Genomic DNA, 108,523 nt, shown 5'->3' with positions numbered 1-108,523 from the left:
CGCTGCTCTGAAGTCCGCTCCACGAAAATAGGTTTCGGGGGCGACCGAAAGAACCGTCGCCCCCAACTTATCCACAGGTCTCACAGCGAGGACTCGCCTCTAACTCCTGGAGATCTCTATGTTATTCTGAATGTAATCGAAGGGCGTGTCGACTTTTCAACAGTCCGCCCACGGCCGCTTCGTCCTCGGGGAATCGTCCACATGCGCCCGCCAACTGCGGGTGAACAGTACAGCCCTCCTGTACCTGGGCCCGGCCCGGCTGCAGCCGAGCACGCCGATCGAGGTGGGGGTACAGCCGTCGCGTCGAGGTCCATCGCATTGAAAGACAGATCGGCACAGCCGTCCCCCATACCGCCTCACAGAGCTCGGTAACCCGCAGCGCCCCTTTCGAGGCCACCCTTTGGAGGACCCGGTGCGGCACGGAACCGCCCCGAGGACGAATCGGAGGTAGCACCGGGTGAGTCCGGGCGTCTATCCCCAACTGCGAAACTTGGCTCAAGTATCCGATACCATTGTTATAAATTCAGTCCCTGACACACTGCGAAGTCGGCTTCGCGTCGACCGAGCTCTGGCTGCCGGACACGAGGCGCCAAAACTCCCGACGCGGGGCGGTGATTTTTACGACGCGCTCACGATTGCAGAGCAAAACCCGCTCATCTCGTCGTCAAGAGCCTCGACGTGGCGGGTTTTCCAGCTTTTTGAGGAAGACGGAGTTCGTCCAGCACAGAGCGACCGAGGTTCGCCGGTTTTCAGGAGCCGAGAATTTGCCCCCGGGGTCCAGGTGTGCGGTATGGCGAGGCGATGTCGTCAGGGATCCGGTTGACAAGGGGGGCACTCCTGGCGCAGCGGCCGGAGGGGGCGTCGCGCCGGGCGGCGGCCGCCTGGCGGGCCGGGGCCCTCTCGGCGGCAGGCGCGCTCCTGATGGCGTCGGCCGCGGGGCCGGCGGCGGCGGCCGACGAGCTGCCGCCCCAGCTCGCCTACGCCTACGGAGAGAATGAGACGCCCCGCGCAGCGGCCTTCGGGGGCGCGCTGCGCGCCCTCGGGAACGGGACGTCGGCCGTCTTCCTCAACCCGTCCGCCATGGTGGAGACCCGCGTCTACCACCTCCAGGCGCTCTTCCAGGGGAGCCCCGAGGCCGGCCGGCACGCTTACGGCGGCGTCGTCGTCGACTCGGTCACCGGCAAGCTCGCCGGGGCGCTCTCCTTCGTGGGTGGCTTCGTCGACATGGACGACGGCGGCATCAAGCGCTCCTACCTCGACGTGCGGGCAGGCCTCGCCTACCCCCTCACCGAGCGCGTCTTCGTCGGGCTCACCGGCCGTTACGCCAAGATCACGCAGGACGGGACCCTGCTCGAGGGCGGCCTCGGCGACAGCTCCGTCTCGGGCGGGCTGCGCGCGTGGGATAACGGGAAGCTCGTCGGCCGGCACTCCTTCGTCGACGAGTTCACGTTCGACGCCGCGCTCACCGTCAAGGCGACCGACAGCCTGTACATCGCGGCCGTCGGACAGAACCTCACCTATCCGGACAACGGGCTGCTCCCCACGACGGTCGGCGGCGGCATCGGGCTCGGCACGGCCGACTTCTCGATCGAGGTCGACGGGCTCGCCGACCTCAACTCTTACCGCGACACCACCTTCCGCCTCATGGCCGGCGGCGAGTACCTCGTCGCCGATCACTTCCCGCTCCGCGCCGGCTACCGCTTCGACCAGGGCGCCGACCAGCACGCGCTGTCGTTCGGGCTCGCCTATGTGGGGACCCAGTTCGCGGTCGAGGGCACCGTGCGGCGGGCCCTCGCCGGCGGAGGACCCACCACGTTCGTGGTCGGGCTCGCGTACCACCTAGAGTCGAGCGGGCTGACCCGCGGCTCGTCCGACACCTTCTAGAGCGACGGCCACCCGCTTCGGATACGGGCCCACCTCGACGTTTTCGGTGCTCAGCGCACCGGAGTGCGCTTGCGCGCCGAAAACGCCGATCTGGGCCCGTCTCCTGTGCGGGTGACCGTCGCTCTGCGACGCGTCCGGAGCGATCTTCGACGGCCGATCGTCGCGCCCGCGCCGGCCTCGGGGCCCGGCTCCCCCTTCTCGCCGCGGCGCGGCTGCTCTAGGTCGGCGCTGCGTGCTGTGCCTGACCCTACCGACCGACCCGCGCTGGGCTGACGTGGCGCTCGCCGATCTGCCGGCGCTGCTGACCGATCACGCGCACTGCGAGATGAAGGCGGCGTCGAACGCCCTGTCCCTCGCCGCGCGCTGGCCGTCGCTCCCGCGCCTCGCGCGGGCGCTCGTCGACCTCGCCGAGGAGGAGCTCCGGCACTTCCGCGCGCTGCTCGACGTGATCGAGCAGCGCGGCCTCGCGCTCGGCAAGCCAGAGACCGACGTCTACGCGAGCGAGCTGCGCAAGGCGGCATCGAGCACCTGCGCGCGCAACGCGAAGGCCGCGCTCATCGATCGGCTGCTCGTCGGCGCGATCATCGAGGCCCGCTCCTGCGAGCGCTTCAGGCTGCTCGCCGACGGGCTCGCGGCGCGCGAGCACGAGCTCGCGCCGCTCTACGAGGAGCTGTTCGCGTCGGAGGCCCGGCACTACCGGACCCTCGTCGACCTCGCCGTCGAGGTCGCCGGCGACGAGGACGCCACCCGAGGCCGGCTGGCCGAGCTCGCGCGCGCCGAGGGCGAGATCGCCGGGCGGCTCGGGACGGCACCCGCGGTGCACGGGTGATGCACGGGCAAATGGCGTCATGAGCATGGAGATCGATCTGATCCGCCTCGACCGGGACGTCGCCCGCGCGGAGCGCGCGTGGCGCGCGGCGCACGGCGACCTCGCCCGGCGCGGTCCGGCCCCCCCCGCCTCAGACGAGGACGGCCCGAGCGCGGCCGAGGCGAGGGCCAGGCTCGAGAACCCGCTCGATCCCTTCCGGCGCGTCAGCTCGCGGTCGACCTACCTCGAGCTCACCGGCAAGACCCCGGGCCTCGGCGCGGAGCTCGGGCTCGCGAGCCCGACGTCGCCCGCCGCGCCGGACCCGACCGGCCTCGCGGCCCCCCTCGCCGACTGGGTCTACGCGCTCACGCTGGAGCGCGTCCTCTGGGCCGACCGCGTCCGGCTCGCCACGGCCTGGCACGCGCCGCTCGTCACGATCGACCTGCCCGAGCCGGCGCGGATGTCGCCCCACGAGGCGCGGCTCAGGCTGCTCGCCGACCCGACGAGCGCCGGACGGCAGATCTTCGCCGAGGCGCTCGCCCGGGGCTCCGGCGCGGTCGCCGACGCCGCCCGCGTCCTCGTCGAGCGGAGGCACGAGGCGGCGCGGCGGCTCGCGGAGGAGGGCCTCCGCGCGATCGAGATCCCCTGCGACCCTCCCGGCGCGGCGATCGGCGCCGCGGAGGCGGTGCTGCGCCGGACCGAGTCGGTGATCGCGCTCGAGCCGACCTGGCACGCCGCGCTCGGGCGCGCCGTCGGCCGCGACGCGGCGTCGGGGTGGCCGGCGCGGCTCGGCCCGCGGTGGATCGAGGAGCTGTTCCGCGCGACGAAGCTGACCGAGGGCGTCGCGATCGATCTCGGACCGCTGCCGCGGCCGCTCGGCGCGGCGTCGTTCGCGCGCGCGCTCGCCCGCTTCGGCGCGGCGCTCGCGCGTGGTGGTGGAGCGCGCGGGCCGTTCGCGCTCTCCCGCGCGCCGTTCGATCTCCGGCAGGCGCGCCGTGCCGCGCTCTTCGGCGGCCTCGTCGCCGATCCCGTCTTCTGCGCCCGCGCGCTCGGGCTCGGCCGTGGCCGCGCGCTCGATCAGGCGCGCGCCACCGCGCGCAGCCTCCTCCTGTCGCTGCGCCTCGAGGCCGCGACCGTGGCGCTCGTGTTCGGCGCCGGCCAGGACGGAGGCGGGCACGTGCTGCTCCGGGCCTCGCGCGATCGGAGCGACCGCTTCGAGGAGACCACTGCGCGCGCGCTCGGCGCGCCGATCCCGGGCGCGCTCGCCGGGGTCGTCCCGGCGCTCGATCCCGGCGCGGCGGTCCGGCTCGCCGGGGCGCTCCTCGCCGCGCGCGATCGGCGCGGCCTGATCGAGCGCTTCGACGAGGACTGGTTCCGCAATCCGCGCGCGGCCGAGGCCATCCGTGACGAGGACGGCGCACGCGCGCCGGCGCCGCGCGCCAGCGAGGGCGATCTCGAGGCGGGCCTCGACGAGATGATGCGCTCGCTCGCGGGCCTGTAGCGCGGGCGCGTCGTGAGGAGACGTGATGTTAAGGAGGGGCTCGTCCGCTCTGCGAGAACCCTTCCAGCTTTGACTGACACGTGCTAGTGCCGGCTCGCGAAATCGCCCCCCTGAGGGGCGTGGGGCAGCGAGCGGCTCGCGCTGCGCCGCCCTCGTCGCCGAACAAGCACCCGTGAACCCGAACGCAATGCACCCACTCCTCGCGTCCGGCGCCAGCCCCATCGCCGTCGACTTCGATCTGACGTTCCTGGCGCAGGTCGTCCTGTTCTCGACGTTCGTCGTCGTGCTCAAGCCGCTCCTGTTCGATCCGCTGCTCCGCGTCTTCGAGGAGCGCGAGCGGCGCACCGACGGCGCCAAGCGGGAAGCGCGCGAGATGGACGAGCGCGCCGGCGAGCTGCTCACCCGCTACGAGGCCGAGATCGAGAAGGTCCGGCGCGAGGCCGGGATCGAGCGAGAGCGCCTCCGCGCCGAGACGGCGAAGATCGAGGCGCAGATCATGGCCGAGGCCCGGGCCGAGACGGCGCGCATCCTCGAGGACAGCAAGGCGAAGATCGCGGCCGAGGTCGCCCGCATGCGCGGCGAGCTCTCCGCCGCCCAGCCCGCGCTCGCCGCGGAGATCGCCGCCAGCATGCTCGGCCGCGAGGTGCGCCAGTGAAGAAGCCGCTCCGCCGCTCCTCGCTCGCGCTCGGCCTGGCCGCGGCGCTCGCCGCCGGTACGGCGCTCGCTCAGACGCAGCCGCCGGGCTCCGACCCGGCGCTGCCCCCCGGGCACCCGCCCATCCCGGCGCCTGCCCAGGCGCAGCCGGGCTCGCCGCAGATGCCGCAGCGCCCGCGCGACGCGCAGCCCGGCCGGCCGCTCGGGCCGGGCGGCCGCCAGCTCCCGCCGGGGCACGGGCTCCGGCCGCCGGGCATGCAGCCCGGCCGCGCGCGCCCCGCGCCGCCGCCCGCGCAGCCCGAGCACGCCTCCCACGGGGACGGGCACTGCCCCGGGCACGGCCCGACGGATCCGCCGCCGCACGTCAACTGGTGGCACGGCCTCATCGGCGTGAACAACGAGGCGGCCGCGAAGGGCGGGATCAACGCGCTGCTCTGGCGCTACCACAACGACCAGAACCCCTGCGATCCGAAGAACGAGCCGCCGCCGTTCCTCGCGTCGGTCCTGAACTTCGGGCTGCTCGCGCTCATCGTCGTCCGCTTCGGGAGGAAGCCCATCGCGGAGGCGCTCAAGAAGCGCAAGCAGACGATCACGCAGGAGCTCGACAACGCGTCGCGCCTCAAGCAGGAGGCCGAGCAGCGGCTCGATGAGTACGAGGACAAGCTCACGCGGCTCGAGGAGACGCTCGCCGAGCTCAAGGCCGAGCACGCGGCGCAGGCGGAGGTCGAGAAGGCCCACGTGCTCGCCGAGGCGGAGCAGCGGCGCGTCCGGATGCGGCGCGACGCCGAGTTCCGCGCCGAGCAGGAGCTCAAGGCCGCGCGCGCCATGCTCCTCCAGGAGGCGGTGCAGAACGCCGTCGCCGCGGCCGAGGAGCTGCTCCGGCAGCGCATCGGCCAGCAGGACCTCGACCGGGTCAACGAAGAGTACCTGAAGGCCATCCCCGCGGCCGTCTCCGCCGGCGCGCGCCGCGGAGCCCAGACCACCGGAGCAGCGACATGAGCTACGAGTCCGTCGCCCGACGCTACGGGCGCGCGATCTTCGAGATCGGCAAGGAGACCGGGACCCTCGCGGCCCTCGCCAGGGAGATCGGGGACGCCAGCGCGATGTACTCGGCGAGCGAGGAGCTCCGCCTCGTCCTCGACAACCCGCTCATCCCGGAGGCCTCGCGCGAGGAGCTGCTCCGCGAGCTCGGCGGCCGCGCCGCCTTCTCGGACGTGACGAAGAACACCCTCCTCCTGCTGGCGCGGCGCCGGCGGCTCGCGGCGCTGCCCGAGATCGCGCGGCAGCTCGCGCTCCTCGTCGATCAGGACCAGAACGTCGCCCGGGCCGTTGTGACGAGCGCGGGCCCGCTGAGCGACGGCTACCTCGACCGGCTCCGGGCCGAGCTCGAGAAGGCGACCGGCAGGAAGATCTCGGTCACCCACAGGCAGGACCCCTCGCTCATCGCGGGCGTGGTGACCCAGATCGACGATCAGGTGATCGACGGCAGCCTCCGGACCCGGCTGTCGAGCTTCCGTGACAACCTGCTCAGGACCTGAGGGGACGCGAGCAAGCCCCCCTGTTTCATGATGGGTCGTGGCCCGGCGCTCGGCGCCCCCTCGACCTTGACGACGTTGACTCCGCAGCCCAAGCGTCTCCCGACAGAGGACTCCGCATGCAGCTCCGCGCCGAAGAGATCTCCCAGATCATCAAGAAGCAAATCCAGAATATCGACAAGGCCGCTCAGGTCACCGAGACGGGCACCGTGCTCACGGTGGGCGACGGCATCGCCCGCGTGCACGGCCTGAGCCGCGCGATGGCCGGCGAGCTCGTCGAGTTCACCGGCTCGGAGGGCGGCAGCCTGATGGGGCTCGTGCTGAACCTCGAGCAGGACAACGTGGGCGCCGCCATCTTCGGCGACACGAGCTCCATCAAGGAGGGCGACGCCGTCAAGCGGACCGGGCGCATCATGGAGGTGCCCGTCGGCGAGGCGACCCTCGGGCGCGTCGTGAACGCGCTCGGCATGCCGATCGACGGCAAGGGGCCGCTCGAGACGAAGGAGCGCCGCCGCGTCGAGGTGAAGGCGCCCGGCATCATCCAGCGCCAGCCGGTCACCGAGCCGATGCAGACCGGCATCAAGGCGATCGACGCGATGATCCCGGTCGGCCGCGGCCAGCGCGAGCTCATCATCGGCGACCGGCAGACGGGCAAGACCGCCGTCGCCGTCGACGCGATCATCAACCAGAAGGGCAAGGGCGTCATCTGCGTCTACGTCGCGATCGGCCAGAAGCTGTCGACGGTGCGCCAGGTCGTGGACAAGCTCGATGCGCACGGCGCGCTGGAGTACACGATCATCGTCGCCGCGACGGCGAGCGAGACCGCGCCGCTCCAGTTCATCGCGCCGTACACCGGCGTGACGATCGGCGAGTACTTCCGTGACAGCGGGCGCCACGCGCTGTGCATCTACGACGATCTGTCGAAGCAGGCGGTCGCGTACCGCCAGCTCTCGCTCCTGCTCCGCCGCCCGCCGGGCCGCGAGGCGTACCCGGGCGACGTCTTCTACCTCCACTCCCGGCTCCTCGAGCGCGCCGCGAAGATGGCCGACGTCTTCTACGTCGTGTCGAAGGGGACGAAGATCGAGGGCGGCGACGCCTCGTACCGCGGCGTCGACGGCAAGGCGCACGTCGGGGCGCACGGGATGCACTCGGCGAAGGACTCGCTCTGGAAGACGATCGACGGGGCCCTCTTCGAGAAGCTCGAGCAGGCGCGCAAGGACGAGAAGAAGGACGAGATCAAGAAGCTCGAGCAGCAGCTCTCGGACAAGGCGAAGGCGAGCGACTACGAGATCGTCCGCGATCCGAAGTCGGGCGGCTCGCTCACGGCGCTGCCGGTCATCGAGACGCAGGCGGGCGACGTGTCGGCGTACATCCCGACGAACGTCATCAGCATCACGGACGGGCAGATCTTCCTCGAGGCCGACCTCTTCTACTCCGGCGTCCGCCCGGCCATCAACGTCGGCATCTCGGTCAGCCGGGTCGGCGGCAACGCGCAGATCAAGGCGATGAAGTCGATCGCCGGCACGCTCCGCCTCGACCTCGCGCAGTACCGCGCCATGGCGGCGTTCTCCCAGTTCGCCTCGGACCTGGACGCGAAGACCCGCGCGCAGCTCGAGCGCGGCGCGCGCCTCACCGAGATCCTGAAGCAGGGCCAGTACGTGCCGCTGGCGGTCGAGAAGCAGATCCTCATCATCTACGCCGGCACGCAGGGCCTGCTCGACAGCCTGCCGGTGAGCTCGCTCTCGCGCTTCGAGGAAGAGCTCTACAAGTTCGTCGAGGCGAAGCACCCGCAGATCTTCACGGACATCCGCGAGAAGAAGGTCCTCGACGACGATCTCAAGTCCCGGATGACCAAGGCGATCGACACCTTCAAGAAGCGGTTCGCGGTGGAAGCGGGCGGCGCCTCGACCGCGGCCGACGAGGACGGCGCGGGCGACGAGGAGGAGGAGGCGCCGGCGCCGAAGGCCAAGTCGAAGAGCGGGAAGAGCGCCTCGAAGGCAAAGGAAAAGTAGGCAGCCGTGCCCAGCCTCAAGTCCATTCGCAAGCGGATCTCCAGCGTCAAGTCGACGCAGAAGATCACCCGCGCCATGAAGATGGTCGCGGGCGCCAAGCTCAACAAGGCGCAGCTGCGCATCACCGAGCTGCGGCCCTACGCCGTGAAGGTGCAGGAGGTGCTCTCGGCGATCACGCGCGACGCGGCTCCCGCGGCCGAGGCGCTCGCGGCGGAGGGGATCGGGGCGGAGGGCGAGGCGGGCGCGCCCGCCGGCGGCGAGGGGGCGCTGCACCCGCTGCTCGTGACCCGCCCGGAGCGGCGCGTGCTGCTCGTGGTGCTCACGAGCGACCGCGGGCTTTGTGGCGCCTTCAACACCAACATCAACAAGCGCGCCGAGCGCGAGTGGAAGAGCCGGACGGAGGCGGGCCAGGAGGTCCAGCTCGCGATCATCGGCCGCAAGGGTCGGGACTACTTCAACCGCCGCGGCGCGCCGATCCTCGAGTACCTGGCCGGGGTCTGGGACAAGCTCAACCTCGAGACGGCCCAGGCCGTCGGCGCGAAGCTCCTCGCCCCGTTCAACAAGGGCGAGATCGACGCGATCTACCTCGTTTACAACGAGTTCAAGAGCGCCATCACGCAGACGGTCGTCGTCGAGCGGCTCCTGCCGCCCGCCGGCGGTCCGGCGAACGAGCAGGAGCAGGGGGAAGAGGGCGGCCACGGCGCGCCCTCCGCGGCGGCGGAGTTCCTCTACGAGCCGGACAAGGGCGCGCTCCTGGAGCGGCTCGTGCCGATGTACGTGGACATCTCGATCCTGCGCGCGCTCTACGAGTCGATGGCGAGCGAGCTCGGCGCGAAGCTCACGGCGATGGACGCCGCGAACAAGAACGCCAAGGAAGTGATCGACAACCTGACGCTCGAGTACAACAAGGCGCGTCAGGCGGCGATCACCAAGGAGCTCATGGAGATCATCGGCGGCAGCGAGGCGCTCAAGGAGTAGCGAGCCGCGCCGCGCGCCGGGATCTTCGATCGCCGCCTCGGGCCGGCCGCGCGTGCGGCCGGCTCGCGTCTCGGGGCTTCGCCCCGCCTCGCTTTCACTCGCTTCACCTGCAGCGCCCGCACCCGGCTGCCCCGACGCTGGCCGAACATCCGCGCAGCCAGCACTGGCGAAGCCGACCGGGCTGCCCCATGGTTGCGTTCCCGTGCTCCAGCCCATCAACCCCGATCACCCGGAACCCCGCAAGATCGCGCGAGCGATCGATCTCATTCAGAAGGGGGAGGTCATCGGCTACCCGACCGATACCGTGTACGGGTTCGGGTGCGACCTGATGAACAAGGCGGCTATCGAGCGGGTGTATCAGATCAAGGGGATGCGCCAGAACAAGAACCTGGCGTTCATCTGCCCGGATCTGAGCGACATCGCGCGCTACGCGATCGTCGAGAACCAGACGTACCGCATCCTCAAGCGCTACCTGCCCGGGCCGTACACCTTCATCCTCCCAGCGACGCGCGAGGTGCCGAAGTACGTGCACCTCAAGCAGAAGACGGTCGGCATCCGCGTGCCGAACCACCCGGTCGCGCTCGCGCTGGTCCGCGCGCTCGGGCGGCCGCTCATCAGCACGACAGCGGCGCCGCCAGGGGAGGATCCGATCATCGATCCGGGGGAGATCGACGACCGGTTCCCGGGGCTCGCCCTCGTCCTCGACGCGGGGACCGGCGGGTCGGTGCCGACGACCGTGATCGACCTGAGCCAGGGCGAGGTGCAGATCGTCCGCGAGGGCGCGGGGCCGACGGACGATCTGGTCTGAGCGAGGGCGAGAGGAAAAGCGGGGCGTCCGAGCCCCTCTCCTCGGGCCTCCCCCTCTACCCTCGCGAGCTCGGCCAACGGCCCTCGCTGCGCTGCGCAACGAGCAGCATCCTCGGGCCGACGCTCCCTCCTCGCAATGCGGGGCGAGCCGGTTGCAACGCTTGATGCAAGCGTTGAAATGGGCCACTCGGGCGACGAGTGAGCCATCTCAAGCGCTGAAGTGTGCCACTCGGCGACTTAAAAGGCCATCTCAAGCGTTGAAGTGTGCCACTCGGCGGCCTGGGAGGCCTTCTCAAGCGTTGAAATGGGCCACTCGGTGACCGAGGAGGCTTTCTCAAGGTTTGAAACCGGCGTCCGCGCCTCCCAGCACCGCCTTTCAAGGGATGGACGGCTCGACAGCACGCGATCCGAGCGGAGTCGCTGGGCGTGGCTGCGCGCAAGCGCCCCCATGGAGGCGCCGCGCCACGCCGTGTTCCTCTCGCGCGCGAGCCGCGCTGCCTGGGTCCGCGTCCGGCGCACGGGGGCCGAACAAGTGCTCCGGTGCTGGGTCTGCTAAGGTCGTGCCGTGTCGCGCCGGGCCGTCTGGGAGACCATCTACAAGCGATTCGACCCTTTCCGTCCGGCGGACAACCGGGCGTGGCGAGCCGAGCGGGTGCGGAGCCCTGCCAGCCGAATCGTCCAGCGTGTGGCCATGCCGTTCGGGGACACGCGGGCGCTCGTCACGGGCACGACGGGCACCGGGAAGTCGACCGAGCTCCTCCGCATCGCAGAGGCGCGCAGCGGCCAGGACTTCGTCATCGTGCTCGACCTGCACCGCCATTTCGCCGAGGTCGTCGGCGACGAGCAGGCCCTGCGCAACGTGGGCGCCTGGGAGGTGGTGTTCCTCGCAGGCCTCGCCCTCGTCCGCGCGGCCAGCGAGCTCCTCCCCTACCCCATCCCCCCGCCCCATGTCGCCGATCTCTCGGCCGCGTGGGAGAAGGTTGCGCGCGCCACCGAGACGCCCGGTGCGCAGGCCGCCGCCGTGGACGCGGGCGCGCTCGCAAAGGCGATGGTGGTGCTCGCGTCGGCAGGACTGCCGCTGCTCGGCGCGCCCGCCGCGGCGGCCGGCGCGATCGGGCTCAAGGTGCTCGAAGCCGCGTCCGGCGCGCTCAAGTGGAACCTGCCCATCGGCCAGGCCGCACGGCGACGGCGCGATCAGGACGCGGAGATGCAGACGCTGCTCCAGGCCGTCAACGTGCTCATCGGACACGTGCAATCGAAGGCGATGCGGATCCTGCTGCTCATCGACGGGCTGGACCGGATCGTCGAGCTCGAACGGGCGGAGGCGCTGTTCATCGAGTCGGAGATGATCGCGCAGCTCGAGTGCCGCGTGGTCGTGAGCGGCCCGTTCGCGCTGCGATCGAGCCCCGTGGCGAGCGCGATCCCGCGCTTCAACCTGATCCTGCCGCTCGTCAACGAGCCGGTCATGGATCACCGCGATCCGACGCAGCGCGGGCCCGGGCTCGATTTCTTCTGCGAGCTCTACGCGCGGCGCACCGCCGATCTGGGCGCGCCGGATCTCGTCGCGCGGGCGGAGCTAGAGCGGCTCGCTTACTACTCCGGCGGCAGGGCGCGCGATTTCGTGAAGTTGATCCGAGCGCTCGCCGAGCAGGCCTGGCTCGAGGACGCGCCGCACGCGACGCCGGCGCTCGTCGACGCGGTGCTCGACAGCATGCGCCGGCTGCTCGAGACCGGCCTCGATGAAGGTCATATCGAGGTGCTCGAGGCGGTGATGGCGAACCCGCGGCATCGCATCCCCTCCGACGGGAGGGCGCGCGAGCTCCTCACGTACGGCCACCTCCTGCCCTATCCGAACGAGTCCGAATGGTATTACCCCCATCCGCTCCTGACGATGCACCTGCTCCGGCCGATCGCGCGCTCCACGAGCGGCTCCGCCTGATCCTGCGGCTCGGCGAGGCAGGCGTCCTCGTCCTCATCGACCAGGCGCGACCCGAGCGGCTCGGGTCCCTCGTGCGGGCGCTCGCCATGGGCGAGCCGGACCTTTTCGTGCACACCGACGCGACGCAGCTTGCCCGTGCGCCGAAGGGTGCCGTGGTCGTGCTCGTGCCGGACGCCGCGCAGGCGGGGTGGCTGAACGTGGAGCGGCCGATCCTGGCGGAGCGGGCGCTCCGGGTGATCCTGTTCAGCGACGCAGCGACCTCGGCGGCCCTGGCGAGGAAGGCGCCGGATTTCTTCCACTGGATCTCCCATCGGCTGGAGTGCCCGAGAGGGCCGTGGCCGCCGGTGGTCTGGGGGATCCGGGCGGCAGACGAGCGGGGCTGGGGGATGTTCTGGCAAGAAGGAGATCTCGATGAGGCGTTCACGGCGGCGCTGCCAGCGAGCACGCGGGTGCGCGTGTCCGCGACGGCGCCGTATCCGGCGCTGGTGGAGGCGATCCGGGCGGCAGACGGCGGCTGGATCGAAGCCTGCGAGGTCGACAGCTTCTTCGAGCTGCGCCGCCTGCGTTGGGCGCTCGTGGAAGCTGGGCGGAGAGAGCCGCTCGTGACCGAGCGGGTCGTGGCGCGCGGTCGAGCCGCGATGTCCGGTACCGGCAGCATGGGCCTGCTAGAGGTGGACTCGCGTCCAATGCCGCTCGCGCAGGCGATCAGGGAGCTCGAGGCCGCGGGAGCCGAGGGCGCTGGACGGCTCGCGGCGCTCCTCGATTTCGAGTGCGATGCGGTCACGACGGCGGTCAGGCTGCTCGAGGCAGGCCTCCCGCAGGCGCGGCTCGACGATGTTGCGCGCGCAGCGGGTGATCCGGTGCAGCGGCTATGGCCGCTCTGCAGCGCACATGGCATCTCGCCGGCGCGAGGAGTGGGGACGTCCCTGCTGCGCACCAACATCGCGCCTCGTCGGGATCTCCGTTTCTCCTGCGAGCAGCTCATCGCCGAGCGCCGCTGGATCGGTGCTGCGCGCGGCGCCATCGCGGACGGGGATCCGATCGTGGCCGTCCACTGGGCGCAGCGCGCGCTGGCAGAGGAGCGCGGCAACATGGATGCCGCTCGCACGCTGGGTGTGGCGCTGGCCGACGGAGGGCAGCTGGGCAGGGTCCGGGAAATCCTGCGCGAAGTTTTCGCCGAGAGCGAGCTGAAGGAGCACGCCGAGCTGGTCGATGAGCTGGTCGGTGTGATCCAGTCGATCGACCTCTCGGGAGCCCGTAAGCAGTTGGAAGAGGCGCTGACGCTCGTGGACGATCACGATGTCGAGCCCTCCCTCGAGGGCGCGAACGTGCTTCGCGAGCTGGCTCAACTTCAAATCGCCGCCGGCAATCTGACCGGCGCGCGCACCAAGCTGGAGGAGGCATCGTCGCTCCTGACGAGGACGCACGGGACCGAGGAACACCCGCGCGTCGCCGCCTCGCTGCGCGAACTCGCTCGCGTCCTCTTCGCGCAGGGTGAGGTGCCGCGCGCGCGCGAGCTCCTGGAGCAGGCGCTCCGTATCGAGACGAAGGTGCACGGAGACTGGCACCCGCGCGTCGCCGCCTCGCTGCGCGAGCTCGCCCGCGCCCTCTTCGCCCAGTCGGATTCGAGAGGGGCGCGCGAGCTCCTCGAGCGGGCGCTACAGATCCAGCTGCGGGTTTACGGGACGGGAGAGCATCCTGGTGTCGCCGATTCGCTCCACCACCTCGCCCGGGTCCTCTTCGCGCAAGGCGAGCTGCCGTACGCGCGGCAGCTCCTGGAGCAAGAGCTGAGCATCAGGACGAAGATCGAGGGGGCGAACGCTCCCGAGGATATCAGCGCCTCGCTCGAGTCGCTGTCCATGGTGCTCCTGTCCCAGGGCAACCTCGGGGGGGCACGCGAGGCGCTCGAGCGCGCGCTCCCGATGCTCGAGCGCGTTCACGGGACCGCCCGGCACCCCGAGGTGGCCGTCATGGAGGGGAACCTGGGAGCTGTGCTCCTGGCCCTGGGCGAAACGGAACGCGGTATCGCTTTGCGCCGTCGAGCGCACGAGACGCTGCGCAGTCAGCTGGGGCCCGATCATCCGTTGACCCGCGACATCGGGAGGAATCTTCCACGCTCGGCCAGCCAGACGGAGGCTGCGGAGCCTCATGCCATCGAGACCACAGAACGCATGCTGAAAGCACGCAACGCGCCGAGCTCGTGATGGCCCCTTCTACCCGCTGAGCTGCGCTCGGCGGTCCCCTCACGACGCTCGCCCGTTACGGTGCAACCCCGTCGCCCGGCGCCGGCGGGACCTCCAGCGCCGTGTACACGATCCCCTCGCGGTCGAGCCGCTCCCGCGCCGTCGCGAAGGCGAGCGGGCTCCGGTCGCCGCCGACGAAGCGGCGGCCGAGGCGCGCGGCCGCGACGAGGGTGGTGCCGCTCCCGCACATGAGATCGGCGACGGTCGCGCCGGGCGCGGAGGACGCGCGGACGATGCGCTCCAGCAGCCGCTCCGGCTTCTGCGTGGGGTAGCCGGTGGCCTCGCGGCGCAGCGGGGTGTTGGCGACCATCCCGGGAATGTCGCTCCACACGCTCCCGAGCCGGCGGCCCTCGTCGGCGTAGTACCTGTACGCCTTGCCGCCGAGGATCCGCTCGCGGTACAGGCGGCCGTCCTCGTCGCGGTGCTTGAAATGCATCGCGAGGCTGGTCTCGGCGTACGGCTCGCGGAGCGTCGGATCCGCGGCGTTGTAGACCACCTGGCCGCGCTCGCTCGCGGCGCGCGCGTAAAGGAGGATCGTCTGGTGCGTGACGGAGAAGCCGCGCGCGCCCCGGCCGCCGTTGCCGGGCGCCCAGATGATCTCGCCGAGGAAGGCGCCGCGGCCGAACAGGCGATCACACGCGACCTTCGCGTCGTGGACCGCGCGGTGATCGAGGTGCAGGTACAGCGTCGCGCCCTCGGTCATGCGATCGCGGATGGCCTCGAGGCGCGGCGCGAGCATCGCGACGAGCGCGTCGGCGCTCGCGCGATCGTCGTACGCGTCGGGCCCGCTCTCCGGCCTGCGCCGGCCGCGCGCCTGGCCGCGCGCCGCCCGCGCGGTCATCGTCGTCCCGACGCCGAAGGGAGGATCGAGGTAGACGAGATCGAACCGCACCTCCGCGGGGAGCGCCGCGCAGACGTCGGCCGCGTCGCCGTGCGCAAGGAGGTGGCTCACAGCGCGCTGTCGGGAGCCGCCACGCGAGAGCCCGCGGCGGCGCTTCCAGGCAGGAGGTCGTCGAGCAACGCCGCGGCGAGATCGCTGTCCGACGGCGCGATGAGCTCTGGTACCGCCGGCAGCCACGGCCACCGCGGGCCGCCGCCGAGGCAGCCGGAGAGGGTCTCGTCGGGCGTGCAAGCGACGCGGAGGTGGATGTGATCGTCGTGGGCCGTGCTGTCGCCCGGCTGGAGCAGCACGCTCTCGGCGTACCAGATGAGCTCCGGGTCCTCGCCGAGCGCGCGCGCGTACTCGATGAGCAGCGCCTCGAGCCAGCGGGCCAGGAAGAGCCACTGGACGTGCGCCTCGGGCGAGCGGATGAGCGACTTCACGAGCAGCCACTCCCGCTCGACGTCGAAGCGGACGTACTGAGGCGCGCCGGCGCGCGGCGACGCGGGCTCCTCGGCGCCGTCGCTGATCCGCCCGAGCCCGTCCGGCCCGATGGCGACGAAGCCCGGCGACCGCACAGGGCGGCCGTCCGGGGTCAGCGCGTAAAGCAAGAGGTCGGCGTCGCGCCCGGTGCGGTGGGACCGGTGCCCCCGCGTCGCGCCGCCGTAGCGCGCAGAGAGGTCGCCGACGACGAGCGGCGCGCCGCCCGGCCGCGCCAGCGCCACCTCCGCCGCGGCGCGCTGGACCGCGGCGACCAGCCCCGCCGTCCCCCACCGGATGCCGTTGCTGCGGAGCAGCCGGTAGCCCGGGCCCTGCTTCGGGAGCTCGACGGCGTCGGTGATGACGCCGTGGTGCGGGACGCCGATCGAGCCGCGGAGCGCGGGGGCGAGCGGCGTGGGCGAGGAGCCGACGCAGGCCGCGCAGCAGAGCGCGACGAGCCCGAGGAGGAAGGCGGCGAGGAGAGGACGGCTGGTCATCACGACGAAAGAGAGGAGGGCCGCGGCGCCAGGCGCCGGACGGACGAAGCTGACAGCCGCTCGTTAACCTCGCCGGCGGCGGAGGGGAAGTTCTCGGCTCACCAGGATGCCCGGAGCGCGGCGCGCGCCGCGATCGTGGGTCCAGCCGGCGACGCAGATGAGCTCGCCTGCGCGCGTGCGATCCCCATGAAAGTTCAGGTCGTTGATGATCCATGGAGGGGCCGTGTCGGGAGGCCCGTCGTGGACACGATCGGCCTGGTTCAAACGCACGCCGGGCCCGGGAACAAGATGGCTGTTTCGGTGATCGCTCGTCCTCCTGGCGGAGGTGAACTCGCAGGGTCCTGCGCCCCGAGTTGGTCCCTCGATGGTGGATATCGAGCATCGATGGATATCGGCACGACCCAGCGCGCGCGAACCGGCGTCGCGCCGCGCAGAGGCGGCCGAACTGCCACGCAGATCTGGCGCCGCAATACGCTCCCCCTGCCCTCGCGGAGCGATCAGCGCTAACACCCACGCCCCATGGATCCCGACCAGCGCGCCGCCCAGCGGAACACCAGCCAGGGGAGCACGGGCGCAGATCGACAGCCGCCGCCAGCGGACGAGCCCGAGGGCGTCGCCTGGAAGGGCGCGCTGGCCGTCGCCCTCGCCGTCGGTGGCCTCGTCGTGTGGCGCGCCTGCTCCGCCCCGGGAGGCGCCGCGAGCGACGCGCCCGCGCCGCCCAGCGCGAGCCCCGCGGCGTCCGCGCCGAGCGACGCCGACGATGCCGCCGCGGCGCAGCAGCCGGCGCCCCCGCGCTGCACGCCCGCGAGCCCGCCGCCGTTCGTCATCGGCGACGCGCCGCCCGCGCGCGGGGCCGAGCAAGGCGCGGGGGGCGGCGGCGCGGACGGCGTTGAAGACATCGCGCCGTTCGCCGTCGAGGTAGGCCGCGGGACGACGTTCTCCGGCGGGTTCGCCGTGGGCGCCCAGCGCGAAGCCGAGGGCGGGACCGTCGCGATGGTGGCCACGCTCTCGGCCGACGGCGCCCAGGGGAAGCTCGTCCGCCTCGCGCGATCGCGCGGAGACATGGATCCTCCGGTCGTCGCAGGCGCCGGGGGCGCGATCCTCGCCGCGATGCTCGAGCCGAACGCGGGCGGGCGCGCGATCAAGGTCGCCAGGGTCGAAGGGGACCACGTGACGTGGGGGGCCGAGCTCGCCGAGGGGCGGGACGAGTCGCTCGCGCTGGACATCGCCGCGTCCGGCGAGCGCGCGGTCATCGTCTGGGACGACGTGACCCGCGACGGCAAGCGATCGCGGATCATGCTCGCCTCCGCCGACGTGGGCACGCTGCGCTCCGTGACGTCGGCCCGCCCGGTCTCCCAGCCGAGCACCGACGCCGAGATGCCGCGCGTGCTCGGCCGGCCGGGCGGCTACTGGCTCGCGTACATCGCGCGCGCCGAGGAGCCGGCGCGAAAGGCCGCGGCCAAGATGGACGACGGCGACGAGGACACCGCCGCGGCAGGCGAGACGATCACCCACCAGTGGATCGAGGTGGTCCCCCTCGACGAGACGGGCGCGCTCACCGCGACGCCCCGCGCGGTCACCCCCAAGAACGGACACGTGCTGGCGTACGACCTGACGCTCGGCGACGACGACGGGCTCATCCTCGCCTTCCGGGACGACGACACCCCGAGCGGCTCGATCGGGGGGCGCATCAGCGCCGTGCTGGTGCGGCTCGGCGGCGCCAGCGAGCCGCGCGTGCTCGTCGGCGGCGATCGCGAGCAGGACGCCCCGCCCGAGGCCGCGCTGGGCCTGGGCGCCGGGGTGCCGGCGCTCGTTCCCGGCGCTCGAGGCCCGGCGAAGGCCGCGGGCGCAGCGGCATGGCTCGCGATCGCGAACGCGTCCGGCCCGACGCAGCTCGCGACGCTCACCGCGAGAGGCGAGCTCGACGGCGGGCTGCAAGCCGAGCCGGCCCTCGGGCGCGGCGAGCCGATCGCCGCCTCCGCGGATGCGCTGCTCGTGGCGCACCCGGCCGGAAAAGCGATGAAGCTCGCCTTGCTGCGCTGCGCGTCGACAGCACCGCTCAACAAGTAGGTCGCCCCTGTATCGGTAAGCGCGCGACGCCGGCGAGCAGGCGCATCGACTGTAGATTGAAGGCGCGTGGATGTGTAGCATCCGCGGCGGTGGCCCACGGGGACGATCCGCAACACGAAGCGTCGCGCCGGCCTGGTTTGCCGAGCCTGTCCGGATCGCCGGACGAAGGTGGCTGGGAAGCCAACGCCGACAACGCTCAAATGACGCGCGCGAGCGCGCAACCTCAGCCCGGCGCGAAGACGCTGCTCGTCGGCACGAGCACGTCGAGGCTCGGCGCGCCGTCGAGCGCGAGCGCGCCGGCAGACGGCGAACCGCTGCAGGCAGCCGCGAGCGCGCCGACAGGCGGCGAGCCGCCGCCGGCGACCGCGAGCGCGCCGACAGGCGACGGGCCGCTGCCGGCGGCCGCCAGCGCACCGACAGACGGAGAACCGCTGCCGGCGACGGCGAGCCCGCTGCCGCCGCCGAACCCGCCGCCGCTGCCGAGCCCGCCGCTCACCTCGATCCCGCCACCGCTGCCGAGCCCGCAGCTGGCCTCGAGCCCGCCGCTGCCGCCGAGCGCGCCGCCGCCAGGGCCAAACAAGACGCCGGCCCCGAGCGTACCGCCGCCGGTACCGAGCAGGCCGCCGCCGCTGATCCGCCGCAAGGACGGCAGCGTCGCGAGCGGGCCGCCACCGGCGCCGCCGTCGCTTGCGCCGCCATCGAGGCCACCGCCGCCGATGCCTCCGGGAGGCGCGTCCAGGTCCAAGACGACGGCGCCCCCTGGATCCCCCCCAGCCCGCCCTCCGGCGCGCGGCCCAGGCCAGCGCCCGCCGAGCCCGAACCGCGCCGCAACGCAGCCCGCTCCAGGCTCCGCCGCGAGCGCGGGCAAGCCGGCGCCGGGCTCCCAGCCGGGCGGCGCGGCCCAGGCGATCGCCGCCTTCGACGCAAGCACGACGCCGATGCCCATCTCGGTCGAGCCGACCGCGACGCCGCTGCCCATCTCGGTCGAGCCGACCGCGACGCCGCTGCCCATCTCGGTCGAGTCGATCGAGCCGGCGCCCATCTCGGTCGAGTCGATCGAGCCGGCGCTCGCACAGAGCGGCGCGCCCGCGCAGAGCGCTGCGCCCGCGCCCGTACAGAGCGCCGCGCCCGCGCAGAGCGCCGCACCGGCGCCCGTACAGAGCGCCGTGCCCGCGCAGAGCGCCGCGCCCGTACAGAGCGCCGCGCCCGCGCAGAGCGCCGCGCCGGCGCCCGCGCCAAGCGCGACGCGCACGCCGCTGCCAGGCGGCGCGCACGCGCCGAGCGCCACGCGCACGCCGCTGCCGGGCGGCGCGCCCACGCCGGGCGCCCCGCGCGCGCCGCTGCCGGGCGGCGCGCCCACGCCGAACGCCACGCGCACGCCGATACCGGGCGTCACGCCGAACGCCGCGCATGCGCCGGGCGCCACGCCCGCGCCGAGCCCAGCGGCGCTCGCGCAAAACGCCGCGCATGCGGCGACCGTCCTGCACGCGCCGAGCGCCGCGCATGCGGCGACCGTCCTGCACGCGCCGAGCGCCGCGCATGCGCCAGCGCCGAGCGCCGCGCACGCGCCGAGCGCCGCGCACGCGCCCGCCCAGCCACCTCCGGCGCCCCGCTCGCAGCCGAACGCGCCCGAGGCGCCCGCGCAGAGCCCGCAGCTCGCCGCGCCGGACCTCGCCGCCGAGCTCCAGCAGCGCGCCGAGCGGCTCAAGGGCAGCGATCCGGTCGGCGCGGCACGCGCCCTCGTCGAGCTCGGCATCCATGAAGAGCGGGTGCTCAAGAACCCCGCCGCCGCGCGCCGCTCGTACGAGCGCGCGCGACAGCTGTCCCGCACGCTCGAGCCGGCGCTCTCGCGGGTCCACCGCGTGCTCGACGCGCGCACCGAGCTCGCCCTCGCGCTCGAGGTCGTCGAGGACAAGCTCCGCGTCGCCGAGACCGACGCGCTCCGGGCCGACCTCCTCGCCGAGCGGGCGCGCCTGCTCCAGGCCCTCGGGCGGACGCCCGAGAGCTGCGAGGCGTTCACCGAGGCGCTGCGGCTCGTGCCGCTCCACGCCGCGTCGCTGCGCGGGCTCGAGATCGCCCTCCGGCGCGAGAGCGCCCGCGGCGCCGAGCAGGCGGCCAAGGACCTCGCCGCGCACCTCGACCGGCTCTCCGCCGCCTACGCCCCAGGGCGCGGGCGGCCGGACGGCGACGGCCAGCTCACCGCCTGGGTCCACGTCGAGCGCGCCGCCGTGCTCGATCGCAAGCTCTACAAGCCGGAGCTCGCCCTCGCGTCCCTCGAGGGCGCGATCGCGTTCGATCCAGGGCCTGGGCCCGTGCGGGAGGCGCTCCGCCGCCACCTCGTGCACCACGACGGCATCGTCGGCCTCGTCAGCGCGCTCTCCCTGGAGGCCGATCACGAGAGCGACGACGACCGCGCGGCGCGGCTGCTCTACACGGCGGCGCGGCTGCTCATCGACAAGATCCGCTCCCCGGCGGACGCGGTGCCCCTCCTCCGGCGCGCGTCGACGCGGGCCCCGGCCGGCTCGCCGACCGCGCGGCGCGTGGTCGGCGAGCTGATCCGCCTGCTCGAGGCGAACGGCATGCTCGAGCTCGCCGCCAACGTGCGCCAGAAGGAGCTCGCGCTCCTCACCGACAAAGAGGCGATCATCCACGAGCACGTCCGCCTCGCGGAGATCTACGACACCCTCGGGGACGCAGAGCAGGCCGCGCTCCACGCGACGCGCGCGCTCGACCTCGATCCCGAGGACAGCTCGACGCGGGAGCGGCTCGACCGCGCCCTCCAGCGCCTCGGCCACCACGCCGAGCGCGTGGAGGTGTGGACCGCCGTCGCCAACGCCGACCGGCCCGCGCCCGTCCGGGTCGCGGCGCTGCTCCGCGCCGCGGACATCTCCGAGCGCCACCTGAAGCGGCGCGACGAGGCGCTCGCCATCCTGCGCGCCGCGTGGGCGATCGAGCCGGGCAACAGCTCGGTCTTCGACGCGCTCTCCGCCCTGCTCACGCCGGACGCCCTGGCCGTGGAGGAAGATCCGCGCGGCGTGCAGGCGCGGCTCGACCTGTACACGCAGGCCGCGAGCGCGACGGAGGACCCGACGCGCAAGATCGGGCTGCTCGAGAAGCTCGTCTCCATCTGGGAGGACGAGCTCGCCCAGCCCGCCCGCGCCGTGGAGGAGATCGAGAAGATCCTCGCGATCGACCCGGAGCGGCGCGCCGCGATCCTCGCGCTCCAGCGCAACGCCGCGCGCGCGGGCGACGCGCAGCGGCTCGCGCGCGCGCTCTGCGCCGAGGCCGAGCTCACGGGCAGCCCGCGCGAGCAGCGCAGGCTCCTCCTGCGCGCCGCCGACGTCACCGAGCTCAGGCTCGGCGATCGCGACCGGGCCTCGTCGCTGGTCGATCGCGCGCTCGCGATCGATCCGGCCGACCCCGACGCGCTGCGCGCGCGCGTCCGCCTCGACGAGCGCGCCGGCCGGTACGAGGAGGCGCGGCGCGCGCTGCTCAAGCTCATCCAGCGCGACCCCGCGGGAGACGCGGCGTTCAGCCTCTGGCTCGAGGTCGCGGGGCTCGACGAGCGGCGCCTCAAGCGGCCGCACAGCGCCGTGGAGTCGTACCGCGAGGCGGCGCGGAAGCGGCCCGCCCACCCGCTGCCGCGGATCGAGATCGCGCGGCTCCTCCGCGAGACCGGCAACTACGAGAAGCTCGTCGAGGTGCTCAGCTCGCTCGCCGACGAGGCGCAGCGGCCCGACGACCACGCGCGGCTGCTCTTCCAGGCGGCCGAGGTGCAGGAGCTCGCCCTCGGGCGCGATCAGGACGCCCTCCGCCTCCTCGCCCGCGCCGACGCGGCGCTCGCCTCGGGCCAGCACGATCCGGCGATCCTCGACGCGATGGAGCGCATCTACGTCCGCGCCGGCGGCGCAGGCGTCGGCGTCGGCCTCGGCGCGCCCGTCGCTCAGCGGCCCGCGACCGGCGCCCGCGCGCCCAGCCTGCCGGGGATGTCCGCCTCCATGATCGCGAGCGAGCTCGCCGGGCTGTACGCGCGCTGGCTCGAGCGCAAGCCGCCGGCGCTCGTCGATCACGCGCTCCGGATCTCCCTTGCGCTGGTCCTCGCGGACAGCAGCCCGCGCCAGGCCGTCGAGATCCTGGAGGGGCTCGTCGGGGTGGTGCCGAACCACGTCCCGGCGCTCCGCATGCTGGAGCAGCTCTACCGGCACCTCGAGGCGCCGACGTCGCTCGCGACCGTCCTGCGCGCGGAGGCCGACGTGTTCACCTCCGCCACCGCGCGCGGCGGCGCCCTCTGGGAGATCGCGTCGCTCGAGGAGCAGCTCGGGCCGAGCGCCGCGCTCGAGGCGCTCGCGCGCATCGTGAAGGAGGCGCCCGACGACGCGGCCGCCCACATGGCGATCCTCCGCATCGCCGCCAAGGCGAATCCCGCCGATCCGATCGCGCCGCGGGCGCAGGCGCTCTTCGCCAGCGCCATCCGCGACAGCCGGGAGCTGACGCCCGATCCCATCGCGCGCGCCCTCTACAGCGTCGAGGAGGCGCTCCTCGCGGAGGCGCAGGCCGACGCGGACCTCGCCGCCGCCCGCGCGGCGCTCGCCGGCTTCCGCAACGCCCTCGGGCTGTGGCCGGAGAGCGTCATCGCGGCGCGCGGGCTCGATCGGCTCGCGCAGCGCCTCGGCGACCGCGCGAGCGTGATCGCGGCCCAGCTGGCGCTCGCCGATCTCGTCCTCGGAGCGCCCGCGCGCGCGATGCACCTCGTGCGCGCGGCGGAGCTCACCGCCGAGGACGCGTCCCCCGAGGGCCGCGCGCGCGCGCTCGATCTGTACGAGAGCGCGCTCCGCGCGGATCCGAGCTGCGTGGCCGCGGCGCGCGCGCTCGCCAGGGAGCTCGCGGGCGATCCCCAGCGGCTCACCGACCGGCTCGGCGAGGCGCTCGGCAAGGCCGCGAGCCGCGAGGCGATCTCGCTGCTCGGCACGGAGATCGCCCGGTCGGTGCTGCAGCACCACGGGCGCCCGGGCGCGATCGACGCCGGCGTGGGCATCGCGGCCGTCCGGCGGGTCATCGAGACGCTCCCGAACGACGCGGCCGCGCTGCTCCTGCTCGCGCGGCTGCTCACCGCGCAGCGCGTCTGGCTCGAGGCGCGCGACGCCCTGAAGCGCACGGTGGCCGCGGCGACGGACGCCGAGACCAAGATCGCGGCGCAGTTCCTGATCGCCGACCTGTACGAGGGCGCGCTCGCGAACCCGGCGCTCGCCCAGGACGCGCTCCAGGCGGTCCTGTCGCTCGACGCGCAGAACCGTCCCGCGCTCGAGCGGCTGCACAAGCTCGGCGTCACGCGCGGCGACCACGCGCTCGCGCTGCGCGCGCTGGGGCGCCTGGTCGAGCTGTCGCCCGACCCGGGCTCCCGCGTCGAGGCCGCCCTGCGCCTCGCGGACGCCTACCGCGACGCCGGCGACACGGCCGGCATGGTCCGCACGCTGTGCGACGCGATCGTGAGCGCGCCCGGCGGCGACACGCGCGGGTGGGTGGCGCTCGCCCGCCTGTACCGCGTCGACACGAGCGAGGGCGCGGCGGCCTACGCCAAGGCGCTCGCGCAGCTGCTCGAGATCGCCGAGTCGCGCCGCATCCCGGCCGATCCGCGCTGGCTGACCACGCTCGGCCTGCTCGAGTCGACCCTGCTCGTGCGGCCTCGCGACGGGCTCGCGCGCCTCCAGCAGGCCGTCGCGCTCCCGGGCGCGCCGCCCGAGTCGCGCACCGCGCTCGGCCGCGGGCTCGAGGCCGCGGGCCGCAACGCGGAGGCGGTCCAGGTGCTGCGGGACGTCCTGACGCCCGATCCGGAGGTCTTCACGCGGCTCCCGGACCTCGGCCCGGCGCTCGCCGCGCTCGAGGCCGCGCTCGCCAAGGACGGGCGCGCGGAGGAGCGGATCACCGTGGAGGAGGTCCGCGCCTGCCTCGGCGAGGTGTCGCTGGACCGCATGTCCCGGCTCAGGGGCCGGCGCGTCCCGTCGGAGGCGCCGTACGCCGGGGCCTTCGCGGGCCCCGAGATGGGCCGGCTGCTCCTCCCGGAGGCCCGGAGCCCGTGGATCGACGTGGCGCTGGCGATCGCGCCGATCGCCGCGAAGGCGATCCGCTTCGAGCTGAGCAACTTCGGCATCAGCTCGCGCGAGCGGATCAGCCCGCGCGACAACCACCCGACGCGGCATCTCGCCGAGCGGGTGGGCCGCGCGCTCGGCGTCGAGGCGTTCGAGCTCTACCTCGTCCCCTCGTGGCAAGGAGCCGCCCGCGTCTTCCCGGGTGATCCCCCTGCCCTCGTCGCGCCGACGTCGTTCATGGAGCTCCCGGAGCTCGAGCAGACGTTCGCGCTCGCCCGCCTCTTCGCCCGCATCGCGGTCGGCTTCACGTTCCTCGACGAGATCCCGGCCGAGGCGACCGACGGCCTGCTGCTGGCGTCGATCCGCACGATCGATCCCGGCTTCGGGTCGGGCGCCATCTCGCCCCCGCGCGAGCACGCCGCGCAGCAGATGCTCCCCGGCGTGCAGCGGGCGATCGGGCGCCGCCAGCGCAAGATGCTCGAGGAGCTCGCGTCGACCGTCGCTGTGTCGTACGACGCGCGCGCCTTCGTCCTCGGCCTGCGCCGGAGCGAGCACCGCATCGGCTACCTGCTCTGCGGCGACGCGCTCGCCGCGATCGACTACCTCCGCCGGTACGATCGCGACATGGCCCGCTCGACCGAGGAGCCCCGCCTGCTCCTTCAACACCCGGTGTCGAACGAGCTCCTGCGCTACGCGCTCTCGGCCGAGGCCTACACCGAGCGCCGGCGCGCCGGATCCATCTGGCCCGCCGTCTGAGCTGAGCGGCACGCGCCCGCTGCGGATACGGGCCCACCTCGACGTTTTCGGTGCTCGGCGTGCTGGAGCACGCCTGTGCGCCGAAAACGCCGATCTGGGCCCGTCTCCTGTGCGGGCGCGCGCCGCTCGGCGGGGCGCATTCCAGGGCGGATGAGCTCGGCGGGGTGCGTTCCAGGGTGGATGAGCTCGGCGGGGCGCATTCCGGGGCGGAGGAGCTCGGCGGGGCGCGTTTCAGGGCGGATGAGGTCGGTGACGAGGGGGCTTCACCAGGGATGAGCTCGGTGAGGGGCGCGCCACGATGGATGAAGGAGCGGTGGTGACGCGGCTTGGCATGGTGTGTTTCATGACCGGTGAAGTTCGATGTCGAGAAGATATCGGTGCTTCTGCGGTAACAGGGACGTACAGGGGGCCGGTGATGTTATGTGGCTCCCGGGGTCGCGGTGGGCAACCGAACATCCGTGTTGAAAAGATCACCGCGCTTTTGCGGCGACAGGGACGTACACACGAGCACCTATGTCGTATGGCGCGCCGGGGTGCGCGGGGCTGCGTCGAACACGTAATTGTCCGACCGGAGCGGTGTTTGGGCGTTTGAGGCGCGCGGAGAAGGTCAGGAGGACGGCGCGTGGTATCCTGATCTCCGCGTGAGCAATCCGCTGATGCCAGGCGCCCTGGTGGCGAGTCGCTATCGGGTCGATCGCCAGCTGGCCGAGGGAGGCATGGGGGTCATCTGGGCCGCCACCCACCTCGCGGACGGCGAACGTGTGGCGCTGAAGCTGCTGCGCCCCGGCACGGCGGAGGACGCGTCGACCCGGCGGCGCCTCGTCCGGGAAGCGCGCGCGGCGGCGGCTGTCGATCACCCGAACGTGCCATCCATCCACGACGTGCTCGAGCTCGACAACGGGACGCCGTTCCTCGTCATGGATCTGCTCGAGGGGGAGTCGCTCCGCGACAAGCTGCTGCGCGAGGCGCAGATCCCGCTCCCCGAGCTGTCGCGCATCCTGCTGCCGGTCATCTCGGCCGTCGGCACCGCGCACGCGCTGGGGATCGTCCACCGCGACCTCAAGCCCGACAACATCTTCCTGCTCACGCCCGACGCGGCCGCGCCACGAGGCTCGCCCGGCACAGCCGCTCACGCCGCCGAGGAGCACCCGAGCGGCGCGGCGGCGCGCGGCTCCGCGGACGCGCCGGAGGCCGCGCAGCACGACGCCCGCGTCAGGGTGCTCGACTTCGGCATCGCCAAGGTCACCGCGGCGCCCGGCGAGACCAGCTGGTCCTGGGGTCGCACCGGGAGCGGCGAGATGCTCGGGACCCCGTACTACATGTCGCCCGAGCAGATCCTCGGCGAGCACGACGTGGATCACCGCGCCGACATCTGGTCGCTCGGCGTCATCCTCTACGAGTGCCTCACCTCGGTGCGGCCCACCGAGGCCGAGAACATGGGCAAGGTGATGAAGCGCATCCTGACCGGCTCCATCCAGCCGATCGGCGAGAGCGCGCCGACGCTGCCCGCCGACGTCGCAGCCATGATCGATCGCATGCTCAGCCCGGACCGCGCGCAGCGCCCGGCCGATCTCCGCGAGGTAGGCGCGCTCCTCGAGCGCTACGCGGCCGCCGCCCTCCGCCCCTTCGGCCCCCCGGCGGCGCCCAGGGTTCCGGAGAGCGACGCGCTCGTGCCCAGCGCCCGCGCGAGCGACCCGCTCGTGCCCAGCGCCCGCGCGAGCGGCTCGCTCGCGCCCGACGCCCGCATCAGCGACGCGTTCCCGGCCAGCACCGCCGATCTGGACGGGGACGCGTCGACCGCGACGCTGCGCGCAGGCAGCCTCCTGCCAGCGCCCCCCTCGAGCAACCGGCCCCGCGCGCGCGGCGCCGGAGCGGCCTCCCTGGAGGCGCCGCCCGGCGCCGCGGCGCTCTGCTCGCCGGCGACGGCCGGCGCCACCGCCGCGCTCGCCGGAGAGGGGGCGGTCGCCTCGCCGGCAGGGACACGCCGCGCGAAGCGCGCAGGGATCAAGCTCGTCGCCGCCGGCGTGCTCATCGCCGCCGGAGCAGGCTTCTCCCTGCTTCGCTGCTCCGCCTCGTCAGCGCAAGAGTCGCCCCGCCACCCCGTCATCGCGCCATCGAAGCGCGCGCCATCGAACGAGCAGTGATCTGGTCGACTCCGGATCTGCCGGAGAGCCATTGAGGGAGCTGCCTGAACGAGCCAGTGTCGAGCTCGCCAAGATCCGGTTGTGATGCGATACGCCAGCGTTCTGCCGGGTCGGATTCCTGTTGCGCCTGGATCTTGAACGCGGCGACGCTCCCCCACCTCAGGAGAGCGTCATGCCCAGCGATGTCATCGTCCGGATCCGTTCGCCCCGAGGGTTCGTCGACCTGCCTGGCACCGTGGATGCCGTCGGGCCAGCCGCGTCGTCCGCCTTCGAAGAGCGAAAGTCCGCGCCAGGCATTCACCTGCTCGCGGTCGCGATGAGCGACAGCGATCATGCCATCTCGCTCTCGGCGCCGGTCCCCGGGGACAGCCTTGCGGCGCTCCGGGAGCGCGAGGGCAAGGCGGTGCTCATCGTGTTTCCCGGCCGCTCGCCCGTGCGTCGACGGCTGCGCGCCGTCGCCGTCTCCAGCGTCGAGGTCGTGCCGGATCCGGGCGTGGCGTCGCAGGCGGCGCCGATCGACCTGAACGCGGGGCGCGAGGGCGCCGCGCCGCTCTGGCTCCTGCCCGCCGGGGTGTTCAGCGCGAGCCCGACCCTCGGCCCCGACGGGCCCGCCGCCCGCGATGCCCTCGTCACCGCGGCCCGGTGGATCTCGTCGCGCCGGACGAGCACGCTCACGCAGCTCTTCCCGCCGAGCGCGTTCCACCCGGAGGAGCCGGCGCGCAAGGAGCGGCTCTCGGCGCGCCGGGGCGCGGCGCTGCTGGATCAGGCGCGCGCGGCGCTCGAGATCGCGACCGTGGGCGGCGAGGAGGCGAGGCGCGATCCGACCGCCGCCGCGACCCTCCGCTCGGCGGCGACGACCATCCTCGCGCACCTCATCGCGACGTCGCTGGACGACCGCGGCTTCGCGCCGGTCGCGGAGCGCGCCGCCGAGGAGATCCTCGCGCTCATCGAGAGGGAGGCGGGCGACGAGACGGCCCGGCCGGCGCTGCGCGCGCACGCGATCCACCTGCTCCAGCTGCGCGCCCCGGGGCTCACGGCGGCCCAGCAGGAGCGAGCGCGGGGGCTCGTCCGCGGGCTGCTCCGCGAGGCGCCGCCGTACGACGAGCTCACGGGACCGTGGAACCTCGCGATGTGCGGCGCCTCGGAGTTCCACGAGGGCGAGTGCAACATCCTCGTGTCGACCCACGGCTTCAAGGAGATCGCCCTCCCGCCCGAGGCGCCCCCGTCGCCGAACGCCTCGAGCCCTTACCGCGCCTTCGAGGCCCCCTTCAAGACGCCCGCCGGCGAGCCCATCCGCGTCTTCGCCCGCGCCGCGACCCCGCGCGACGAGAACCTGGAGATGGGGATGGCGTTCTTCATCGGGGTGCACATCAACCGGCACGCCCAGCTCGGCGCCTTCGACCTCCGCGCGGCCGCTGTGCAGGTGAAACAGGAAGGGTACAAGCTGATGATGAACTCGCAGTGCGCGGGGCTCACCACGCGCTTTGCCGTCTCCCAGATGTTCCCGGACGCCGACATCTACTCTTCGTGGGACTCGACGTACTTCAGGACCGGACCGGACGGGGTGGTCACCTCGTCCGAGGGGGTCGACTGCTTCGTCGCCGCGCTGCGCGGGATGAGCAAGCGCGCGTCGCACGCGGAGCTCGACGCGCGCCTCCGGAAGGCACAGTGGCCCCACCCGCAGGCGCAGATCGCCGGGTTCTCGCAGTTCGTCGGGCCCTCACACCCGCTCGTCGTCGCCCGCTACTCCGACGTGAACCGGGACGGGCGCGCGGATTACTACGACGGCTTCCTCGACTTCCAGCTCGCGGACATCGCCGAGGACATCGAGGCCTCGATGACGCCGCGCGACCCGGGGGTGAGCGCGTCGCAGATCGGCGGCGACGGCGCGGCGGGCCTCAACTGGGCGGCGGGCAGCCTCAATCGCGTCGCGCAGTACTCGGACATCTGGGCGGGGCTCGCGGGCCAGAGCGAGCTCTACTATGCCTTCCAGTCGGGGGGCTTCTTCAGCCACCGCGAGCCGCCCCACGACGTGCCCACGGGCGGCGCCGTGCAGCAGGATCTCGGGCGGCTCCCGGTCATCACCCGCTTTCAGCAGAGCGAGGAGGCGCTCGGCGGCCTCTCGGTCGAGGTCATGTTCCACAGCCACCTGAGCCACGCGGCAAAGGAGCTGAAGCGCCTGCTCTGCGCGGCCGACGCCATGCGCCGCGCCTTCGATCTCGGCTACCTCTCCGGCGAAGGGGAGCTGTCCACGCCGAGGGGGCAGCGCTGCGCCATGCTGCTCACCATGGCTGGCCTCTTGGAGTTCCCGGCGGACCAGAACCGCATCGACGGCCTGTGGTCGATGGCGCTCAAGGCGCTGCGGCTCCCGGAGGTCTCGCGGAGCGCGGTGCGCGCCTGCATCACGGACGAGGATCACGAGATGTCGAACTACTACGGGTCGCAGCGCGGGCTGGCGCAGCTCCTTGCGGCGCTCGAGAAGAGCGATCCGGGGGCGTTTCAGCAGCTCGGGAGCGAGGATCCGCTCGTGGGGAGGCTTTCGGAGATAGAGCTTTCGGCCGAGGGGAAGCCGGAGGGCTGAGCTCGAGAGCGCAGGTGGGGGGCCGAGGCGGTCGTCGCACGCGTCGTGCTGGCGCAGCTCGTGACGGCCGGACGGAGACAGGGCGAGGGCGAGAGCGCAGCGCTACCGAGCGCGGGCGAGCAGCGCCTCGAGCTCCCGGATGCGCCGCTCGGCGGCCTCGCGGGCCGTGCGCTCGGCCTCGGCGTCCCGCTGCGCGGCTTCGGCCTTGCGCTGCGCGGCTTCGGCCTTGCGCTGGGCGCGCGCGGCCTCCCGGCGGGCAGCTTCCTTGGCGGAGCGCTCCGCCTCTTCCGGGGTCAACCAGCGCTCCGCGCCGGCCTCGTCGGTGCTGAGGTCGAACGACGCGCCGGCCGGCGTCCGCGCGGCGTGAAGCCAGCCCTGCAGGAACTCAGACCACGCGGGCCCCTCGCCGGCATGCACCTGCGCGAACATGGCGTCGTCCACGCGGCGCCAGATCTGGATCCGGAACGGGCCGCCGTGGGCGCGCGGGCCCTCGTGGAACGGGTCGAGGATCCACAGCTCCTCGACCCCGCAAGCCGCATACTTCTGCGGCGCGATGACGTAGTCCTTCGTCGGGTGCTGCGCGCTGACGATCTCCACGGCGAGCCGCGGCGCGACATGGCCCTTCGTCCAGAGCCTCAGGCTGCGCACCGCGTCCCCCTCCGGGGGCGGCGGCTCGACGACGTAGACGTCCGGGTCGACCCCGAGCTGCGGGTGCTGGCGGTCCCAGCGGACGGCGAGGTTGCGGCCTATCTTCACGGTGCGCTCGGCACGGGCTGCCCAGCCGAGCAACAAGCCGCGGATGCGCTCGCTCAACAGATCGTGGGGGCTCGACTCGGGCACCGTCTCCTCCGTCAGCACCCAGCGCTCGAGGTCCGGGACGACCTCGGAGCAGCGGATCACGCGGAGAGACGGCGGCATCGGCCCGGAAGGTAGCACGGGGCTGGGGGCGCGCTGCGCGGCGGGCAAGGTCGGCGGAATCCTGGGTGCGGTCATGGCAACACCTCCCCCCGGGCGCGGAAGGGGCCGCGCTGCGGGGTGTCTCTGTTAAGGAGTTCCGGGCGGGCGGGGCGGGTGATTTCGGAAAATGCGTCGCCGCGTCGTGAGCGCCCGAGCGACGCCATCGGTCAGTGCGTCTTCATTCGACGTAGAGCATGGGGGTCCAGCTGCTGCAGGCGCCGGAGGTCATTGCGGTGCACCGCGTGTGACGAATGGCACCGGATGTGCCAGAACCACCGCCGGTCGAGTCGAGCACGTAGGCGAGCTCCACGGAGGCCGCTGCCGAGGTGCCGGCGCCCACGCCGCGGGCCAGCGCCGGAGAGCCCACGATGCGGATGCCGCTGACGGGCTGCGTCGCCGTCGACCAGCTGCCACTGCCGCTCGGGTTGAAGAACCTAGTATACAACGTTCCCGCTGACCCGCTGGAGCTCGATCGGTAGGCCATCACGACAAGCCCCCCGTCGAGAGCGGCGAGCGCGACCTGATGACTCGTCGTAAGCGTTCCGATTCGCAGCAACGGGCTCCACGTCGTCGTTCCCGTCCGCCTCCTCCAGTACATTCCCCCTGCCGAGTCAACGAGGACCACCCAGCAGATCGGCCCCGCTCCCGCCGCGGAAGGCGATGATCGAGGACGGCACGGTCGAGGACGGCGTGCCCCCTGAAACGTTCGTGCTGAGCACAGGCTCAAGCACCCATGCATTCTCGGCGTTCCTTTCCCTCGCCCGGATTTCCAGGACGTCCGACCCGTTCACCCTGATGCCATGCGTGTAGACCATCGCCGGGCGGTCCGACGGTGGTGCCGCGATATCAGGTGCCAATTCTGACCTGGTCGTGTCCTCGACGTACCCGAAAGGTTGCCAGGCATTGCCAGCAAACCCTCGCCGGGATGGAAGTGGGCTCCGAGGATGTCGTCCGCGCCGCCGAGCAACAGCACGGTGTGCGCCTGGCATGTTCCAGGAATCATGATGTTTCCCGTGCAAAAGGCGCCAGCGATGCAATCCGTGTCCGCGTTGCAGCTCGTCAGACATTGACTACCCGCCCACGCGTAGAGGTCACAAGGCGCAGTGTTCGCCGGGCAGTCTGCCGAGGCACCCGTGCACGACTCGGCCATGTCGCACCCGCCCGCCGCCGCGCGGCACTCCGTCCCGCTCGCCCTCACGCTCGTGGCGGCGATCATCGCCGAGCGGGGGGCGACGGCAGCTACGGCGGGCTCTCGAGGACACGCGGCGCGCGCTCACTGCTGAAGGAGAGGCGGCCCATGCCGCGTCGGCGCGGGAGCGCGAGGCCGAGGCCATGCGCAGCGGCGCGGAGGCCGCTCGCCATGCACAGGACACAGCGCAGCGCGAGGCCGCAGCGGCGCGGCAGGCGCAAGACGCGGCCCAGCGCGACGCCGAGGCCGCGCTGCGCGACGTCGCAGCGGCGCGGCAGGCGCAGCACGCGGCGCACGCCGCCCTGGAGTCCGCGAAGGCCGTCGCAGAAACGGAGCGCCAGGCTGCGCTGGAGGAGGCCCGGCAGGCGCGCTCCGAGCGGGACTCGTTCGCGCTGGAGGTGCGGGTGCTGCGAGCGGAGCTCTCGACGGCGCGCAAGCCTGTGGAGAAGGCGCCGCAAGCGGCGGAAAAGCTCGCGGGGACCTCCGTGAAGCCGAGGGCGCCGAAGACATCCGAGCAGCCGGGCAAAACGAGCTGGTGGTGTCAGCAATGCGGGCGAGGAGGGACGCGGCCCGAGCGGTGCGGCCTATCGCGGCCGATGGGTGGCAGATAGGTGCCGGGGAGCACCGCCGGACGAGCGCGATGCCGAGCTCGGGAGATCCGTCGCCGCACGCCCTTCGCGCGGCCGCCGCGCACGTCGGGTCTTGCAAAAAGGGCGGCGGAAGCGCTATCCCCGAGGACGGGACCTCATGTTGTGCCCTCGTTGCCACCGGCGGTACGCGGATGACCACCGCTTCTGCCCGCACGACGGAGAGAAGCTGGTCGCGAGCCACGACATCCGGCGGCTCCGGTCCCAGCCCACCGAGCACGTGGGCGCGATCGTCGCCGAGCGGTACCGGGTGCGGGGCCTGATCGGCAGCGGCGCCATGGCGCAGGTGTTCCTGGCGGAGGACACGAAGAGCGGCGCGCCCGTCGCGCTGAAGCTCCTGGAGCCGAGGTTCCGCCGCGAGCCCAAGGTGAAGGCGCGGTTCCTCCTGGAGGCCAAGGCCGCGGCCACGGTCGTTCACCCGAACATCGTCGAGGTCCTCGACATCGGCCTCCATGAAGGGTCGCCTTACCTCGTGCTGGAGTTCCTCTTCGGCGAGTCGCTGAGCTCGCTGCTCCTGCGCGAGAAGCGGCTGTCCCCGGAGGCGGGCGTGCCCTTCCTCCTGCAGGCCGCGGCCGGGCTCGGCGCGGCCCACCGCGCGGGGATCGTCCACCGCGACGTGAAGCCCGCCAACGTGTTCCTCGTGGGGGAGAAGGGCGACGCCTGGGCGGCCAAGGTCGTCGATTTCGGGTTCGCGAAGCTGTACGAGCACTCGGGGCTCACGCAGGCCGGGGTGACCGTCGGCACCCTGGAGTACATGGCGCCGGAGCAGACCGTCAGCGACCCTCCCGACGGGCGCACGGACGTCTACGGCTTCGGCATGCTCATGTACCGGATGTTCACCGGCCGTCTCCCCTTCAGCGTCGCGCGGGCCTCCTCCCCTGCCCTGGCGCCCGCCATGGACGAGGCCGTGGTGCTGGCCAACCAGCTCGTCACGCCGCCCCCGCCGCTCAACCTGGGTGAGAGCCCGGCGTCGCGGGCGCTCGAGGCGGTGATCGCGAAGTGCCTGCGCAAGCGGCCGGAGAACCGATATCCCTCGATGGAGGCGCTCAGCGAAGATCTCGCCCGGCTCGGGCGGCCAGGCGCGCTGGCGGCGCACGCGCCGATCGCCTCGCCGGACGTGTACGCGGCGCAGACGCCCTATGGAGAGCACGCGGCGCGGTTCCTCTACAAGCAGCTCGGCAGGGTGTACGGCGACGCGCCGTAGCCGCGGCATGCCCGGAGCGCGCTCCCTCGCGCGACGCCGCGCTCGTGCGCTGGCCGCTTGCGCCGCCGTGGTCGGCTGGCTGCTCTGGCCGCTCGCCGCGGGCGCGTCGCCGCTCGCCGTGGGCGCGTCGCCGCTCGCCGTGGGCGCATCGCCCGAGGCGCCGCGGCAGGCGGCGCCGGCGACCGCCGTCACGGAGCCCGACATCCGCCCCACGCTGGCGTGGCTCCTCGTCCAGCTCGTGCCGAGCCCCGAGCTGTGGCTCGAACCGGGCGGGGCGCGCTTCGGGTTCCGCTGGCAGGTGACGCCGCTGCTCTACTCGTTCGGCATCAACCGCAAGCTCTCGCCGTGGCGCGCCTTCATCGCGGAGCCGCTCACGCGTCACGCCGGCTCGATCGAGCTCTTCGGCTCGCCCGGGTACGTCGCCCGTCCGGGCGCGTTCGCCGATCGCTGGGTGATCCGGGGCGGGGTCCGCGCCTATTTCCCGCTCCTCGACGGCGGCGACTACCTGTCCTGCTCGCTCGGCGGATCCGCGCTCTTTGCTCGAGGGCAGGTGGCGGCCTCGTACGAGGCGGGGGTCTACACCCTGTTCGGCGCCCTGGGCGCGCAGGTGGCGGCGACGCCGACGGCCGCCTTGCGATCGACCACGATCACGCTCAGCATCCGCTACTTCTGACGCCGCGCATGGCCACGCGCTCCTCCTCGTCGCAAACTCGCCTGTCCGCCGCGGCGCTCCTCGCGCTCGCGGGCCTGTCGTGCGGCGTGCCCGCGCGCATCCTGGAGAGCAACGTGGCGAGGCTGTTCGCGAGCCCGCTGCCCGTGCCGGACAAGGTGCGCGCGCCGTACCGCCCCGAGGCGAGGCTCGCCGCGCTCTGGGTCGGGCACGCGACCGTGCTCGTGCAGATCGACGACCGATGGATCCTGACCGACCCCGTCTTCACGTCGACGGTGGGCCTCATGGTGAAGCGGCTCGTCGAGCCGGGGCTCGCCCCGGAGGACCTGCCGCCCATCGACGCCGTGCTGATCTCGCACATGCACCTCGACCACCTCTCGCTCGGGTCGCTGTCCCTGATCGAGCCGAAGGTCCGCGCGCTGCTCGTGCCTCGGGGCGGGCTCGTCTACGTGCCCAACCATCGCTTCGCCTCGTTCGAGGTCCCGACCTGGACGACATGGCGGCAGGGAGATCTCAAGATCACGGCCGTCCCGGTGCGGCACTCCGGCTATCGCTACGGGCTGGACCGGGACTGGATGGCGGAGAGCTTCACGGGGTATGTCGTCGAGTACCATGGAATCACGGTCTACTTCGGCGGCGACACAGCCTACGACCGCGATGGCTTCGTGAAGACGCGCGGGCGATTCCCCTCGATCGATCTGGCCCTCTTGCCGATCGCGCCGGTGGGGCCGCGCGAGTTCATGGAGAGCAAGCACGTCGATCCGGCGGAGGCGGTGCAGGCCTTCCTCGACCTCGGGGCGCGGCGGATGATGGCTATCCATTTCGACACGTTCATCAACAGCACCGATACGTTCGGAGAGGCGCCCCGCGAGCTCCGGCGCGTCATGGCCGCGCGCGGGCTGGGGCCGGATCGCGTGATCCTGCCCAGGCACGGAGAGCAGCGGATCCTCATCACGAGGGGCGAGCCCGGGGGCGCGGCGGCGACGAGCGCGCCGGCGCCGCGCGGCGACTAGGCCGGGTCAGTCGAGCTCGCGGAGCGCCGCCGCGTAGTCCTCGGGCGTGTTCAGGTTGCGCAGCGATCGCAGCGCCGGATCCGCGGCGCGGAGCCGCGGATCCGCGAGCAGGAGCTCCGGCTCCGCGACGAGGGTGCGCGCCCGCTCGAACAGGGTGGAGAGCCGCAGCCTGCCCTCGGCGAGCAAGGCCGCCACCTCGCCGCGCACGGAGCACGCGTACACCGCGGCGAGCGGGTGATGGTGCCCCTCTGCCCGCGGCACCGCGATGGCGTGGCCGCCCGCCTGGAGATCCGCGAGGCGCCGCACGAAGGCGGGGTGCAGGAAGGGCGCGTCGGTCGAGGCGACGTAGGCCCGCTCGGCGAGCGGCGCGATCGCATCGAGCCCGGCCGCGATGCCCTGCAGCGGTCCGCGGCCCTCCACCGGATCGCGCACGAGCAGCACCCCCTCCGGCAGCGGCGGCAGCTCCTGCCCCGGCGCCGCGACCACCACGAGCGGCGAGGCCGCCTCGCCGAGGCGCCGCACCACCCGCTGGAGCAGCGCCTCGCCCTCGAACGGCAGCCATGCCTTGGGGCGCCCCATCCGGCGGCTCTGTCCGCCGCACAGCACGACGCCCGCGAGGCCGGCCACGCGGCCCGCCCCGCCGCCGTCCTCCGAGGGCGCCGTCATGAGCTGCACCGCCGTCCTGCATACCACCCCTGCCCGGAACATGCGCCGCGGCGCGCGCCGAGCGCCGCCGCCGGTGCGCTCGTGCCAAGCCTCAAGGAGCCGGCAGGAGGACCCGCGCGCCGCGGGCGAGCGTCACGCCGTCCACGTGGCCCATCAGCGGTCGCTCCGGCAGGACGACGTGAAAGTGCGTGTTCGACCCCATGTGCGTGAAGACGCCGTGGTGGCGCTTCGAGAAGAAGCCCACCAGCACCCCCTCGGCGGCGGGGAGCGCTCCGTTCACCGACGCCCGCACATGGTCCGCGTGACCGCCGCCGGGGGCGAGCTTTCTCCCGTCGATGACGTGCCAGCGGAGATCGCGGAAGCCGCCGCGCACCTGGACCGGGACAGCGCCCTCCGTGTCGAGCCCGCGCTCCCGCAGCAAGGCCTCGATGCGCGCGTCGATCTGCCCGTCAGGCACGTCGGCGTCGAGCGTCGCCTCCTGCCAGCGCGCGACGTTCGCCACGACGAAGAGCGTCGCCTCCTCGTCCGCCCCGGCGGGGCGCACGTCGAGGGTCCCGTCGTCGCGCGCATAGGAGGTCCAGATCGCGTCGTCGACGACCGTCACCTCCCCGCGCAGCGCGCTGAGCGCCCCGATCCCGAACGCGCGCGGGCCCGGCACCACATCACCGATGCGCACGGCGGGCCCCGTCTGCCCCTCGTGCATGATGGCGCGCAGCGCGCCGAACGAGCGGACCTGCACCGCCGCCGGCGCGCCCGGCGCGGGTCCCGCGGCGGTCTCGCTGGAACCCGCTGCGGTCTCGCTGGAAGGCGTGCAGGAGGCGATCGGGGACATCAGGAGAGCTCCGAGGAGCCCGAGAAGAACGCTAGGGAGAGTCGCTCGCATCGCTCGCATGGGGTTGCTCCTCTGTCGCGCGGGTCACGCGCGAGAGCGCGCGATTCAGGACGTGCAGCGCGCGCACCACGGCGGCGCGCTCCTCGCAGGGGATGGCGTCCACGATCGACTGGAACCGCAGCAGGCTTTGCCCCTCGAGTCGCCCCGCCATGCGGCGCCCGGTCGAGGTGAGCCGCAGGCGGCGGACCCGCCCGTCTTCCTCGCTGACGTCCTGCTCCACCCGGCCATCCTCGCGAAGGCGCTGTATCAGCCGGGTGACATTGCTCTTGTCGATGCCGAGCGCCCGCCGCAGGTCGCTCTGGGAGAGCTGCTCTCCCGCCCGCTCGGCGTCCGCCAGGACCGTCAGGGCGTGGGCCTCGCGCGGCGCCACCCGGACGCCGCACGGCGTGCGCTCCTCGTCCAGGAGACCGAAACCGCGCACGAAGGCGCGGACCTCCGAGCGGAGCTCTCTCGTGGTCACCCGTCGAGGAGACCACGGATGGTTGCGATGCGCAACCAATTTGGCACCGGGGCAGCAGCGCCGCGCCCCGCCGGCGGCCGCGCCGCCCAGGGTCAAGGCGAGGGCGCTCGCCCCTGCTCTTCCGCGCTCGAGAGCGCGACCTCGCCGAGCACGCCGTGGTTCGCCGCGCCGAACAGGTTGTCCGGATCGACGGCCTGCTTCACCTGCTGCATGAAGGCGCGCGCGCCGTCCGAGTAGATGTCCTTCACGAAATCCTGCCGGATCTTGCCGATCCCGTGGTGGTGAGACAGCGACCCTCCGGCGGCGAGGATCTCCTCTCGCGCGGCGTGCTCCATCTCGGCGTAATGGCGCACGGGGTCGTCGACGCCCTTGGCGTAGAAGCCGAGATAGAAATAGATGCAGACCCCCGTGGGGTAGACCTGGGTGATACGCCCCGTGAAGAACGGCTTGCCAGGCAGGCGCCGCTGCTCGTGCTCGCGCAGGATGCGCTGGCGCACCCGGTCGTAGAGCTCGAGCGCCCGGCTCCACGGGACGCTCGTCTCGAAGCTCTCCGCGATCGCCCAGTGCTCGAACGTGAGATCGCGGATATACGCGATGCCGAAGGTGAGCTGATAGCCGCGCTCGCCGTTCGCCGCGCCCGCCTTCATCCCGCCGTGCTGCGCCGCGATGCGGTAGAGCGTCTTCTCCTGGAAGTCGACCTCCTCCTTCGTCCCCTCGAACACGAGGGTGGCGACGGCGAGCTGGTGCGGATCGAAGCCCTTGATCCGGGTCACCACGAGCTTCTCCGCCTGGCTCTTCACCCGGGCGAGCAGCCCGGACTTCTTCGGCTTGAGCGCCTGACCGAAATGGAACTGCGTGTTGTCCATGACACGCACGCTCGCGGGCAGCGCGCCGGCGGCCTGCAGGTCGTAGAGGAAAGCGAGCCCGCGCCCGAGGTCGGGGAAGATGACGCTGCCGTAGCGCTGGACCTCGGGCAGGGGGAACAGCTTGACGACAGCGCTGGTGACGATTCCATAGTTGCCCTCGCTGCCGAACATGCAGTTCTTCGGGTTGGCGCCGACGCTCTCGCGCGGGGCCACGTGCGGCCGCTCGACCACGCCGCGCGCGGTCACGACCTGCATGTCGAGGACGAGATCCTCGATGTTGCCATACCGGTTCTTCTTCATCCCGCTCGCGTTCGTCGCGATCCACCCTCCGAGCGTCGAGAACTCGAGGCTGTCGGGCTCGTGCCCCATGGTGAGCCCGTGCTTCTCGAGCTCCGCGACGATGTGCCGCCCGGTCGCGCCCGCCTCGATGCAGGCCATGCGGTTCACGGGATCGAGCCAGAGGATCCTGTTCATGCGCCGCATGTCGACGGCGATCACCGTCCGCTCCTCGTGGATCGACAGGCGCAGGGCGTCCGTGACGTTGGTGCCGCCGCCGAACGGGACGAGGCACGCGCCGTGTTGCTTGGCGACCTCGGTGAGGCGCACGACGTCGTCGTGCGACGCGGGGAACACGACGAGATCCGGGACGCGCTCGAGGCGCTCGTAGCGGATCGCCCAGATCTCGGCGCCGGTGTGGCCGTGGCCGCGCCGGAGGCGCACGAGCGGGTCCTGCGAGATCTGATCGTCCGAAAGGAAGCCGCGGAGCGCGGCGACGAGCTCGCTCGCGACCCTGGCGTCGGGGATCTTGGGCGGGTAGTGCGGCTCGTTGCGGTTCTCGTAGGAGAGCGGCGCGGCGAGCGTGGCCGACATCCACGGGAGCAGCGACGGCAGCTCGACGTTGCTGATGCTGTACCGCGTGCCGGTCAGCACGACGCTGCCGCTCGGCTTGACGACGAACCGGGTGTCGGCGAAGCCCCAGCCGTCCTTGCGCTCCTCGTCGCGCGCCTCGTCGCGCGCCGCGGGGCCCGGCACGATGCGCGTGCTCGCCGGCGTCGCGCCGCGCGAGGAGACCAGCGTCGAGCCCGAGGGAGTCTCACGTCTTCGATTCACCATGGAGATAAGGCCTTCCAAGCAACCCGCGCACGAGCGCGCGTCCAATCCCGAGTAGATCGCGCTGGAGCGGGCCGGACGTCCATCGAGAGAGCGCGGCCGCCGATCGACGCCGCGGCTCTTCTGGGCCTGCTCAACGCGCGGCGATGGTGGCACGAACGTCGGCGGGCGTACCACCGGATACTTGGGCGCGGCCGCGGGCCCGTGGATAATGCGCGCCGAGACGCCGCTCGAGATGCGCCCTGCCCCTTTCTTCCTCGCGATGTGCGCAGCCGCCGCGCAGATCGGCTGTGAGCAGCCCGCCAACGTGGGTGCCGGGCTCGCGCCTCCGCCCGCCGTCGCGCCGGCCGTGCCGCGCGACGTCGCGGAAGCGACCCGGGGAGCCCGCGCCGCGCCGGCTGCCGCCACCGCCGCGCCGGCCGCCACCGCCGCGCCGGCCGCCGCGGCCACCGCCGCGCCGGCAGACGCCACCGCCGCGCCGGCCGACGCGATCACGCTCCTCGCCGGCGGCGACGTCTGCCTCGGCAAGGCGCTCGGCCAGGAGCTGCTCCGCGATCCGGCGTACGATCCGTTCGCCTCCGTCGCGGCGCTGTTCGCGTCCGCCGACGTGCGCTTCGTCAACCTCGAGAACCAGCTCAGCGACCAGGGCGGCGAGACCCAGCACCCACGCCAGCCGCTCGTGTTCACGGGCCCGCCGGCCGGCGCGGACGCGCTCGCGCGCGCCGGCATCGGCGTTGTGTCGCTCGCGAACAACCACATGTGGGACTACGGCAAGGGCGCGTTCCTCGAGACGCTCGGCCACCTGGAGCGCGCGGGCGTCGCCTACGTGGGCGCCGGCCGGACGCGGCTCCAGGCGTACGCGCCGGCCATCATCGAGCACCGCGGCTTCCGCGTGGCGCTGCTCGCCGTGACCGGCATCTGGAACCAGGGCTCGCTCTGGCAGCACCCGGCGCGGGAGTTCGTCGCCGCCGCGGAGCGGGACGGGCTCGCCGCCGCGGTGCGCGCCGCGCGCAAGCAGCCCGGCGTGGACGCTGTCGTCGTGAGCTACCACGGCGGCACCGAGTACCTGGACACCCCGCTGCCCCAGGCGCGCGCGCTCGCCGGCGCCGCCATCGACGCGGGCGCCGACGCCTTCCTCGGCCACCACCCGCACGTGCTCCAGGGCATCGAGCTCCGCCGCGGCCGGCCCATCTTCTACAGCCTCGGCAACTTCATCATGAAGGTGAAGAGGACCGGCCCCGCGGTCGAGCTCGCGATGATCGCGCGCCTGCGCCTGCGGCGGGGCGCGCCGCCCCTCGCCGAGATCTGCCCGGTGCGCAGCGAGGGCCTCGGGACCGTCCCGCTCGCGGCCGACCCGCGGCGGGCCGAGACCGAGGCGGCGTTCGCCGAGCGGATGCGCCGCGTCTCGGCGTTCGTCAAGGGCGAGCCGGCGATCGGCCCCTTCGCCGCCGACGGCTGCGCGCCGCTCGAGCCCGCCGCGGAGGCGGCCCCCGCCTCGCCGCCGAGGGTCGCCGGCCCGATCCGCTGAGCGACGCTTCGCGGCCTCGCGACGGGCACGCGCGCGAATCGCTTGGCACCGTCGGTCGGCGCCGGCGGCTGGGCGGAGGCCGCCCGCGAAGCGGGTCGGAGCGAAGCGGAGAGCCTCGATGGCGTCGAGCACGGCGCCATCGAGGCATTCGGCGGGCGTTCGCGCCGTACGCCCACGAAACGTTCAGGAGCGCCACATTTTCTTTGGATCAGGGCGTCGCGTTCCAGACGCGACCCGATGCAGTTCCATTGCTACCGGGGTTGAACACCTCGACGGCCAGGACCTGATAGGTGGGATCGTCGCTCGCATCCAGGTTGTTCATGTTCGGGAGAGTCCAGCCGTTGTCGGACCATGCCTTCACGTGATCGGCGAAGATGATCTTGTGGTCCTGTCCGAGGGCCTGCGCCCGAGCGGGCTTGCTCCAGTACTGGTAGAAAGTGGAGCGACCATTGATGGAGGGCTGCTGATTCCGCGTCGAGCGGTACGTGGAATACTCGACCCCATCGCTCGTGAAGGTCTTGCCAGGGGTAGCACCCGCGCTGGGATCATAGCTCCATCGCTGCAGGATGTAATACTCCACCAGGTGTGCCGCGTTCGACGTGGGCATGCTCTTGTCGTACCCCCAGCCGTACAGAGCGATGTAGCTCGCGCCGCTGTCGTTGTTGAGGCGGTAGCCGATCACCCTCTTCTCATCTCCGTAATGCCACCCTGGACCACCGACATAGTTATAGCCGCCGCCCTGCCAGGTCACGCTGAACTCGCCGTTCGGGTCCACGGTCATCGATGTCGAGCCGCCATCCTTCCAGTGAGTGAAGAAGAAATCACCGACGTGCCCCGTCGCGTGATTCGAATTGATCACAGTCTTCTCAGTGTATTTCTGAGTGTAGGCTGAGTACTTGGAGAAATCGGGGAGGGGCGTGACCGCTGTATCCAGCTCTCCATCATTGGAGAAAATAGCAAACCCTGCGATGGTGGGGTTATCTACACCCTTGATCAGCTCAATGGTGACGCTGCCGTCATTCACCGCGACATCCGCGAAGGTCTCCGTGTGGCCCACGTCATGGCCAACTTCGGCATAGATATCCAGATCACTGACAACGGTGTTACCTTCGATCGCAACGCCAAAGCTGCGCGCTCCAGCGCTGGTTTTATTGATCTCCGCAAAATGCAACTTCACGGTGTAGTTGCCGTTGGCGGTGACCGGAATTTCATACTTGAATGCGCCATACCGCTCTGTTTGATAAAGCTGCCCACCGACAACAGAGTCTTGCGTGCTGTTGGCCGTACCACCGCTAGCGTATTTGTCCGCCTGGTACTCCACGCCGTCGACCATCGCGCTCGAAGTACCACCGGAGTTGATGGCGACCACCAACGCGAGATCGCCACCAGACGAGCTGGAGCTGCTCGAAGACGAGCTGGCGCTGCTCGACGATGAGCTGGAGTTGCTCGAAGACGAGCTGGCGCTGCTCGACGATGAGCTGGAGCTGCCCGAAGACGAGCTGGAGGAGGAAGAGCTGCTAGAAGACGATGAGCTGCTCGAGGGCCCTGTGGGATTGGTATCATCGCCGCAGCCAGCCAGCGCGACTGACGCGAACGCCAGTAGGGACCAACGAGAGAACTGATTCTGCTTTGACTTTGTCATAGGTGTTTCCAATGTTTCCCGAAGATGCGCACGAAGCGACTCGCCTGTCATGGACTCTCTGTCGCGCGTTGAGACCAGGGGGACAACGACATTCGAAGCTGATCACACAGGATCACGTAGCGTCATTCGCAGAGTCCGATATCTCGTCCGGACACCCATGCTCTCTATGGAAGATTACGTGGTCCTTCGACTGAATTTATACGCCATGGATCGGCCGCGACACAACGCCATTTTGCACGGTATCCTTGCTCGCATTTCTCACCCGACGTTGACACAGAGGGGGCGGAAAATGCCAACAGGATTGAGCCAGGCCGGACCAGAATCCGATGCGTGGATCGCGCAGAGAGGCGCGTTCCGGCTCCAGCCAACGGTCATGCGACTCAACAGGTCGAGGACGACGTACAGGCAGTAGAAGACCCCAGGCAGCGGCCCGCGCAGCTCGGGGATGTCCCACGTCCAGATCGGGTTGGGGGCCGTGGCGGTGAGCGTCGGCTTGGCGTGCTTCATCGGCGCACGCTGGGCGCGCCGCTCGCCGCTCTCGCCGGAGGCGGCGAGCGGCCGGTACATCGCGCGGAGGGAGGCGAGATGGACGCCGCGCGACAGCCGCGTCGCGCAGACCTCCGGCGGGGGCCGGTCGACCTCAGGCCCCCCCGCGCCGCGCGCCGTCCACCTCGTCGACCGCCTCGAGCGCGCTCTCGATCTCGCGGACGAGCTCGTCGGCCGCCTGCTGCTCCCTGTCGGCGCGCGCCTCCACGGCCGACGCGTCGAGGCGCAGCTCCACCCGCCGCAGCACCTCCGCGACCCGCTGGCCCTCCGTCGAGGCGGCGTCCACACGCCGCCGCTTCAGCGCGCCCAGCGCGGCCTCCACGGCCGGCACGAGCGGCGCGGCCACGACCGGGTCAGCGGCCACCAGCTTGGCCCGGGTGCGCTTCGCAAGATCGAGCAGGCGGCCGCGCGGCGATCGGGCGCGCCGGCGCTGCACGACCCACCCGATCGACGCGAGCACGGAGGCGCCGAGCAGCACGGCCGCGCCCTGCACGTAAGGAACGGCCGCGGGCGCGACGGGCGGGAGCACGGCGTCCGGCACCTCGACCGTGATGCCCCCGTGAAGGCAGCTGCCCAGCTCCTGCGCCGTCTTTAGCCGCGAGCGCGCGAGCGGCAGGAGCCGGAGCGGGAGGCACGGGGCTTCCACGCCCGCGAGCGCGCACGCGGGGGCCGGATCCCCGGTCGCGATGGCGTGGACCTCGTGGGTCGCGGGGTCGCGGCTCGTCATGTGAAAGCCGCCCTGCTCGAGGTCGACGAGCCCGCCGCTGTCGACCGACGCGCCGCCCGGCGCGCCCGCGGGCCAGGTCGTCGTCGCCGCGTCGATGACCGAGGCGTCGGTCGAGCAGACCAGCTTGCCGCGGAGGACGATCTCGCCGCCCGGCGCGACGTCGACGTGCTGCGCCGCCACATCGCGCCGGAGTGTGAATGTCTGGGTCATGTCCGCCCCTCGGCTCCGCCGGTGGATCGCCCCTGCGCCATCGTGCCCCGAGCCCCGCCCTCAGTGAAGGTGCGTCCGCGAGGCCGTCTCGAGCAGCATCGCCAGGACGAGCGGATCCCCCAGGCCGCCCGCGGCCCCCGCGTGGCCGCGGAGGCGCGCGAGGCGGGCCGCGTCCTTCAGGAAGAGCGGCTCCCCGAGCGCCTCGGCCGCGGCATGCAGGATCCCCTCCCGCTCGGAGAGCAGCGCGGCGGCGCGGGCGCGATCGCCGAGCGCGATCTGGCGGGCGGCCTCGGCCAGCGTCTCGCCGGCGGCGAAGCCCTGGATCGTGCGGGCGACCGACGGGTCGACGCTCGCCGCGCTGTCCGCGTCGCCGGTCGCGTACGCGACCCGGAGCGGCGCCTCGTCCACGACGTTCTTCTTGGCGACGCGGTCCTTGTACTTGAGCTCGATCGCCGCGATGGCCCGCGTGTCCGCGCCCGCCGGCAGGCCCAGCTTGAAGAGCATCGCGTGGCTGTCGTCGCGCGAGAACGCCGGGATGAAGAACCGCATCCCGCCCTCGGCGTCGTCCTGCCGGTCCCGCTCGATGCCGTCGCGCCGCGCGGACTGCGCGTCCGCCGCGACCTCGATCGTGCGCACGCGCGCCGCCTCCACGTCGTTCAGCCGGCGCGACCCGTAGACCTGGAGCAGCTTCACGTCCGGCTTCAGCCGCACCCGCAGCTCGACCGCCGTCGCGACCGGATCGAGCCGCCTGTCGAGCTCCGTCGCGAGGGCCGGGGCGATCTGATCCGGATCGCGCAGGTAGTAGTACCCGCCCGCGCCGTCGCTCGCGATGGCGCTCATCAGCGCGCCGTCGTAGTCGGCGCCGAGCCCGAACGTGCTCGTCTGGACGCCGCCCTGGAAGGCGTCGAGCGCGAGGCGCGAGAGCCGCTCCGAGCTCGTGATCCCGGAGTTCGCGCGCCCGTCGGAGAGCAGCAGCACGACCTTCACCGCGCCCTCAGGGATGCCCGGCCGGGCGGCCTGCGCGTAGCCGAGCGCGAGGCCCTGGCCGATGTTGGTGCCGCCGCCCTCGCGGATGCCGTCGATCGTGGCCTTGATCGCCGCCCGCCGCGGCCCGACGGGTCCATCGGCGATCCTGACGTCGGCGCCGCTCGAGAAGGTGACGAGGGAGAAGTCGTCGTTCGCGTCGAGCCTGTCGACGAGCGCCCGCGCCGCGTCGCGCGCCCGCGCCATGGGCTCGCCCTGCATGGAGCCGCTCACGTCGAGCACGAGGTGCACCGACAGGTGCGGCCGCGCCGCGGGCGCCTGCGCCGTCGAGCGGAGCGCGACGCGCACGTGCACCGGGCCGCCGCCGGGCGGGACCCGCGTGCGCTCGAGGTCCGTGCGCAGGGCGAGCGCCGAGCCCTTCGGGGCGTCGATCGAGGGGGCGTAGCGGGCGCCGACGTCGCTGACGAGCTCGCGCCCGTCGGGCGGGACGATGCCGCGCGCGACAGCGGACTCGAACGCGGCGAGGTGGCCGCCGCCGGGGCGGTACGTGGTGGCGAAGCGGCCGTTCGGGTCGAGGCCCGCGGCCTCGGGCGCCGCGGCGCGGACCGCGCCCTCGCCCGGCGCCGCGGTGGCCGCCGGGGCGGGGGACACCACGCCGCCGGCGCCTGCGCGCCCCTTCACGCCCGCCATGTCGCGCCTGGGCGCACGCGTCAGCTGGAGGGGCTCAGCGGCCGACGCCACGGCCTCGCGCTTCGCCTCGGCGGCGTTCCCCAGCGGCATCGACGGCGGGGACGCCTCCGACGACGCCTCCGACACCGCGGGGGCTTCCTTCGTGCTGCACGCGATCCCCGCCCCCGAGAGCCCCAGCGCGAGCGCGCCGCCGAGGAGCGCTCGCTTCACCCACACGATTCCGAGTTCGTTCATGGTCTTCCCCTCCCGCGGACAGAGCGGGTGCTCGGTCTGACGGGTGAGCGCGGCATCTGTTCTGTCGCTCCGCTCCGGAGCGACGGCGCCGGCCGCCGCCGGCCGCTCCAGCCGGAGAGACAGCGGCGATCGACCATTGTTCAGGGGTCGTCCGTGCGCCGGCGGAAGGCCTCCGCGTCGGCCGCGCCGCCCGCGGGTGCGACGAGGCCGGGGGGCGCCCGGCCCCGCTCCCGCGCGGGGCGCGGCGACCGGCCGGGCCTGCCTCATCGCCTCAGCGGATGTTGACCCTGAGCCGCGTCGGGCGGCCGTCGCGCTCGACGACGACGGAAAGACTCTTGTCGGAGCGCATGCGCGAGTAGGCCAGCATGGCCTTCTGTGGGTCGGTCAGGTCGATGCCGTTGACCGACCGCACGATATCGCCGCTCTGCACCCCGAACGACTCGAGCACCGAGCCAGGTTTGACCATCATCTTCAGCCCGATCACCTTGTTGTCCCGCATCTCCGGCACCGCCGCCGAGGTCTGCGTCACGAGCTCGGGCTGCGCGAAGATCTTCTCGGCGGCCGAGCGGTCGATGTCGATCTCCGTGTCGCTCACCCGCTGCATCCGCGAGGCGATCTCGGGCGGGACATCGCTCCTGCTGCTCGGGCGGTACGTCGCGCGGGGCGGAGCCGGCGCCGCCGCCTGCGGCTCGGGCTCCTTCTTGCCGCCCTCTCCGCCCTTCTTGCCGAGCTGCATCTGGCAGCGCGCGCCCCCCGAGGTCGAGGTCATCCACACCCGATCCCAGGCGATATCCTCGACCTTGCGGCCGCCGATCTCTCCGCCTCGCCGCCCGAGCGCCGTGTGTCCGCCGTCGCTCTCGACGGCGGCGAACGACCATTCGGGGTCCTCGGACATGGCGATCAGCACGACGCGGCCCGTATCGCAGGGTGGAGCGAGGTAGGGGTCGAGCTGCGAGAGGTCCGCCGGGCCGGCGGGCGCGGCGCTCGGCGGGGGTACGAGCGGCCCTGTCGTCGAGTCGAACGGATTGCGCTCCAGGATCGGCGCAGCGCTCGGCGGGGGATCGTCGGAGGGCGGCACGTCGACCGGATCCATGACGAGGGGGGCGGAGGCCTCGCCGTCCCGCGTGATCTGGTGAGCGATGAGCTGAGATACCCCGGAGGCCTGAAAATACGCGGAGACCGCGACCATTCCTCCCAGGATGAATGCGAATCGGCGCTTGACGAACGCGTCCGGGTTCATGAGTAACGCTCCTCCTGGCCGGAGCGCGCCGGGGCTCGCTGCGCGAGTGTCCCTTGCCGCCGCGGCGTTCGCGGCAGTGCACGCCCTCGCCACCGGCGAGACAGCGCCTCGGGGCGAGCACCGAGCGTGCCTGCGCGAGAGCGAGCGCGACGCGCGTCCCCATGGCGCAGGGACTGCCGCTCTGACTGGACCGCTCAGCGCCGGTCGCGGCTCGTCCGATACGGACGCGGAGCGCGCCCCGCGGGCATCACGCGCGTCGCCCGGCGGAACAACCGGAAGATCCGTCGATCAGGGGAGATCTGGCGGGCAACGGGGACGGCGCGGCGAGCGAGCCCGCGCGCTCGCGCTGGGGAACGGGGCCGTGAAGGGCGCGCTCGGAGACCGAGGAGCGCCGTTCGCGCGGCTCAGCGGAGCGTGTACTCCAGGCCCCAGATGTCCACGGAGCTCCGCTGTGGGTAGTACACGGTGAGCTCGTCCGAGGTCTCGAGCCGGGCGGCGTCGATCAGAGGATCGGAGAAGAACCGGCCCGAGTCGGCGGCGTCGAGGAGCGTCCAGGTCGCGTAACCGTCGCTCGGGGAGGCGCCGGCGATGCGGAGATCGGGGAGGATCGCATAGGCGTTCTCGGTGGAGGAGATCGCGAGCTTGCCCCGGAAGTTCTGGACCACCCTCAGGCCGATGCCGTGGCGCGACCAGGTCCCGTCGGTGTCGCGGAGATAATGGAAGAACTCGCTGCGCGTCCGGGCGTTCGTGAAGTTCGAATTGTCGGCCTCGGCGTCGGGGAGGTGCGAGAGCAGCACATGGACGCGGCCGCTCGCGTCGACCGTCATGTGTTCCTGGTTGATGAGCCCTCGGTTCTGACCGATGGGCCACACGGACAGGCCCTCCGTGCGCAGCGTGACGAAGGAAGCGCCGGTCGTCGCGACCTTGGCGCCTGCGTTGTTCTTCCAGGTGCGCCCGTGATCGTCGCTGTAGACGTACAGGAGATCGTGGTTGGTCGTCGCGTCGGGCGTGTCCCGCCAGCACCACGCCGCGTGCAGGCGCGAGCCGCCGCGCGTGTACGACAGGCCGTGCAGGTAGGCGTTCATGCTGGCGTCGGTGCCCTCGATGTACTCGCCGAGCGCGGTCCAGGCGTGCGTCGTGGCGTCGTACTCCCACAGGTGCTCATCGCCGCTGCCGCTCTCGCCGATCCGGGCGCTCAGGAGCATCCTGCCCCCGCCGGGCTCGGTGACGAACCGCGGGTACGTCACGAGGGACACGCGGGTCGATCCGACGAGCGCGCTCGAGACGGCGCCGAAGCTCGAGGCGGCCCAGGCCGCGCCTTCCGGGTCCGTCAGGAGACCCGTGACCGAGCGGCGGTAGTGCAGGTTGCTGCCGTGGTGATCGAACGCGAGGTGCAGCGTGCCGTCGCCCGGCGCGATCCCGAGAGAGATCGTGTTGTGGGCGTCGTCGGCGCTCAGCCGGTAATCCTTGAAGTCGAACTTCTCCCAGGCGCCTGCCGCCCCGCCGGCGCTCGCCGGCAGCCGCCGTCGCGCGAGGACGACGTTGCGGTTGGTGTTCCAGAAGGCGGTGTACTGGAAGCCGCCGAACGACACGATCGCGTCCTGCTGGAACGACTCGCCGTTCAGGTAGCCGCCGTAGGACACCACGGTGAGCCCCGACTCCGCGAGCTTTCCCTCGCCGAGCTTGACGATCCCCGGCGCGACGGGCTCCGCCCCTCCGCCGCCGGTGGTCGTGCTGCTGACGGTCGTGCTGCCGATCGTCGCGCCGCTGGTCGTCGTGCCGCCCCCCGCGCCGGTGGCCTCGGAGGTCGTCGCGACCGCGCCGCCGCCGCCCGGGTCCGCGCCGCCTGAGCCTGACGAGGTCGACGACCCGGGCGTCGAGGGGCGCTCGCCATCGCCGCAGCTCGTCAGCCATGCGACCGGCGCAAGGACGGGCAGGATGCAGAAGATAAGTCGGAGGGTCATGCGTTTGCCCGAGGATACTGCCGTGCCGCGGCGGTACCAAGCGAGGCAAGCGGTGGTCGTTGAAGGATTCGCGGCAGATAGCTCTCCAGCAATCGCATTGCGCTATCATCACCCACCGACCAGAGCGCTCCGAAGAGGGCGCTCCACAGGGAGACCTGGCAGCGCGGCGTGGTGTTCGAGCCGGTGAGGGGAAGTGAGCGGTCGTTCGGCGTAGATCATGGCTGGAGCCGGCGGTCGACCTCCGGGACACCTCGATCCGACGAGAGCGATCCGATCGACCGGTTCCCCGGGAAGCCCGTCAGGACGCCGGCACGAGTGCCGCTCACATGAACAATTCCACCGTTTCGACCCCCTGGCTGCCACGCTCTGCGGCGCATCGCCCCGCGCTGGTCCTCGCTGAGCAACCCCTCCGCGGCGCGGCGATGCGCTTCCTCCGGCGATCCACGGCAGCCGCAGCGCTGCTCGCGAGCGCGCTCGCGCCGTGCCTCGCCGCCGCCGCGCCCGACACGCCGCTGCCGCATGCAAAGCCGCCCGCGGAGCCGTCCGGCGACGCGCCGCCCGCGGAGCCGCCCCCCGATGCGCCGCCTGCGAAGCCGTCCGGCGATGCGCCGCCGGCAGCGCCGCCCCCCGATGCGCCGCCGGCGGCGCTCGTCCCACCAGCGCCGCTCACGCCGCTCGGCGCCGACTACCCTGCTGGAGCACACGGCGACGCGACGGTCCGCCTCGTCCTCACGGTCAACGCGGACGGGACCGTCCGCTCCGCGGTCGCCGAGGATGGCGTGGAGCCGTTCGCATCGGCCGCCGTGGCCGCCGCGACGTCGTTCCGCTTTGCGCCGGCCACCAGGAACGGCGCGCCGGTCGCCGCCAGGATCCGCGTCGAGGTCCGCTTCACCGAAGCCGCATCACCCGCGCCGCCCGACGCCTCCGCAGCCGCGCCGCCCGGCGCCTCCGCGCCCGCGCCGGAGCGCCCGGCCACGGCTGCCGGGCCGGCGCCGAGCGCGCCGCGCCCGATCGAGGTCACCGTGCGCGGCGAGCAGCCGGCGCCCGGCGTCTCCAGCTTGAGCCGCGGCGAGGTCAGGATCATCCCTGGCGCGTTCGGCGACCCCTTCCGCGCCCTCGAGGTGCTCCCCGGGGTGACCCCCATCGTCTCGGGGCTGCCGTTCTTCTACGTTCGCGGCTCACCGCCGGGCAACGTCGGCTATTTCCTCGATGGAATCCGCGTCCCCTACCTCTATCACCTCGGGCTCGGGCCCTCCGTTGTCCATCCCGGCATCGTCGAGCGCGTCGACCTCTACCCTGGCGGCTACCCCGCGCGTCACGGTCGGTACGCCGGCGGCATCGTCGCGGGCGAGACGACGCCGCCGCTCCCGTACTGGCACGGTGAGGGCATGCTGCGGCTCGTCGACGTGGGCGGGCTCGTCGAGGGCCCCTTCGCCGGAAACCGAGGGGCCGTGCTCGTGGGCGGCCGCTACTCGTACACGGCGTTGCTCCTCTCGCTCGCCGCCCCCGACGTCGCGCTCGATTACTGGGATTACCAGGCCCGGCTGTCCTACGAGGTCGCCCCGGAAGGCCGGTTGAGCCTCTTCGCGTTCGGCGCCCACGACTTCCTCGGGAGCGAGGAAGACGGCGAGCAGACGACCCTCTTCGACACGACATTTCACCGGCTCGATCTCCGGTACGACCAGGCCTATGGCCAGGGCAGCGCGCTGCGCGGCGCGCTGACGCTCGGCCACGACGAGACGGGGATCGGGGACGGCCAGAAAGCGCTGACGCGCAGCCTCGGCGCGCGCCTCTCGCTCGCTCACCGGCTGCGCGACGAGACGATGATCCGCGCCGGCATCGACGCCGTGATCGACGACAACGAGCTCGATCTCGGGACCGGCCCCGACGACCCTCCGGGCGACGCCGCGCCGGACGACGACAACGACGTCCCCATCGACGATCTCCTCTTGAGCCGCGTCGACCTCACGGTGGGCGGCTACATCGAGTCGGACATCGCGATCACCCCGCGCCTGCGCATCACCCCCGGGCTCCGGCTCGATCTCTACCACTCGGACGGCACGGTCGCGCTCGCCGTCGATCCGCGGATCTCGGCCCGGCTCTCGCTCGGGCGCGGGGTGACGTTCGTGCAGGCGCACGGCGTCGCCTCCCAGCTGCCGAGCTTCGTCGTCCCGATCCCCGGCTTCCGCCCGCGCCTCGAGGACGGCCTCCAGCGGAGCTTCCAGTCGAGCGCCGGCGTCGAGCTCGCGCTGCCGGAGGACATCACGGCCACGGTCTCGGTGTTCCACAACGCGTTCTTCAACATGACCGACGCGCTCGGCTCGCTGGGCCTCGAGTCGGCCGAGGACGCCTTCACGCTCCGCGCGCTCGGCGCCGCGACCGGCGTGGAGCTGTCGGCCCACCGGCGGCTCACGCGGCGCGTCGGCGGGTTCGCGTCGTACACGCTGTCGCGCTCCACGCGGAGCATCGGCCGAAGCCAGCGAGTGAGCTCGTTCGACAGGACCCACGTGGCGAACGTCGCGCTGACCTACGACTTCGGCCGCGGGTACAGGGCTGGCGGGCGCTTCGTGTTCTACTCGGGGCTCCCCCAGAGGATCGGCGGCGCGACGCTCCCGCCGATCAGCGGCGTCCCCGGAGGCTCCGGATCCCTCGCCGGCGGAGCGCCGCGGTGGGAGCGGCTGCCGCCGTTCTTCCGCCTCGATGTCCGCCTGGAGAAGCGCTGGTCGATCGGGAAGTCGGGCTGGCTGGCGGTCGTCCTCGACGTGCTCAACACCACGTTATCGAAGGAGACCATGCCGGGGATGTGTGATGCGTTCTCGCCGTGCAAGCCGACGACGTTCGGGCCTGTCACCGTCCCGAACTTCGGCCTGGAGGGCGGGTTCTGACGCCCCGGCGGCGCGGCGCCCCAGGCTGGCGGCGGCCCGCGCCCGCTCCGGCGGGAGGAGAGGATGCCTCAGGTCACCACTTCAAGGCTTCGATCATCTTCTCACCATAACGCGTGCCCATGAGGACGACGGACGCATGATCGAAGTGGTACTGATCCATGACCTTGGTCCCATCCTGAGAGACCCAGTATCCATCAGGCAGCATGTCGGCCGCCTGGTGCACGAGGTTGTTATGCGAGCTGCAACATCCGCCCGCAGGCAGCTCCCCGAGGATGAAGGGAACGTCGTAGTCGACGCCCCAGGCTGCCTTCATCTCGTTATAGAGCTGAACGACCTTGCCGGGCCATGAGCTCTGGCCGGTGTCGGTCTCACCCTGGTGGAAGATGATGCCCGCGAAGCGCGCATTCTCGGCCGTCTTCGCCTTGGCGATCTTGTTCAAGATCGTCTGGTGATGTGAGCCACCTGAGATGAACGTGTTGATCGACTCACCGCTCTCAGCGGTACCGATCAACCCGATCGTATCCCCCTCACGCAGCTTTCCGAGCAGGGTCTTGCCGAACCAGATGCCTGGGTCGACCGACGTCGACAGGTTAATTCGCGATTCACCAGGGCAATCGCTGAGCGGCGGATTGGCCAAGTTCCACTGTCCGGCCGGCTGGTTGCACCCGCCGAGGACCTTGAGCCGCTGGTCGGTGTTCTGGTCACTGGCCTGCTTGGCCGCGACGCCAGCCATGTTCGACTGGCCCATGAGCATGAAGATGTGAAACGTCGGACGTGAGTTCGGCGCGCCGCCGGTGCCTGCCCCGCTGCTGTCCGATCCGGTCGCCGCGGTCGTGCTGCTCGTGGCGCCGCCTCCGGTCCCCGCGGTCGTGCTGCTCGCGGCGCCGCCCCCGGTCCCCGCGGTCGTGCTGCCCGCGGCGCCGCCCCCGATCCCCGCGGTCGTGCTGCTCGTGGCGCCGCCTCCGGTCCCCGGACCGGCCCCTCCGGTGTTGTCGGTATCACCGGTCGCGCCGGGCGAAGAGGACTCGCCACAACCCGACGCAGCGAGCATGGCGAGCAATGGGAGGAGCAGGAATCTGGCAGTGCCTCGGAGTGTGCGGTTCATCTGGGTCATGGTCATTACCTCGTCGCGCCCGGTCGCGATCAGAACACAAGAGCGGAATTGGGGGGCCGGCCGTGCGATGCCGACAGGACGAACGTCGCCCGCAAAGAGCTCAGCGCCGAGGCCTAACCTATCGCATCTTGGGTGCCTGGCATCCAGGATTCGGCCCGGGATGCCGCGCGGAGAAGACCGCTGTCGATGGATTCTTTCATCATCGGCGGTGTTCGCTCTCCACTGCCCCTCGAGCGCGGACCGGCCCTCTCGGAACGAAGCGGTTTCATGGTCCCGGATCTCGGAAATTCGAAACGGACGCGCCGCGCTGGCAACGCAGGTGACTCATCACGAGGCAACCGCGTTGCCTCCGCGCTTCACCGCGATCGCTGGGAGGGCCGCCAAGCGCTCATCGATGCCGTTCGGACCACGCTCGGCATCCTGGTGAAGCACGCCAGCTCGACTTGTACACGGCTCCACCCGGCGGCAGACCTCGCCGCCCCTCGCCTCACGCGTCGTAGAGCAGCACCTCGACCTCGGCGCCCTCGCCTATCACCGCTTCCTCGGCCTGCACGATGACCACGCCGTCCGCGCGCGTCGTCGACGACAGGATGGACGCGCCGCTCGCCGCGATCGGAAACACCCGATCTCCCTCGACACGCACCCTCACGTAATCGACGCGCCCGGGCTGGGAGGCGATCTCGCGCGCCACCACGCACCGCCGCCGCCGGTGCGGCCACGCGCGCGGCAGGCCGCCGAGGGCGCGGATCGACGGGCCGGCGAAGAACTCGTAGGCGCAGAGGCACGACACCGGGTTGCCCGGCAGCAGGAACACCGCCCGCCCCCCGGGCAAGAAGCCGAACCCGGCGGGCTTCGCCGGGCGCATCGCGACGCCGTGGACCACCACCTCGCCCAGCTCCGCGAGCACGAGCGGCGCATGGTCCTCCGAGCCGACCGACGACCCGCCGGAGACGAGCACCACGTCCCCGCCAGCGGCCTCGAGGGCGCTGCGCACCGCCTCGCGCCGGTCGGGGACGTACGCGACGGCGATGTCCTCCGCGCCGTCACGGCGCGCGAGCGCCGAGAGCACAAGGCTGTTCGTGTCGACGATGCACGCCCCGCTCGGCGCGCTCCCCGGCGGCAGGAGCTCGTCGCCCGTGATCAGGATCCGCACCGACGGCCTGCGCACCACGCGCACCTCGGCGACCCCGGTCGAGGCGAGCACGCCGACGTCCTGCGGGCGCAGCCGGCGCCCCGCCGGCACGACCTCCGCGCCCTCCAGCACGTCCTCGCCGATCGCCGCGACGTGCTTGCCGGACGGCACCGGCTCGCGCGCCCGCACGACCGCCGCCCCGTCGCGGCCCGCGCCCTCCTCCGCGCGCTCCGCCATCAGCACCGCGTCCGCCCCCTCCGGCACCGGCGCGCCGGTCGTGATCCGCACCGCCTCGCCCCTTCGGATCGCGCCCGCGTGCGGGCGCCCGGGGAACGACGCGCCCACGAGCGCGAGCTCCACCGGCGCGAGAGCAGCCGCGCCGGCGGTCGCCTCGCCGAGCAGCGCATAGCCGTCCATCGCCGCGCGGACGAAGTGCGGCACGCTGATCCGCGCGCGCACGGGCTCCGCCGCCACCCGCCCGACCGCCCCGGCGATCGGGACCAGCTCGTCACCGAGCCGCTGGATCCGCCGCTCCAGGACCTCGAGCGCGCGCTCGACCGCCGTGTGCTCGCGAAAACCCCGCATCCGGACGTCGCGCATCGGCTCTCCGTGGAACGACGGCCGCTCAGACCGCCGCGGAGGCCTCGAGCGCGCCCCGGTACACCTCGTCCACGTCGAGCAGGGCGTCGATCGACGCGAGCCGCGCGCGCTCGCCGGGCCCGGCCTCGTGGAGCGTCCACGTGCCGTCCTCGTTGCGCCGGAAGACCTCGATCCTCCGGTGCGCTTGGGAGACCAGGACGTACTCCCTCAGCGAGGGGATCCGGCGGTAGTGCGCGAACTTCTCTCCCCGATCGTACGCCTCCGAGGAGTCCGACAGCACCTCGACCAGCACCAGCGGGTTGACCACGGCGTCCTTGTCCTCGGGATCGCGCGCGATCGGGCCGCAGACGACGCTCACGTCGGGGTAGGTGGCGAGGCCCGTGGCGCGCACGCGCACGCGGAGGTCGGACGAGAACACCTCGCAGGGGCGCCGGCCGAGCTGCGCGCCGAGCGCCACGGTCACCCGCGCCGCGAGCCGCGCGTGCTCCGGCGTGCCGCCGGCCATGTCGAAGACCTCGCCGCCAAGGAACTCGTGCTTCGTCGGGCTCGCCCGCTCCTGCTCGAGGTACTCGGCGTAGGTGAAGGAGAGCCGGCGGGCGGGCGCGTTCACGTCATGACCTCGTCCGGGAGTATGCCACGGGAACCGCCCCCCCGGTGCGCCCCCCTCCCGGAGCGCCGCCGCGCGGCCTACCGCCCGCCGCGCCCGCCGCCCTTCCGCGGCCGGCTCGCGCGGCGGAGGGGCGCGATCAGCGCGAACATCCCGAGCGCCATCACCGACAGCTTCGGCCCGCGCTTCTTCCGGGCGCTCGACTTCCGCTCGCCCGCGATCGAGCAGTCCTCCGACTCGGCGGAGTCGTCGGTGTCCCCGCTGCAGCCGTCGTCCTCCGCATAGTACTCGTCCTCGGACTCGCTCGTGTCCCCGCTGCAGCCGTCGTCCTCCGCGTAGTACTCGTCCTCGGACTCGCTCGTGTCTCCGCTGCAGCCGTCGTCCTCCGCGTAATACTCGTCCTCGGGCGCCGGCTCGCTCGTGTCCCCGCTGCAGCCGTCGTCCTCCGCGTAGTACTCGTCGTCGTCGACGTCCTGCGTGTCGACGTCGTCCACGACCACCGTATCGGCGGTGCCGGAGCAGCCGCAGCCCACGTCGGGGGCCGGCTCGTCGTAGTAGTCGTCATCGTCCGGCGGCGGTTTCCCGGCGCCGGACGAGCCGCTGGCCGGACCAAATCCGCCGCTGCCCGGCCCGCCGCCCAGGCCGTCGGGCCCGCCCACGCCCGACGAGCCGCCCGCGCCGCCCTCGCCGGAGCACTCGTCCACGCGGACACTCCCGGCCCTCACGACGGGCGAGATCGCGGCGCCCTCCCCGAAGGTCAGCGGCCAGTCCGCGCCGGGCTGCCCGGCCGCGAGCCGGAGCGAGACGCGGGTCAGCCACACGGACGACGGCGCGAGCCCGGAGAGCCCCACCGCGAGATCGTCGGCGGCCGGACCGCAGCGCAGGAGGTCGGGGTCGGTCTCGTCCCTCCGGGGCGACTCCGCGCAGTCGAGCGCGCCGTCGACCACGCCGTGCGCGGCGCGCGGGCAGCTCGCGGCGACCTTGAGGCTCGACTCCAGCGCGGCCGCGGCGACCGCGGCGCACGTGCCCGGCCCATCGCCGATGTCGCCGTACGCGCTCGCGCGCGCGAAATAGGCCTCGATCACGCTGTCCACGCTGTCGCTGCCGAGGGAGATGCGGCGGCTCAGCGCCTCGTGGCCCGCGCCCTCGACGAGCGCCCCGTGGAGCCCCGCCTGGCCGAGGGCCCCGGCGCGGAGCTCCGCATAATCGCTGCGCTGCGCGCTCGCGTCCCAGCTGAGCGAGGCCAGCGGGAGCGTCACGGGCGCCGCGCCCGAGAGCGCGCCCCGGCCGTCGCCGAGCAGCCACGCCGTCACCTGCACGTCGCCCGCGCCCGCCCCGGCCAGCGACAGCGGCAGGATCGGCTCGCCGCCGCCCATGGCGATGCGCAGCGTCCTCGTGACCGCCGCGCCGCCGGGAGCGTCGAAGCGGGCCGCCGCGAACCGCATCCCTTGCAGACCCCCGAGCTGCGCAGCCGCCTCGGAGGACAGCGCGAGCCCGGCCGACGCCGCCCAGCGCGCGACAGCGTCGGCGTCCTCGAGCACCGTCACCTCGACCGGCTCGAGCGTGGCCTCGTGGGCGAGCCGCCCGACCGTCTCGAAGGGGCTCGGCGCGCCCGCCTCCCCCGGGCAGTACGGGTCGACGCCCTGGGGCGGGAGCACCCGGGGCGCCGTCGCCGCCTCGAGCGCCTCGAACCACGCGTCCGAGCTCGTGTCGAGCGCGGCGAGCGGCGGCACCGGAACGACGAGGGCCACCGGCCCGCCCGCGCCCTGGAACCGCAGGCTCGTCCAGAGCGTCGTGCGCTCCGGCCCGGCCGCGACGGCGACGCGCTGCTCGACCGACGCCTGTCCGGCGCCGGGCAGCCATGCCCCCGTGGCGAGGGCGTCGCCGGAGAGCGAGAGGAGGACCGAGGAAGAAAGAGCGACCGCAAGCGACCGTCGGGGCATGCGAGGCCGATTGGCAAGCAGCATGCCCTGCAGAGTACGCCTTGTTCGAGGCCAACTTCCACGCGGCCGCGTCCGGCTGAGAACGGCGGTTCACGACGCCCCGGCGCCACACGGGCGCCACGGCCGACCGGCGAGGATCACCCCTCGTGGACGATCACGATGTCGTCGGGGTGGAGGTGGCAGAACACCCGGTCTCCGACGTGCAGCGCCGCCTGGCCGGAGCTCTCGTTGGCGACCACCGCCGTGAGCACGAGGCCCGCGTCGGTCCGGAGGCGCAGCTGGTCGGTGGCGCCCTTGAACAGCTCGTCCTCGACGCGCGCCTCGAAGCGGTTCTCCGGCGCGCCCTCTGGCTCCCTGCGGAGCGCGATCTTCTCCGGCCGGATGGAGACAAGGGTGCTCCCGGCCCCGCCCGCCAGGTGCTCGGCGTTGGCGTTGACGAGCAGCTCGAGCCCCCCGTCGAGCTGGACGCGCGCCCGCTCGCCGCTCCGCGAGAGGACGGTCGCGCGGAGGATGTTGGCCTGGCCGATGAAGCTCGCGACGAACGTCGTCCTGGGGCGGTGGTAGATCTGCGATGCGTCGCCGAGCTGCTCGATCCGGCCCTTGTTGATCACCGCGATGCGGTCGCTCATGGTGAGCGCCTCTTCCTGGTCGTGGGTCACGAACACGAAGGTGATCCCCAGCTTCTTTTGCAGCGCCTTGAGCTCCACCTGCATGGCGTGCCGGAGCTTCGCGTCGAGCGCCGAGAGGGGCTCGTCGAGCAGCAGGACCTTCGGGCGGCACACGATGGCCCGCGCGAGCGCGACCCGCTGCCGCTGCCCGCCGGACAGCTGCGACGGCTTGCGCTGCTCCATGCCCCCGAGCGACACCATCGCGACAGCGGCCCGGACCCGCTCGTCGATCTCCGCCCGGGGCACCTTCTTCATCCGGAGCCCGAAGCCGATGTTCTCCTGCACGGTCATGTGAGGGAACAGCGCGTAGCTCTGGAACACCTGGTTCACGTCCCGGCGGTACGGCGGCTCGTGCGTGACGTCCTTCCCCTCGAGCAAGACGGCGCCGCTCGACGGCGTCTCGAAGCCCGAGATCATCCGGAGCAGCGTCGTCTTGCCGCACCCCGAGGGGCCGAGGAGGGTGATGAACTCGCCCGCCCTGATCTGGAGGTCGACCTCGCTCACGGCGTGGAAGGCGCCGAATCGCTTGGTGACCGCGCGGAGCTCGACCATCACATCCATCGATTCACCTCGGAGGGCCGGCGAAGCGCGCGGGGGAGGCGGAAGAAGCGGAAGAGGCGAAGGCGAGCGGCGCTGGGCCACCCCGCGCGACGGCGCCGCATCAGGCCTCCGGCTCCTTGCGCAGGCCGAGCAGGAAGAAGAGCGAGAACAGGAGCAGGAGCGCCATGCCGAGCGCGGCGCCGAAGGGCCAGTCGCGCGCCTGACCGAACTGGTTCTGGATGACGTTGCCGATCATCGGCACGCGCGATCCCCCCATGAGATCCGTGATCGCGAACATCCCGAGCGCCGGGATGAACACGAGCAGGACGCCCGCGAGGATGCCCGGGCGGGTGAGCGGGACGATGACGTGCGAGAACGCGGACACGGGCCCCGCGCCGAGATCGAACGCCGCCTCGATCAGGGCGTTGTCGAGCTTCTCGACGCTCCCGTAGATGGGCAGGATCATGAACGGCAGATACGAGTAGACGAGGCCGATGACCACCGCCGTCGGCGTGTACATGATGTCGAGGGGGGTCGAGATGATCCGCAGGTAGAGGAGGAGCCCGTTGAGCAGCCCCTCCGACTTGAGGATCGACATCCACGCATAGGTCCGGATGAGGAAGCTCGTCCAGAACGGCACCATCACCAGCATGAGCAGCCGGTTCCGGACGCCCTCCCTCGCCCGCCCGATGAAGTACGCCACCGGATAGCCGGCGACGAGGCAGATCGCCGTGGTGATGGCGGCGTACTTGATCGAGCTCAGCAGGATCTTGAGGTAGGTCGGGTCGAAGACCCGGGCGTAGCTCGACAGCGAGAGCTCGAAGACCACCTGCCCGAGCTCGTCCCGCTCGCAGAAGCTGTAGACGAGCATGATCGCGGTGGGCGCCACGACGAAGGCGAAGAGCCAGAGCAGGAGCGGGGCGAGCAGCAGCCACCCGCGGACGCCCGGCCTCCGCCGGGCGCCCTGGAGCTCGACGACCTGCCCGGTGGCCGTGTTCATGACGCCCCGCCGCTCACTGCGACGCCTTGAGGTCGGTCACCAGCTTGTCCACGTCCGCGGCCACCTTGCCGATGTCGTGGAACGTCTCCATCCCCGCGAGCGGCGGGTAGCTCGCCGGGTTCGCGAGCTGCTCCGGCGTGAGCAGCTTGCGCGCCTCCGCGTTCGGGTTCGTGTAGGGGAACTTGTCCGAGATGATCTTGCTGACCTCCGGACGGAGGATGTAGTTCATGAACATCTCCGCGCCGATCTTGTTCTGTGCGCTGTCGGGGATCACCAGGCTGTCGATCGCCTTGTGCGTCCCCTCCTGCGGCAGGACGAACTGGAACTTGTCCTTGTCCTCCTGGTAGAGCAGGGCCGCCTCCCCGCTCCAGACGACGCCGATGTCGACGTCGCCGTTGAGCAGCGCCGTCTTCGGGCTGTCGGAGTCGAACACCTTCACGAGCTTGATCCACTCCGCCAGGGTCGGCTTGACCTTCGCGAGGCTCTCGGGCGTGACGTCGTTGGGGTTCATCCCCATCGTCACCATGACCCAGGAGACCATCTCCCGGTTGTCGTTCAGGGCCACGATGCGCCCCTTGTACTTCGGCTGGAACACGTCCTTGAAGCCCTTCACGGGCTCCTTCACCTTCTGGGTGTTGACGACGATGCCCACGACCGTGCCCATCCACGGGACCGAGTACTTGAGCTCCGGGTCGTGCGGCTGGTTCCTGAACGCGGGCGCGATGTTCTTCAGGTTCGGGATGCGCGATTGGTCGAGCAGCTGCAGCTTCTTCTGCCGGATGAGCGCCTCGACCGCGTACTCCGACGGCTGGATGAGGTCGTACCGGGTGCTCCCCGCGAGGAGCTTCGACAGCATCTCCTCGTTCGAGGCGAAGGTCTCGTAGTTGACCTTGATCCCCGTCTCCTTCGTGAAGCCGTCCAGGACCTCCTGCGGGACGTACTCGGACCACCCGAAGAGGTTGAGCTCGTCGCCGGGCTTCGGCTCGGGCGCCGCGGCGCTCCCCGAGCCGGCCGCCTGCTGCGGCGCCGGGCTCTCCTTCTTCCCGCAGCCGAGGAGGCAGAGGAGCGGGACGAACATCAGTATCAAGAGCGCTGAGATGCGTTTCATTGGCCTTTTCCTTGTCTCGCCTGCGCCGGCGCAGGCCCCCGCGTTCGCGCCGCGCGCCGCTCCCCTTCAGCCCTCGTCGGGGAGCCGCCGCGCGGTGCCCTTCAGCGACTCGGCGACCACGACGAGCATCGCGGTCGCTGCGATGAACACCGTCGAGATCGTGTTCAGCATCGGGTTCAGACCGACCTTCGCCATGCCGAACACCTTGATCGGCAAGGTCTCGGACTTGGGCCCGCGGGTGAAGTAGGTGACGATGAGCTCGTCCATCGACAGCGTGAACGACATCAGCGCACCGGAGATGATCGCGGGCAGAAGGTAAGGCACCATGATCAGGAAGAACGCCTTGAGCGGCGTCGCCCCGAGGTCCAGGGCGGCCTCCTCGAGCGACGGATCGAGCCCCGCGAGCCGCGCCTGGACGGCGATCAGCACGAACGGGAAACAGAAGGTGACGTGCGAGATGATGACCGTCGTGAAGCCGAGATCGAGCTCCACCGTCTTGAAGAAGATGAGCAGGCTGATCCCCATGATGATCTCCGGGATGATCATCGGAATGAAGATCAGCGTCGTGATCGACCGGAGCGCGGGGAACCTGTACCGGTAGAGCAGGAAGGCGCCCGCCGTGCCGAGGGCGACCGAGAACGCCGTCGTGATCGCGGCGATGATCACGCTGTTGCTCAGCGACTCGATGAGCGGCGACCGCCGCTCGTCGCCCAGGTGGGCGACGAGCTCATCGAAGAGCTGCCGATACCATTTGAAGGTGAACCCCTCCCACACCACGCTCATCCGCGAGTCGTTGAACGAGTAGGCGACGAGGAGCAGGATCGGCAGATACAGGTAGAGGAGGACGAGCCCGCTCCAGCCGCCAAGGAGCCAATTCGACAGCTTGATGCCCGACATCGTCCGGAGTCGCATGCGGCGGCCTCGCAACCCGACAGGATCGCCGCGCGAGCTTATCGCTTGCAGAACGCCGCGCGCAACCCATTGCCGAGTGGAGAGGAAGGGCGCGACGCAGGTGATCGCGGCCACGCTGGCTGTCGTTCGCGAGGGCGCGCCTGCACCGGCCGCACGCCCGGCCGAGCGCGCGCGCTGCGTGCGGCGGGCGCGTGCAGCATGCGGCGGGTGCGGCTCCTTCCGTAGAAGCCCTTGACACCGCACTCTCCTCCGCTTACCGGCCCTGCATGACCGGGTCGTCGCGCCGCCCTTCAGGTGAGGTCCCGTGAGCACCTCCCGCATCTGGACGATCGAAGAAGCGAACGCGCTCGTCCCGCGGCTCTCGTCGATGATCGGCCGGCAGCTCGCCCTGGCGAGCGACATCGAGCGCTGCTGGCAGGAGCTCGTGCAGGCCGTGCAGAGCCCGGCCGCGACGCCGGATCAGCTCATCGAGATGGCGCGCAACGGCAGCGAGCAGGCGCGTGCCCGCGAGCGCGAGCTCTCGCAGAAGATCGCCGCGTACGAGTCCGGGTGGCAGGAGATCGAGGCGCTCGGGGTCGTCGTGAAGGACCAGCGGATCGGCCTCTGCGACTTCTACGGGCGCCTCGACGGCGCCCTCGTCTGGCTCTGCTGGCGCTACGGCGAGCCGGCCGTGGAGCACTACCACGGGCTCGAGGCCGGCTACGCCGGGCGCAAGCCGATCACCGCCGAGAGGCGCCGGCAGCTGCTCAACTGACGAGGCCCCCAGTGATCGATCGGAAGAGAGCGGCGTGGGCTATCGAGGAGTTCCTCCGCGCCCTCGGGCGCGACGTCGAGGGGGACCTCGCGGGCACGGGCGAGCGGGTCGCCGACGCGTGGGCCGACGACCTGATAGAAGGCGAGGCCATCGACGCGGCCGCGGTGCTCCGCGAGGGCGCCATGGAGACAGGCCCCTTCGAGCGCGGCCTCGTCGTCGCCCGCGATCTCGCCGTGACCACGATGTGCCCGCACCACCTGCTGCCGGGGCACGGCACAGGCATCATCGTCTACCTGCCGGGCGCGCGGGTCGCCGGCATCGGGACGCTCGCGCACGTCCTCGACGCGCTCGCGCGGCGGCTGACGCTGCAGGAGCGCATCGGCGGGCAGCTCGTCGAGCTCCTGGTCCGCGAGCTCGGCGCGCGCGGCGCGCTGTGCAAGCTCACGCTGACGCACACGTGCCTCATCGCCCGCGGCGAGCGCAAGGCGGGCGCCCTCATCGAGACCGTCGCCGCCGCCGGCGAGCTCGCCGAGCCAGGCCCCGAGCGCGATCTCGCCCTCGCCGCGCTCTCCGGGGGGAGGGCGTGACCGACGTCGCGGTCGTCACCGGGCCGAGCCGCGGGATCGGCCGGGCGACGGCGCTCGCGCTCGCGCGCCGCGGCCTCTCCATCGCGCTGCTCGGCCCGCCGAGCCCGCGCCTCGACGAGGTCACCGACGAGGTCCGCCGCCTCGACGTCGCCGCGCTCCCGGTCCCCTGCGACGTCGCCTCCGAGGAGCAGGTGGCGCGCGCCTCCGCCGAGGTGGTGGCGTGGCTCGGCGCGCCCCGCGTCGTCGTGAACAACGCCGGCATCGTGAGCCGCGGCGCGAAGGTCCACGAGACCGCGCCCGCCGCCTGGGACGAGGTGATCGCGGTCAACCTCCGCGGCCCCTTCCTCATCTCGCGCGCGTTCCTCCCGGCCATGCTGAAGCAGGGGCGCGGCCGCCTCGTCCACGTCGGCAGCATCTCCTCGACCCTCGCGTGCCCCGGCAACGCCTCGTACGCCGCGTCCAAGTGGGGCCTCATCGGCCTCTCGAAGAGCCTGGCCGAGGAGCTGCGCGGGACGGGGCTCCAGTCCGTCGCCGTGCTCCCCGGCTCGGTCGACACCGACATGCTCGTCGGGAGCGGGTTCCCCCCGCAGATGAGCGCCGACGAGGTGGCGCGGCTCCTCGTGTACGCCGCGCTCGACGCCCCCGACGCCGTCACCGGCTCGGCCATCGAGATGTTCGGCTGACGGCGCGCCGCGCTCGCCTCCGCGGACGCGCGGACGCGCGCCAGAACGCGGGCCGGCGACAGCGGACCGCCGAGCCCGATGTGCATGTGCGTGGCGCCGCCACACCCCACCCCCCGCGTGCTACCCTGCGGCCCGTGGACACGACGCCTCCGCGCCCGGGCGACCTCAGTGCGGCATTGCCCGACCTGCCGCTGTTCCCGCTGCCGCAGACGGTGCTCTTCCCCGGCGCCCTGCTGCCGCTCCACATCTTCGAGCCGCGTTACCGGGCGCTCGTGCGCGACGCCCTCGGGACGCACCGCATCCTCTCCGTCGTCCTCATCACGGACCCCCGCGCGATCGACGCGCACGGCCACCCGGCCATCGCGCAGGTGGCCGGCGCCGGCGAGATCATCGATCACGCCGAGCTGCCCGGGGGCCGCTACAACATCATGCTGCGGGGCCGCGCCCGGGTCCGCCTGGCGGAGCGCCCGTTCGTGCCGCCGTACCGCACGGCCGCGGCGACGGTCCTCGAGGACGAGCCCGGGGAGGTCCCGGCCCAGGATCACGCCGCGCTCATCTCCACCGCGGCCTCGTTCGCGGCGCTCGTCCGGGATCGGGACAGCAATTTCGAGTTCCGGCTGCCGCGCGACGCGGCCACGTCGCTCGTCGCGGATCTCTGCGCCCACCACCTCATCCTCGACGCGCGGGAGCGGCAGGCGGCGCTGGAGACCCGCGACGTCGTCGCGCGGGTGCGCCGCGTGACCGAGGCGCTCGCGCTCCAGCAGCTCGCGCTCGCCTCGGCGGCGCGCGACGTCAACTGAGACCCGAAGCGCCGGCCTGCCCGCATGGGCCCGCGCGGCGCACCTGAACACGGGTCCAGAAGGGGCTCCGGGGCGGATGCGGTCGTCCCAAGATCGAGTAGGCTGCGCCGCCTATGGCGACCTCTCGTTCAACGGAACCCTCGGCCCCGATCATCGTCAAGCACCCGGGGTGTCCCCAATGGGGACTCGGATACCTCGTCGAGGAGCGCGACGAAAAGCGCTTCTACGATTTCGAGGATGGCCTCAATCACTCCATCGCCAAGGCTTTCTGGTCGAAGCTCGAGCCGGTGCAGCTCGGCGACGACGAGGCGAGCGCGCTCGAGGCCAGGATCCGCGGTCTCCGTGACCGGCCGTCGGCCGCCGCCAAGAAGCAGCGCGCCCGCGTCGTCGCGCCGCCGGTCACGAGCTTCGACGAGCAGGTCGCGAGCTTCGAGTCGCAGTTCGAGGGTGGGTTCGGGGGTCCGCAGTTCATCGCCGAGGAACGAGGCGCCGCCGGGGGCGAGGGGGCCGAGGGCCCGGCGAGCGGGGGGAAGAAGAAGAGCAAGGCCTTCAAGCAGGGCGCCATCGAGACCGCGCGCGCGCTCCTCGCCAAGGGCGAGCTCGAGGCGCTGCTCGCGGCGGGCAACCTGAACGATTTCATGGAGCGGATCACCAAGGTCCACAAGGCCGCGACCGGCCTCCTGCACCCCCTCGGCGATCTCATCCCCTTCAACAAGATGCCGGCCGAGCACCACCGCGCCTACGCCGAGGCGGTCGTGGATCTCCTCTATGGCGCGGGCGACTACGCCGCGCGCTTCGACCGGCTGGCCGGCGTGCTCGCCGCGGCCAAGGTCGTCACGTGGCCGCTCGTCACGATCCTCGGCGCGCTCGTCTACCCGGGCGAGCACGTCTTCGTGAAGCCCTCCTTCTACGAGAAGCAGGCCGCCGTGCTCGGCTTCGATCTCGCCTACGATCGCGCGCCGAGCGCCGAGGGGTATGCCCGGATGCAATCGCTGGCGCGCGAGCTCGAGCGGCGCCTGCGCGAGCGCGGCCTCGCCCCGCGCGATCTGATGGACGTCTACGCGTTCCTCTGGCGCACGATCTCCCCGTCCAAGCCGGCCACGAAGTCCTGACATCCCGCGTCAGGCCGCCCTGCGCGACGTCGTGCGGCGCTGCGCGGGGCGGTCCCCGGCGCTCTGCGACGCGGCGCGGGCGCGGCCGGCGGCCCTCGACCCTCGACGCGCGGCGCTGGCCCGCTTATGCGACCTTCCCAAGGAGGGTCTCGCATGAAGGCTGCCGTGCTCGAAGCCGTGAAGAGGATCGCCGTTCGCCATGACGTCGCCCCGCCGCAGATCGGCCCGCGCGACGTCCTCGTCCGCGCGAAGGCGTGCGGCATCTGCGGCACCGACGTGCACATCTGGGAGGGCGATTTCTTCCCGACCTTCCCGCTGATCCCCGGGCACGAGCTCGCCGGCGAGGTGGCGGCCGTGGGCGACGAGGTCGAGGGCCTCCGGCCCGGCGATCGGGTGATGGTCGACCCGACGGTGACCTGCGAAGAGTGCCACTTCTGCATGATCAACCGGCAGAACCACTGCCTGAAGTGGAACGCGGTCGGCGTGACGCGCGACGGCGGCTTCGCCGAGCTCGTCCGGGTCCCCGCGAAGAACTGTTATCGCTTCGAGCGCGTCTCGTTCAGCGAGGCCGCCTTCTGCGAGCCGCTCGCGTGCGTCGTCTTCGGGCAGGATCGCGCGCGCATCGAGATCGGCTCGGAGGTCCTCGTCCTCGGCGCCGGCCCGATCGGCCAGCTCCACCTCCAGGCGAGCCTCGCGAACGGCGCCGCCGCGGTCACCGTCGTCGACGTCGTCGAGTCGAAGCTCGACCTCGCCCGCCAGCACGGCGCGACCGAGGTGGTGCTCGCCGACAACGCGCTCCAGGCGAAGCTCAAGAAGATCGCGCCCTACGGCTTCGACGTCGTGATCGACGCGACGGGCATCGCCCGGGTGCTCGGCGACTCGGTCCAGTACGTCAAGAACGGCGGCCGGTACCTCGTGTTCGGCGTGTGTGGGCCGCAGGACAAGGTCGAGGTCTCGCCGTTCGAGATCTACCGGCGCGATCTCGAGATCATCGGCAGCTTCGCGATCCGGCGGACGTACGACCGGGCGTTCAAGCTGATGGAGCGCGGCGCGGTCGACGTGAAGAAGCTCCTCTCCGAGGCGATGCCGGTCGAGGAGCTCCCGCGCGGCCTCGAGATGATGAAGAAGGGCACCGCGCCCATGAAGCTCCAGGTCGTGTTCTAGCCGCGCGGCCTGCGCGCTCACAAAGCTTACGTTTTTCTCGATTAGTTAAGAGTCGTTACGAAGATCACCGAAGTAGACGAAACTGCAAAAAGGACGCTTTCCATGGCCATCGTGATCGGAATCGACGTCGGGACCAGCGGCCTCAAGGCCATCGCAGTCGAAACGGAGCGCGGCGCGGCGGTCGCGTCGGCGCACCGCGAATACCCGCTCTCCACGCCGCACGCCGGGTGGGCCGAGCAGGATCCCGAGGACTTCGCCGCGGCGGCGCTGAGCGCCCTCGGCGAGCTCGCCCGCTCCCTCGGCCCGCGCCGCGACGACGTGCGCGCGATCGGGCTGACGGGGCAGATGCACTCGGCGGTCTTGCTGGACGAGGCGCAGGCGGTCATCCGGCCTGCGATCCTGTGGTGCGACACGCGCACCACGGCCGAGTGTGAGGCCATCCGCGCGAACCCGAAGGTCGGCGACGCGGGGCTCGCGCGGCTGGTCGGCAACCGCGCGCTCGAGGGGTTCACGCTGCCGAAGCTGCTCTGGCTGCGGGCGAACGAGCCCGAGGCGTTCGCCCGCGTCCGCGCGGTGCTCATGCCGAAGGATTTCGTCGGCTTGCGGCTGACGGGCGAGCTCGGGACGGACGACAGCGACGCGAGCGGCACGCTGGCGTTCTCGCCCGGGGATCGCTCGTTCAGCGCCGAGCTCCTCTCGGCGGTCGGCGTCCCGCGCGCGGTGTTCCCGCGGTCGGCGCCCTCGAACGCGCCGCTCGGCCAGCTGACGGCCGAGGTCGCGGCCGCGACGGGGCTGCCGGCGGGCATCCCCGTCGTGCGGGGCGCCGCGGACAACGCGGCGGGCGCGGTGGGGCTCGGCATCGTGCGCCCCGGCCGGGCGATGGCGTCGGTCGGCACGAGCGGCGTGATCCTGGCGCACACCGACTCGTGGATCGTGGAGCCCGAGATGCGGCTCCACAGCTTCTGCCACGCGGTCCCGGGCCGCTTCTACCTGATGGGGGTGATGCTCGCCGCCGGCGGCGCGCTCCGCTGGTACCGCGACGTCCTCGGCGACGGGGAGCGCATGGCGGCCGAGCTCCGCAAGGTCGATCCGTACGAGATCATCTCGGACACGGCGTCGACGGCGCGCCCGGGCGCGGGCGGCGTCGTCTTCCTGCCGTACCTGATGGGCGAGCGCACGCCGCACAACGACGCGGCGGCGCGCGGCGCGTTCGTGGGGCTGAGCGCCCGCACGACGAAGGCCGATCTCTCGCGCGCGGTGCTGGAGGGCATCACGTTCGGGCTCGCGGACTCGCTGGACCTGATGCGCGGCGTGGGCCAGACGAGCGGCGCGGCGGCGGTCTCGATCGACGAGATCCGCCTGACCGGCGGCGGGGCGCGGAGCCCGTTCTGGCGCCAGCTGATGGCCGACGTCTTCGAGGCGCCGGTGGCGATCACGACGTCGACCGAGGGTCCGGCCTACGGCGCGGCGCTGCTCGGCGCGGCGGGCGCGGGGCTGTTCTCGTCGGTCGAGGAGGCGGCGGACGCGTTCGTCCATGTCGTGTCGCGGGTCGCGCCGGACGCGGCGCGCTCGGCGCGGTACCGGGAGATCCACGCGGTGTACCGGGGGCTCTACAACGACCTGCGCGGACGGTTCCGGGAGCTCGGGCGGCTGGCGTGATGGGGTGAGGGGAGCCGGGCGGCTACGGTGGGCGTGAGGGCTTGCCGGGTCGCCCGGCGCCCGGAGAGGGGGTTCTCCGCGCGGGGTGGGGGCCCCGCCGAACTCGCCTGAGTCATCCCTCCTCCGGCGGAGCCGGAGGAGGGATGACTCAGGCTCAAACATCGGCCCATCCCCCACCCCGCGCGGAGAACCCCCTCTCCGGGCGCCTACCGCTCACTTGACTGAGCCAACAGACAGACCAGAGAGACATCGGCCCATCCCTCACCCCGCGCGGAGAACCCCCGCGCTGGGCGCCTACCTCTCACTTGACGGATCCACTAGACAGGCTGGCACTTGCCTCCCCAGCACAAGCTTGCCGGCGTCCTCGCGAGGAGGGTGACGCGCCGAGCCTACGCCGCCCGCACCCAGCCCCGCGCCGTCTCCTCGAAATGCTCCGCCCTCGCGATCTCGAAGACGCTGCTGTCCGGCAGCCAGAGGTTCCGCTCGATATCGATCCTCCGCCCATCGACGCGGATCACGTTGAACGCGTTCCGCTCCCCGCGCCCCCGCGTCGAGGTGGCCGTGCCGGCCTGGATGATGAGCGAGGAGTGGCCGCCGACCTCGAAGCGCTCCGCGGAGTGCCCCGTGTGGCTCATGTGCAGGTGCCCCGACAGGATGACGTCGACGCCGCAGCCCGCGATCGCCGCCATCGCCTGCCTCGCGCGCCCGACGATCCTGTGCGGCGAGTTCTCCGGCAGATCGAACGGGTGGTGCGTGACCACGATCTTCGTGATCCCGGGCCCTAGATCGCACATCCTCGCCTTGATCCCCTCGACCTGCCGCGCGTTGATGCGCCCGTCCTTGATGGTCAGCGAGCGCGCTGTGTTGATGCCCAGGACGGCGATCTCCGCGTCGAGGTGGAACGGCGAGAGGTCGTCCGTGATGTGGCTCCGGTACCTGTCGAGCGGGCGGAAGAACCGGTCGAACAGGTTGTAGAGCGGGACATCGTGGTTGCCAGGCACCACGATCCGCGGCGAGGGCAGCGCGTCGAGGAAGGCGCGCGCCTCGGCGAACTCGGCGTCGCGCGCCCGCTGGGTCAGATCGCCGGAGATCACGACCACGTGCGGCTCGAGCCCCCCTATCCTGTCGATCAGCGGGCGGAGGATGGCCCTGTCGACGCGGCCGAAGTGCAGATCCGACAGGTGCACGAGCGTGCGCACGGCGCCTCATCCCCCCAGCGCGGCGACGCGGCCCGATCGATCCTCCTGCGGTCGCGAGCCCGCGCGGAGCTCGGACGACAGCGGCACGATGACGCGCAGCGCTGCAGGCCGCACACGATAACACAGCGGCGGCGCCATCCTGAGGACCTCGCCGTCCGCGGCCACATGGAGGCGGCGGTGGGGCGCCTCCACCCGGAGCTCCGTCGTTCGCAGGATACTGAAATCGTTCGATTGATGAATGCGCCCGACGACGGCGCTGGCGATGAGCTTGAGCGTGGAGAGGCGGCTCTCCGCGTGCGCCACGCAGACGCCGAGCTCACCCGAGCACGGCGGGCGCTGGCGGCCGATGTCCACGTCGCCAAGCTTGAAATCGTTGTTCGCGACGAACACGAACGGCGTCTCCAGCTCGACCTCCTGCCCATCCAGGACGAGCCGGAGACGGACGCGCTCGTGCCGCCGGATCCCGGAGACGGTCGACAGCGCCAGGGCCATCCACTTGTTGAGCCCACGCCGCTTCCGGAGCGCCTCGCGGGCGCGCACGATGCCCGGATAGATCCCTAACGTCGAGTTGTTCACGAAGACCCGGCCGTTGACCTCGCCGACATCGACCCGGACGCGCCGCCCCTCGACGAGCGTGCGCACGGCGCCCTCGAGGGACAGCGGAACCCCGAGGTGCTTGGCGAAATGGTTCACCGTGCCGAGCGGAAGAACACCCATCGTCTTGTCCGTGCCGGCGATCGCGGCAGCGACGGTGTTCACCGTCCCGTCGCCGCCGCCGGCCACGACGAGCTCGCAAGGCCCCCGCGCCACACGGCGGGCGAGCTCCCCGAGCTGCTGCCCCTTCTCGGCGCACAGCACCTCCGCGGCGAGGCCGCTCTCTTTCAGGAGCTCCCCGAGCCGCGCGCGCTGCGCCGCGGCGCGGTTCGACCGGGAGGAGCCGTTCAGGAGGACCGCCATGGATCGATGCTTCACCGTCGCGCTCCCGGCATGGGGCAAGGGCCCATGCCCACCCGACAGCGAGAAAGCAGATCGCGCGCCACCGCCCCGCGGCGAGCGGCCGCGACGCTCCGGCTCCGTCAGGCGGCGCGGAGCGTGGCGGATTGCCACGCTCGCCTCGGGCCGCGCGCCCATGCCAGAGCCCGCGCTCCTCAGCGCATGCCGAGCCCGCCGTCGGTCTCCATCCGAGGCCAGGTGAAGAAGAACGTGGCGCCGGCGCCCTGCTCGGACTCGACCCACACACGCCCCCCCTTGCTGAGCACGATCTTCTGGACGATCGCGAGCCCGATGCCCGTCCCCTCGATGTTGTCGCGCGCGTTCAGGGTCTGGAAGATCTCCCATACCTTCCCGTGGTATCGCGGGTCGATCCCGGGTCCGTTGTCCTTCACCGAGAACTCCCAGTGATCGCCCTGCGCCCGCCCCCGCACATCGACGCGCGCGTCGGGGCGCTCGGCATACTTCAGCGCATTGCCGATCAGGTTCAGGAACACCTGCTCCAGCGGGATCCGCTCGGCGAGGAGCGTCGGCATGCCCATCGCGACCTCGATCGACGCGCCCGCAGGGACCGTGAGCAGGGCGACGACGTCCTCGAGGAGCCTCTGGACGTCCACGATCTCGGGCTTGTCGCGGAGGCGTCCAGCGCGCGAGTAGCGCAGGATCCCGTCGATGAGCGCCTCCAGCCGGACCACGCGCGAGCGGAGGAGCTCCATGTACCGGCGCGTCTCCGGCGTCGCCTTGTCCACGAGATCGTCCTCGATCCACTGCGAGAGGTTCGCGATGGCGCGGAGCGGCGCCTTCAGGTCGTGGCTCGCCACGTAGGCGAAGCGGTCGAGCTCGTTGTTGCTCCGCTCGAGCGCCTGGATGAGCTGCTGCGCCTTCCGGAACAGGTGCGCGTTATCCATCGCGATGGCGGCCTGAGCCGCGAGGCCGACCACCAGCTTCTCCGCCCGCTCGGTGAAGACACCCCGCTCGGAGTGCCCGAAGAACAGCCCGCCGATGACATGCCCCGAACGGGAGACCACCGGCACGGCAAGGTAGCTGACGACAGGCAAGTGGCCCTTCGGCATCCCGCGGTAAGGGGCGTTGTTCCCGTAGCGCGGGTCCTTCGTGACATCATCGAGCCGCACCACGCCCTCTCCGTTGAAGGTCGGCGCGAACACGTCCGTATTACGGGGCATCGCGAACCCGGAGAAGTGCTCTCGGGGCACGCCAGAGATGGTGTAGAGCATGTAGCTCTTCCCCTCGGCGTTCGTGACATTGTAAAAGAACGCGCCGAACTGGGCGCCGCTCAGGCGGGTGGCCGCGTCGGTCACCGCCTGCACGAGCTTCTCCAGATCCAGCTCGGCGGCGAGCTGCTTGCCGGCGCGATTGAGCAGCTCGAGCGTCTCCCCTTCTTCCTGGAGCCTGTCCTCCGTCTGCTTGCGCTCGGTGATGTCGAGGACGATCGTCCCCACACCCATGACGGGCCCGCCGTTCGCCCGCACAGGCGCGTAATTGACCAGCCAGGAGCGCGGTCGCTCCGACGCCCGCGTCGTCCCCGTCACCTCGGCGGTGAACGCCTCGCCCGTCTCCAGGACGCGCCGGAGATTGGCGACGATCGCGTCGCTCATCTCCGGGAGAAGCTCGGGGATCGTCCTGCCGAGGTGCGCCTCGATGGGGATCCCGTTGATGTCCGCCAGCGCCTGGTTGAGCCGCACCACGCGGAGATCGCGGTCGATCACCGCCAACCCCGCGGTCGTGGCCTGGAAGAAGGCGTCGACCAGCGCGCGGTCCGCGGGGGACTCGTGCGGCGCAAGGCGCTCCTGTTCGAGCCGCGCAGCCCCCGCCTCGCCGCGCTGCGGGGGCGCCGCAGCGGGCTCTGCCGCCGCGGGCGAGGCCGCTTCGGAGAGCTCCGCAATTTCTTGACGCGAATCCGTGTTCTCCATGGACCTCGTGGACACAGGCTGTCCCCACGACCTTAGCGCTCGAGCGCAAACACGACATCCGCCGTCGGTCGCCGTCGGTCACCGTCTGTCACCGTCTGTCACCGTCTGTCACCGTCGGATACCAGGCCGTTCCCCGGCGCCAGCGCTGCGATGCGGGCTCAGCAGCCAAACACGGCCGGTCGCCGCGCACGACCGCATCCCCCTGCGCGCCGGCGACCGCCGGCTACCCGCCAGCGACGACTGGCCGGGCGAGACGGAAGCCCACGGCGCTGAAGCGATCCTCCGGGCGCGCGGCAAAGCGACCTGCCGCGCGGCACACCGCGGGGGGCCCGGAGCTCCACGCACCCCCGCGGATCGAGCGGAGCCCCGGAGCCGCCGCGTCCGCTGGCTTGAGGCGCGCGATGCGGTCGACCACCGTGGGGCCGTCGGGCATCCACAGCTCGGCGCACCAGTCGCGGATGTTGCCCGCGAGGCCCCGGGCGCCGTGGGGGCCCTCGTCCGTCGGATGGTCGTCCACCGGCGCCGGGCTCGCGGGGCCGGGGCGGCCGCCCACCATGCAAGCCCACGTCGGCTCGGGCTCGTCTCCCCAGGGGAAGAAGCGCCCGTCGACGCCGCGCGCGGCCTTCTCGCGCTCGAGCTCGCCGACGAGGCGCCACGGCGCGCCGGTGCGCGCCTCCAGCCAGGACGCGTAGGCGACGGCGCTGCGCCAGTCCACCGAGGCGACCGGGTGCCGCGCCTGCTCCGCGCGCGCCTGCGGGCCGAGCGCGAAGCGCCCGTCCCCGTCGCGCGCGAACAGCGGGATGTCCACGTTGCCGGCAATCGCGCGGGCCGCGCGCGGGCACGCCGCCGCGGCCTCCGCCTCGCGCCCGCGCGCGAGCAGGTCGTTCAGGAAGGCGAGGTACTCGGCCTGCGTCACCGGGTGCCGCCGCACAACGAAGCCGTCGACCCAGATCCGGCACGCCGGCAAGCCGTCGCCGGCCTGCGGGTCTCCGCCGGCCGAGAAGAAGCCCGCCGGCACGTAGACGTCGTCTTCGCCGAGCGCCTCCGAGGGCAGGAGGGGCACGACGAACGGCTCCGCGCCGCCCGGACGCACGCCGTCCCAGTGCTCGCCGCGGCCGATCTTCACGGGGTACAACGCCTCGCGGTACCCGGGCGCGCGGATCGAGAGCAGGTAGCTGCCGCGCGCGAGCGGGACCTCGCAGAGCGGCGTGTGACCGAGGAGGCCCTGGGGCTCGGCGCGAAGCCGGCGCCCCTGCTCGACGTAGCGGAGCAGCCAGACCTGCGCTCCCTCGGGGTCGGTCCGCAGCGAGAGGGCCCCGGTGCCGCGGAGCAAGACCGCGTGCCGCTCGCGCGCGTGCGCCCTGAGGAACGCCTCGGCGCGCGCCGCGGCCTCGGCGTCGCGGGCCTCCTCGGCGGCCCGCAGATCGGCCAGGTGGGCGTCGGCGAGCGCCGCGTGCGCTTCGTCGAAGTCCGGGGCCTCGTTGAGCGCGGCGCGGAGCTTCTGGTGCCAGGTCGCCTCGTCCAGGGCCGCGGCGCGGTCGAGCGCGCGCGCCTCGTCCTGGAGCGCCCAGCCCTGCGCCTTCTCGGCGGCGGGCGCGAACGAGTCGAGGCGCCCGAGCACCGCCTTCGCCTCGGCCCGGAGGGCCCGGGCGCGCGCGCGCAGGCCCTCGATCTGCGGCGCCAGCGCGCGCGACTCCTCGACGAGAGCGCGCGCCCGCTCGCGGCGGCGGGCGCCGTCGAGGAAGCCGCGGATCTCCGCGGCGAGCACCTCGGCGCTCGCGTAACGCGAAGACGGCTCGCGCGCCATCGCCCGCTCGCAGATCGCGATGAGATCCCGAGGGATCTGGTCGGGGCACCGGACGGCGAGCCGCTCGGGCGGCCGCTGGACCACCTGCGCCAGCACGGCCAGCGCCGTCCCCCGGAACGGCGGCTCGCCGCAGAGGAGCTCGTACAGGACGGCCCCGAGGGCGTACACGTCGCTGGTGGGCCCGAGCTGCTCGGCCTCGCCGCGCGCCTGCTCCGGGGGCATGTAGACCGGCGTCCCCAGGACCAGGCCCACGTGCGTGTGGTGGCCGCTGTCCGGCAGCGCGTCCGCCAGCGCGCCGCGCGCGGTCGCGCGGGCGATGCCCCAGTCCATCACGAGGACCTCGCCGAACTCGCCGATCATGACGTTGTCCGGCTTGAGATCGCGGTGGAGGACGCCCTGGCCGTGCGCGTACGCGACCGCCTCGCAGACGCGGACGAAGACGTCGAGCACGCGGCGCAGCGCCTCGGGCGAGGGGCCCGCCTCGCCCGAGGCGTGGAGCGCGCGGATCAGCGCGCTCAGCGTGCGGCCGCGGACCTCCTTCATCGTGAACCAGAGCTGGCCGTTCGGGAGCATCCCGCAGTCGTGGACAGGGACGATCCCTGGGTGCTGAAGGCACGCCGTGAGGCGCGCCTCGTCGAGGAAGCGCGCCCGGCCATCCGCGTCGTCCTGCCCCTCGACGCGCAGCAGCTTCATGGCGAGCACGCGGCCCATCACGCGATCGCGCACGCGCCGCACCTCGCCCATGCCCCCGCGGCCGATGAGCCCGAGATCGTCGTAACGGTCCCAGGGCCACGCCGCGACAGGCGCGTGGACGGCCGGAGGCGCGGCGCTCGGGCGGCGCTCGGCCGCCGCCGATGCGTCCCCGGTCAGCCCGGGCGCGTCCCCGGCCGCCGCCGGCGCCGGCGCCTCCCCGCCGGGGCCCGGCGCGCCTCTCGGCGCCGCCGGCGCGTCCCGGACCACGGTCGCCGGCAGCTCCTCCGTGAGGCTGCGCGCGGCGTGCTCGGCGAGCGCCCGCTGGATCTCCGCGCATGCCGAGGGAGACAGGTGCAGCTCACCCGCCAGCTTCCTGAGGAGTGCCGCGGGATCGCTCATGGGGGGCTCGCCTTCGACGCCGTTGATGTGGTCGGCGGCAGCATCTTACGCTGCATCCATGGCGGTCTTGAAGCATGAAGCCCACGGCGTTCGCGTGACGCTCCCGGCGCGCGCGCGGGTCGGCCGGGCGCGCGACTGCGCCGTGCGCCTCCGGGACCGCTGCGCCTCCGGCGAGCACGCCGTCCTGTTCTGGGACGGGGCGCGCTGGTGGATCCGCGACCTCGGCAGCACGAACGGCACGCACGTCGGCGGCCGGCGGCTCACGTCCGCCGAGCGGCTCGCGCTCGACGCGGGGACGGAGCTCGTGTTCGGCGGCGACGCCGAGCGCTGGACCGTGGAGGAGGCCGGCGCGCCCGTCACGAGCGCGCGGGCCGAGCTCACCGGCGAGGTGCGCCCCGCGGAGGAGGGCCTGCTCGCGCTGCCGGACGCCGCCGACCCCCGGGTGACGCTCTTCGAGGATCAGCACGGCGTCTGGCAGATCGAGATCGACGGGAGCACGCGCCCGGCCGTGGATCAGGAGCGCATCGAGGCCGGCGGCGCCTGGGTCCTGCGCGTCCCGCCGCAGGCGCTCGACGCCGCCGTGCCGACGACCGCGTCGAGCGCGGCGAGCCCCAAGCTCCTCGGCCTCACCGTCCTGCGCTTCGAGGTGAGCCACGACGAGGAGCACATCGCCGTCGCCCTGGTGCAGGGGGAAAAGGTCATCCAGCTCGCCGCGCGCGCCCACCACGAGCTGCTCCTCATGCTGGCGCGCTCCCGGCTGCGCGACAGGGAGACCGGGCTGCCCCCGGCCGAGCGCGGGTGGCGCTACGTCGATGACCTGCTCGGCAAGCTGCGGCTCGACCTCCATCACCTCAACGTCAACGTCTTCCGCGCCCGCCAGCAGCTCGCCCGCGCGGGCGTGCTCGACGCCGGCTCGCTCGTCGAGCGCCGGACGACGTCGCGGCAGATCCGGCTCGGCACCGAGGCGGTCGAGGTGGTCCGGTACTGAACATCGGGCCGCGGACGGAGCGCGCCCGCCCTCGCGCGTGACCGCCTGTCATCGACGCCGCGGCCGGGAGGATCCAGGTTTCCTCTCGTCGACGCCGGGTGAGGCCGCGCGGGTCGCGCGTCGTGAACACACACGCGCGACCGCGCCGCCGCCGGAGCGCGGGCTGGACAGGGCCTGCGCGCTGCGATCGACGCTGTCGTGATCGTCATCCCAGGAGAGAGCGCAACCATGAGCAACGATGCAGACTCAACGTTCGGTGCGCCCGCCGCCGGCGCTTCCATCTCGACGCGTAGCCCGGCAAAGGCCAAACCGAGCTCCGGTGTGACCGACCAGATCCCGCCGGACGTGAGGCTCAGGATCTTCTCGAACGCGGATCTCGTCCGGATCGTGACCCTCGGGGTCAACGGTGTTTCCAATGGCCAGCTCACCTTCCAGGCGCAGACGGAGTACTGGCGGTGGGCGAGCACGCTCACCTTCTCGAACACATTGACCTTCACGTCCGAGGTGATCCCGAGCTTCACGGCGCCGGCGCTCGACGCGTTCCTGGACGTCGTGAGCCCGAGCAACCAGTTCACGGCCCCCCGGAACACGACGCAGGGCGACTGGACGCAGGGGATGCGCACCGTCCCGGGGACCCGCACCGGGTACCTTTACCGGCTGCCGAGCCCCGACGACAGCCAGGTGAAGATGGGCGTCCTGTTCGAGCAGGACATCCAGACATCGGCCCTGATAGCGGCCGCCTGGTACGTGAAGACGCAGGCGCCGAGCAACGGCCTCGCGTTCAACAAGAAGATCTTCACGAGGACGCTGACCCGGGTGGCCGGGGCGAACCCGAACGCCATCGAGGTGGGCACCTGGTATTATCTCCTGATGGGCACGCCCTGACCTAGAGCGACAAACGGGTTGAAACCGCCAGAAGAGAGCAGAATTCGAACCGCCAAGGCGCCAACGACGCCAAGAGAATCACAATAATCTTGGCGTCTTATGGCGCCTTGGCGGTTCACTTCTCGCTCGATCAACGTGATCGGTCTTCTAGGGGGCGAGAGCGGCGCGGCGGGGTCGCCTCCGGGCCCTCTCGAACGCGCGCGCCGCCTCAGAGGAGCGGGGCAGAGCGCCGCTCCGGCTCGCGAAGGGGGATATGCAGCTCGCGCTGGGGGATCGGGACGACGATCCCCTCCGCGTCGAGCCGCTCCTTGAAGTGACGCGTGAGCTCGAGCCGCGCCGGGAAGAAGTCGGCGGGGAGGGTCCAGGCGCGGACGAGCAGGTTGACCTTCCTGTCCGCGAGCTCGACGACATCGACCGACGGCGCCGGCTCCGGCAGCACGCGCGGCTCGCTCGAGAGGACGTCCCGCAGCGTGGCGAGGGCGTGAGCGATGTCGGCGGTGGCGCTGACGCCGATCGTGAGGTCCATGCGCCGGCGCTGCGCCCGGGTGAAGTTCTGGATCTTGGCGGACCGGACCTTGGAGTTCGGCAGCGTGATCGGGACGCCATCGAAGCTCGTCAGCTTGGTCTGGAACACGTCGATGGCGTCGACGACGCCGGAGGTCCCGTCGGCCTCGATCGCGTCGCCGACATCGAACGGACGGAGCACGAGCAAGACCAGCCCGGCGGCCACGTCCGACAGCGTGTCCTTGAGGGCGAGGCCGACGGTCAGACCCGCGGCGCCGAGCACGGCGAACAGGCTCTTCGTGTCCACGCCGAAGCGCTCGAGCACGGCCATGGCGGTGACCGTCAAGAGGGTGAGCCGACTTGCGCTGGCCAGCAGGGGGATGAGGGTCGCGTCGACCTGCGTCCATTTCTTGCCGAGCGACCGCACGCTCCGCGCGGCCCAGGCGGCGGCCGTCCACCCGACGACCGCGATGAACAGCGCGCCCGAGACGCCGGGCCCGTGGCTCTCCAGGAGCTCGATCGGCGTGCCCCACGTCGGAATCCCCTGCTCCACCTGCGCATCCTCCTCGGCTTCGACGCAGCGCGCGACGCCGCGCGCGGCCCAGCGCCGGGGTGTCTCCGCGCGCGGCCGGCGGGAGTCAACCCGCGAACGTGACGAGGCGGCGGAGCCGCTGCGCCGCGAGCTCCACGCCGTTCACGAGGCCCCGGAGGAGGTGGGCGGTGAGGTCGTCCTTCGCCGCCCGCGTGGCGCGCATCGGGCGCGCCGCGAACCACGCGAGCTCGCCGGCGACCGCCTCGACCAGAGGCCTGCGCATCGACAGCCAGCGCGCGCACCACGCGGCGAGGGGCGTGTCGCCCTCCACGGTCGCGACGTACTGGAGCAGCTCGACGAGGTCGACGCCGTGCCGCATCCCGAGGAGCGTGCCGCGGTAGGACCTCTCGGTGCTGAGCAGGTGATCGGCGAGGTGATCGCGCAAGGCCGAGAAGGCCTCACCCACCATGCTGCCGCCCGCGCTGATGGGCAGCCCGCGCTCGCGGAGGAGCGGGCGGACCTCCGACAGCGCGGCCTCCGCGTGGGTCGAGACCGCCCGCATGGCGCGCGCCGGCGGCACATCGCCGAGGCGCTCCGCCTCGATCCGCGGGTGGATCATCGCCGAGCGCTCCGTCTGAAACAGCTCCCGGACAAGGGTCGTGAGGAACGCGCGCCCCCTCCGGCTCTCTACCTGCGGCCCGGACTCGTCGCCCAGCAGGCCGTCCTCGCCATTCGTCGCTCCGTTGCTCCGAAGTTCGTGCATGGTCGCCCCCTCTCCTCTTCTCGCCGGGGCGTCAGGACCCGCTCGCGGCGCGCCGCGCTCCGGTCCTCGCCCCCGAGCTCGTCTTGCGCGAGGCCCCCGCACCGCCGCGGCGGGCCGTGCCCTGCGCGGCGCGGGAGCGGCCGCTGGTCGACGTGGCCGAGGAGCTGCGCGAGCGAGCGCTGGACGCGGCGCTCTTCTTCGCCCTCGCCGGCGCCTTCTTCGCGGCCGTGGTCCGTCCGGCGCTCGCCGCGGCGTTCCGCTTGCGGGTCGCCGCCGCCTTCTTCGCCGCCGCGCTCCTCGCGGCGGCCGGCCGCGCCTTGGACGCGGCGCCTCCCTTGCGGCCCCCCTTTTTCGCCGGCTCCTTGTTCACTGGCTTGCCCACCCCCGATCCGGACTTCTTCCCCCCGCCGGTCATCTTGTTGACGGTCGCCCAGGCCCGCCGCTCGGCCTCTTCCTCGGGGACCCCGCGCTTCTCGTACCCCTCTTCGATGTGCTCGGCCTGCCGCTTCTGCTTGGTCGTGTAGCTGGATTTGTCGCCTCTAGGCATGGTGCCCTCCTTGCGCCTGCTCCACCTCGCGGGTCGGCAGCTTCGTCGAAAACGCCGGCTCGCCCCGTCGTGAGAGCGTGAGAATCGCGAGATCGTGCGAACGTGTGAACGTGCCGGAACGTGCGAAAACACGCGGAAACGTGCGAAAACGTGCGGCAAAGACAGACCGTGCGTGTGGCCCGGGTCCATCGCGCCGCGACGTCGGTTGCGTCGGTTGCGTCGGTTGCGCCTGTCTCGATGGACGAGCAACGGCTGTGCCGCCGGAGAGCGCGGCGGCAGCCGCTGGCGGCGCGTCCGGGCCGGGCGCCCCGTCACACGCGGTGTCTCCGCTCCGCTAGCTCTACTGCGGGAAGTTGCCCCGGATCAGCAGAAAAACCGCCAAGCCGCCAAGGACGCCAAGGGGAGAGGGGAAAGCTGGCCGTCCGGGCATTCCCCCCTGTTCCCCGGTTTTCTTGGCGTCTTATGGCGTCTTGGCGGTTCGCTTCCCCGGCCGACTTCCCGCAGTAGAGCTAGCTGCCGGGGGATGGGGGCTCGCAGCGTGGCAATCGGCCCCGGATGTCGAGGAACGCCTCGGTCGTACCGCGCGAGGATCGCGGCGCGCCGGAGGCTCAGAGCGACTCGAGGTAGGAGACCAGATCGTCCAGCTGCGCCGAGGTCAGGCCGGAGATGTCGCCGTGACGGTCACCTCCGCACTGCGGATCGAAGCGATCGTGGAGCGTCGCCGCGCAGCCGTCGTGCATGAACGGGGCGCGCCCGGCGATGCCGAGGAGCGAGGGCACCTGCAGCCGCTCGCCCTTGCCCACCTCCTCGTTCCGGTTGTTGGTGAGCATCGGGCCGCCGTGGCATTCCGCGCAGCCCACCTGCTTGTCATGGAAGAGCACCTCGCCCCGCGCCACGGCGGCGCCGTCCTCGGGCGCCGACGTCGGGAAGGCGGGCAGGCTGTCGATGTAACGGGCCATCAGGTCGAGCCGCCGGGCGCCGGGCTGCTGGCCGCCCATGCGGGAAACGAACACCTCCCCCATCAGGCCCGCGAGATCCTGCAGATCGCCGCTCCAGTGGAGGGGCGCCGTCTTCAGGATGCCGCCGCCCAGCGCCTGCGTCCGCCGCAGGCCCACGGGATCGAAGTTCCACGTCCGCCCGTCCTCGTGCCCTTCGGGGTGGCACGACGCGCACGCCACGGCGCTCACGCCGTTCGGCGGGCGGTGGAACATGTCGTGGCCGGTGTCTTTCACGCTCGCGCCCGGAAGCGCGATGGTGCGCCGGCCGACCAGCTCCAGGGCTGCCGGCTCCCGCAGCTGCACGACGATCCCGCCCTGGCCGTCGAAGGCCACGGCGACAGGCTGCCCGCTCAGCGCGTTCGCGGTGACCTCCGGCCTGCAGCCGTTCATCTCGCCGTCGCGCTCCAGGTTGTCGACGGTCGCGCTCACGACGGTGTGTCTGCCGGCCGCCACGATGGCCATCCGCGCGCCGTCGGGCGCGACAGCGATGTCGACAGGCAGCGAGACATTCGGGATCGCTGCCGCGGGCAGCGAGGGGAGCGATGTGTCAGGAACGTCCGCCGGGTCGATCCTGCTGACCGCGGCGTGCACGATGTTCCCGTCGCAGTCGGCAGACTGGTAATAGCCGCCCGGGCTGAGGGTGACCTTCGACGACATCGCGCGCTGGTGCACCATCAGCGCACCTCCGCCGGCGAGCGGCGCCATGCGCCAGGCCACGGACGGCGCATACTCCGAGTTGGCGAACCCGCTTGAGTAGAAGACGGGGAGCGTGCGGCGCGAGAGCACCGCGCCGTCGGGGCCCACGACAAGCGTCTCCGCGGACCTGAAGCGGCTGACGAGGAGCCGGTCGCCCTCGACCACGACGTCGCGCAGGTCGGGGGCGAGGCGGAGCTTCCGGACGGCGGGGCCGCCGGAGGCCGGGAGCGTCACGAGCTCGCCGCCGGCGCAGGCGACGTGGATGGCGTCGAGCGAGGCGTCGTAGGCGACCCCGCGCGGCGCGCGGCAGACCTCTCTGCGCGCGATGACCGACCGCGCCTCGACATCGAGGGTCACCACCGCGCCGGCGCGCCGGAGCGCCACGTGGACCCGGCCGCTCGCGTCCTCGACGAGGCGCCCGGGCTCGTCACCCCGCTCCAGCAGGACGGCCGCCGGCTCGCCGCCCTCGAGATCGACGATCCAGACGCGATCGCGGTCGGCGTCCGCCGCCACCGCCGTGCGACCGTCGCCGGCGACGATCAGCGTTCCGCCGCTGATGGCCGGCGGTGGCACCTCCGTCACCGTGATCTCCTGATCAGGGTCGCCTACAGGGGCCCCGGCCACCGGGGTTGGATCCCCCGGGCCGCACGCCGTGAGAGCTGACGAGAAAACGCCCGTGGACAAGAGCCCTGCCACGACAAGAGAACGAGAAAGGCGCAGACGCATGGGTTCCTCCGTTCGCCGCGCGCGCGAGCTTAGCAAGGAGGATTCCAGGCAGATGTCGAGATTTGGACGGCGGCGATCGCAGGGCAGCTGCGCGCGCGGCGCGGCGCCGGCGGACGGCGCGAGAAGGGGTGTTCGCTGGCGAGGTGCGAAGGATGTCGCGCGGCGATGGTCCATCGAGGCGCCGGCGAGGGCGTGACGAAAGGAAGAGGGCCCAGGTTGCAGCCTGAGCCCTCGGTGGATGTTCGGTTCCGATCAGGGCGTTTCTGGCTCAGGCCGGCGCGTCGTCGCCTTCGAGCGGATCCTCCTCGTCCGGCGGCGCTCCGCCGGTGCTGCCATTTCCAGCGCTGCCGCTGCCAGCCGCGCCGCCTCCTCCGCCGGACGCCTCGGCCGCCTTCTTTCTGGTGCTCCGGCTGAAGAGCCGCCGCGTCGCGATGGGTACCAGGCGCGGGATGGTCGGATCCTGCTCGTTCGCGCGCTCGAACACCCGCACGATCTGCTCGAGGAGGATCAGGTTGATGCCGTCGGCCCGGTCGAGATCGCCGCTCGTGACCTTCTGGCCTGCGGGGCGCGCAGCCGCCGTCTTCGCCGCCTGGGTGAGCTCCTGGGCGGTCTCTTCGAGGCGCGCGACGTAGTCCTGGTCGAGCCGCATCAGCTTGGCGCGCACGGCGAGGGGGCCCTTCTTCTGGGCGAGGTAGCGCTTGCCGAGCGCGGCGAGCTGGGTGAGCCCGCGCGCGAGCGCGCCTGGATCTTCCGCGGTGCCGACCGCCTGCGCGAGCTCTGCGCGCGCCTCCTTGCCCGAGCCGGCGACGCCGCGCAGGACCTCGTAGGCCTGGTCGCGCAGGAGCAGCGAGCGCGAGAGCCGCTCCCGCAGCGCCGCGTCCGTCGTGGCGCGCGCCGCGTCCTTCTTCTGCCCGGCGCTCTCGTGCGCCTCGAGCAGCCGCTCCAGCGCGAGCGCCTGATCGACCGCGAGCGCGAGCAGCTCCGGCGAGAAGCCGCGCAGCTTCTCCCGCTTGTCCTTCGACGCGCCCGACCAGCATGCGTGTGCCGTCGCGTAGAGGCGGCGCAGATCGGTCAAGACGCGCGAGGAGGCGATCTGCCGCCCTCGCTCGACGAGCTGGGATTCGGTCGTGCCGTCGAGCAATGCCTCGATGATGCCTGGCTCCGGCTTGCCGAGCCGCTCCGCCAGGGATTCGAGCGTGGGGTCGTTGTCATAGGTCTCTTCGGGAGGAGAGATAGGTTTGGCCATCAGCGCAGGCTACGTGCACAGGAACCGGGATGTCGAGGGGGTCGCCTCGCCCCATGGCGCCTGCGAGCGCCGGCCGAGGCGCGCCCGTGGATGGCGACAGCGCGAGGCACAAGGCGCGAGGGCGACGCGCAGGCGCGCGGCGCGGAACCGTCGGCATCGCGGCGGAGGGCGTCGTCATTCCGGGAGGGGGCCATCGTCATCCGAGGGAGACGTCGTCGTCATCCGCCCTGGAGGCATCGGCATCCGACCAGGACACATCGACATCGGGGATGGGGCCAGTCGGCATACGCCCGGAGGCCATCGGCATCTGGCCGCTATCCTTCGGCATCGGGCGTCGAGCCATCGTCAGCCGGCCCGGGGACGTCGTCATCGAGGCTGGAGCCCATCGTCATCCAGCGGCGAGCTCGTCGTCATCCGAGGTGGAGCCTGTCGCCATCCGGCGGAGATCCGTCGGCGCCCGCTCGCCCGCCGGCGTCGCACTCACCATGAGCCAGACTTGGCCTGCCGCGCCGGGACCCCGAAACGCCTCGCCAGCCGCCGGAAGAGCTCGAAGCTCCTGAAGGTCCCCGCTGGCTTGCCCATGCCGGTAGCACGTCTGAGCGGCCCTCCCGGGGTCAGAAAAGTGAACGGCCCGGTCCATTTTGGTGGGATGATACGCCACCTGCACACGCGCACAGCGCTCGGCGTCCAGGAGAGATGACAACATTGCTCGTTCACGCCCCAAATTCTCATGACAAACGCAACGGCATGGCGATTTCACCCGCCATTGACGCCGAGCAGTTCACGCAACTACCGTCGTGACATGCGTTGCGCTCCACAGTTCCTCTCGATTCTCCTTGCGGTCGGGGCATCGACATGCCTTACGAGCGCAGCGCGCGCCCAGGGTGGCTCATCGACGACAAGGTCGGGAGAGCACGCGACGGTGAAGGACCATGTCCGCCATGGCCAGAGGGCGCGCGCGGCGGGGCAATGGACCGAGGCACACGCCGCCTACGAGGCGGCCTTCGAGGCCGCTGACCCGGAGTCCACCACGGAGCGCGAGCGCGCGGAGATTGCCGGGGAGCTCGGCCTCTGCGAGGTCGCGCTGGGCAAATACCGCGATTGAGGGGGAGGCGAGGTCATGCGTTCTAGATCGATGGGTGGCCGTCGAGAGGTCCTCCGTTCGCTGGCGTCTGTCGCGCTGGGTCTGGCAGGCGCGGCCGGGTCGTGCAGTTCCAGGCGCTTGAGCGCTAGCGCGTCGTCGCCGCTGAGCTCGCAGGCCACCGTCAGGTGCCGCGCTCGCGGGCGGCGTGGCCGCGCGAGCGATGTCGTGCCGCGCCGCGCGTGGCGGTCACAGCGCGCGGTCACCGCTGCCTGCGCGCGGCGCCGCGCTGGGGTGGGCTTGCAGGCGACACGCGCAGCCCGGGGGGGGCCCGGAGCTTCCTCGTAGCCGTCGTGGAGATCCGTGTCGCCGTCCACTTGATGCCGGGTACGCTGCTGAATGGACAGCACAGATACATCGGCCACAGGATCGTGAGTCTATGAAACACAATATTGATGAGCTGCTCGACATCGTCTATCGATACTATCCCCGTGGGGTCGGGATTATGGATGACGGCGACATCGACGTTCAGCGATGCGCGGAGACCGAAGAGCACGACCGACTGGTGCGCGCGCGTATCCAGGCCTCGAAGGGCGACCGATGGCGCGGCCTGCGGCGTCGCATTCGAGACGGATTCCCTGGTAGGTTCATGAACCATTCGCTGCATCTCCCCGCCGGAGGCTGCGACGCCTGTTACTCTTTTTCGATCGAGATGCCGGAGTCCACGGATCGAACGCTGTGGTTCCATGTGAGCTTTCTGGTTCCTTACTACATCGTCCATAGCGAGCGCACGGTCGACATCGTGAAGCGAACGAGGAACTCGTTCTCGGTCAAGTTTCTAGGACTACATTTCATCGTTACGCGCAGCCCGTTCGATCCCAGGTTCGTCGCTCGTCCGGACGATGGACAAAAGTTCGCCATCATCGGGAGGGAATATGCCACCTTCGATCTGCTGCCCGATGAGCAGCCATGCGCGGAGTGGATTTCCGGCGACATCGAAGCGACCTTCGGTTGCGAACGCATGCCGCCGGAGATCGGGACCGTGCTCGTGCCGGAGGTGATGACGAGCGTGCGTCTCCCCGGGGAGGTTAGGCTCTACGACTGCCTGTTCACGGACCAGCACAGGTGGGTGGAGCCATCGCCGTCTGATGAGCCGGCACCGGGCGTCCAGGTCGAAGCGAGCAACCTGACACAGCCGCTCATCGCGGTGCTCACGGTGCTCACGGCGCTCTACTGCATCTTGTGGCCCCTGACGCCAGAGTTGCAGAGCGGTTCTTGCTACTGCGTGGTGGAGACGGATGGCGTCCTTCGCAAGGGCGAGTTGATAGATACGCTCGCTAAGATTCGCGTGCTCCTCGAGCCGCCGATGACTCGATGGGGCGTCGCTGCCAGGCGCGAGTTCGAGGCTGCCGCGCGCGAGCTCGAAGCGCTGGTCGCCTCGTGGGACGGTGAAGGCGAGCCGCCGGCCGCCATGGTCGCCTGGGCGTGGAGCTTCCTGGCGAGTTGGCCCGTGAACTCGGAACCCGTAGCCTCGTCGTAGCACGACTGCTGGAAGGTGCCCCGATCGGCAGAAGAGCCACCGAGATCGCCAAGAGGAGCGCGGGAGGGTCGTCCGGGCATGTCCCTCCTACTCCGATGGTTTCTCGGCGTCACCGCGGTTCGCCTCGCTGCCTGCCTTCCTGAACTCGTGGCAGCCGCCGTGGAGGTCCGTGCCGTTCTCGCATGACGTGACTTCGGCTATTCAGGGAACCGAAACGTCTCGACGGCGATGCCGTCCTCCCCCGTGAGCACGTCGCCAGACCAATCCCAGCTCGTGCCGCCCGGGGCCGGCAGCCCGATCTCGAAGGTGACCCCCTCCAGCGTGAGCTGGTCCTCGTCGAGGGTTGCGATGCCGATCGAGTCGCCGCCGCGCCCGGGGCCGCCGTAGCCGCCGTCGCCCCCTCGGCCGCCGTCGCCACCCTGACAGGACCATGTGCCGTCCCCCACGGCGCCGCCCGGTGCGCCTCGGCCGCCGTCGCCGCCTCGCTCCGGCGCCCCGCCGTCCCCTCCCGCCCCGGCCCCGAGCGTCTTGAGCAGGCTGTCGCGCACCACAGCGACATGGACCGGTGGCCGGCGCCAGCAGGTAGACGCGCACGCGAGCCGCGCAGGCAACTGGGAGCGCTGCGCGCTCTGGGCGGAGCGATCCGCGTTCAGTGGGGTCCTCTGCTCCAGATTCCGTTTGACGCCGAACCCTGTCGGCAGAAGGGTGGCTCACCTCGCCATGTTATCCGTCCGTCGCGGAGACAGGAGAAGGGGGGCGATGGGCACACGAAGCCAGCGGACCCCGTGGGTGGTCCTGGTCATCCCTGCGCTCGTCGTCGTACCGACGCAAGGAGAGGCCTCCGAGCTGAGCGCCGGTGTGAGCCTCGGGTGGCTCCAGGCCGGTACCGTTCCACGCCTCGCGGTGGGGCCGCACGCGGGCATATCCTGGCCCATCCAGCGAGACATCCTGTTCACGGTGCACGACCTGTGTACGATCCTCCCCCCGATCCAGGAGGACGGGCTCGGGATCTACAACCAGACCTCGGTGGACATCGGGTACGCGTGGAAGGACGGCAACGTCAGCGCGGGGCCGTCTGTCGCGTTCTACCTCATGCCGGCGTGCGGCGTCACCTTGTGCGGACGCGTCGGTGGCTTGGCCGTAGGCGGCCACGCGCAGACCAACGCGTACATCGCCGGACCGCTCGGGGTGTCGGTGAGCGTCAACGTGGATTGGGTCGGTCGGGGCAACCTGGTGCTCCCGGGCTATGTGTCCGCCGTCGTTGTCGCTGGTCCTGTGCTTCGATGGAGTGAGAAATGAACGTGAGAAAAGTTCTATTCTTGATCTTGACTATCGCGGTTTGGGCGCTGGCGGCGTGCAACATGACGTTCGGCGACTGCTATCCTGTGGGGGAAAGAACTTCGGGTGCAGGTGCCGGTCCGGGCTCCGAGCCACGCCCCGTCTTCACCTCCTCCGCATCCGGTGACTTCGGGGCCGACCCCCAAGGCGGCGGCGAGCGCAAGATCGCGTGCAACGAGTGGGAGCTCGAAGACGAAGAGGAGAGACCGAGCGACAGCGACCGTGCGGAGAGGCCGACAGCTAACCCGACGAGCCCGCCAGACGCGTGCCCCGGAGCCGGCGACATTGCCGGAGACGGAGTGACCTTCTTGAGCTGTAGCGATGCATGCAGATCGAAGTGTCCACCTGGAATGGCCCCATGGGTATTCGGAGGTTTCGATCCGTCGGATTTCAATTTTATCACCACTGTTCCGGACGACGGTCGGGACAAGGGCGGAGGTTGGCAAGAGGCCAGGCCAACCCTGAATTTCAGGAGACTCACTGTCCCGCATCCGGTCAGAACCTGGAACTGTCATTTTACCATCAAAATGCCGATCCGGACTGAGAAGATGGGGCTAATCGATCCGGATCGTGCGGCCAGCCTCAGTGAAGAGATCATGGAGGATGTCGCCAACGTCATGGACTATGATCTGCCGTCGGGGATCTTTTGCAAGAGGTTTGCTATCCAGGCGGACGCTGCGTTTAAGTCCAAGTACAAGGGGCTCGGTGCCTCGGTGACGAATCCATGAAGACAACTCGCTCCGAGCTGCTCGACATTATCTACCGATTCTACCCGCGGGGTGTGCAACAAATCATGCGCATCTATGTGCCTCCGGGCGACCCCGTCTGGGAGGACACGGAGGAGTACGGCCGCCTGGTGGAAGCCGCAAACCGCGGGCGAGCGGAGTACCCGACGTGGAAAGCGATGATCCGCCGACTGGGGGATCGATACGGCCTTCATAACGAGTCGCTCAACCTGTTTGCGGGAGGGATCGACCCGGCATACTCGGCCCGCATCTGGCTCACCGAGGAAACGGCGCTCAGCTTCCACGTGTCCCTGCTCGGCCCATACTACGGGATCCACCTCCCCGGCATCCCCGAGGAGGAGCCGGTAGCGCGCGAGGTCGCCCGGGAGATCGAGGCCACGTACCCCGGTTACCAGCCGATCCCGCCGGAGATCGGGAACGAGCTGGTGCCAGATGTCGACATGTATTGGTCATTGATGGGCAAGGCGACGATCTACGTGTGCCTCTTCTCAGGTGTCTGGACTTCGGTGAATCCGTAGCCATTCCGTGGCGTCCGCCGTCCCATGGCCGGATTCGGCGCCACGGCTTGCGGAGCGCCCGCGCGCGTCGAGGCCGACGCCCGCGGGCGCGCGATGACGTTGGCGTCGCCCATGGCGCCGGAGCAGATAGCGGGGCCGCGGCGTCAAGGAATATCGCGGCGTGGTCCGCACCTTCCGGCGGACCGGCGGCGGTGGTTGATGAAAAGGACGGGTGCATGATGAAAAGAGCGTGTTCTCCCGGGTGCGGCGTGGTGGCTGTCTCCTTCAGCTCGGATCCCCGGGATTGGGTGTGGGTCGCCGTGGCCCTGCTCGTGCTCGCCGGCATGGGCGCCGCGCTCGTCCTCGGCTTCAGGCGCCGTCGCTGACGCGGTAGGCCGCCCGCACCCCGGAGTGGGCCCGCTCCCTTGTCCTTACCGGTCGGCAGTGGCCGTCGCCGCAATCGGCTGGAGCGCGGCGATGGTTCCCGCGATCACGCCATGGCGGATCGCCCGAGGCGTATGCGCTTCACACCGTTTGCAGGGTTCGCCTGATGTGTCGTGATCCTAGTCAGGGAAACGCAGCGTCTCGACCCGGGTGCCGTCCTCCCCTCGGACCTCTTCACCAGACCAATCCCAGCTCACGCCGCCCTTGCCCGGCGGTCCCAGCTCGTAGGTGACGCCCTCCAGCGTGAGCTGGTCCTCGTCGAGGTAGGCGATGCCGATCGAGTCGCCGCCGCGGCCGGGGCCGCCGTAACCGCCGTCGCCGCCGCGGCCTCCCTCGCCGCCGCCGCACGACCATGTGCCGTCCCCCACGGCCCCGCCCGGTGCGCCTCGGCCTCCTTCGCCGCCTCGCTCTGGCGCCCCTCCGTCCCCACCCGGCCCGGCGTCGAGCGTCTTGAGCAGGCTGTCCCGCACCGTCAGCTTGGCATGAAGCACGGCGATGCCGATGGTGGGCTGGCCGTTCCCGCCCCCTCGGCCGCCTCGACCGCCGCAACCCCCCGCGCCGCCGGAGCCGCCGCCGGCGCCTCCCTTGGAGGCCACGTCGCACACGGCGAGTCCGCCGCGACGCCCGCCTCCCCCGCCACCGCCTTGGCCCGGCATGCCGCGGATGCCATCGGCTGCCCTGTCGCCCTCCCATCCGGTCTCGGTGAGCCGCCCGATGCCCTCGCCAGATGCGCCGATCGCACCCCACTTGCCGTTTTTCCCGTTGAAGCCGCTGTCGCAACCTACGTCTTCGCGGTTGCCGCGTCCTCCTTGCCCAGCGTGGCCGGGGTCCGGCGCGGGTGCGGGCTCGCCATCCTCCCCATCTCCAGCGCCGTCGACGCGCCCGTCGCCTCCCTTGCCACCCACGCTCGGGATCCCGCCCTCACACGGGTTCACCACCGCGGGCCCGCCGGCGACGGTGGCTGCCGTGCAGGCATCCCCGCCGTAGATGCCGTGCGGCCCGTCGGGTGCCTGATTCAGCCCGGGCCACCTCTCGCCAGGGCGACCCCCGTTTCCATAGGATGTGGCGATCTCGCTCCGGGTGAGCTCCACCGCGGTACCCGACCGAACGAGCATCCCGATATAGGTTTCGCTCAGGAGGAGCACATGGTCGATCCTCGAGACTCCATCTGCCGCCCCGGTGTCGCCGGCGCCCGCCGGCTCGACGGTCAGAACAATGGCGAATGGTCTCTCGCGGGCGATGATGCCAGTCTTGACATTCTCCTTGAAGCGTTCAAATGTTTGGCAATTAAGGCCTCCGTAGAGGTCCACACCTGACGGCAGGACGACGGCTTCTTCGAAGGCGTCGTTGCACGCGAACACCCTTCCTCGGCCGATGCGTGCAAGCTCAATCGCGCGCCGGAGAGAGCCAACCGGCTTGGCCTTGGTGCCCGGATTCGCATCATCACCGCCATAGAAAAAAGTGTTGACGAATATCCCACAGCCTTCCTCGAACCGATCGGCCGCAAGGTGTTCGAGACAGACGGATTCCGGCGGCGGTTCGTCTTGGCACGACGATGTGAGCGCACACGGCGGTCCACCGGCATCGATGGGGCCTGGCGCGCTCTCGCAGGCAATCGCAGCGAGAGAGAGAGCAAGGAGCGGGACAATCGCGCGTTTTGATGTCATCGGCATTCCTCGACGGCTGCGTCGCGATGGGCGACTCAACGGGGCGGCTCGCTCGGTGCACCGAAAGGATAGAGATGACCGTATGGGCCGGCCGCGCCTCGCCCCACCTCGTCATCCATACCGGCGTTGCCTGCGGGGCCGCCTCTTCCGGGCTGTCCAACGTCGAAGATCGTGCCGGGCAGGATGGACAGATGCGGGACCACGTACGCGATTCCGATGGCAGCGCCGCCGAGCCCACCGCCGGCATCACCGCCGCGGCCACCGTCCCCGCCGAGGCCGCCCTCGCACGCGCTCCACATGTTGGTTCCAGTCAAGCCCTGGCCACCGTGCCCGCCAAACCGCCCGATGCCGCCTGGTTGGCCCGTTCCGCCGACCCCGCCGTTGCCGCCGTTGCCCGCGACAACCTTCGTGGCGTCGAGTTCCAGCTCCGAGTCCTCCAGCGCGACGATGGCGATGCTCGCGCCGCCATAGCCGCCGCCCCTACCTCCCTCGCCGCCGCAGCCCCCGCTTCCCCCCGAGCCACCGGCCGCACCGCTTTGGGGGCGACCCGCAGGACACGCAACCATGTCGCCGCGCGACTTGCTGCCGCCGCCTCCGCCGCCCCCTTGGCCGGCGCCCCCCTTCTTTCCATCCTCACCCCGGACACCCACCCATCCGTGGATGTCGAGGTAGCCGTCACCGACCGCGCCGTCAGCGCGGCCACGGCTGGCACCGGGCGCGCCGTCTGTCCCCCTCGTGCACGGACGGCTGCCCGCGCCGGCCCCGGCAAGGCCTTTGCCATCCGGATTCTCCCCGGGCTCCGGCTTTCCCGGTGCGCCATCGCCGCCGCCGTCAAGCCCGCCGTCGCCGCCATATCCGCCCGTCGACTCGATGCCGTCGTCGCAGGAGTTGACAACCGGCAGGGCGCCCACAGCGGCGTCCACGGTGCAGGCGAGCGCGCCGTCGTTCCCCGGCGCTCCGTCCTTCGCGCGGACGCTGAGCGCGTCCTTGCCCGGCTCCCCATCGTTGCCGTTGCCCGCGATGACGTCGCTCGACACCACCTTCGCCTTGGCCCCAGGGCTCAAGATCATCGCGATCGACGACTTGCCATCGCTCGCGGAGGCGTCGGCCGCCACGGCGCGCACGCCGAAGATCACGGACGTCGCGTCGTCCCCTGCGACGACCGCGTCGTTCCCCCTGAGGACCCGCAGCGGGATCCCCACCGGCGGAGCGATGATCGTCGGGTGATCCGGTCCGTCGAACGACTCCGCATACGACCAATCGCCGCCGCCGCACCGGCGTCCGCCCCAGAGGTCGACGCCTGAGGGCAGGGTGATCGCCTCCTCGAACTCCCCTCCGCACGCGTACACGCGCCGGGTCGGCTTCTCGTCGCGGCCTCGCCCGTGCGCGGCGAGCCCGATCGCATGTTGCAACGTCTTCACCGGCTCGTCCTTCGTTCCGGGGTGCCTGTCGTCGCCTGACGACGCGCTGGCGAACACCCCGCATTCGTCCAGCGCCGGCGCGGTACCAGGCGCTCCTGCGCAGGGGTCGGGCGGAGGCTCCGGATCGGGGGCGCAGTCCAGCCCTTCCCAGCAAGCATCGGAATATCGGCACGCGGTAGAAGCGCCCGCGATCCAGGCGCACAGCACCACGGCGAAGACGGAAGCTCGAGCGCTTCGGCCGCCCTGCGAATGCATCTCCACCGCCCCTCCTGACCTCACCAGCTTCCCTCGATCCTCACGCCGGTCTCACGCCCGGTCGCCACGGGCGAGACGTGGATCCGCTCCTGAGCCGGCGAGTGCCCCAGGAAGGAGAGGTCGGTGAAGAAGGACGCGGCCGTCGCTGCGCCGAGCACACCCCCCGTGATGAGCAGGGCCGTGCCCAAGCCGTCGGAGAGGTTGCGCTCGTCGAGGAGGCGGCGCAGGGCGCCGCACGAGGAGCGCCGGGACGCTTGCCAGCACATCGACGAGCTGGACGTCCGACCACGCGTGAGCCCGTCGCGTTGCTCGCGCGCGTCACCATCCAGCGAGCTGGCCCTGATCATCAGGACGGCGCCCGCCGACAGGGTGGCCGTCGTGGCGGTGATTCCCGCGATACGCAGCGTCCCCGGCCAGGAAGCCCACGGGCTGGGGGCCCGCGCGCGCACGACGGGTGAAGAGCTCCTGGTTTCCTGCGTTGCCTTCGGTGATGCCGGCGCGCTCTCCGGAGCTTGGCTCACCGCCAACCGCGCCAGCGGCATTCTGACGTTGTAACGCGTTGCGGCCACAGCCCCGAACTCATGGAAACGATCCTCGCGGCCCGGGGCGCTGGCCCGCACGATGCGCTGGCCGGGCTCCAAGAACAGCTTGTACGTCCGCGCGACCCGGCCCACCCACTTGCCGTCGACGAGCACCTCGGCGTCCGGCGGATCGACCGAGAGCACGAGTGTCGCGACATGTTTTGTTGCCTCGCGCTCTCCTTTCTCGAATCGCAGCTGAAGCGCGAGCGGCAGCGCCGTGCGCTGCTCGAGGCTGAAGGCCAGGTGCTCGGCGGCGTCGCGGTACCTGCGCAGCGCGAGCTCGCAGAGACCAAGCTCGCCGGCGAGCTCCGCGCGCTCTCGCTCCGTGCTGGACGCCGGGTCAGCTGCCTCGAAGGCGGCCTTGTAGGCGGCGTATGCCTCGGCCCACTGCCCGGCGTCGCGTGCCCTGCGACCGCGGCGAACATGGTCCTTCACCGTTGCGCCGTCACGTGGTCCTGGCTCCGGATAGGTGTCCTCCGCGCTGGCCGAGCTCGCAGCGCCGGTTGCGGCGAGGAGCGCAGAGAACAGCAGAACACACGCGGAACATCGCATGGTTGGACGGTACTCGCGCCAGCCGCGCGGCGTCAACGAGAGCGAATCGATGCAAAGTGACCCTGGCAGTGGCAAATTGCGTTCGGGTGCGGCAATGCGATCATCTCCTCGCGGCAGCGAGGGCTCGATCGCCTGAACGCATGGTTCGGTGCGACCTGGTGCTACCAAAGTGGCCGCTCCTTGCGCTTTCCTGCACCGTTTCGAGCGGCTCAGGGATGCTACCTACCGTGGGCAAGCCAGCGACCCATCTCCTCAGCTTCAACCGCTTCCGGCGCCTGGCCAGGCTCCACGGCGTGCCGGCGCGCGACGCCGAGGATGTCGCGCAGAACGCGCTGCTGCGGGGGTTGGAAGCGGCGAGGCGGGTCGAGCTGAGCGGCGATCCGGCGCGGTACTTCGTCACGATTGCCCTCAACGAGGCACGGAAGCACAGGCGGAACGAGCGCCGCCGCGGAGAGGTGCTGACGTCGTTCGAGGAGCGCGATCCCCGAGACGAACGCCCCACGCCGGAGGAACTGCTGCGCTTGCGACAGCAGGAAGAGCTGGCCCGGGACTTGCTCGACCGGGTCGGCCCCAAGGACCGGGATCTCCTGGTCAAGCACGAGCTGGAGGGGACACCGCTCTCCACGATCGCCGCCGAGCTGAACGTCCCGTTGGATACGGTGAGGGCGCAGCACCGCCGGGCTTGGGATCGACTCGTTGCGGCTTTCAAGCGGTGGACGGCCCAGCAACCCGCGCACGGTAGGGACGAGAGCGCCTGCGTCCCGCTGGTGCTCGGGCTGGACCGCCGTGCGTCGTGGACGGCCTGGCTGCGCCGTCTGGGCGTGAGGATCGTCGTGCAGGGTGCGTTCGTCGTGTTGAGCGGCGCGCTCCTCTCGGCGGTGCCGCCGCTTCCCAGCGCGGAATCGTGGCTGCACCCGGCGGCATTCCGCGCACCGGGGGGCGCGCCTGCGCCAGACGACGTCACGGCGCAAGGCTCACGTGACAGCGCGCGTTCCCCTGCCGCGCCCGCCGCGCACGAGAGCTCGTCGCCGACGGCGACAGGCAGCGTGCGCGCTGAGGCTGTGGCGAGCAGCACGCCCGGGCCCTCTGTGGCGACAGCACCTCGGATCTCGTCCCCGGGGCGCCCCGTGTGGCCAGCGGTCACCGCGCGCGAGATGCGCCTGATCAGCCAGGCCCGAAGGGCGATTGAGGACAACGACGGAGAGGGCGATCACGAGGCGCGCCTGCTGCTCGAAGCCCATGCGCGGGAGTTTCCGCGCGGTAGGCTCGCGGCGGAGCGCGAAGCGCTGTTCAGGCAAATTCGCTGAATCGTCGGCCGTCGATCGACGGCGAGCTGACGGTGACGCTGATGGTGTCTTCAGCCCAGACAGCACAGGGCCGAGATCTGTCTTGCGTAGGAATGCTTACGTCCAGGAGGAGAATTGCCATGGAGGACATGCTGGGGGCGATGTGGCTCGTGTCGCCGCTCGGGCTCGCGATGATCGCGTGCGTCGCGATCGGCTTCGCGGTCACCGCGCGCGAAGCGCTGGGACGAGAGCGCGGGCTTCGCGAGGCGCGCGAGCACGCGCATGATGACGAGGAGGCAGCCCTCACCGATGCGAAGGAGCAGGCCGTGGGGGACCGGGATCGATACCGGCGCCTTCTGGACTGTCACGTCGACGCGGCGCTCGCGGAGCTGAGAGACCCCCGAGGGCGCCCCGTCCCCTGGCCGGGAAGGGTCCTCGAGTCGTTCTGCGCGACGACGCCTTCGTGGAGGAGAAAGCTGGCCGAGAGCACGGGGCTATCACCGAGGGAGGTGGAGCGGCTGCTGAGGAGCGACCTGCCCATGACGCCCGGCCTCGCGCGGCAGCTGGAGACCTTCACCGGCACGCCGGCGCGGTACTGGGAGCGCCTGTGGCAGCTGCACGACGACCACCGGACGGACGCAGAGGAGACCGTGGTGATCCAGGTCGGCGAGCCCGTCACCAAGCGCGAGAGCTCGGCGCGTCCCGCGTCGTCGCCGGCGCCGCCGATACCTCCCCGCGCGCTCGACGTTCCTCCGCCTGTGGTGCCGTCGCCCGAGCTCGCGGCCATGAGCCCGCGCGCGAAGCTCCCGCCGCCGCCGCAGCCGCGCCTTGGGTCGCCGCTCCCTGTCCGCGCCGGCACGGGGACTGAGCTCGCCCGGCGCGCTGCCACGCTGACGAGTTTCCCGCTACAGCGTGACGAAGGCGGGCCGGCTTCCGCGAACGTTGCCGATTGGGAGGACGTAGAGCGCTCTCCGCTGAACACGACCCTTCCGGGAGTGGGGAGCCATGGGTGAGCGCAGCCGTGCCTCGCATTCATCTTAGGGTGCGATTTCGCAAGGGGGGGGATTCATGGATTGTCCGAATGAAGGCAAGCGCGCTGCCGCGTACGCGCGCTTGTTTTGCCCGATGCTGGTTCGTGCCGTGTTGCTCTGGTTGGAGAGGATGGGGGTGCCTCAGTGCCATCGTGGCGACGTCGCGGGCCAGGTCTGGCTCAACGCCTGCGAGAGCTGGCCCAGGTTCGATCCGAAACGCGGCAGGCCGGAGCGCTGGTTGAACGCGATCACCGTACACGTTGCCTCCCACTACCACGAGCGTGCGCGAAAGCGCAGGGAGGAATTGGTCAGTTCGATCGAGGTGCTTGATCCAGCGCCGGATGCTGCTGCGATGGAGTCCGACAACGTCAGAGCCAGCACCATGGATGCAGTGAATGAGCTCGATCCGGTGCTGCGACTCGTTCTCGTGGCACACGATTTGGGCGGAGTTTCGATGGCCCAGATCGCCCAAGATGCAGGTCTGCCCCTCTCGACGCTTTACAGGCGACGCGCACGTGCCATCGGTGAGTTGCGTAATATCCTTATGCTTCGGAAAGCCGGTGAGATCTCTCCGCGGGGAGCGGGACTGCAATGAGCGTCAAGGGCCTGGTTGTTCACTTCCGGCGCGACCTGGATGACGACGAGGCGGAGCGAATGATCGACGCTATGATGATGCTGAAGGGCGTCGCCAAGGTGTCATCTGTCAAAGCCGGTTACGAAGACGAGCTGAACCGGCAGCGGGTCAAGCGAGAACTGCTAAGCAAGATTGATGGGCTTCTGAGAGATGACGAGGTCCCGATCTAGCTGCCGACGAACCCGCGTCGTCGTGGTGTCGACGCAAAAGGCCCGCGGTGCCGCCATCGGGCCGCGCTCGCGGGCGACGCTGGCGCCCGGACGACGTCGTGCCGCTCCAGGCGTGCGCCTCTGATCACGATGCGGGAGCCGAGCGCGGCGAATCGGCATCATGTGGGTTCGACACGCACGTGCCAGGGGTCGCGCTGGATTCCATTCCCACAATTGACCCCCTCCTGCTCCGCGAACACGCGGGCGGAGTGCCCGCTCTTGTGCCAGCGCGCCACGCGGTCGCGCCAGGTGCGTGTGCTCTCGTCCATCGGCACCTCCGGCGCGGGTTTCTAAGCGGCGCAGAGGCTCGAAGACAGGATGTGGTCCGCAGAACGCATACGAGTGGATCGCGGTGATATCGAGCGCCGGAGAGAGCGGCGAGGCCCACGAGACGTTTCGGTTTCCTGAATAATGGAAGTCACGTCATGGGAGGACGGCGCGGGCCTGATGGTCGCAAGGTTGCAAGGTGGACAGCCGCGCGGAGCTCCAGGAGCACGACTCCAGGACGCGGCGCCGAGACCTCGCTCGCGGAGCTCGTCGGCAAACGGTTCTAGCCGGTTGAACCTTCACGAGAGGGGGACGATGAATGTGGCCTGCATTTCTGCTCGGTGCCAGTTTCGCGATGGGATGCATTGCCGAGCAAGACGACAAGGGGACAACTACGGAAGAAGGCGCCGAGGCGCACACGGAGGAGGCATCCGAAGCGGTCTTGACCAATCGAGTCTTCTGCAAGGAAGGAGAGGAGGGAGCCCCATGTTCCGACAAGTGCGTGGCACAAAAGATCTATTGCCACGCCGCCTATGCCGCTCACCCATATAAACCAAGCGTCGGCAATGGCAAACTGCATGCCTGCAACCGATTTGTGCCGGTTGGATGGATGTGGACGACGGCTTCATCGAGCTCGGCGTGCATCGGCCGAGCCGAGCCCCTCCACTTGGTCTAGCGCGAAGCGGCCGGCGTCGACTCCTGCGGACCGGCGACGGCTACGTCGTCCTGCGACGTCGGCGCACCGGTCCGCACCGACCGGAAGGAGTGAGCGTCGCCTTCGCGGATGCACGCAGCGCGGTGGCGGTCCCGCTGGCCTGTGCTCGGCACGCCCGTGCGGCTCGGGATCGCGCCTCCGATCCGCGCCGCAGGCTCGTGACCGAACGGCCGGGCAGCGGAATCACGGCACACTGCTGGGTGGGCGAGGCGCGGTGGAGACGATCCTGCCGGACGGGCCGGGGCTCCTGGACCGTGCCAGGTTCGAGCGCGACGAGCGCGGCTCCGTCACGCGCTCGCGGAACGAGATCGCGATGAGCCGCCGTCCGCAGCAGGGCGCGGTCAGCGGTAGCCGCCGTATCCGAGCTCGTGCTCTATCTTGACCAGCTTGTTGTACAGGCCGATCACGAGCAGAGAGGGCGCCCACTGGCCGATGAAGTTCGCAATCTGCTTCTTGCCGGCCAGCATGCAGGCGGCCGAGACCGCCATCGAGCCGATCGCCAACCCGAGATAAGTGCCGGACGGAATCCTGCCGGTCCTCTCCTCGATCTTCGTCGTGATCTTGCCCTCTTCCTTCTGGACCATCTGCTTCTGCATCATTGGCTCGGTGGTGGTCATCGTGGCTCTCCTTCCGCAGCGCCTGGCCGGCGCTGCCCTGGCCAGCACTGCCCTGGCCGCCGCGAGCCGGTGCGACGACCGGGCCAGAAATGAGGGCGTCCGGACGAGAACAATCCGCGCAGCGAACGCTGCTGCCGCCGGCACCGCGGCGCGCTGTGCCTCTGGGCAATCGCCGTCCACGCAAGGCGCAGGGCGGACTCGACAGCGACGATGCCAGGGCTCGATCGCGCGCAATGCCACGTCGATGCACACGCCGGCTGGTCGACCGCTCGACCGCCGGCCTCCGGCGCCGGTCCTGCCCGGGCGCCCGCGCCGCTCAGATTCGCGCCGTCACAGCGCGCAGGATCTGCCGCTGGGCCGCCGCGAACACGAGGAGCACAGGCAGGCTCAGGATCACGTTGCCGGCCATCACGAGGTGCCAGCGGACCCCTGTCCCCTGCTCCCGGAGGAGGGCGATCGCGAGCGGCAGCGTGCGCACCTGGTCGTCGGTCGTCATGACGAGCGGCCAGAAGTAATCGTTGTAGTGAAAGACGAAGCTGAACAGGAACAGCGCCGAGAGCGTCGGCCGCAGCATCGGGCCGAGGATCAGGTAGACGATCCTGAGCTCGCCAGCCCCATCCATCCTCGCCGCCTCGATGATCTCGTCGGGGACCGAGAGCAGCGCCTGGCGCACGAGGAACGTGCCGAGCGCGCTCACCCCGAACGGCAGGATCAGCGCCCCGAACGTGTTCACGAGGCCGACCGAGCCGAGCATCGTGAAGACCGGCACGAACGTCACCTGCGCCGGGATGAGGAGGCACGAGAGCACCAGAACGAACGCTGCGCTCCGCCCCACGAACCTGAGCTTCGCGAGCGCATAACCGGCCGGGAGCGCGAGGGCCATCTGCAACAGCGCGATGGCCGTCGCCATGAACACGGTGTTGGCGAAATACCGCATCACCGGCACCGCCTGGAGCACCTCACGGTACGCGCCGAGCTGGAAAGCCTGCGGCAAGGGGTAAGCCGGAGCGCGGGTGATCTCGGGCAGCGTCTTCAGCGAGGTGATCGTCATCCACGCATACGGCCCGAGCCACACGATGGCCACCACGACGAGCACGGCGTCCGAGACGAGGCGGCGCGAGCGCGCGTTGAAGCGCCCCGCGCCGGCGCCGCCGCTCTGCCCCGCCGTCACGACGGCCGCCTCCCCTCGCGCGGCGCGCCCGCGCGGAGCGCCCAGAGCTGCAGGACCGTCAACAGGAGCAAAAAGACGAAGAAGATCACGATCATGGCGCTGGCCCGGCCGACCCGCAGGTTCACGAAGACGTGCTCGTAGATCGCGTAGACGAAGAGGGTCGTCGATTTGACCGGCCCTCCCTGCGTCATCACGCGGATCACGTCGAACGCCTGAAAGGAGAGGATGAGGCTCGTCGTCGCCACGAAGGCGGCGCTCGGGCGGAGCAGCGGCCATGTCACGTGGCGGAACCGCCGCCACGGGCCGGCGCCGTCGAGCGCGGCCGCCTCGTGGAGCGCGCGGGGGATGTCCTGGAGGCCGGCCAGGAAGATGACCATGGCATAGCCGGTGATCTTCCAGACGCTCACCGCGGCCAGCGCGAGCAGCGCAGAGCGGGGATCGCCGAGCCAGCTCATCGTCGGCAGGCCGAGCCAGCGGAGCGCGACGGTGAAGAGCCCCTCTGCGTCGAGGATCCACATCCAGAGCAGCGCCACCGCGACCCACGACACGACATAGGCGCTGAACACAGCGCCCCGCACGAAGGCATAGACCGGCCCAGGGCGATCGAGCGCCACCGCCAGCGCGAGCCCCAGGGCGCCGGAGAGCGCCACCACGACGGCGCTGTAGCCGAGCGTGCGCAGCAGCGTGCCGGCGAGCTCGCCGCTCTCGACGAGGACCTCGTAGTTCCGGAGGCCGACGTACCGCGGGGGCGTGAGCAGGTCCCACGCAAAGAAGCTGTTCTTGGCCGCGAGCAGGAGCGGGATCAGGAAGAACACGGCCAGGAAGGCCGCTGTGGGCAGGAGGAGCAGGTAGGGCGAGAGGGGGTGTTTGGGCTTCATCGCTCGCGCGCCGCGCGGACGGCCTCGGAGAGGGTCTCGGCGGCGTCGCGCGGGGCGAGCACCGCCTCTTCGAGCCGGGGCTGCACCGCCTCGCGCTGGACGCGGAACAGGTCCGGAGACCAGGGCCAGGGCGCGGCGTGCGCGAGCTGGTCCACCGCGACGCGGTCGTTCGGGTGCGCGGCGTAGTAGCCGCCCTGCCGGAGCATCTCGAGGCCGCGGCGCGAGACGGGGATGTAGCCCGTCCGCGTCGCGAACGAGTTCGCCTGCTCCGGCTGCATCATCCAGCGCAGGAACGCGAACGCCGCCTCCTGCGCTCCCGGCGCGGCGCCCCGCGGCATCACGAACATCGTCCCGCCCGTGGGCACCGAGGCGCGCACGTCGCGCGGCAGCGGGGCGGCGCCGACCTCGAACTTCCCGGCGCCCGCCTGGCTCGCGTTGTCCTCCAGGTACCGGAGGAACGCTGTCGACGTCCAGATCATCGCGACCCGGCCTGCCAGGAAGTCGGTGTTCGTCACCTGCCACGCGTTGTAATCGCGCCCGGGCGGCGGCTTCATCGTGCGGTCCTCGTGCACGAGGGTCTGCCAGAACCGGAGGGCGCGCACGCCCGCCTCCCCGCCGAGCGTTGGCGTGCCGTCCGGGGCCACGACGTCGCCGCCCGCTTGCCCGACGAGCGCGGCCCAGAACCACCAGTCGACAGGGCACTCGAAGCCCCACCGCCGCGTGCCCTCGCCGTCGCGCACGACGAGCCGCGCGGCCGTCGCGCGGAGCTCCTCCCAGGTCGTCGGCGGCGACAGCCCGAGCTCGCGAAACACGTTCCGGTTGTAGTAGGCGATCGGCGTCGATCGGTTGAACGGCAGGCACACGAGCGGGCGCTCGCCGCCGCCCACGAACGTCCCCGACTGGCCGAGGGCCTCGACAACGTCGAGGTCGCCGCCCGGCGCGCCGGCGAGGAACCGATCGAGCGGCTCGAGCACGCCCGCCTCGGCCAGGTAGGGCACCACCTCGCCGACCACGTGCGTCAGGGCGGGCGCCGCGCCCGCCGCGAGCGCGGTCCGCAGCTTGGCGAGCGCCTCGAAGTAGTCGCCCTGGTACACGGCATCGATGCGATAGCGGCCCTGCTCGCGGTGGAACTGGTCGACGAGCGACAGGAGCACCTCGCGGTTCTTGCCGCCGTAGGCGAACCACAGCGAGCCCTCGACGCGCCCGTCGGCGCCGCGCCCGCGCCGCGCGCAGCCGATCGATCCCGCCGCGGCCGCGGCGAGCGACGCGGCGAGCGCCCGGAGCGCGTCGCGCCGCGAGCGCACGGCGCGGCCTCCCCCGCTCATGACGCCGCCCGCGGCGGGGCGATCCGCGCGCCGGAGCCCGCGTCGAACCAGAGCACGTCGCGCGGATCGAGCCGCGCGCGCACCGCCTCGCCCGGCGCGGGCGTCGCGAAGCCGTGCGCCCGCGCGCGCAGCCGTGTCCCGCCCGCGTCGAGGTACAGGAACGTCTCGGCGCCGAGCGGCTCGGCCACGACGAGGCGCGCCTCGACCTCCACCTCGCCCTGCGCCCCCGCGTCGCCGGGCGATCCGCGCCCCGGCGCGACGCGCAGGTGCTCGGGCCGCACGCCGGCGATGGCCCGGTCGGGGAGCGCCACCCCCGGCGGGGCGGGCAGCGAGAGCGCCGCGCCCTCGTAGCGCTCGCCGGAGCGCTCGAGCGGGAGGAGGTTGATCGCCGGCGTGCCCAGGAACCCGGCCACGAAGGTGTTCGCCGGCGCCTCGTAGATGGCGCGCGGCGGGCCGACCTGCTGGAGCTCTCCGGCGCGGAGCACGGCGATGCGGTCGCCCATGGTCATGGCCTCGACCTGGTCGTGGGTCACGTAGACCGACGTCGTGCCGAGGCGGCGCACGAGCGCCGCGAGCTCGACCCGGAGCTCGGCGCGCAGCGCGGCGTCGAGGTTCGAGAGCGGCTCGTCGAACAGGAACGCCGCGGGGGCGCGCACGATCGCGCGCCCCATGGCGACGCGCTGGCGCTCGCCTCCGGAGAGCTCGCCGGGGCGCCGGTCCAACAAGTGCCCGATGGCGAGCAGCGCCGCCGCCTCCTCGACGCGGCGCGCCCGCTCCTCCCGCGCGACCCCGCGCATCCTGAGCGGGAAGCCCATGATGTCGCGCGCGGTCATGTGCGGGTAGAGCGCGTAGCCCTGGAAGACCATGGCCACGTCGCGGTCCTCCGGCGCGACGCGGCTCACGTCGCGCCCGCCGATCGAGACCGTGCCGCCGTCGGGGCTGTCGAGCCCCGCGATCAGCCGGAGCGCCGTCGATTTGCCGCAGCCCGACGGGCCGACGAGGACGAGCAGCTCGCCGTCGTCGACGTCGAGATCCAGGCCGGCGAGCGCGGGGCGCTCGGCGCTCGGGAACCTTCGGGTCAGGCCTCGGAGCGAGAGGGTGGCCATGGCAAGAGCTCAGGTGGCGAGCAGGACGAGCCCGGGGATCGTCTCGGCGACCGCGAGCAGCTTGGGGCTCGGGGAGACCGCGACGGGCACCCGGGCGGTCCGGAGCAGGGCGGCGTCGTAGGCGCTGTCGCCGAAGGCCGCGAGCACCGCGAGCTCGGGGAAGATGCGCTCGAGGGCGCGGGTCTTCCCCTCGCCGTAGGTCGCGGGCGCGCCGAGCTCGGGGGCGAGCCGGCCCTCGCGGACGGCCGGGGTCATCGCGGCGATGCGCTCGGGCGCGACGCCGAGGCGCGCGACGGCGCGCTCGATCACGGCGCGCGGCGACGCCGAGACGACGAACACCGGGACGCCGCGCGAGCGCGCCCAGCCGAGGATTGGCAGCAGCGCGGGCCGGATCCGCCCGGCGTGGCCCTTCTCCTCGAGCACGCGGTCGACGAGCGCCGCGAGCTCGTCCTCGCGCCACCCCGCGAAGGCCCAGGCCATCATCGCGAAGGCCCTGTCCTCCGGGTAGCGCTCGGCGTTGAACGCCGCGTAGAGCGCGCTCGCGATCTCGTGCGCGCCGCCCTCCGCGGCGACGCCGAACGCCTCGGCCTCGCGGCGCAGGGCCGCCTCCGCCTCGGGACGCGCGCAGCGCCCCGCGAGGAACGCCTCGAAGAGGTCGACGCCCACGTCCCCTTCCCAGAGGGTGCCGTCCGCGTCGAACGCGAGCGCGGGGCGCGTGGCGTAGGTGCCGTACGCGGCCTCGATCCGCCGCAGGATGTCCGTCGTGCTCTCGCGCGGGATCGTCGCGCCGCCGTCGAGGTGTGCCGCCGTCATGGTCTCCCCGGGGCCGGACGCCTGGTCCGACCGAGGCCTACGCCTACTGCGGCGCCCGCGTCGCGTCACGCCTGTCAACGTCGCGTCACCCGGCAGGAACGCCGATCACGTGGAGGATCCGGGAGAAAACGACAGGGAGACGGGGAGGCGAGGAGGAAGAGAAAGGAAATAAAAAATCTCCCCGTCTCCCCGTCTCCCTGTGAAATCTCTCCTGTTTCTCGAGGTTCAATCGGTTCGTCGCGCCACGAGGCGTCACCGCGCCTTCTCGAAGAGGGAGTGGTGCAGGACGCCGACCGCGGAGGCGACGTGCGCGTCCTCGATGACCATCGACAGGTTGACGCTGCCCGTCGCGTAGCTGAGCATCTCGACGTTGACGCCGGCCTGGGCCATCGCGTCGAGCACCTGCGCGGCGACGCCCTTCTGCCTGGGCATGCCCTGGCCGACGATCACGAGGGTCGTCCGGTTGGGCAGGACCTCGCAGGCGCCGAACTGCTCGAGCTCGGGCAGCGCGCGGCTGAGCTTCCCGAGGTCGTCGGTGGTCATCGAGACCGAGACCTCGGACGTCGTGATCACGTCGATCACGACCTCGTGCCGGGCCAGCGCCGCGAGCACCTGCGCGAGGAAGCCGACCTCGCCGAACATCCGGGTCGAGCTGATCTTGAGCACGACCTGCCGCTCGCGGTAGGCGATGCTCGTGACGGGCGGGGACGCGGCGTCGGTGTTGAAGTCGATGACCGTGCCCGGGTGATCCGGCCGGTTCGTGTTGAGCACCCGCACCGGGATGCCCTTCTCCATGGCGGGCAGGAGCGTGGAGGGGTGCAGGACGCGGGAGCCGAAGAACGCGAGCTCCGCGGCCTCTTCGAAGCGCATCGTGGGGATGTTCCGGGCCGTCTTCACGACGCTCGGGTCGGCGGTCATCACGCCGTCGGTGTCGCTCCAGATCTGCGCCTCCTCGGCGCCGAGCCCCGCCGCGACCAGCGTGGCCGTGAGGTCGCTCCCGTTGCGGCCGACGGTCGTGATCTCGCCGGCCTCGTTGCGGCCGACGAAGCCGGTGACGATCGGCACGATCTCCTCGGGGACGCGCTCGGCGAACATGGCCTTGATCCGGGCGTCGAAGCCGGGCAGCGGGCGCGCGCGGCCGAAGTTCGCGTCGGTGATGAAGCCGAGGTCCCAGACGTCGTAGGCGCGGGCCGGCACGCCGCTCCGCGCGAAGAAGTCCGCGATGCAGCGCACGGCCATCCGCTCTCCGAAGCTCGCGATGTAGTCGAGGCTCCTCGGGCTGAGCTCCTTGACGAGGCTGATGCCGCGCAGCAGATCGGCGATCTCCTCGTAGAAGGGCGCGAGGAGGTCGGGCGCGCAGCCGAGCGACTCCGCGACCGCGCGCTGCTTGTTCACCGGGAGGGAGGGATCGAACCGCCCCGTGGCGGCGGCCTTGGCGGCGTTGATCAGCGCGTCGGTCATGCCCTTGTGCGCGGAGCTCACCACGACGGGGCGGCGGGCCAGGCGAGCTCTGACGATGTGGAGAACCTTCTCGATCTGCGCGCGGCTCTCGACCGAGCTGCCGCCGAACTTCATGACGATCATGCGCGTGCCTCCATGGGCCAGCTGGGCCCGGTGGGCGCGAGAATAGTCGCGGCTGGCGGTGAAGCGAGCCCGGCCTGACGTTGACGCGAGGTGCTAAGAGCCTGCCCCGGTAGCCGACCCAACCAGGCGGGCGAGGGGCCTATGCCTCGGTCGCAAGGAGGGCCCGGAAGCTCTCGCGCTTCGTGAGCAGGAGCCAGCGCAGGTTCTTCATGAGCGTGCCTTGCTCCGAGAGGGCCGCGTGGCTCAGGAGGACGAGCTCGGCGACGCTGATCCCTTCCCGCACGTCCTCCGGGGCGACCTTGACCCTGCCGTCCGCCGCGGCGCGGCAGCGGGCGAAGCGGGAGATCACGACGGTGGCCAGCGAGAGGTCGAGCACGGCCGCCAGGAGGTGCCTCGGCGCCGAGAAGATGTGCCGGCGCTGGAGCACGAGGCGCAGGTAGTCCTTCACGGCGGCCCCCTCGTCGCCGGCGAGGAAGCGATCGACCGTCCTCACCCGCTGGAGCTTGAACGGCCTCGGGACGAACATCATATCGACGGTGCCTCTCCCGAGCATCCAGGCGGCCTTGTTCCCGAAGCTGCGCAGCGCCTGGAGCTGCGTCCACGAGGCCTTCTCGACCCGGTGGGGCTCGCGGACCCGCGACGGATAGCAGAGGTTGCCGAGGAGATAGGCGAACAGCACCCGCGCATGGAAAGAGGGCTTCTTGCGGGGCGCGAGCGGCTCGGGCTCGTCCTTGCCGGCCTGCCCGAGGGCGGCGTCGACCGAGGCGTCCGTCGCGCGCCCCTGGCCCTGGGGGAGAGCGCGCTCGAAGGCCGCCGTCCAGTCGTAGAGCCGCGCCAGCGTCGACGCCGGCGACGCGCCGGTCGCGAGCTGCTCTTCCCAGTGCCTCGCGGCGCGCAGATAAAGCGGCTGGGGGAGGATCACGCCGCTCAGCGTCGCCAGCGCCGTCGACATCCGCTCCGTGTCGCCTCGCTGCTGGAGCTTCGCCTTGAGCTGGCGGTCGACGGGCTTGCCGTAGTTGTCGCGGATCGACGGGCACAGCTGGGAGAGCTGCGCGACGACGACATCCTTCTCGTCGCGGACGAACCCGAACGGGAACGCCTGGCACGACTTCGGGATGTACTCGTGGCCGAACCGCTTCTGCATGCTGCAGAGCATGTCGTCGTCGAGGAAGACGCACTGGAGCTGGCGATCCCGCTCCCGCACGGGCAGCACGCCGCGCCCGATGACGAGGGCCCCCTCTTCCCCGACGCGCTCCCGCACCCAGGGCTCCGCGAGGTACCGCCTGGCTTCGTCGCCGCTGAAGCGGATGTTCCACGGCATCCGGCAGCACCGAGCTGGGCAGTCGCGGCACTCGAACTTCTGATTCGGGGGGTGACTCGAGGGAGCGATGAGCTTCGTCGCCATGGGGCGCGGGACCATACAACGCCACGGAGATCGGCGCTCGATCCGGCGCGCGATCCCCGCGTGCCGCGCGTCCATCGCGTCCATCGCGCCCGGCGTGGCGCAGCGAGCCAGTGGGCTCAGGCGTGGCGACGGCGATCGGCGGGACGGCGACCGACAAAAAGACAGCGCCGCCGGGGCCTCAGGGGGGCGAAGGCCACGCCGGCGGCGCTGCCTCCCATGAAGCACTGATCGTGCCATCCGGACGACCCCTAGGCAGCACCCCGAATTGCGGCGATGCGTCAGGGACATCCCCTACGGGTTTCGTTTTTGAAACGCCACGGTCTCAGCATTGAACGATTGTAAGGGTTCTTTTCTTACCACCGTATTTCGTTACGGACGTAACAATTCCAGTCAATCCAGGCTCTTTTTGCTGTTGTCGCAAGTTTTGCTGCGTTCCGTGGTCGAGCGCTGTACCTCTCTTTGAGGAGAACAACATGCGACTTGCTCTTCCCCTGTCAGCGGTCACAGCGATGTCTCTCGCGCTCGCCGCCTGCGGCGACGACGACGAGATCTCACCGTTGGGAGCGGCGTCCGGCGCAGGCGGCCAGGGCGGCCAGGGCGGCCAGGGCGGTGACGACGGCGAGGGCATCGCGCCGGACGGGAAGGCGGACGGCGAGGCCTGCGCGGTCAACGAGGACTGCCTCGGCGGGCTCTGCTTGACCGAGGAGGAGTTCGGCTGGGCGGGCGGCTACTGCACGAGGCTCTGCGACACGTCGCTCTTGCCCTGCGGTGAGGGCTCCGAGTGCCTGCCGCAGGGCAGCTTCTCGCTCTGTCTCAAGTCCTGTGAAGAGACGTCCGACTGCGGGAGGGCGGGGCATACGTGCGTCGACGTGACCGACGACGGGTGGACGATGTGCTTTGGCGGCTGCGACGACGACGCGCAGTGCGAGGGCGCCTGCGACGAGGACTCCGCGTTCTGCGTCTCGTCGGGTGAGATCTGCGACAGCGCCGAGGACGAGGACAAGGACGGCCTGCAGGACTGCGAGGAGCGCGACTGCTCGACGAAGGCAGCGTGCGTCGAGAGCGTCGCCGCGGCGTGCGCGGAGGCCACCGACGTCTCGGCGGGCGGGAGGTTCACCGGCACGACGGAGGCCGGCACCAACCTGTTCGCGGCGCTCTGCCCTGGTATCCCCACGGCCGTCACGGGCACGGGCATGCGAGAGCGGGTGTTCGGGTTCGTCGCGCCGGCGAAGGGCGCGGTCCATATCGCCGCGACGGCGACGGCGCCCGAGGCCGACTTCGACTGGTACATCCGGGAGAGCTGCGACGACGAGGCGACGCTGCTCGGCTGCGTCCCTGCGTTCGGACCGGAAGAGGCCCCGCTGGAGCTGCTCACCGAGCCCGGTCAGACCTATTTCATCTTCATCGAGGGCAAGAACGGGATGGACGCGTCGTATACGCTCGACGTGTCCTTCGCGGAGGAGATCTGCGGGGACGGAGCGCGCGTCGGCGCGGAGGAGTGCGACGACGGAGACGCCGTGGATGGCAACGTGTGCAGCGGCGCGTGCAAGGTGAACCTGGAGCCCCTGTGCGCGGCCGCGGCGACGCTCACGGAGGCAACGGCGGTGGGCGACACCTCCGAGGGCACGCAGGGCGTCACGGGGTGGTGCGGCGGCGAAGGCGGGGAGCTCGTGTACCGGTATACCCCGGAGGAGAGCGGCGACCTGACGATCACCGCGACGCCGGAGGGCCACGCCGATGTCGTCCTCTACGCGCGCAGCGACTGCGCGGACCAGAGCAGCGAGATCGCCTGCGTGGATGATCCCTTCGACTCCGGGTTGCCCGAGTCGATCACGGTGACGGCGACGGCGGGCCAGCCGATCGACATCTTCGTCGACAGCTACAACGCCGCCTC

At 71.7% G+C, this 108,523-nt stretch carries 84 protein-coding genes and 2 pseudogenes (1 of these 86 only partly in view); 42 read left to right on the top strand and 44 right to left on the bottom strand.

Translation table 11 applies throughout. The features are described 5' to 3' along the window. The first annotated feature begins 819 nt into the window (after nucleotides 1-819). The 11 genes from WMF44_RS49730 to WMF44_RS49680 all read left to right on the top strand — a co-directional run bounded on the left by WMF44_RS49730 (nucleotide 820) and on the right by WMF44_RS49680 (nucleotide 14,322). On the top strand, nucleotides 820-1,884 hold the full coding sequence (locus WMF44_RS49730) for a hypothetical protein (protein WP_437297064.1): 1,065 nt from the start codon (nucleotides 820-822) through the stop codon (nucleotides 1,882-1,884). 232 nt (nucleotides 1,885-2,116) lie between these two features. Continuing rightward, a complete protein-coding gene (locus tag WMF44_RS49725; protein WP_437297063.1) occupies nucleotides 2,117-2,713 on the top strand; it encodes a tRNA-(ms[2]io[6]A)-hydroxylase in 597 nt (198 codons plus the stop codon). 19 nt (nucleotides 2,714-2,732) lie between these two features. Further along, nucleotides 2,733-4,193 carry a hypothetical protein gene (locus WMF44_RS49720; RefSeq protein ID WP_437297062.1) on the top strand — a complete coding sequence of 487 codons (1,461 nt, stop codon included), beginning with the start codon at nucleotides 2,733-2,735 and terminating at the stop codon, nucleotides 4,191-4,193. A gap of 187 nt (nucleotides 4,194-4,380) precedes the next feature. After that, the gene (locus WMF44_RS49715; protein ID WP_437297061.1) at nucleotides 4,381-4,848 is read left to right on the top strand and encodes an ATP synthase F0 subunit B; all 468 of its coding nucleotides are present in this window, start codon (nucleotides 4,381-4,383) and stop codon (nucleotides 4,846-4,848) included. Beyond that, complete coding sequence (locus WMF44_RS49710; RefSeq protein ID WP_437297060.1) at nucleotides 4,845-5,846, top strand: F0F1 ATP synthase subunit B family protein; 1,002 nt, start codon at nucleotides 4,845-4,847, stop codon at nucleotides 5,844-5,846. The genes WMF44_RS49715 and WMF44_RS49710 overlap by 4 nt, the downstream gene beginning before the upstream one ends. Next, the gene (gene atpH / locus WMF44_RS49705) at nucleotides 5,843-6,385 is read left to right on the top strand and encodes an ATP synthase F1 subunit delta (RefSeq protein ID WP_012241970.1); all 543 of its coding nucleotides are present in this window, start codon (nucleotides 5,843-5,845) and stop codon (nucleotides 6,383-6,385) included. The genes WMF44_RS49710 and atpH overlap by 4 nt, the downstream gene beginning before the upstream one ends. Nucleotides 6,386-6,501: 116 nt before the next feature. Next, nucleotides 6,502-8,394 carry a F0F1 ATP synthase subunit alpha gene (gene atpA / locus WMF44_RS49700; RefSeq protein ID WP_437297059.1) on the top strand — a complete coding sequence of 631 codons (1,893 nt, stop codon included), beginning with the start codon at nucleotides 6,502-6,504 and terminating at the stop codon, nucleotides 8,392-8,394. Nucleotides 8,395-8,400: 6 nt separating this feature from the next. Next, entirely contained in the window at nucleotides 8,401-9,372 is a 972-nt protein-coding gene (atpG, locus tag WMF44_RS49695) for an ATP synthase F1 subunit gamma (RefSeq protein WP_437297058.1), read from the top strand. 202 nt (nucleotides 9,373-9,574) lie between these two features. Beyond that, complete coding sequence (locus tag WMF44_RS49690) at nucleotides 9,575-10,180, top strand: L-threonylcarbamoyladenylate synthase (protein ID WP_437297057.1); 606 nt, start codon at nucleotides 9,575-9,577, stop codon at nucleotides 10,178-10,180. A 564-nt stretch (nucleotides 10,181-10,744) separates the two neighbouring features. Further along, complete coding sequence (locus WMF44_RS49685; protein ID WP_437297056.1) at nucleotides 10,745-12,118, top strand: hypothetical protein; 1,374 nt, start codon at nucleotides 10,745-10,747, stop codon at nucleotides 12,116-12,118. Next, complete coding sequence (locus WMF44_RS49680; protein ID WP_437297055.1) at nucleotides 12,043-14,322, top strand: tetratricopeptide repeat protein; 2,280 nt, start codon at nucleotides 12,043-12,045, stop codon at nucleotides 14,320-14,322. Before WMF44_RS49685 ends, WMF44_RS49680 begins: the two co-directional genes overlap by 76 nt. A gap of 55 nt (nucleotides 14,323-14,377) precedes the next feature. On the opposite strand, the gene WMF44_RS49675 is transcribed toward WMF44_RS49680, so the two are convergent. Next, nucleotides 14,378-15,313 carry a DNA-methyltransferase gene (locus WMF44_RS49675; RefSeq protein WP_437297054.1) on the bottom strand — a complete coding sequence of 312 codons (936 nt, stop codon included), beginning with the start codon at nucleotides 15,311-15,313 and terminating at the stop codon, nucleotides 14,378-14,380. Then, entirely contained in the window at nucleotides 15,310-16,218 is a 909-nt protein-coding gene (locus WMF44_RS49670; RefSeq protein ID WP_437297053.1) for a penicillin-insensitive murein endopeptidase, read from the bottom strand. Before WMF44_RS49670 ends, WMF44_RS49675 begins: the two co-directional genes overlap by 4 nt. Nucleotides 16,219-16,737: 519 nt before the next feature. On the opposite strand from WMF44_RS49670, the gene WMF44_RS49665 reads away from it, so the two are divergent. After that, complete coding sequence (locus tag WMF44_RS49665) at nucleotides 16,738-18,288, top strand: hypothetical protein (RefSeq protein WP_437297052.1); 1,551 nt, start codon at nucleotides 16,738-16,740, stop codon at nucleotides 18,286-18,288. 223 nt (nucleotides 18,289-18,511) lie between these two features. Here WMF44_RS49665 and WMF44_RS49660 read toward each other — a convergent pair whose 3' ends face one another. Beyond that, nucleotides 18,512-19,300: a hypothetical protein gene (locus WMF44_RS49660; RefSeq protein ID WP_437297051.1), complete on the bottom strand. Its 789-nt coding sequence runs from the start codon at nucleotides 19,298-19,300 to the stop codon at nucleotides 18,512-18,514. Between WMF44_RS49660 and WMF44_RS49655 the strand changes: the two genes are divergently transcribed. The 3 genes from WMF44_RS49655 to WMF44_RS49645 all read left to right on the top strand — a co-directional run bounded on the left by WMF44_RS49655 (nucleotide 19,227) and on the right by WMF44_RS49645 (nucleotide 29,855). Further along, nucleotides 19,227-25,130 (top strand): cellulose synthase, encoded by a 5,904-nt coding sequence (locus WMF44_RS49655; RefSeq protein WP_437297050.1) that lies wholly within the window; start codon nucleotides 19,227-19,229, stop codon nucleotides 25,128-25,130. The two genes, WMF44_RS49660 and WMF44_RS49655, sit on opposite strands and share 74 nt — an antisense overlap. 641 nt (nucleotides 25,131-25,771) lie before the next feature. Further along, nucleotides 25,772-27,274, top strand: coding sequence for a protein kinase domain-containing protein (locus WMF44_RS49650; RefSeq protein WP_437297049.1), 1,503 nt, complete (start codon nucleotides 25,772-25,774; stop codon nucleotides 27,272-27,274). Between the two features lie 172 nt (nucleotides 27,275-27,446). Further along, nucleotides 27,447-29,855 (top strand): hypothetical protein, encoded by a 2,409-nt coding sequence (locus WMF44_RS49645; protein WP_437297048.1) that lies wholly within the window; start codon nucleotides 27,447-27,449, stop codon nucleotides 29,853-29,855. A gap of 102 nt (nucleotides 29,856-29,957) precedes the next feature. On the opposite strand, the gene WMF44_RS49640 is transcribed toward WMF44_RS49645, so the two are convergent. Continuing rightward, nucleotides 29,958-30,848, bottom strand: coding sequence for a Uma2 family endonuclease (locus WMF44_RS49640; RefSeq protein ID WP_437297047.1), 891 nt, complete (start codon nucleotides 30,846-30,848; stop codon nucleotides 29,958-29,960). Between the two features lie 142 nt (nucleotides 30,849-30,990). Next, complete coding sequence (locus WMF44_RS49635; protein ID WP_437297046.1) at nucleotides 30,991-31,257, bottom strand: hypothetical protein; 267 nt, start codon at nucleotides 31,255-31,257, stop codon at nucleotides 30,991-30,993. Between the two features lie 887 nt (nucleotides 31,258-32,144). Between WMF44_RS49635 and WMF44_RS49630 the strand changes: the two genes are divergently transcribed. From WMF44_RS49630 to WMF44_RS49615, 4 genes are all read left to right on the top strand, one after another. Further along, complete coding sequence (locus WMF44_RS49630; RefSeq protein ID WP_437297045.1) at nucleotides 32,145-32,612, top strand: hypothetical protein; 468 nt, start codon at nucleotides 32,145-32,147, stop codon at nucleotides 32,610-32,612. 136 nt (nucleotides 32,613-32,748) lie between these two features. Then, the gene (locus WMF44_RS49625; protein WP_437297044.1) at nucleotides 32,749-33,852 is read left to right on the top strand and encodes a serine/threonine-protein kinase; all 1,104 of its coding nucleotides are present in this window, start codon (nucleotides 32,749-32,751) and stop codon (nucleotides 33,850-33,852) included. 67 nt (nucleotides 33,853-33,919) lie between these two features. Beyond that, the gene (locus tag WMF44_RS49620; protein WP_437297043.1) at nucleotides 33,920-34,525 is read left to right on the top strand and encodes a hypothetical protein; all 606 of its coding nucleotides are present in this window, start codon (nucleotides 33,920-33,922) and stop codon (nucleotides 34,523-34,525) included. A gap of 8 nt (nucleotides 34,526-34,533) precedes the next feature. After that, nucleotides 34,534-35,535: an MBL fold metallo-hydrolase gene (locus WMF44_RS49615; protein WP_437297042.1), complete on the top strand. Its 1,002-nt coding sequence runs from the start codon at nucleotides 34,534-34,536 to the stop codon at nucleotides 35,533-35,535. 6 nt (nucleotides 35,536-35,541) lie between these two features. On the opposite strand, the gene mobA is transcribed toward WMF44_RS49615, so the two are convergent. The 4 genes from mobA to WMF44_RS49595 all read right to left on the bottom strand — a co-directional run bounded on the left by mobA (nucleotide 35,542) and on the right by WMF44_RS49595 (nucleotide 39,532). Continuing rightward, nucleotides 35,542-36,201, bottom strand: coding sequence for a molybdenum cofactor guanylyltransferase (gene mobA, locus WMF44_RS49610; RefSeq protein ID WP_437301699.1), 660 nt, complete (start codon nucleotides 36,199-36,201; stop codon nucleotides 35,542-35,544). Nucleotides 36,202-36,292: 91 nt separating this feature from the next. After that, entirely contained in the window at nucleotides 36,293-37,033 is a 741-nt protein-coding gene (locus WMF44_RS49605; RefSeq protein ID WP_437297041.1) for an acetolactate decarboxylase, read from the bottom strand. A gap of 31 nt (nucleotides 37,034-37,064) precedes the next feature. Continuing rightward, nucleotides 37,065-37,553 (bottom strand): MarR family winged helix-turn-helix transcriptional regulator, encoded by a 489-nt coding sequence (locus WMF44_RS49600; RefSeq protein ID WP_437297040.1) that lies wholly within the window; start codon nucleotides 37,551-37,553, stop codon nucleotides 37,065-37,067. A gap of 92 nt (nucleotides 37,554-37,645) precedes the next feature. Further along, a complete protein-coding gene (locus tag WMF44_RS49595; RefSeq protein ID WP_437297039.1) occupies nucleotides 37,646-39,532 on the bottom strand; it encodes an FAD-binding oxidoreductase in 1,887 nt (628 codons plus the stop codon). A 232-nt stretch (nucleotides 39,533-39,764) separates the two neighbouring features. On the opposite strand from WMF44_RS49595, the gene WMF44_RS49590 reads away from it, so the two are divergent. Continuing rightward, nucleotides 39,765-41,057 carry a CapA family protein gene (locus tag WMF44_RS49590; RefSeq protein ID WP_437297038.1) on the top strand — a complete coding sequence of 431 codons (1,293 nt, stop codon included), beginning with the start codon at nucleotides 39,765-39,767 and terminating at the stop codon, nucleotides 41,055-41,057. 208 nt (nucleotides 41,058-41,265) lie between these two features. Here WMF44_RS49590 and WMF44_RS49585 read toward each other — a convergent pair whose 3' ends face one another. After that, nucleotides 41,266-42,390, bottom strand: coding sequence for a glycoside hydrolase family 11 protein (locus WMF44_RS49585; protein WP_437297037.1), 1,125 nt, complete (start codon nucleotides 42,388-42,390; stop codon nucleotides 41,266-41,268). Between the two features lie 25 nt (nucleotides 42,391-42,415). On the opposite strand from WMF44_RS49585, the gene WMF44_RS49580 reads away from it, so the two are divergent. Continuing rightward, complete coding sequence (locus WMF44_RS49580) at nucleotides 42,416-42,679, top strand: hypothetical protein (protein WP_437297036.1); 264 nt, start codon at nucleotides 42,416-42,418, stop codon at nucleotides 42,677-42,679. Between the two features lie 278 nt (nucleotides 42,680-42,957). Here WMF44_RS49580 and WMF44_RS49575 read toward each other — a convergent pair whose 3' ends face one another. From WMF44_RS49575 to WMF44_RS49555, 5 genes are all read right to left on the bottom strand, one after another. Further along, nucleotides 42,958-43,266: a hypothetical protein gene (locus WMF44_RS49575; RefSeq protein WP_437297035.1), complete on the bottom strand. Its 309-nt coding sequence runs from the start codon at nucleotides 43,264-43,266 to the stop codon at nucleotides 42,958-42,960. A 73-nt stretch (nucleotides 43,267-43,339) separates the two neighbouring features. Continuing rightward, nucleotides 43,340-44,182, bottom strand: coding sequence for a hypothetical protein (locus WMF44_RS49570; RefSeq protein WP_437297034.1), 843 nt, complete (start codon nucleotides 44,180-44,182; stop codon nucleotides 43,340-43,342). 60 nt (nucleotides 44,183-44,242) lie between these two features. After that, nucleotides 44,243-46,090: a vWA domain-containing protein gene (locus WMF44_RS49565; protein WP_437297033.1), complete on the bottom strand. Its 1,848-nt coding sequence runs from the start codon at nucleotides 46,088-46,090 to the stop codon at nucleotides 44,243-44,245. Between the two features lie 271 nt (nucleotides 46,091-46,361). Continuing rightward, nucleotides 46,362-47,330 (bottom strand): type II secretion system protein GspC, encoded by a 969-nt coding sequence (gene gspC, locus WMF44_RS49560; RefSeq protein ID WP_437297032.1) that lies wholly within the window; start codon nucleotides 47,328-47,330, stop codon nucleotides 46,362-46,364. Between the two features lie 404 nt (nucleotides 47,331-47,734). Continuing rightward, the gene (locus tag WMF44_RS49555) at nucleotides 47,735-49,294 is read right to left on the bottom strand and encodes a BNR repeat-containing protein (RefSeq protein ID WP_437297031.1); all 1,560 of its coding nucleotides are present in this window, start codon (nucleotides 49,292-49,294) and stop codon (nucleotides 47,735-47,737) included. Between the two features lie 326 nt (nucleotides 49,295-49,620). On the opposite strand from WMF44_RS49555, the gene WMF44_RS49550 reads away from it, so the two are divergent. After that, complete coding sequence (locus WMF44_RS49550) at nucleotides 49,621-52,179, top strand: TonB-dependent receptor domain-containing protein (protein WP_437297030.1); 2,559 nt, start codon at nucleotides 49,621-49,623, stop codon at nucleotides 52,177-52,179. 73 nt (nucleotides 52,180-52,252) lie between these two features. On the opposite strand, the gene WMF44_RS49545 is transcribed toward WMF44_RS49550, so the two are convergent. The 8 genes from WMF44_RS49545 to WMF44_RS49510 all read right to left on the bottom strand — a co-directional run bounded on the left by WMF44_RS49545 (nucleotide 52,253) and on the right by WMF44_RS49510 (nucleotide 61,803). Further along, nucleotides 52,253-53,293: a sialate O-acetylesterase gene (locus WMF44_RS49545; RefSeq protein ID WP_437297029.1), complete on the bottom strand. Its 1,041-nt coding sequence runs from the start codon at nucleotides 53,291-53,293 to the stop codon at nucleotides 52,253-52,255. A gap of 487 nt (nucleotides 53,294-53,780) precedes the next feature. Further along, on the bottom strand, nucleotides 53,781-55,025 hold the full coding sequence (locus tag WMF44_RS49540) for a molybdopterin molybdotransferase MoeA (RefSeq protein ID WP_437297028.1): 1,245 nt from the start codon (nucleotides 55,023-55,025) through the stop codon (nucleotides 53,781-53,783). A gap of 25 nt (nucleotides 55,026-55,050) precedes the next feature. Further along, complete coding sequence (locus tag WMF44_RS49535; RefSeq protein ID WP_437297027.1) at nucleotides 55,051-55,635, bottom strand: Uma2 family endonuclease; 585 nt, start codon at nucleotides 55,633-55,635, stop codon at nucleotides 55,051-55,053. A 77-nt stretch (nucleotides 55,636-55,712) separates the two neighbouring features. Continuing rightward, complete coding sequence (locus tag WMF44_RS49530) at nucleotides 55,713-57,575, bottom strand: DUF2330 domain-containing protein (protein WP_437297026.1); 1,863 nt, start codon at nucleotides 57,573-57,575, stop codon at nucleotides 55,713-55,715. A 137-nt stretch (nucleotides 57,576-57,712) separates the two neighbouring features. Next, nucleotides 57,713-58,804: an ABC transporter ATP-binding protein gene (locus tag WMF44_RS49525; protein WP_437297025.1), complete on the bottom strand. Its 1,092-nt coding sequence runs from the start codon at nucleotides 58,802-58,804 to the stop codon at nucleotides 57,713-57,715. A 100-nt stretch (nucleotides 58,805-58,904) separates the two neighbouring features. Continuing rightward, entirely contained in the window at nucleotides 58,905-59,783 is an 879-nt protein-coding gene (locus tag WMF44_RS49520; RefSeq protein ID WP_437297024.1) for an ABC transporter permease, read from the bottom strand. Nucleotides 59,784-59,796: 13 nt separating this feature from the next. Beyond that, a complete protein-coding gene (locus WMF44_RS49515; RefSeq protein ID WP_437297023.1) occupies nucleotides 59,797-60,891 on the bottom strand; it encodes a polyamine ABC transporter substrate-binding protein in 1,095 nt (364 codons plus the stop codon). A gap of 66 nt (nucleotides 60,892-60,957) precedes the next feature. Beyond that, nucleotides 60,958-61,803, bottom strand: coding sequence for an ABC transporter permease (locus WMF44_RS49510; protein ID WP_012241911.1), 846 nt, complete (start codon nucleotides 61,801-61,803; stop codon nucleotides 60,958-60,960). Nucleotides 61,804-62,107: 304 nt separating this feature from the next. Here WMF44_RS49510 and WMF44_RS49505 point away from each other — a divergent pair, with 304 nt between their 5' ends. The 7 genes from WMF44_RS49505 (at nucleotide 62,108) to xylB (ending at nucleotide 68,562) form a co-directional block, all read left to right on the top strand. Next, the gene (locus WMF44_RS49505; protein WP_437297022.1) at nucleotides 62,108-62,557 is read left to right on the top strand and encodes a DUF2203 domain-containing protein; all 450 of its coding nucleotides are present in this window, start codon (nucleotides 62,108-62,110) and stop codon (nucleotides 62,555-62,557) included. Nucleotides 62,558-62,568: 11 nt separating this feature from the next. Then, a complete protein-coding gene (gene folE, locus WMF44_RS49500; protein WP_012241909.1) occupies nucleotides 62,569-63,144 on the top strand; it encodes a GTP cyclohydrolase I in 576 nt (191 codons plus the stop codon). Further along, nucleotides 63,141-63,827: an SDR family NAD(P)-dependent oxidoreductase gene (locus tag WMF44_RS49495; protein ID WP_012241908.1), complete on the top strand. Its 687-nt coding sequence runs from the start codon at nucleotides 63,141-63,143 to the stop codon at nucleotides 63,825-63,827. Before folE ends, WMF44_RS49495 begins: the two co-directional genes overlap by 4 nt. Nucleotides 63,828-63,961: 134 nt before the next feature. Further along, nucleotides 63,962-64,627 carry an LON peptidase substrate-binding domain-containing protein gene (locus WMF44_RS49490; RefSeq protein WP_437297021.1) on the top strand — a complete coding sequence of 222 codons (666 nt, stop codon included), beginning with the start codon at nucleotides 63,962-63,964 and terminating at the stop codon, nucleotides 64,625-64,627. Between the two features lie 113 nt (nucleotides 64,628-64,740). Then, nucleotides 64,741-65,739, top strand: a complete 999-nt coding sequence (locus WMF44_RS49485) for a hypothetical protein (RefSeq protein WP_437297020.1) — start codon at nucleotides 64,741-64,743, stop codon at nucleotides 65,737-65,739. A gap of 153 nt (nucleotides 65,740-65,892) precedes the next feature. Further along, entirely contained in the window at nucleotides 65,893-66,903 is a 1,011-nt protein-coding gene (locus tag WMF44_RS49480) for a zinc-dependent alcohol dehydrogenase family protein (protein ID WP_437297019.1), read from the top strand. A gap of 102 nt (nucleotides 66,904-67,005) precedes the next feature. Beyond that, on the top strand, nucleotides 67,006-68,562 hold the full coding sequence (xylB, locus tag WMF44_RS49475; protein ID WP_437297018.1) for a xylulokinase: 1,557 nt from the start codon (nucleotides 67,006-67,008) through the stop codon (nucleotides 68,560-68,562). Between the two features lie 389 nt (nucleotides 68,563-68,951). Here the strand turns inward: xylB and WMF44_RS49470 are convergent, their stop codons facing one another. The 4 genes from WMF44_RS49470 to WMF44_RS49455 all read right to left on the bottom strand — a co-directional run bounded on the left by WMF44_RS49470 (nucleotide 68,952) and on the right by WMF44_RS49455 (nucleotide 75,581). Beyond that, the gene (locus WMF44_RS49470) at nucleotides 68,952-69,761 is read right to left on the bottom strand and encodes a metallophosphoesterase family protein (RefSeq protein ID WP_437297017.1); all 810 of its coding nucleotides are present in this window, start codon (nucleotides 69,759-69,761) and stop codon (nucleotides 68,952-68,954) included. Between the two features lie 6 nt (nucleotides 69,762-69,767). Further along, nucleotides 69,768-70,733 (bottom strand): diacylglycerol/lipid kinase family protein, encoded by a 966-nt coding sequence (locus tag WMF44_RS49465; RefSeq protein ID WP_437297016.1) that lies wholly within the window; start codon nucleotides 70,731-70,733, stop codon nucleotides 69,768-69,770. 176 nt (nucleotides 70,734-70,909) lie between these two features. Beyond that, nucleotides 70,910-72,682, bottom strand: a complete 1,773-nt coding sequence (locus tag WMF44_RS49460; RefSeq protein WP_437297015.1) for a sensor histidine kinase — start codon at nucleotides 72,680-72,682, stop codon at nucleotides 70,910-70,912. A 223-nt stretch (nucleotides 72,683-72,905) separates the two neighbouring features. Then, entirely contained in the window at nucleotides 72,906-75,581 is a 2,676-nt protein-coding gene (locus tag WMF44_RS49455; protein WP_437297014.1) for a protein kinase domain-containing protein, read from the bottom strand. Nucleotides 75,582-75,639: 58 nt separating this feature from the next. Between WMF44_RS49455 and WMF44_RS49450 the strand changes: the two genes are divergently transcribed. Together WMF44_RS49450 and WMF44_RS49445 are read left to right on the top strand one after the other, a co-directional pair. Then, complete coding sequence (locus tag WMF44_RS49450) at nucleotides 75,640-76,569, top strand: FHA domain-containing protein (protein WP_437297013.1); 930 nt, start codon at nucleotides 75,640-75,642, stop codon at nucleotides 76,567-76,569. 228 nt (nucleotides 76,570-76,797) lie between these two features. Continuing rightward, nucleotides 76,798-77,454, top strand: a complete 657-nt coding sequence (locus WMF44_RS49445) for a hypothetical protein (protein ID WP_437297012.1) — start codon at nucleotides 76,798-76,800, stop codon at nucleotides 77,452-77,454. 208 nt (nucleotides 77,455-77,662) lie between these two features. On the opposite strand, the gene WMF44_RS49440 is transcribed toward WMF44_RS49445, so the two are convergent. The 5 genes and pseudogenes from WMF44_RS49440 to WMF44_RS49420 form a co-directional block, all read right to left on the bottom strand. Further along, complete coding sequence (locus WMF44_RS49440; protein ID WP_437297011.1) at nucleotides 77,663-78,511, bottom strand: mechanosensitive ion channel family protein; 849 nt, start codon at nucleotides 78,509-78,511, stop codon at nucleotides 77,663-77,665. A gap of 85 nt (nucleotides 78,512-78,596) precedes the next feature. Next, a complete protein-coding gene (locus tag WMF44_RS49435; RefSeq protein ID WP_437297010.1) occupies nucleotides 78,597-79,253 on the bottom strand; it encodes a hypothetical protein in 657 nt (218 codons plus the stop codon). A gap of 244 nt (nucleotides 79,254-79,497) precedes the next feature. Beyond that, nucleotides 79,498-79,800: pseudogene (locus WMF44_RS49430) on the bottom strand (hypothetical protein); the annotation flags it as partial. 608 nt (nucleotides 79,801-80,408) lie between these two features. Beyond that, nucleotides 80,409-82,076, bottom strand: a complete 1,668-nt coding sequence (locus WMF44_RS49425; RefSeq protein ID WP_437297009.1) for a cytochrome-c peroxidase — start codon at nucleotides 82,074-82,076, stop codon at nucleotides 80,409-80,411. 412 nt (nucleotides 82,077-82,488) lie between these two features. Next, complete coding sequence (locus WMF44_RS49420; protein ID WP_437297008.1) at nucleotides 82,489-83,466, bottom strand: hypothetical protein; 978 nt, start codon at nucleotides 83,464-83,466, stop codon at nucleotides 82,489-82,491. A 922-nt stretch (nucleotides 83,467-84,388) separates the two neighbouring features. On the opposite strand from WMF44_RS49420, the gene WMF44_RS49415 reads away from it, so the two are divergent. Both WMF44_RS49415 and WMF44_RS49410 read left to right on the top strand, forming a co-directional pair. After that, a complete protein-coding gene (locus WMF44_RS49415; RefSeq protein ID WP_437297007.1) occupies nucleotides 84,389-84,571 on the top strand; it encodes a hypothetical protein in 183 nt (60 codons plus the stop codon). Nucleotides 84,572-84,986: 415 nt separating this feature from the next. Next, nucleotides 84,987-86,087, top strand: coding sequence for a hypothetical protein (locus tag WMF44_RS49410; protein ID WP_437297006.1), 1,101 nt, complete (start codon nucleotides 84,987-84,989; stop codon nucleotides 86,085-86,087). Nucleotides 86,088-86,284: 197 nt separating this feature from the next. Here WMF44_RS49410 and WMF44_RS49405 read toward each other — a convergent pair. Beyond that, nucleotides 86,285-86,614: pseudogene (locus WMF44_RS49405) on the bottom strand (hypothetical protein); the annotation flags it as partial. Between the two features lie 232 nt (nucleotides 86,615-86,846). Here WMF44_RS49405 and WMF44_RS49400 point away from each other — a divergent pair. From WMF44_RS49400 to WMF44_RS49385, 4 genes are all read left to right on the top strand, one after another. Then, nucleotides 86,847-87,386: a hypothetical protein gene (locus WMF44_RS49400; RefSeq protein WP_437297005.1), complete on the top strand. Its 540-nt coding sequence runs from the start codon at nucleotides 86,847-86,849 to the stop codon at nucleotides 87,384-87,386. Further along, the gene (locus WMF44_RS49395) at nucleotides 87,383-88,153 is read left to right on the top strand and encodes a hypothetical protein (RefSeq protein WP_437297004.1); all 771 of its coding nucleotides are present in this window, start codon (nucleotides 87,383-87,385) and stop codon (nucleotides 88,151-88,153) included. The genes WMF44_RS49400 and WMF44_RS49395 overlap by 4 nt, the downstream gene beginning before the upstream one ends. Then, the gene (locus tag WMF44_RS49390) at nucleotides 88,150-88,689 is read left to right on the top strand and encodes a hypothetical protein (protein WP_437297003.1); all 540 of its coding nucleotides are present in this window, start codon (nucleotides 88,150-88,152) and stop codon (nucleotides 88,687-88,689) included. Before WMF44_RS49395 ends, WMF44_RS49390 begins: the two co-directional genes overlap by 4 nt. A gap of 215 nt (nucleotides 88,690-88,904) precedes the next feature. After that, entirely contained in the window at nucleotides 88,905-89,054 is a 150-nt protein-coding gene (locus WMF44_RS49385; RefSeq protein ID WP_437297002.1) for a hypothetical protein, read from the top strand. 177 nt (nucleotides 89,055-89,231) lie between these two features. On the opposite strand, the gene WMF44_RS49380 is transcribed toward WMF44_RS49385, so the two are convergent. From WMF44_RS49380 to WMF44_RS49370, 3 genes are read right to left on the bottom strand one after another with little or no spacing between them, the layout of a single operon-like run. After that, nucleotides 89,232-90,779 (bottom strand): hypothetical protein, encoded by a 1,548-nt coding sequence (locus tag WMF44_RS49380; protein ID WP_437297001.1) that lies wholly within the window; start codon nucleotides 90,777-90,779, stop codon nucleotides 89,232-89,234. Nucleotides 90,780-90,814: 35 nt separating this feature from the next. Next, nucleotides 90,815-92,455: a hypothetical protein gene (locus WMF44_RS49375; RefSeq protein ID WP_437301698.1), complete on the bottom strand. Its 1,641-nt coding sequence runs from the start codon at nucleotides 92,453-92,455 to the stop codon at nucleotides 90,815-90,817. 20 nt (nucleotides 92,456-92,475) lie between these two features. Further along, nucleotides 92,476-93,471, bottom strand: coding sequence for a hypothetical protein (locus WMF44_RS49370; RefSeq protein ID WP_437297000.1), 996 nt, complete (start codon nucleotides 93,469-93,471; stop codon nucleotides 92,476-92,478). A 344-nt stretch (nucleotides 93,472-93,815) separates the two neighbouring features. Between WMF44_RS49370 and WMF44_RS49365 the strand changes: the two genes are divergently transcribed. From WMF44_RS49365 to WMF44_RS49350, 4 genes are all read left to right on the top strand, one after another. Further along, complete coding sequence (locus tag WMF44_RS49365) at nucleotides 93,816-94,895, top strand: RNA polymerase sigma factor (RefSeq protein WP_437301697.1); 1,080 nt, start codon at nucleotides 93,816-93,818, stop codon at nucleotides 94,893-94,895. Between the two features lie 119 nt (nucleotides 94,896-95,014). Continuing rightward, entirely contained in the window at nucleotides 95,015-95,887 is an 873-nt protein-coding gene (locus WMF44_RS49360; protein ID WP_437296999.1) for a helix-turn-helix transcriptional regulator, read from the top strand. A gap of 55 nt (nucleotides 95,888-95,942) precedes the next feature. After that, nucleotides 95,943-96,500, top strand: a complete 558-nt coding sequence (locus WMF44_RS49355; protein ID WP_437296998.1) for a sigma-70 family RNA polymerase sigma factor — start codon at nucleotides 95,943-95,945, stop codon at nucleotides 96,498-96,500. Then, entirely contained in the window at nucleotides 96,497-96,709 is a 213-nt protein-coding gene (locus WMF44_RS49350; protein WP_437296997.1) for a hypothetical protein, read from the top strand. Before WMF44_RS49355 ends, WMF44_RS49350 begins: the two co-directional genes overlap by 4 nt. Before the next feature lie 1,362 nt (nucleotides 96,710-98,071). On the opposite strand, the gene WMF44_RS49345 is transcribed toward WMF44_RS49350, so the two are convergent. The 8 genes from WMF44_RS49345 to WMF44_RS49310 all read right to left on the bottom strand — a co-directional run bounded on the left by WMF44_RS49345 (nucleotide 98,072) and on the right by WMF44_RS49310 (nucleotide 106,545). After that, the gene (locus WMF44_RS49345; protein ID WP_437296996.1) at nucleotides 98,072-98,347 is read right to left on the bottom strand and encodes a hypothetical protein; all 276 of its coding nucleotides are present in this window, start codon (nucleotides 98,345-98,347) and stop codon (nucleotides 98,072-98,074) included. Nucleotides 98,348-98,663: 316 nt separating this feature from the next. After that, entirely contained in the window at nucleotides 98,664-99,518 is an 855-nt protein-coding gene (locus WMF44_RS49340) for a carbohydrate ABC transporter permease (protein WP_437296995.1), read from the bottom strand. Further along, a complete protein-coding gene (locus WMF44_RS49335; RefSeq protein WP_437296994.1) occupies nucleotides 99,515-100,396 on the bottom strand; it encodes a carbohydrate ABC transporter permease in 882 nt (293 codons plus the stop codon). The genes WMF44_RS49340 and WMF44_RS49335 overlap by 4 nt, the downstream gene beginning before the upstream one ends. Next, entirely contained in the window at nucleotides 100,393-101,700 is a 1,308-nt protein-coding gene (locus WMF44_RS49330) for an ABC transporter substrate-binding protein (protein ID WP_437296993.1), read from the bottom strand. The genes WMF44_RS49335 and WMF44_RS49330 overlap by 4 nt, the downstream gene beginning before the upstream one ends. A gap of 17 nt (nucleotides 101,701-101,717) precedes the next feature. Further along, entirely contained in the window at nucleotides 101,718-102,827 is a 1,110-nt protein-coding gene (locus WMF44_RS49325; protein WP_437296992.1) for an ABC transporter ATP-binding protein, read from the bottom strand. 9 nt (nucleotides 102,828-102,836) lie between these two features. Next, complete coding sequence (locus tag WMF44_RS49320) at nucleotides 102,837-103,640, bottom strand: HAD family hydrolase (RefSeq protein WP_437296991.1); 804 nt, start codon at nucleotides 103,638-103,640, stop codon at nucleotides 102,837-102,839. A gap of 252 nt (nucleotides 103,641-103,892) precedes the next feature. Beyond that, nucleotides 103,893-105,224, bottom strand: coding sequence for an aspartate kinase (locus WMF44_RS49315; protein ID WP_437296990.1), 1,332 nt, complete (start codon nucleotides 105,222-105,224; stop codon nucleotides 103,893-103,895). Nucleotides 105,225-105,363: 139 nt separating this feature from the next. After that, nucleotides 105,364-106,545 carry a YkgJ family cysteine cluster protein gene (locus WMF44_RS49310; protein ID WP_437296989.1) on the bottom strand — a complete coding sequence of 394 codons (1,182 nt, stop codon included), beginning with the start codon at nucleotides 106,543-106,545 and terminating at the stop codon, nucleotides 105,364-105,366. 557 nt (nucleotides 106,546-107,102) lie between these two features. Between WMF44_RS49310 and WMF44_RS49305 the strand changes: the two genes are divergently transcribed. Continuing rightward, a protein-coding gene (locus tag WMF44_RS49305) for a hypothetical protein (RefSeq protein ID WP_437296988.1) crosses the window boundary here: on the top strand, nucleotides 107,103-108,523 show its 5' portion. 40 nt of this gene lie beyond the right edge of the window; 1,421 of the gene's 1,461 nt are visible here — the first part of the coding sequence; its start codon is at nucleotides 107,103-107,105; its stop codon lies off the right edge, out of view.

This window comes from Sorangium sp. So ce426 (assembly GCF_051475585.1).
GTDB lineage: Bacteria > Myxococcota_A > Polyangia > Polyangiales > Polyangiaceae > Sorangium > Sorangium cellulosum_B.
Note: the sequence above shows the minus strand (reverse complement) of the source record. Positions and strands in the feature narration are given on the sequence as shown.

Coding starts and splice junctions, on each gene's coding strand:
- WMF44_RS49520 (WP_437297024.1), bottom strand. CDS start 59,783: ATGAACACGGCCACCGGGCAGGTCGTCGAGCTCCAGGGCGCCCGGCGG.
- WMF44_RS49395 (WP_437297004.1), top strand. CDS start 87,383: ATGAACGTGAGAAAAGTTCTATTCTTGATCTTGACTATCGCGGTTTGG.
- WMF44_RS49350 (WP_437296997.1), top strand. CDS start 96,497: ATGAGCGTCAAGGGCCTGGTTGTTCACTTCCGGCGCGACCTGGATGAC.
- WMF44_RS49720 (WP_437297062.1), top strand. CDS start 2,733: ATGAGCATGGAGATCGATCTGATCCGCCTCGACCGGGACGTCGCCCGC.
- WMF44_RS49400 (WP_437297005.1), top strand. CDS start 86,847: ATGGGCACACGAAGCCAGCGGACCCCGTGGGTGGTCCTGGTCATCCCT.
- xylB (WP_437297018.1), top strand. CDS start 67,006: ATGGCCATCGTGATCGGAATCGACGTCGGGACCAGCGGCCTCAAGGCC.
- WMF44_RS49670 (WP_437297053.1), bottom strand. CDS start 16,218: ATGACCAGCCGTCCTCTCCTCGCCGCCTTCCTCCTCGGGCTCGTCGCG.
- WMF44_RS49525 (WP_437297025.1), bottom strand. CDS start 58,804: ATGGATGTGATGGTCGAGCTCCGCGCGGTCACCAAGCGATTCGGCGCC.
- WMF44_RS49630 (WP_437297045.1), top strand. CDS start 32,145: ATGCGCAGCGGCGCGGAGGCCGCTCGCCATGCACAGGACACAGCGCAG.
- WMF44_RS49545 (WP_437297029.1), bottom strand. CDS start 53,293: ATGACCCAGATGAACCGCACACTCCGAGGCACTGCCAGATTCCTGCTC.
- WMF44_RS49355 (WP_437296998.1), top strand. CDS start 95,943: ATGGATTGTCCGAATGAAGGCAAGCGCGCTGCCGCGTACGCGCGCTTG.
- WMF44_RS49655 (WP_437297050.1), top strand. CDS start 19,227: ATGCCCATCTCGGTCGAGCCGACCGCGACGCCGCTGCCCATCTCGGTC.
- WMF44_RS49510 (WP_012241911.1), bottom strand. CDS start 61,803: ATGCGACTCCGGACGATGTCGGGCATCAAGCTGTCGAATTGGCTCCTT.
- WMF44_RS49540 (WP_437297028.1), bottom strand. CDS start 55,025: ATGCGCGACGTCCGGATGCGGGGTTTTCGCGAGCACACGGCGGTCGAG.
- WMF44_RS49460 (WP_437297015.1), bottom strand. CDS start 72,682: ATGGAGAACACGGATTCGCGTCAAGAAATTGCGGAGCTCTCCGAAGCG.
- WMF44_RS49680 (WP_437297055.1), top strand. CDS start 12,043: ATGGTATTACCCCCATCCGCTCCTGACGATGCACCTGCTCCGGCCGAT.
- WMF44_RS49585 (WP_437297037.1), bottom strand. CDS start 42,390: ATGGTCGACGGCGTGGAGTACCAGGCGGACAAATACGCTAGCGGTGGT.
- WMF44_RS49660 (WP_437297051.1), bottom strand. CDS start 19,300: ATGGGCAGCGGCGTCGCGGTCGGCTCGACCGAGATGGGCAGCGGCGTC.
- WMF44_RS49640 (WP_437297047.1), bottom strand. CDS start 30,848: ATGACCGCACCCAGGATTCCGCCGACCTTGCCCGCCGCGCAGCGCGCC.
- WMF44_RS49450 (WP_437297013.1), top strand. CDS start 75,640: ATGGCGGTCTTGAAGCATGAAGCCCACGGCGTTCGCGTGACGCTCCCG.
- gspC (WP_437297032.1), bottom strand. CDS start 47,330: ATGAACCCGGACGCGTTCGTCAAGCGCCGATTCGCATTCATCCTGGGA.
- WMF44_RS49575 (WP_437297035.1), bottom strand. CDS start 43,266: ATGTACCGGCCGCTCGCCGCCTCCGGCGAGAGCGGCGAGCGGCGCGCC.
- WMF44_RS49320 (WP_437296991.1), bottom strand. CDS start 103,640: ATGACGGCGGCACACCTCGACGGCGGCGCGACGATCCCGCGCGAGAGC.
- WMF44_RS49580 (WP_437297036.1), top strand. CDS start 42,416: ATGGCGACCACCAACGCGAGATCGCCACCAGACGAGCTGGAGCTGCTC.
- atpH (WP_012241970.1), top strand. CDS start 5,843: ATGAGCTACGAGTCCGTCGCCCGACGCTACGGGCGCGCGATCTTCGAG.
- WMF44_RS49380 (WP_437297001.1), bottom strand. CDS start 90,779: ATGACATCAAAACGCGCGATTGTCCCGCTCCTTGCTCTCTCTCTCGCT.
- WMF44_RS49335 (WP_437296994.1), bottom strand. CDS start 100,396: ATGAAGCCCAAACACCCCCTCTCGCCCTACCTGCTCCTCCTGCCCACA.
- WMF44_RS49345 (WP_437296996.1), bottom strand. CDS start 98,347: ATGACCACCACCGAGCCAATGATGCAGAAGCAGATGGTCCAGAAGGAA.
- WMF44_RS49445 (WP_437297012.1), top strand. CDS start 76,798: ATGAGCAACGATGCAGACTCAACGTTCGGTGCGCCCGCCGCCGGCGCT.
- WMF44_RS49605 (WP_437297041.1), bottom strand. CDS start 37,033: ATGTCCCCGATCGCCTCCTGCACGCCTTCCAGCGAGACCGCAGCGGGT.
- WMF44_RS49550 (WP_437297030.1), top strand. CDS start 49,621: ATGAACAATTCCACCGTTTCGACCCCCTGGCTGCCACGCTCTGCGGCG.
- WMF44_RS49385 (WP_437297002.1), top strand. CDS start 88,905: ATGATGAAAAGAGCGTGTTCTCCCGGGTGCGGCGTGGTGGCTGTCTCC.
- WMF44_RS49590 (WP_437297038.1), top strand. CDS start 39,765: ATGCGCCCTGCCCCTTTCTTCCTCGCGATGTGCGCAGCCGCCGCGCAG.
- WMF44_RS49375 (WP_437301698.1), bottom strand. CDS start 92,455: ATGCATTCGCAGGGCGGCCGAAGCGCTCGAGCTTCCGTCTTCGCCGTG.
- WMF44_RS49420 (WP_437297008.1), bottom strand. CDS start 83,466: ATGGCCAAACCTATCTCTCCTCCCGAAGAGACCTATGACAACGACCCC.
- WMF44_RS49615 (WP_437297042.1), top strand. CDS start 34,534: ATGGCCACGCGCTCCTCCTCGTCGCAAACTCGCCTGTCCGCCGCGGCG.
- WMF44_RS49360 (WP_437296999.1), top strand. CDS start 95,015: ATGGAGGACATGCTGGGGGCGATGTGGCTCGTGTCGCCGCTCGGGCTC.
- WMF44_RS49485 (WP_437297020.1), top strand. CDS start 64,741: ATGGCGACCTCTCGTTCAACGGAACCCTCGGCCCCGATCATCGTCAAG.
- WMF44_RS49325 (WP_437296992.1), bottom strand. CDS start 102,827: ATGGCCACCCTCTCGCTCCGAGGCCTGACCCGAAGGTTCCCGAGCGCC.
- WMF44_RS49480 (WP_437297019.1), top strand. CDS start 65,893: ATGAAGGCTGCCGTGCTCGAAGCCGTGAAGAGGATCGCCGTTCGCCAT.
- WMF44_RS49715 (WP_437297061.1), top strand. CDS start 4,381: ATGCACCCACTCCTCGCGTCCGGCGCCAGCCCCATCGCCGTCGACTTC.
- WMF44_RS49565 (WP_437297033.1), bottom strand. CDS start 46,090: ATGAACGAACTCGGAATCGTGTGGGTGAAGCGAGCGCTCCTCGGCGGC.
- WMF44_RS49570 (WP_437297034.1), bottom strand. CDS start 44,182: ATGACCCAGACATTCACACTCCGGCGCGATGTGGCGGCGCAGCACGTC.
- WMF44_RS49595 (WP_437297039.1), bottom strand. CDS start 39,532: ATGGTGAATCGAAGACGTGAGACTCCCTCGGGCTCGACGCTGGTCTCC.
- WMF44_RS49555 (WP_437297031.1), bottom strand. CDS start 49,294: ATGACCCTCCGACTTATCTTCTGCATCCTGCCCGTCCTTGCGCCGGTC.
- WMF44_RS49530 (WP_437297026.1), bottom strand. CDS start 57,575: ATGCCCCGACGGTCGCTTGCGGTCGCTCTTTCTTCCTCGGTCCTCCTC.
- WMF44_RS49665 (WP_437297052.1), top strand. CDS start 16,738: ATGGATCCCGACCAGCGCGCCGCCCAGCGGAACACCAGCCAGGGGAGC.
- WMF44_RS49645 (WP_437297048.1), top strand. CDS start 27,447: ATGCCCAGCGATGTCATCGTCCGGATCCGTTCGCCCCGAGGGTTCGTC.
- WMF44_RS49515 (WP_437297023.1), bottom strand. CDS start 60,891: ATGAAACGCATCTCAGCGCTCTTGATACTGATGTTCGTCCCGCTCCTC.
- WMF44_RS49455 (WP_437297014.1), bottom strand. CDS start 75,581: ATGAGCGATCCCGCGGCACTCCTCAGGAAGCTGGCGGGTGAGCTGCAC.
- WMF44_RS49410 (WP_437297006.1), top strand. CDS start 84,987: ATGAAACACAATATTGATGAGCTGCTCGACATCGTCTATCGATACTAT.
- WMF44_RS49390 (WP_437297003.1), top strand. CDS start 88,150: ATGAAGACAACTCGCTCCGAGCTGCTCGACATTATCTACCGATTCTAC.
- WMF44_RS49315 (WP_437296990.1), bottom strand. CDS start 105,224: ATGATCGTCATGAAGTTCGGCGGCAGCTCGGTCGAGAGCCGCGCGCAG.
- WMF44_RS49625 (WP_437297044.1), top strand. CDS start 32,749: ATGTTGTGCCCTCGTTGCCACCGGCGGTACGCGGATGACCACCGCTTC.
- WMF44_RS49435 (WP_437297010.1), bottom strand. CDS start 79,253: ATGCACGAACTTCGGAGCAACGGAGCGACGAATGGCGAGGACGGCCTG.
- atpA (WP_437297059.1), top strand. CDS start 6,502: ATGCAGCTCCGCGCCGAAGAGATCTCCCAGATCATCAAGAAGCAAATC.
- WMF44_RS49310 (WP_437296989.1), bottom strand. CDS start 106,545: ATGCCGTGGAACATCCGCTTCAGCGGCGACGAAGCCAGGCGGTACCTC.
- mobA (WP_437301699.1), bottom strand. CDS start 36,201: ATGACGGCGCCCTCGGAGGACGGCGGCGGGGCGGGCCGCGTGGCCGGC.